This is a genomic window from Streptosporangium sp. NBC_01639 (assembly GCF_045209755.1).
Lineage (GTDB): Bacteria > Actinomycetota > Actinomycetes > Streptosporangiales > Streptosporangiaceae > Streptosporangium.
This window is the reverse complement of the sequence record NZ_CP109272.1, coordinates 1,085,048-1,198,436: the sequence shown is the minus strand read 5'-3', so window position 1 is coordinate 1,198,436 and position 113,389 is coordinate 1,085,048. Positions and strand designations below refer to the sequence as shown.

The 113,389-nt window shown below is 68.7% G+C and carries 105 protein-coding genes and 1 pseudogene (2 of these 106 cut by a window edge); 56 read left to right on the top strand and 50 right to left on the bottom strand.

From position 1 onward, the window contains the following. Window positions 1-5,131, bottom strand: partial view of an SDR family NAD(P)-dependent oxidoreductase gene (locus tag OHA77_RS05360; RefSeq protein ID WP_406316548.1) — the 5' portion only. Its footprint begins 725 nt before the window's first position; the window shows 5,131 of its 5,856 coding nt (coding positions 1-5,131); its start codon is at window positions 5,129-5,131; the stop codon falls past the left edge of the window. Window positions 5,132-5,434: 303 nt separating this feature from the next. Between OHA77_RS05360 and OHA77_RS05355 the strand changes: the two genes are divergently transcribed. The 6 genes from OHA77_RS05355 (at window position 5,435) to OHA77_RS05330 (ending at window position 13,159) form a co-directional block, all read left to right on the top strand. Beyond that, window positions 5,435-6,475, top strand: coding sequence for a DUF1702 family protein (locus tag OHA77_RS05355; RefSeq protein WP_406316546.1), 1,041 nt, complete (start codon window positions 5,435-5,437; stop codon window positions 6,473-6,475). Between the two features lie 11 nt (window positions 6,476-6,486). Then, window positions 6,487-7,470 (top strand): DUF1702 family protein, encoded by a 984-nt coding sequence (locus OHA77_RS05350; RefSeq protein WP_406316545.1) that lies wholly within the window; start codon window positions 6,487-6,489, stop codon window positions 7,468-7,470. Then, entirely contained in the window at window positions 7,467-9,437 is a 1,971-nt protein-coding gene (locus tag OHA77_RS05345) for a CRTAC1 family protein (RefSeq protein WP_406316544.1), read from the top strand. Before OHA77_RS05350 ends, OHA77_RS05345 begins: the two co-directional genes overlap by 4 nt. Window positions 9,438-9,445: 8 nt before the next feature. Further along, a complete protein-coding gene (locus tag OHA77_RS05340; protein WP_406316543.1) occupies window positions 9,446-10,501 on the top strand; it encodes a cell envelope integrity protein TolA in 1,056 nt (351 codons plus the stop codon). After that, window positions 10,498-11,880, top strand: a complete 1,383-nt coding sequence (locus tag OHA77_RS05335; RefSeq protein ID WP_406316541.1) for a cytochrome P450 — start codon at window positions 10,498-10,500, stop codon at window positions 11,878-11,880. The genes OHA77_RS05340 and OHA77_RS05335 overlap by 4 nt, the downstream gene beginning before the upstream one ends. A gap of 76 nt (window positions 11,881-11,956) precedes the next feature. Continuing rightward, window positions 11,957-13,159, top strand: coding sequence for a methyltransferase (locus OHA77_RS05330; protein ID WP_406316540.1), 1,203 nt, complete (start codon window positions 11,957-11,959; stop codon window positions 13,157-13,159). Between the two features lie 484 nt (window positions 13,160-13,643). Here the strand turns inward: OHA77_RS05330 and OHA77_RS05325 are convergent, their stop codons facing one another. Beyond that, complete coding sequence (locus OHA77_RS05325) at window positions 13,644-15,986, bottom strand: ATP-binding protein (protein ID WP_406316538.1); 2,343 nt, start codon at window positions 15,984-15,986, stop codon at window positions 13,644-13,646. 362 nt (window positions 15,987-16,348) lie between these two features. Here OHA77_RS05325 and OHA77_RS05320 point away from each other — a divergent pair, with 362 nt between their 5' ends. Continuing rightward, a complete protein-coding gene (locus tag OHA77_RS05320; protein WP_406316537.1) occupies window positions 16,349-16,651 on the top strand; it encodes a hypothetical protein in 303 nt (100 codons plus the stop codon). 40 nt (window positions 16,652-16,691) lie between these two features. Further along, entirely contained in the window at window positions 16,692-17,885 is a 1,194-nt protein-coding gene (locus OHA77_RS05315) for an IS701 family transposase (RefSeq protein WP_406316536.1), read from the top strand. 316 nt (window positions 17,886-18,201) lie between these two features. On the opposite strand, the gene OHA77_RS05310 is transcribed toward OHA77_RS05315, so the two are convergent. Then, entirely contained in the window at window positions 18,202-19,152 is a 951-nt protein-coding gene (locus OHA77_RS05310; RefSeq protein ID WP_406316534.1) for an AraC family transcriptional regulator, read from the bottom strand. A gap of 121 nt (window positions 19,153-19,273) precedes the next feature. Between OHA77_RS05310 and OHA77_RS05305 the strand changes: the two genes are divergently transcribed. The 5 genes from OHA77_RS05305 to OHA77_RS05285 all read left to right on the top strand — a co-directional run bounded on the left by OHA77_RS05305 (window position 19,274) and on the right by OHA77_RS05285 (window position 22,725). Next, complete coding sequence (locus OHA77_RS05305) at window positions 19,274-19,507, top strand: hypothetical protein (protein ID WP_406316533.1); 234 nt, start codon at window positions 19,274-19,276, stop codon at window positions 19,505-19,507. 277 nt (window positions 19,508-19,784) lie between these two features. Beyond that, the gene (locus tag OHA77_RS05300) at window positions 19,785-20,639 is read left to right on the top strand and encodes an NAD(P)H-binding protein (RefSeq protein ID WP_406316531.1); all 855 of its coding nucleotides are present in this window, start codon (window positions 19,785-19,787) and stop codon (window positions 20,637-20,639) included. Between the two features lie 99 nt (window positions 20,640-20,738). Then, the gene (locus OHA77_RS05295; protein WP_406316529.1) at window positions 20,739-21,299 is read left to right on the top strand and encodes an anthrone oxygenase family protein; all 561 of its coding nucleotides are present in this window, start codon (window positions 20,739-20,741) and stop codon (window positions 21,297-21,299) included. Then, window positions 21,296-22,141: an alpha/beta fold hydrolase gene (locus OHA77_RS05290; RefSeq protein WP_406312922.1), complete on the top strand. Its 846-nt coding sequence runs from the start codon at window positions 21,296-21,298 to the stop codon at window positions 22,139-22,141. The genes OHA77_RS05295 and OHA77_RS05290 overlap by 4 nt, the downstream gene beginning before the upstream one ends. 86 nt (window positions 22,142-22,227) lie before the next feature. Continuing rightward, complete coding sequence (locus tag OHA77_RS05285) at window positions 22,228-22,725, top strand: MarR family transcriptional regulator (protein ID WP_406312923.1); 498 nt, start codon at window positions 22,228-22,230, stop codon at window positions 22,723-22,725. 150 nt (window positions 22,726-22,875) lie between these two features. Here OHA77_RS05285 and OHA77_RS05280 read toward each other — a convergent pair whose 3' ends face one another. After that, complete coding sequence (locus OHA77_RS05280) at window positions 22,876-25,164, bottom strand: exo-alpha-sialidase (protein ID WP_406312934.1); 2,289 nt, start codon at window positions 25,162-25,164, stop codon at window positions 22,876-22,878. Between the two features lie 496 nt (window positions 25,165-25,660). Next, window positions 25,661-26,089: a peptidase inhibitor family I36 protein gene (locus OHA77_RS05275; RefSeq protein ID WP_406312935.1), complete on the bottom strand. Its 429-nt coding sequence runs from the start codon at window positions 26,087-26,089 to the stop codon at window positions 25,661-25,663. A gap of 868 nt (window positions 26,090-26,957) precedes the next feature. Between OHA77_RS05275 and OHA77_RS05270 the strand changes: the two genes are divergently transcribed. Then, window positions 26,958-27,551 (top strand): hypothetical protein, encoded by a 594-nt coding sequence (locus OHA77_RS05270; RefSeq protein ID WP_406316527.1) that lies wholly within the window; start codon window positions 26,958-26,960, stop codon window positions 27,549-27,551. Between the two features lie 102 nt (window positions 27,552-27,653). Here the strand turns inward: OHA77_RS05270 and OHA77_RS05265 are convergent, their stop codons facing one another. Beyond that, the gene (locus OHA77_RS05265; protein ID WP_406316526.1) at window positions 27,654-28,340 is read right to left on the bottom strand and encodes a hypothetical protein; all 687 of its coding nucleotides are present in this window, start codon (window positions 28,338-28,340) and stop codon (window positions 27,654-27,656) included. A 305-nt stretch (window positions 28,341-28,645) separates the two neighbouring features. On the opposite strand from OHA77_RS05265, the gene OHA77_RS05260 reads away from it, so the two are divergent. Then, window positions 28,646-28,981, top strand: coding sequence for a hypothetical protein (locus OHA77_RS05260; RefSeq protein ID WP_406316525.1), 336 nt, complete (start codon window positions 28,646-28,648; stop codon window positions 28,979-28,981). 612 nt (window positions 28,982-29,593) lie between these two features. Continuing rightward, window positions 29,594-29,926, top strand: a complete 333-nt coding sequence (locus OHA77_RS05255) for an integrase core domain-containing protein (RefSeq protein WP_406316523.1) — start codon at window positions 29,594-29,596, stop codon at window positions 29,924-29,926. Between the two features lie 337 nt (window positions 29,927-30,263). Here OHA77_RS05255 and OHA77_RS05250 read toward each other — a convergent pair whose 3' ends face one another. Next, window positions 30,264-31,247 carry a GlxA family transcriptional regulator gene (locus tag OHA77_RS05250; RefSeq protein ID WP_406316521.1) on the bottom strand — a complete coding sequence of 328 codons (984 nt, stop codon included), beginning with the start codon at window positions 31,245-31,247 and terminating at the stop codon, window positions 30,264-30,266. Between the two features lie 104 nt (window positions 31,248-31,351). Between OHA77_RS05250 and OHA77_RS05245 the strand changes: the two genes are divergently transcribed. From OHA77_RS05245 to OHA77_RS05230, 4 genes are all read left to right on the top strand, one after another. After that, window positions 31,352-32,521, top strand: a complete 1,170-nt coding sequence (locus OHA77_RS05245; protein WP_406316520.1) for an MFS transporter — start codon at window positions 31,352-31,354, stop codon at window positions 32,519-32,521. Continuing rightward, on the top strand, window positions 32,518-33,270 hold the full coding sequence (locus OHA77_RS05240) for a methyltransferase domain-containing protein (RefSeq protein ID WP_406316518.1): 753 nt from the start codon (window positions 32,518-32,520) through the stop codon (window positions 33,268-33,270). The genes OHA77_RS05245 and OHA77_RS05240 overlap by 4 nt, the downstream gene beginning before the upstream one ends. A 152-nt stretch (window positions 33,271-33,422) precedes the next feature. Further along, a complete protein-coding gene (locus OHA77_RS05235; protein WP_406316516.1) occupies window positions 33,423-33,761 on the top strand; it encodes a tyrosine-type recombinase/integrase in 339 nt (112 codons plus the stop codon). A 409-nt stretch (window positions 33,762-34,170) separates the two neighbouring features. Next, window positions 34,171-34,662, top strand: coding sequence for a hypothetical protein (locus OHA77_RS05230; RefSeq protein WP_406316515.1), 492 nt, complete (start codon window positions 34,171-34,173; stop codon window positions 34,660-34,662). 42 nt (window positions 34,663-34,704) lie between these two features. Here OHA77_RS05230 and OHA77_RS05225 read toward each other — a convergent pair whose 3' ends face one another. Continuing rightward, window positions 34,705-35,577, bottom strand: a complete 873-nt coding sequence (locus OHA77_RS05225; protein WP_406319767.1) for an aldo/keto reductase family oxidoreductase — start codon at window positions 35,575-35,577, stop codon at window positions 34,705-34,707. Window positions 35,578-35,682: 105 nt separating this feature from the next. Here OHA77_RS05225 and OHA77_RS05220 point away from each other — a divergent pair, with 105 nt between their 5' ends. Both OHA77_RS05220 and OHA77_RS05215 read left to right on the top strand, forming a co-directional pair. Continuing rightward, window positions 35,683-36,546, top strand: a complete 864-nt coding sequence (locus tag OHA77_RS05220; RefSeq protein WP_406316513.1) for a LysR family transcriptional regulator — start codon at window positions 35,683-35,685, stop codon at window positions 36,544-36,546. 344 nt (window positions 36,547-36,890) lie between these two features. Continuing rightward, a complete protein-coding gene (locus tag OHA77_RS05215; RefSeq protein WP_406316511.1) occupies window positions 36,891-37,457 on the top strand; it encodes a DUF1062 domain-containing protein in 567 nt (188 codons plus the stop codon). A 17-nt stretch (window positions 37,458-37,474) separates the two neighbouring features. On the opposite strand, the gene OHA77_RS05210 is transcribed toward OHA77_RS05215, so the two are convergent. The 7 genes from OHA77_RS05210 to OHA77_RS05180 all read right to left on the bottom strand — a co-directional run bounded on the left by OHA77_RS05210 (window position 37,475) and on the right by OHA77_RS05180 (window position 42,777). Next, window positions 37,475-38,257 carry an ABC transporter ATP-binding protein gene (locus OHA77_RS05210; RefSeq protein WP_406319766.1) on the bottom strand — a complete coding sequence of 261 codons (783 nt, stop codon included), beginning with the start codon at window positions 38,255-38,257 and terminating at the stop codon, window positions 37,475-37,477. A 49-nt stretch (window positions 38,258-38,306) separates the two neighbouring features. Next, a complete protein-coding gene (locus OHA77_RS05205) occupies window positions 38,307-39,092 on the bottom strand; it encodes an ABC transporter permease (protein WP_406316509.1) in 786 nt (261 codons plus the stop codon). After that, on the bottom strand, window positions 39,086-39,916 hold the full coding sequence (locus tag OHA77_RS05200) for an ABC transporter permease (protein ID WP_406316508.1): 831 nt from the start codon (window positions 39,914-39,916) through the stop codon (window positions 39,086-39,088). Before OHA77_RS05200 ends, OHA77_RS05205 begins: the two co-directional genes overlap by 7 nt. Further along, window positions 39,913-40,890, bottom strand: a complete 978-nt coding sequence (locus OHA77_RS05195; RefSeq protein WP_406316507.1) for an ABC transporter substrate-binding protein — start codon at window positions 40,888-40,890, stop codon at window positions 39,913-39,915. The genes OHA77_RS05200 and OHA77_RS05195 overlap by 4 nt, the downstream gene beginning before the upstream one ends. 416 nt (window positions 40,891-41,306) lie before the next feature. After that, window positions 41,307-41,780: a GntR family transcriptional regulator gene (locus OHA77_RS05190; RefSeq protein WP_406316505.1), complete on the bottom strand. Its 474-nt coding sequence runs from the start codon at window positions 41,778-41,780 to the stop codon at window positions 41,307-41,309. Beyond that, window positions 41,777-41,983, bottom strand: coding sequence for a winged helix-turn-helix domain-containing protein (locus tag OHA77_RS05185; RefSeq protein ID WP_406316504.1), 207 nt, complete (start codon window positions 41,981-41,983; stop codon window positions 41,777-41,779). The genes OHA77_RS05190 and OHA77_RS05185 overlap by 4 nt, the downstream gene beginning before the upstream one ends. Window positions 41,984-42,162: 179 nt before the next feature. After that, window positions 42,163-42,777, bottom strand: coding sequence for a hypothetical protein (locus tag OHA77_RS05180; protein ID WP_406316502.1), 615 nt, complete (start codon window positions 42,775-42,777; stop codon window positions 42,163-42,165). Between the two features lie 452 nt (window positions 42,778-43,229). Between OHA77_RS05180 and OHA77_RS05175 the strand changes: the two genes are divergently transcribed. Beyond that, the gene (locus OHA77_RS05175) at window positions 43,230-46,862 is read left to right on the top strand and encodes a CARDB domain-containing protein (protein ID WP_406316500.1); all 3,633 of its coding nucleotides are present in this window, start codon (window positions 43,230-43,232) and stop codon (window positions 46,860-46,862) included. 152 nt (window positions 46,863-47,014) lie between these two features. Here OHA77_RS05175 and OHA77_RS05170 read toward each other — a convergent pair whose 3' ends face one another. Beyond that, the gene (locus OHA77_RS05170; protein WP_406316498.1) at window positions 47,015-47,749 is read right to left on the bottom strand and encodes an IclR family transcriptional regulator; all 735 of its coding nucleotides are present in this window, start codon (window positions 47,747-47,749) and stop codon (window positions 47,015-47,017) included. A gap of 103 nt (window positions 47,750-47,852) precedes the next feature. Between OHA77_RS05170 and OHA77_RS05165 the strand changes: the two genes are divergently transcribed. From OHA77_RS05165 to pcaC, 8 genes are all read left to right on the top strand, one after another. Then, window positions 47,853-49,007, top strand: a complete 1,155-nt coding sequence (locus OHA77_RS05165) for a 4-hydroxybenzoate 3-monooxygenase (protein WP_406316496.1) — start codon at window positions 47,853-47,855, stop codon at window positions 49,005-49,007. Continuing rightward, entirely contained in the window at window positions 49,007-49,771 is a 765-nt protein-coding gene (locus OHA77_RS05160) for a CoA transferase subunit A (protein WP_326821796.1), read from the top strand. The genes OHA77_RS05165 and OHA77_RS05160 overlap by 1 nt, the downstream gene beginning before the upstream one ends. Then, a complete protein-coding gene (locus tag OHA77_RS05155) occupies window positions 49,771-50,397 on the top strand; it encodes a 3-oxoacid CoA-transferase subunit B (protein ID WP_406316494.1) in 627 nt (208 codons plus the stop codon). Before OHA77_RS05160 ends, OHA77_RS05155 begins: the two co-directional genes overlap by 1 nt. Beyond that, window positions 50,394-51,578, top strand: coding sequence for a thiolase family protein (locus OHA77_RS05150; protein WP_406316492.1), 1,185 nt, complete (start codon window positions 50,394-50,396; stop codon window positions 51,576-51,578). The genes OHA77_RS05155 and OHA77_RS05150 overlap by 4 nt, the downstream gene beginning before the upstream one ends. Further along, window positions 51,575-52,243 carry a protocatechuate 3,4-dioxygenase subunit beta gene (pcaH, locus tag OHA77_RS05145; RefSeq protein WP_406316491.1) on the top strand — a complete coding sequence of 223 codons (669 nt, stop codon included), beginning with the start codon at window positions 51,575-51,577 and terminating at the stop codon, window positions 52,241-52,243. Before OHA77_RS05150 ends, pcaH begins: the two co-directional genes overlap by 4 nt. After that, a complete protein-coding gene (locus OHA77_RS05140; RefSeq protein ID WP_406316489.1) occupies window positions 52,240-52,725 on the top strand; it encodes a protocatechuate 3,4-dioxygenase subunit alpha in 486 nt (161 codons plus the stop codon). Before pcaH ends, OHA77_RS05140 begins: the two co-directional genes overlap by 4 nt. Beyond that, window positions 52,715-53,854, top strand: a complete 1,140-nt coding sequence (locus OHA77_RS05135; protein WP_406316487.1) for a lyase family protein — start codon at window positions 52,715-52,717, stop codon at window positions 53,852-53,854. Before OHA77_RS05140 ends, OHA77_RS05135 begins: the two co-directional genes overlap by 11 nt. A 61-nt stretch (window positions 53,855-53,915) precedes the next feature. Continuing rightward, window positions 53,916-55,007, top strand: coding sequence for a 4-carboxymuconolactone decarboxylase (gene pcaC / locus OHA77_RS05130; protein ID WP_406316486.1), 1,092 nt, complete (start codon window positions 53,916-53,918; stop codon window positions 55,005-55,007). 126 nt (window positions 55,008-55,133) lie between these two features. Here the strand turns inward: pcaC and OHA77_RS05125 are convergent, their stop codons facing one another. Continuing rightward, a complete protein-coding gene (locus OHA77_RS05125; protein WP_406316485.1) occupies window positions 55,134-56,810 on the bottom strand; it encodes an MFS transporter in 1,677 nt (558 codons plus the stop codon). Between the two features lie 102 nt (window positions 56,811-56,912). Beyond that, on the bottom strand, window positions 56,913-58,061 hold the full coding sequence (locus OHA77_RS05120) for a polysaccharide pyruvyl transferase family protein (protein WP_326821804.1): 1,149 nt from the start codon (window positions 58,059-58,061) through the stop codon (window positions 56,913-56,915). A gap of 233 nt (window positions 58,062-58,294) precedes the next feature. Between OHA77_RS05120 and OHA77_RS05115 the strand changes: the two genes are divergently transcribed. From OHA77_RS05115 to OHA77_RS05105, 3 genes are all read left to right on the top strand, one after another. Next, window positions 58,295-59,176 (top strand): Ppx/GppA family phosphatase, encoded by an 882-nt coding sequence (locus OHA77_RS05115; protein ID WP_406316483.1) that lies wholly within the window; start codon window positions 58,295-58,297, stop codon window positions 59,174-59,176. Window positions 59,177-59,213: 37 nt separating this feature from the next. Next, window positions 59,214-60,026 carry a DUF1206 domain-containing protein gene (locus tag OHA77_RS05110; RefSeq protein ID WP_406316481.1) on the top strand — a complete coding sequence of 271 codons (813 nt, stop codon included), beginning with the start codon at window positions 59,214-59,216 and terminating at the stop codon, window positions 60,024-60,026. Window positions 60,027-60,191: 165 nt separating this feature from the next. Continuing rightward, window positions 60,192-60,632, top strand: a complete 441-nt coding sequence (locus tag OHA77_RS05105) for an ATP-binding protein (RefSeq protein ID WP_326821807.1) — start codon at window positions 60,192-60,194, stop codon at window positions 60,630-60,632. A 44-nt stretch (window positions 60,633-60,676) separates the two neighbouring features. Here the strand turns inward: OHA77_RS05105 and OHA77_RS05100 are convergent, their stop codons facing one another. Then, the gene (locus tag OHA77_RS05100) at window positions 60,677-61,654 is read right to left on the bottom strand and encodes a LuxR C-terminal-related transcriptional regulator (protein WP_406316479.1); all 978 of its coding nucleotides are present in this window, start codon (window positions 61,652-61,654) and stop codon (window positions 60,677-60,679) included. A 127-nt stretch (window positions 61,655-61,781) separates the two neighbouring features. Here OHA77_RS05100 and OHA77_RS05095 point away from each other — a divergent pair, with 127 nt between their 5' ends. From OHA77_RS05095 to OHA77_RS05075, 5 genes are all read left to right on the top strand, one after another. Then, the gene (locus OHA77_RS05095; protein WP_406316478.1) at window positions 61,782-63,386 is read left to right on the top strand and encodes an ABC transporter substrate-binding protein; all 1,605 of its coding nucleotides are present in this window, start codon (window positions 61,782-61,784) and stop codon (window positions 63,384-63,386) included. A 65-nt stretch (window positions 63,387-63,451) separates the two neighbouring features. Then, entirely contained in the window at window positions 63,452-64,375 is a 924-nt protein-coding gene (locus OHA77_RS05090; RefSeq protein WP_326821810.1) for an ABC transporter permease, read from the top strand. Beyond that, the gene (locus OHA77_RS05085; RefSeq protein WP_406316476.1) at window positions 64,368-65,267 is read left to right on the top strand and encodes an ABC transporter permease; all 900 of its coding nucleotides are present in this window, start codon (window positions 64,368-64,370) and stop codon (window positions 65,265-65,267) included. Before OHA77_RS05090 ends, OHA77_RS05085 begins: the two co-directional genes overlap by 8 nt. Before the next feature lie 300 nt (window positions 65,268-65,567). Beyond that, a complete protein-coding gene (locus tag OHA77_RS05080) occupies window positions 65,568-66,554 on the top strand; it encodes a tyrosine-type recombinase/integrase (RefSeq protein ID WP_406316475.1) in 987 nt (328 codons plus the stop codon). 68 nt (window positions 66,555-66,622) lie between these two features. Then, window positions 66,623-67,177 carry a DinB family protein gene (locus tag OHA77_RS05075; protein WP_366329339.1) on the top strand — a complete coding sequence of 185 codons (555 nt, stop codon included), beginning with the start codon at window positions 66,623-66,625 and terminating at the stop codon, window positions 67,175-67,177. A gap of 63 nt (window positions 67,178-67,240) precedes the next feature. On the opposite strand, the gene OHA77_RS05070 is transcribed toward OHA77_RS05075, so the two are convergent. After that, complete coding sequence (locus OHA77_RS05070) at window positions 67,241-67,387, bottom strand: hypothetical protein (protein WP_406316472.1); 147 nt, start codon at window positions 67,385-67,387, stop codon at window positions 67,241-67,243. A gap of 525 nt (window positions 67,388-67,912) precedes the next feature. On the opposite strand from OHA77_RS05070, the gene OHA77_RS05065 reads away from it, so the two are divergent. Continuing rightward, on the top strand, window positions 67,913-68,716 hold the full coding sequence (locus OHA77_RS05065; RefSeq protein WP_406316470.1) for a phosphotransferase family protein: 804 nt from the start codon (window positions 67,913-67,915) through the stop codon (window positions 68,714-68,716). Window positions 68,717-68,752: 36 nt separating this feature from the next. On the opposite strand, the gene OHA77_RS05060 is transcribed toward OHA77_RS05065, so the two are convergent. Both OHA77_RS05060 and OHA77_RS05055 read right to left on the bottom strand, forming a co-directional pair. Further along, window positions 68,753-69,577 (bottom strand): IS3 family transposase, encoded by an 825-nt coding sequence (locus OHA77_RS05060; protein ID WP_406316468.1) that lies wholly within the window; start codon window positions 69,575-69,577, stop codon window positions 68,753-68,755. 47 nt (window positions 69,578-69,624) lie between these two features. Further along, window positions 69,625-69,912 (bottom strand): transposase, encoded by a 288-nt coding sequence (locus OHA77_RS05055; protein ID WP_326819676.1) that lies wholly within the window; start codon window positions 69,910-69,912, stop codon window positions 69,625-69,627. 642 nt (window positions 69,913-70,554) lie between these two features. On the opposite strand from OHA77_RS05055, the gene OHA77_RS05050 reads away from it, so the two are divergent. From OHA77_RS05050 to OHA77_RS05035, 4 genes are all read left to right on the top strand, one after another. Continuing rightward, on the top strand, window positions 70,555-70,707 hold the full coding sequence (locus tag OHA77_RS05050) for a hypothetical protein (protein WP_406316466.1): 153 nt from the start codon (window positions 70,555-70,557) through the stop codon (window positions 70,705-70,707). A gap of 1,367 nt (window positions 70,708-72,074) precedes the next feature. Continuing rightward, window positions 72,075-72,464: a hypothetical protein gene (locus OHA77_RS05045; protein ID WP_406316464.1), complete on the top strand. Its 390-nt coding sequence runs from the start codon at window positions 72,075-72,077 to the stop codon at window positions 72,462-72,464. Between the two features lie 118 nt (window positions 72,465-72,582). After that, window positions 72,583-73,506, top strand: a complete 924-nt coding sequence (locus tag OHA77_RS05040; RefSeq protein WP_406316462.1) for a pentapeptide repeat-containing protein — start codon at window positions 72,583-72,585, stop codon at window positions 73,504-73,506. Window positions 73,507-73,900: 394 nt separating this feature from the next. Further along, window positions 73,901-74,557, top strand: a complete 657-nt coding sequence (locus tag OHA77_RS05035; protein WP_406316461.1) for an HAD family hydrolase — start codon at window positions 73,901-73,903, stop codon at window positions 74,555-74,557. A gap of 390 nt (window positions 74,558-74,947) precedes the next feature. On the opposite strand, the gene OHA77_RS05030 is transcribed toward OHA77_RS05035, so the two are convergent. From OHA77_RS05030 to OHA77_RS05005, 6 genes are all read right to left on the bottom strand, one after another. Then, window positions 74,948-75,436 carry a hypothetical protein gene (locus OHA77_RS05030; RefSeq protein ID WP_406316459.1) on the bottom strand — a complete coding sequence of 163 codons (489 nt, stop codon included), beginning with the start codon at window positions 75,434-75,436 and terminating at the stop codon, window positions 74,948-74,950. 274 nt (window positions 75,437-75,710) lie between these two features. After that, window positions 75,711-77,522: a DUF2264 domain-containing protein gene (locus tag OHA77_RS05025; protein ID WP_406316458.1), complete on the bottom strand. Its 1,812-nt coding sequence runs from the start codon at window positions 77,520-77,522 to the stop codon at window positions 75,711-75,713. 40 nt (window positions 77,523-77,562) lie between these two features. Next, complete coding sequence (locus OHA77_RS05020) at window positions 77,563-79,713, bottom strand: beta-galactosidase (protein ID WP_406316457.1); 2,151 nt, start codon at window positions 79,711-79,713, stop codon at window positions 77,563-77,565. A 38-nt stretch (window positions 79,714-79,751) separates the two neighbouring features. Further along, the gene (locus tag OHA77_RS05015; protein ID WP_326821814.1) at window positions 79,752-80,600 is read right to left on the bottom strand and encodes a carbohydrate ABC transporter permease; all 849 of its coding nucleotides are present in this window, start codon (window positions 80,598-80,600) and stop codon (window positions 79,752-79,754) included. Then, window positions 80,597-81,445, bottom strand: a complete 849-nt coding sequence (locus OHA77_RS05010) for a sugar ABC transporter permease (RefSeq protein WP_326821815.1) — start codon at window positions 81,443-81,445, stop codon at window positions 80,597-80,599. Before OHA77_RS05010 ends, OHA77_RS05015 begins: the two co-directional genes overlap by 4 nt. Window positions 81,446-81,583: 138 nt before the next feature. Beyond that, the gene (locus tag OHA77_RS05005) at window positions 81,584-82,801 is read right to left on the bottom strand and encodes an ABC transporter substrate-binding protein (RefSeq protein ID WP_326821816.1); all 1,218 of its coding nucleotides are present in this window, start codon (window positions 82,799-82,801) and stop codon (window positions 81,584-81,586) included. A 199-nt stretch (window positions 82,802-83,000) separates the two neighbouring features. Here OHA77_RS05005 and OHA77_RS05000 point away from each other — a divergent pair, with 199 nt between their 5' ends. Then, window positions 83,001-84,188 carry an ROK family protein gene (locus OHA77_RS05000; protein WP_406316455.1) on the top strand — a complete coding sequence of 396 codons (1,188 nt, stop codon included), beginning with the start codon at window positions 83,001-83,003 and terminating at the stop codon, window positions 84,186-84,188. A 78-nt stretch (window positions 84,189-84,266) separates the two neighbouring features. Here the strand turns inward: OHA77_RS05000 and OHA77_RS04995 are convergent, their stop codons facing one another. Beyond that, window positions 84,267-85,487, bottom strand: coding sequence for an MFS transporter (locus OHA77_RS04995; protein ID WP_406316454.1), 1,221 nt, complete (start codon window positions 85,485-85,487; stop codon window positions 84,267-84,269). Window positions 85,488-85,552: 65 nt separating this feature from the next. Between OHA77_RS04995 and OHA77_RS04990 the strand changes: the two genes are divergently transcribed. Next, window positions 85,553-86,599 carry a DUF5937 family protein gene (locus OHA77_RS04990; RefSeq protein ID WP_406316452.1) on the top strand — a complete coding sequence of 349 codons (1,047 nt, stop codon included), beginning with the start codon at window positions 85,553-85,555 and terminating at the stop codon, window positions 86,597-86,599. A gap of 308 nt (window positions 86,600-86,907) precedes the next feature. Here OHA77_RS04990 and OHA77_RS04985 read toward each other — a convergent pair whose 3' ends face one another. Further along, window positions 86,908-87,486, bottom strand: coding sequence for a TetR/AcrR family transcriptional regulator (locus tag OHA77_RS04985; RefSeq protein ID WP_406316451.1), 579 nt, complete (start codon window positions 87,484-87,486; stop codon window positions 86,908-86,910). Window positions 87,487-87,556: 70 nt separating this feature from the next. Here OHA77_RS04985 and OHA77_RS04980 point away from each other — a divergent pair, with 70 nt between their 5' ends. After that, entirely contained in the window at window positions 87,557-88,477 is a 921-nt protein-coding gene (locus tag OHA77_RS04980) for a zinc-binding dehydrogenase (RefSeq protein WP_406316450.1), read from the top strand. Window positions 88,478-88,531: 54 nt separating this feature from the next. After that, window positions 88,532-89,620, top strand: a complete 1,089-nt coding sequence (locus OHA77_RS04975; RefSeq protein WP_406316448.1) for an FAD-dependent monooxygenase — start codon at window positions 88,532-88,534, stop codon at window positions 89,618-89,620. A 131-nt stretch (window positions 89,621-89,751) separates the two neighbouring features. Here OHA77_RS04975 and OHA77_RS04970 read toward each other — a convergent pair whose 3' ends face one another. The 3 genes from OHA77_RS04970 to OHA77_RS04960 form a co-directional block, all read right to left on the bottom strand. After that, a complete protein-coding gene (locus OHA77_RS04970) occupies window positions 89,752-90,861 on the bottom strand; it encodes a serine hydrolase domain-containing protein (protein WP_406316446.1) in 1,110 nt (369 codons plus the stop codon). A 358-nt stretch (window positions 90,862-91,219) separates the two neighbouring features. Then, window positions 91,220-91,705 (bottom strand): Clp protease N-terminal domain-containing protein, encoded by a 486-nt coding sequence (locus OHA77_RS04965; protein WP_406316444.1) that lies wholly within the window; start codon window positions 91,703-91,705, stop codon window positions 91,220-91,222. Further along, the gene (locus OHA77_RS04960) at window positions 91,702-91,938 is read right to left on the bottom strand and encodes a hypothetical protein (protein WP_326821829.1); all 237 of its coding nucleotides are present in this window, start codon (window positions 91,936-91,938) and stop codon (window positions 91,702-91,704) included. The genes OHA77_RS04965 and OHA77_RS04960 overlap by 4 nt, the downstream gene beginning before the upstream one ends. Before the next feature lie 43 nt (window positions 91,939-91,981). On the opposite strand from OHA77_RS04960, the gene OHA77_RS04955 reads away from it, so the two are divergent. After that, complete coding sequence (locus OHA77_RS04955; RefSeq protein WP_406316442.1) at window positions 91,982-92,353, top strand: DUF998 domain-containing protein; 372 nt, start codon at window positions 91,982-91,984, stop codon at window positions 92,351-92,353. Between the two features lie 259 nt (window positions 92,354-92,612). Here the strand turns inward: OHA77_RS04955 and OHA77_RS04950 are convergent, their stop codons facing one another. The 4 genes and pseudogenes from OHA77_RS04950 to OHA77_RS04935 all read right to left on the bottom strand — a co-directional run. Further along, window positions 92,613-93,173, bottom strand: coding sequence for a hypothetical protein (locus OHA77_RS04950; protein WP_406316440.1), 561 nt, complete (start codon window positions 93,171-93,173; stop codon window positions 92,613-92,615). Between the two features lie 2 nt (window positions 93,174-93,175). Then, entirely contained in the window at window positions 93,176-94,975 is a 1,800-nt protein-coding gene (locus tag OHA77_RS04945) for a DEAD/DEAH box helicase (RefSeq protein ID WP_406316438.1), read from the bottom strand. Between the two features lie 4 nt (window positions 94,976-94,979). Further along, a complete protein-coding gene (locus OHA77_RS04940; protein WP_406316436.1) occupies window positions 94,980-95,237 on the bottom strand; it encodes an MFS transporter in 258 nt (85 codons plus the stop codon). 969 nt (window positions 95,238-96,206) lie between these two features. Beyond that, window positions 96,207-96,395: pseudogene (locus OHA77_RS04935) on the bottom strand (hypothetical protein); the annotation flags it as partial. Window positions 96,396-96,957: 562 nt separating this feature from the next. On the opposite strand from OHA77_RS04935, the gene OHA77_RS04930 reads away from it, so the two are divergent. Then, complete coding sequence (locus tag OHA77_RS04930; protein WP_406316435.1) at window positions 96,958-97,764, top strand: tryptophan synthase subunit alpha; 807 nt, start codon at window positions 96,958-96,960, stop codon at window positions 97,762-97,764. A gap of 201 nt (window positions 97,765-97,965) precedes the next feature. Here OHA77_RS04930 and OHA77_RS04925 read toward each other — a convergent pair whose 3' ends face one another. The 3 genes from OHA77_RS04925 to OHA77_RS04915 are packed head-to-tail and all read right to left on the bottom strand — an operon-like array spanning window position 97,966 to window position 102,280. Further along, complete coding sequence (locus OHA77_RS04925; protein ID WP_406316433.1) at window positions 97,966-99,231, bottom strand: M20/M25/M40 family metallo-hydrolase; 1,266 nt, start codon at window positions 99,229-99,231, stop codon at window positions 97,966-97,968. 25 nt (window positions 99,232-99,256) lie between these two features. Next, window positions 99,257-101,158, bottom strand: coding sequence for a prolyl oligopeptidase family serine peptidase (locus tag OHA77_RS04920; RefSeq protein ID WP_406316432.1), 1,902 nt, complete (start codon window positions 101,156-101,158; stop codon window positions 99,257-99,259). Between the two features lie 3 nt (window positions 101,159-101,161). Beyond that, the gene (locus OHA77_RS04915) at window positions 101,162-102,280 is read right to left on the bottom strand and encodes a C39 family peptidase (RefSeq protein WP_406316430.1); all 1,119 of its coding nucleotides are present in this window, start codon (window positions 102,278-102,280) and stop codon (window positions 101,162-101,164) included. Between the two features lie 243 nt (window positions 102,281-102,523). On the opposite strand from OHA77_RS04915, the gene OHA77_RS04910 reads away from it, so the two are divergent. Then, a complete protein-coding gene (locus OHA77_RS04910; RefSeq protein ID WP_406316428.1) occupies window positions 102,524-103,177 on the top strand; it encodes a TetR/AcrR family transcriptional regulator in 654 nt (217 codons plus the stop codon). Continuing rightward, entirely contained in the window at window positions 103,165-103,461 is a 297-nt protein-coding gene (locus tag OHA77_RS04905; RefSeq protein WP_406316426.1) for a DUF6204 family protein, read from the top strand. Before OHA77_RS04910 ends, OHA77_RS04905 begins: the two co-directional genes overlap by 13 nt. 227 nt (window positions 103,462-103,688) lie before the next feature. Here the strand turns inward: OHA77_RS04905 and OHA77_RS04900 are convergent, their stop codons facing one another. Further along, complete coding sequence (locus tag OHA77_RS04900; RefSeq protein ID WP_406316424.1) at window positions 103,689-104,705, bottom strand: GlxA family transcriptional regulator; 1,017 nt, start codon at window positions 104,703-104,705, stop codon at window positions 103,689-103,691. A 122-nt stretch (window positions 104,706-104,827) separates the two neighbouring features. Here OHA77_RS04900 and OHA77_RS04895 point away from each other — a divergent pair, with 122 nt between their 5' ends. Further along, window positions 104,828-105,793: an NADP-dependent oxidoreductase gene (locus OHA77_RS04895; RefSeq protein ID WP_406319765.1), complete on the top strand. Its 966-nt coding sequence runs from the start codon at window positions 104,828-104,830 to the stop codon at window positions 105,791-105,793. Window positions 105,794-105,998: 205 nt separating this feature from the next. Here OHA77_RS04895 and OHA77_RS04890 read toward each other — a convergent pair whose 3' ends face one another. The 4 genes from OHA77_RS04890 to OHA77_RS04875 form a co-directional block, all read right to left on the bottom strand. Then, entirely contained in the window at window positions 105,999-106,427 is a 429-nt protein-coding gene (locus tag OHA77_RS04890; RefSeq protein ID WP_406316422.1) for a type II toxin-antitoxin system VapC family toxin, read from the bottom strand. Beyond that, the gene (locus OHA77_RS04885; RefSeq protein ID WP_406316421.1) at window positions 106,424-106,660 is read right to left on the bottom strand and encodes a hypothetical protein; all 237 of its coding nucleotides are present in this window, start codon (window positions 106,658-106,660) and stop codon (window positions 106,424-106,426) included. Before OHA77_RS04885 ends, OHA77_RS04890 begins: the two co-directional genes overlap by 4 nt. A 133-nt stretch (window positions 106,661-106,793) precedes the next feature. Continuing rightward, window positions 106,794-107,027, bottom strand: a complete 234-nt coding sequence (locus tag OHA77_RS04880) for a DUF397 domain-containing protein (RefSeq protein ID WP_406316419.1) — start codon at window positions 107,025-107,027, stop codon at window positions 106,794-106,796. Continuing rightward, window positions 107,018-107,800 carry a Scr1 family TA system antitoxin-like transcriptional regulator gene (locus OHA77_RS04875; protein ID WP_406316417.1) on the bottom strand — a complete coding sequence of 261 codons (783 nt, stop codon included), beginning with the start codon at window positions 107,798-107,800 and terminating at the stop codon, window positions 107,018-107,020. Before OHA77_RS04875 ends, OHA77_RS04880 begins: the two co-directional genes overlap by 10 nt. Window positions 107,801-107,934: 134 nt before the next feature. Here OHA77_RS04875 and OHA77_RS04870 point away from each other — a divergent pair, with 134 nt between their 5' ends. Next, on the top strand, window positions 107,935-108,396 hold the full coding sequence (locus OHA77_RS04870; protein WP_406316416.1) for an ATP-binding protein: 462 nt from the start codon (window positions 107,935-107,937) through the stop codon (window positions 108,394-108,396). A 24-nt stretch (window positions 108,397-108,420) separates the two neighbouring features. On the opposite strand, the gene OHA77_RS04865 is transcribed toward OHA77_RS04870, so the two are convergent. Beyond that, on the bottom strand, window positions 108,421-108,852 hold the full coding sequence (locus tag OHA77_RS04865) for an ester cyclase (protein WP_406316414.1): 432 nt from the start codon (window positions 108,850-108,852) through the stop codon (window positions 108,421-108,423). Between the two features lie 327 nt (window positions 108,853-109,179). On the opposite strand from OHA77_RS04865, the gene OHA77_RS04860 reads away from it, so the two are divergent. Beyond that, window positions 109,180-109,785 carry a class I SAM-dependent methyltransferase gene (locus OHA77_RS04860; protein WP_406316412.1) on the top strand — a complete coding sequence of 202 codons (606 nt, stop codon included), beginning with the start codon at window positions 109,180-109,182 and terminating at the stop codon, window positions 109,783-109,785. A 59-nt stretch (window positions 109,786-109,844) separates the two neighbouring features. On the opposite strand, the gene OHA77_RS04855 is transcribed toward OHA77_RS04860, so the two are convergent. Next, entirely contained in the window at window positions 109,845-110,459 is a 615-nt protein-coding gene (locus tag OHA77_RS04855; protein ID WP_406316410.1) for a TetR/AcrR family transcriptional regulator, read from the bottom strand. 119 nt (window positions 110,460-110,578) lie between these two features. Here OHA77_RS04855 and OHA77_RS04850 point away from each other — a divergent pair, with 119 nt between their 5' ends. Beyond that, window positions 110,579-111,040: a nuclear transport factor 2 family protein gene (locus OHA77_RS04850; protein WP_406316408.1), complete on the top strand. Its 462-nt coding sequence runs from the start codon at window positions 110,579-110,581 to the stop codon at window positions 111,038-111,040. Between the two features lie 99 nt (window positions 111,041-111,139). On the opposite strand, the gene OHA77_RS04845 is transcribed toward OHA77_RS04850, so the two are convergent. The 3 genes from OHA77_RS04845 to OHA77_RS04835 form a co-directional block, all read right to left on the bottom strand. After that, entirely contained in the window at window positions 111,140-112,192 is a 1,053-nt protein-coding gene (locus OHA77_RS04845; protein ID WP_406316407.1) for a CU044_5270 family protein, read from the bottom strand. Further along, entirely contained in the window at window positions 112,189-112,701 is a 513-nt protein-coding gene (locus OHA77_RS04840) for an RNA polymerase sigma factor (protein WP_406316406.1), read from the bottom strand. The genes OHA77_RS04845 and OHA77_RS04840 overlap by 4 nt, the downstream gene beginning before the upstream one ends. Window positions 112,702-112,807: 106 nt before the next feature. Continuing rightward, window positions 112,808-113,389, bottom strand: the final stretch of a protein-coding gene (locus OHA77_RS04835) for a WD40 repeat domain-containing protein (RefSeq protein ID WP_406316405.1). Its footprint extends 1,059 nt past the window's final position; only the last 582 of its 1,641 coding nucleotides appear in the window; the start codon falls outside the window, past its right edge; the stop codon is at window positions 112,808-112,810.

The following is a 113,389-nucleotide window of genomic DNA, read 5'->3' as shown; positions in this document are numbered from 1 at the left end:
ACCGCTCCCGAGCGTCCAGGATCACGAACTCGGCGTGCTGGTCGGCGGGGGTCGCCAGGTACAGCTTCTCCACACCCTGCGGCAGCAGGGTCGCGTGCGGAACGCAGCACTGGATGGCGTGCATCACCGCGTCCCGCGTGCCCGGGTCGGCCAGCACCTGGTCCTGCGGCAGGTAGGCGGCGAACCACGGCGCCGGTGCGGCCGTGGACAGTTCGGCCACCGCGTGCCGGGCGCTCGCCCTCCGGTAGCCGAGCAGGCGCTGGAACCGCTTGCCCTGGAACAGCACCCCGCCGTAGAGCTCGGTGATCGGGTCGCCCGGCACGATCGGCAGCCGGGTGGCCTCCCGCGAGGGGCCCTCGTCGGGCAGGGACGGCTGCGGCAGCCGTAGCGTGGCCCGGAAGTGGTCGGCGCTGAACCCGGTGTCCTCGGCGCGAATGGCCACCGCCACCGTCTCGGCGTCGCGGACCAGTGCCGCCAGCCGGATCGTCGTCGGGCTGCCGGGACGGACCACGATCGGCCGCAGGAACTCGACGTCCTGCAGGAGCGGGGAGCCGGTCCGGCCGAGTACGGCCGTCGCGACCTGAGCCATCGCCTCCATGCCGACCACCGCGGGGAACAGCAGGTCGCCGTCCAGCAGGTGGTCGGACAGGTAGGGGTCGCTGCCGGCGGACAGCTCCACCTCGGTGATCAGCTCGACGTCCGGGTAGTGCACCACCACCCGGTCGACGAACCGGGTCAGCGGCAGCTCCTGGCTCGTGTTCAGGGGCAGCGTCGGCAGGCCGCCCATCCGGCCGCTGACCACCAGCACCGGCCCGGCCGACGGGTCGGCGAGCACCTGGCGCAGCACGCTCAGCCCGTTCTCCACGGAGATCGGGGTGATGCCGGCGCGTACCAGCGACTCGACTACGCCCAGCCGGTCGCCCATCCCGGCGCCCGACCAGACGGACCACTCCAATGCCAGCGCCCGCGCCCGCGGGTGCGCGCGCTGGAAGTCGACGGTCAGCTCGGTCATCCAGTCGTTGGCGGTCGAGTAGTGTGCCTCGCCACGCAACCCCGCCCGGCCGATGACGCTGCCGAACGTCACCAGCAGCTTGATCTTGTCCTGGTCGACCGCGTCGAGAACCGTACGCAGGCCGGTGATCTTGGGAGCCGCCGTCTGGGCGAACACCTCCTCGGTCAGGTTGGTGAGCGCGGCCGGCTCGTTGCGGCCGGCCCCGTGCAGCACCGCGGTGATCGGGCCGAGGGTGGCCTCGAACCGCGCCACGGCCGCGGCGACCTGCTCGGCGTCGGTGACGTCGGCGCACTCGTACCGGTAGACCACACCGGCCGCGTCCATCCTGGCCAGGTTGGCCGACAGTTCCTCGTCCTGCGCCGGGTCGGCCCGGCTGATCAGCGCGAGCTTGGCCGTCGAGTCCTTGGCCATGGCCAGCGCGCACTCGGCGGTGATGCCCTTGCCGCCGCCGGTGACCAGCAGCACGTCCGAGCCGTCCAGCGGGGTGCCGGTCCGCGGCTCGGCGGGCGGTTGCAGCACGCGCATCACCGGCACCGTCCGCTGCCCGCCGGCGTCGTAGCGGACCTCGCTGAACGCCGTGGTGGCGGCGGCCTCGGTGATCACCCGCCGTACCGCCTCGTCCACCGCGGCCGCGGACGACGGGGCGAGGTCCGGCAGGGTGACGATCGTGGTCGGCACGCCCGACGCCTCCAGGAACACGGTCCTGGCCAGGCCGGACGCCCCGAGCCGGTGTTGCACCACGACGAACCGGGTGCCGGCGGGCGCGACGACGGCCGTCTTGCCCGCCTTCAGGAACAGCTCGACGTGCTCCTCGCCGTCGTCCGGCAGGCACAGCAGCACGCCGTCGCCGATGCCGGCCTCGGCCAGCGCGACCTGCAGCCGATCGGCGAGCGGGTGGCCGGCCGGTGCGAACACCTGCCAGTGGCCGACCGGGCCGGTGCCGACGTCCACTCTCGGCGCGCCGGCCGGCACGTAGTCGACGGAGAAAGGCCGCACCCACTGCGCCACACCGGCCACTTCGACGGTGCCGCCGCTGTTGTTGCCGCCGTCCCTCGCGGTATCGGCCAACTCGTCGATCACCTGGGCGAGCTCGCCGAGCGTCACGGTGGCGAAGTTGGTCGTCGCCTCCAACGTGGGCAGGCCGAACTGACGGGTGACGTCGTTGACGATCTGGCCGACGGTGATCGAACTCAGGTGCAGGTCGTCGAGCGGGTGGGTGCTCGCGGTCACGGTCTCCAGCGGCAGCTCCACGCGGTCGGCAGCGAGCTTGCGCAGCAGGTCGAGCGTGGACGGGCCGTCGTCGGCGGAGGCACCGGCCTCGGCCGGCTCGGCGGAGGTGCCGGACGCGTCGGCGGCCGTGTCCTCGCCGGGTTCGGTCAACCCGACGGCGAGGTCAGGAGCGGCCTCGCACGGGCTGGACAGGAAGCTGAATCCGCCGTCCAGCGGCAGCGGACGCAGCACCCGGTCGGCGAACAGCGCCTCGGTGTCCAGTGCGGCCCCCAGCGCGTACGCGGCGCCGAGGAGGGACAGCAAGGGGCTCAGCGACTGGCTGTCGGTGTCGAGGGACAGCACCGGCGTGTCCGGCGCGATTTCGTGCAGCAGGCCCGCGAGCACCCGGCCGGGCCCCACCTCGACGGCGAGGTCGGCGCCGGCGGCCGCCCTGGCGGCCGCCTCGTGGAAGCGGACCGGGAACAGCACCTGGTCGCGCAGCAGTACCCGCAGGTCGGTGGTCGGGTCGAGCACGTCACCGGTCACCGTGGACACCATCGAGCGGGTAGGCCGGGCGAAGGTGAACGCGGCCAGCCGCGCGGTCAGCGCCTCGGCCGCGGGCTTGACCAGCGGCGAGTGGAAGGCGTGCGAGACGTTGATCCTGGTCGCGGTCACACCGACGGCTCTGGCCCGCTCGCACACGCGGTCCACGGCGCCGGCGTCGCCGGAGATGACCGTCTGCTGCGGTCCGTTGTACCCGGCGATCACCACCGGGTCGTCCTCGAACAGCTGCTCGGCCCGATCCGGTGTGGTGGCGAGGCCGGCCATCGCGCCGCCGCCCTGGCTGGCGTTCGCCATGACCTGGCCGCGCGCCTTGGCCAGCCGCAGCGCATCCTTGCCGTCCATGGCACCGGCCCAGGCCAGCGCGGTCAGCTCGCCGAGGCTGTGTCCGACCGCGACGTCAGCGTCGATGCCCAGCGTGTTCAGCACGCGCAGGGCCGCGACGGAACCGGCGACGATGCGCGGCTGGGCCACCTCGGTGGCCACCTGGTCGCCACCGGTGGACACCCCGGCCTCTTCGAACACGGCCTCCGCCGCGGCGAACCGGCGGCGGATCGCGCCGACGGCGCCACGCCCGGAACCCTGGCCGGGGAACAGGTAGGCGATCTTCGGGGCGGTCAGCCGATGGTCGAGGAACACCCCGTCCGCGGTGAACAGGCTCTGCTCTCCCGCATCGAGCGCCGCGAGCAGTCGGTCGAGCTTGCGGGCGGCGTCTTCGGGGCTGGTGGCCACGACCGCGGCCCGCACCCGCCCGCCGGACTGCTGCCCGGCCAGCGCACCGGCCAGGTCGGCGAGTTCGGCGAACGACAGCGCCGGCACCAGCGTGACCAGTCCGGTGACCCGCTCGCGCAGTGCGGTGGCGTCGGCGGCGTCCAGCAGCAGCAACTCGGCGTCCTGCCGGCTGCCGACCAGTGCCGCCGCCTTCCCGGGCAGCTCGGTGCGGCGGGCGGTCCCCGGCGCCTGCTCAAGCGCGATATGCGTGTTGATGCCGCCGAAGCCCATCGCCGACACGCCGGCCCTGATCGGCTGGTCCGCCGGCCAGAGCTCGGCCTTCCGCGGCACGTACAGGGCAGGGGACTCGCCGGTGAGCTTCGGGTGCGGCTCGTAGTGACCGGTGGCCGGCGGGATGACCTGGTGGTAGACCGACAGCGCCGCCTTGATCACCCCACCGACGCCCGCGGCCGCCTTGGTGTGGCCGAAGTTGCCCTTGACCGAGCTGACCGAGGCCGGGCGGGCGTCCGGATCGGCGTCGCGCCGGGCCGAACCGAGCGCCTCAAGCTCGGTGGCGTCGCCGAGCGCGGTTCCGGTGCCGTGACCCTCGAAGTAACCGACGGTCTCCACACCGTACCCGGCCCGGGTGTAGGCGCGGCTGATGGCCAGCCGGTGGCCGGAGGCCTCCGGGCGGGTGATGCCGCCCTTGCCGTCGGAGGAGATGCCCCAGCCGGTGATCGACGCATAGATCCGCAGGTCGCGGGCGACGGCGTCCTCCTCGCGCATCAGCACGAGGACGCCGGCGCCCTCACCCGGCCAGAAGCCGTTGGAGTCCTTGTCGTAGATCTTCATCTCGCCGGTGGCCAGCGCCCCGGTCTTGGCGAAGCCGATCACCTCGAACGGGTCGATGGACAGGTCGACGCCGCCGGCGAGGCAGACGTCCAGATCCCCGTCAGCCAGCGCCTTGGCCGCGGTGGCGATCGAGAGCAGGGAGGAGGAGCAGGCGCCGTCGACGGTGTAGCCGCCGCCGCCGAAGTCGAAGTAGTTGCAGAGGCGGCCGGCGATGGTGTTGGCGAGGCCGCCGGCGAGCGTGTCCTCGTCGATGGGCGGGAACGGCGCCTTGTACACCGGTTCGAGGTCGCGGAGGAAGGCACTGGTTTCGTCGTCGTCCCAGCCCTTGGCGGCCAGTGCGGCGGCGAGGGTGCGCCGGACGTAGGGCCAGCGCAGCCGCATCAGGTTGGCGCGGGAGAACTCACCGGTCAGGCTGTTGCCGATGACCACACCGGTGGCCTGGCGGGGCAGGCCGGCCCCGTCCGGGAAGCCGGCGTCGGCCAGCGCCGCCGCGGCGACGTCCAGCGCCAGCCAGTGCGTGAGATCGGTTGACCGGTAGGTGCTGCCAGCGATCTTGTACTTGAGCCGGTCGAACTCGAAGTCGCGCAGCACGGCCGCCTTGTTGGCATAGAAGCGGTCCGGTGCGTTCGGGTCTGGGGAGTAGTAGTCCGCCTGGTTCATCCGCTGGTCGGGAAGTCTGCGGAACGCGCGGCGCCCAGCGAGGATGTTCTCCCAGAGATCGTCGGTGCCGGCGGCGTCGGGGTAACGAAGTCCGATGCCGACGATCGCTATCTGAACGGTGCTCAAGCCTGTACCGCCTTTTCTCGATGACCACCCGACCCGAATCGGTGCGCCTATTACACCGGGCACATGCAGTGGCGAATCAGCCGAGTTCGGCGATAGTCCTTTACACGCTTTAGATTGCCCACGTAAAGAGTGCACCACCGTTGCTGTTGATTTCTTCTCCCTAGATGCTGTTCACTCGCTTCTCCGATATTGCCTCATGTCCACAAATAATCATCAACCGGCGGCGCGACACCGCAGTAGCGAAGATGCGCCGAGTCGATTACCAGGCCGACTCTGGCAATGCCCCCACCACTGGAGGAGTCGATGCCATCATTTCTCGGTTCGTTACGCCAGTTCATGCTGGCGCCGAATCTGCACTCCGTCACATTCGCCGAACGCGGTTTTCCCGGAGCCGGATCGCCCGCAACCGAGCAGTTGGAGGCCATCCCGCAGACCGTGGTGTGCGGGTTTGAATGGGGCATCGCCGCGCGCGACCTCTGGGATGTGCGGCGGCGGCTGGAGCTGGTCGAGCCGGAGCAGCGCGGGTTCGCCTACGAGGGCGCGGCGATGGCGTTCGCCGTCCGCGACGCGATGGCGGGCGGCAGCGGCCGGCGTACCCGCGAGTTGCTGCTCGGGCCGGGCGCGCCGCATGTGTTCCTCACCTACATCGGCATCGGGTTCGCCATGGCGCGACTGCCGAGGCGGCTCTGGCGCACCATCGTCCCCGACCTGACCGGCTCGCCCTACTACCCCACCATGACCTGGCTCGCCGTGGACGGTTACGGCTTCGACCTCGCCTATTTCCACACCCGCCGTTACGTCGACGAACAACGGGTGCCGGTGCCCTACCCGTGGGAGGGGTCGCCCGACTACTTCCCGCGCGCCGTGGACCAGGGCATCGGGCGAGCGCTGTGGTTCATCAACGGCGCCGCCCCGGCGGCCGTGGCCGCCGCCGTCGACCGGTTCGCCGAAGATCGCCGGCCGGACCTGTGGAGCGGCGTGGGGCTGGCCGCGACGTTCGCCGGCGGCTGCTCGGCCGAGGACCTGGCCGTGCTGCGCAAGGCGGCCGGCGGCCACTGGCCGCAGCTCGGGCTCGGCGTGGTATTCGCGATCAAAGCGCGGACATTCGCCGGCCATGTGCCGGAACATTCGATACTGGCCGCCAAAGCACTGGCCGACCTGTCCGTGGCGGACGCCGTAAAGATCGCGGACCGCACCGAGGCCGCCTCGAATGGCCGTGACCCGGCGCGGGACACCGTGCCACTGTATGAGCAGTGGCGCAGCAGAATTCGTGCACATTTCACCGACACCACATCGTTGCCAGTCGACCGGCGGAAAAAATCACGCCATTTGAACAACGGTTAGGGAGGGCTGACTTGGCCAGTTCATGGCGAGCGCTTCGACGTCGCATTCTGACACCAGACGTCGCCGATACGAGTCTCGAAAAGCGCGGCTTCCACAAGAAATCCCCTGCGGCCAAAGAAAGACTTGAGACCGTTGGGAAGACGTTTATCAACGGTTACGCCTACGCGGTGGAGGCCCGTACCCCCGCCGACGCCGAGGGCCCGCTCGAGCAGCTGCCCGACTGGCTTCGCGGTTTCGCCTACGAGGGCGCCGGCATGGGCCTGGCCGTGCTCGACGGCCTGCCGTTCGGCCGTTCGGACAACGTCCGCCGGTTCCTGCACCGCCCGCTCGGCGACGGACACCGCTACCTGGTCTATGTCGGGATCGGCTGGGCGATGGCCAGGCTGCCCCGGTTCCGGTGGCCCAAGCCGCAGACCCTGGATCCGGTGCTGGTGCCGCTGGTGCTCGACGGCTACGGCTTCCACCAGGCCTACTTCCACACCGCCCGCTACGTCGCCGGCCAGTACCGGGAACCGAACTTCCCGTGGCCGGGCGGCCCGCACGGGTCCTACGCCGACAACGCCATCGACCAGGGCATCGGCCGCGCGATGTGGTTCGTCGGCGGCACCGATCCGGAGCGGGTGGCCAACCTGATCGACATGTTCCCGGCATCTCGTCGCGGCGACCTCTACGGCGGCACCGGACTCGCGGCGACGTACGCGGGCGGCGTCGACGAGCAGGAACTGAAGACGTTGTGGCGCCGCGCCGGCGACTACCGGGGCAACGTGGCGCAGGGATGCGCGTTCGCCGCGAATGCGCGGGTCCGCACGGGCATCGTGCCCCCGCACACGGCGCTGGCCACCCAGCTGTTCTGTGGCACGACGCCGGAGGAGGCGGCCCGGATCGCGAGCGATCTGCGGCCGAACCACCCGGTCGAGGGCGACCTGCCGGCGTATGAGGTGTGGCGACAGCGCCTCGCCAACGAATTCGTTTCCATCGGAGGTGTCAACAGATGAACGCGGCACTGGGCATGCTGCGCAGACAGTTGACGGGTGTCATCGCGCTCGTGGTCGTCATCGGCTTCTTTTTCGCGGTCACCCTGCCGGAGAGCTCGGCCGAAGACCGGAACCACCTGGCGGGCAGGTACGCGTTCGCCGGCCAGAGCGTGGCGCTGCCGGTGTCGGACAAGCAGCAGACGATCAGGAAGGTCAACCAGGCCTACAAGCACTTCGACGCGTGGATATCCTCGGTCGGCGCGGCGGTCGCGATGAACGACCTGGACGGCGACAAGCTGCCCAACGACCTGTGCCTCGTCGACTCGCGCACCGACCAGGTGATCGTCACGCCGACGCCGGGCAAGGGCGGGAACCGCTACGCGCCGTTCGCGCTGAATCCCGCGCCGCTGCCGGTCAACGACGTGATGGCGCCGATGGGCTGCGTACCGGCCGACCTCAACGAGGACGGCCGGCTGGACCTGCTGGTCTACATGTGGGCGCGTACCCCGATCCTCTACCTCAGCCGCGCCGGCCACGGCACCCTCTCACCCCAGGCGTACGAGCCCGTCGAGGTGCTGTCCGGCAACAACGCCGACGCGGCCGGCAAGTACACCGGTCCGCAGTGGAACACCAACGCGGCGACCGTCGGCGACTTCGACGGTGACGGCCACGACGACATCTTCATCGGCAACTACTTCCCCGACAGCCCGCTGCTCGACTCGTCGGTCGACGGCGGCGTGACGATGAACCACTCCATGTCGCACGCCCAGAACGGCGGCGAGAAGATCATCCTGCTGTGCGCGGGCGCCACGGCGGGCGACCGCCCGACCGCCTCCTTCAAGCGCGTCCCCGACGACGCGCTCCCCGAGGAGGCCCGGAACGGCTGGTCGCTGGGGGTCAGCGCCACCGACCTGGACGGGGACCTGCTGCCCGAGCTCTACATCGCCAACGACTTCGGCCCCGATCGGTTGCTGTACAACCGGTCCACGCCGGGCCAGGTGAAGTTCGCCAACGTCACCACCGCGCGCACCCCGGGTACGCCGAAGTCCAAGCGGATCGGCGCCGACTCGTTCAAGGGCATGGGCGTCGACTTCGGTGACTTCGACCACGACGGCCTCTACGACGCGTTCGTCTCCAACCTCACCGTCCCGTGGGGCATCGTGGAGAGCAACTTCCACTTCATGAACACCGCCAAGGACCAGGCCGACCTGCGCACCCGGCTGCGCAACGGCGAGGCGCCGTTCCGCGACATCAGCGGCGAGAACGGCACCGCCTGGTCGGGCTGGAGCTGGGACGTCAAGATCGCCGACTTCGCCAACTCCGGCGAGCTGGACATCACCCAGGCCACCGGATTCATCAGGGGCTACACCAACCGCTGGCCGCAGCTGCAGGAACTGGCGATGGCCAACGACTCCCTGGTGCCCAGCACGGTCGCCTGGCCCAACGCCAACTCCGGCGACGACCTCGCCGGCAACGAGACACTGCGCTTCTTCGTCAAGGACGAGGACGGCCGCTACACCGACCTGGCCCCCGAACTGGGCCTGGCCGTGCCGATCCCGACCCGCGGCATCGCCACCGGCGACGCCGACGGCGACGGCCTGCTCGACTTCGCGGTGGCCCGGCAGTTCGGCGAACCGATCTTCTACCACAACCAGGCGCCCACGCCGGGCGGCCACCTCAACCTGCTGCTGACCCATGAGCAGGCGACGACGGTGGGCACCGCGCCCGCGCCGGGCTCGCCGGTCACCGGCGCCGAGGTCACGGTGACCACGGCGGACGGCAAGAAGTACGTCCAGCGCGTCGACGGCGGCAGCGGTCACTCCGGCCGGCGCAGCAGCGAGGTGCACATCGGCCTCGGCACCGCCCAGGGCCCCGTCCAGGTGCACCTGAAGTGGCGGGACCGCAAGGGCGTGGTGCACCAGCAGGATCTCAAGCTCAGCCAGGGCCGGCATTCGCTCGTGCTTGGCGACCAGGCCAGGGAGAGGTGAGAACGGAAATGGTTGTCCAGGAAGTGAAGTCCGGCGGGAAGCCCCCCGCCGACGGTCCCCCGAAGCGGCATGATCCGAAGATCATCAAGGCGCTGCGCAGGTTCGCCATCTCGATCACGATCTTCAACATCCTCGGCTACACCGTGCTCGGCTTCGAGCAGCCGTGGACCTGGCCGCTCGTGGCCCTGGCCACCGGCTACACCACCGAACTGGTGCTGGAGGCGATCGGTGCCCGGGTGGAGGGCCGGGCGCCCCGCTTCCTCGGCGGAGGCATGAAGGGCCTGATCGAGTTCCTGTTCCCGGCGCACATCACCAGCCTCGCGCTGAACATGCTGATCTACGTCAACGACCGGATCTGGGTGATGATGTTCGCGGTCACCCTCGCGGTGGCCACCAAGTGGATCCTGCGTGCCCCGGTGCGCGGCAACCTGCGGCACTACATGAACCCGTCCAACTTCGGGATCCTGATGGTGCTCGTGCTGTTCCCGTGGGGCAGCATCGCACCGCCGTACCACTTCACCGAGCACGTCAACGACGCGATCAGCTGGATCATCGTGGCGGTGATCCTCGTGTCCGGCACGATACTCAACGCCAAGCTGACCAACCGGATGTGGCTGATCTTCGGCTGGCTGGGCGGCTTCGCGCTCCAGGCCGTAGTCCGCGGGCTGCTGTTCGACACGTCGATCCCCGCCGCGCTGGCCGTCATGACCGGCGTCGCGTTCGTGCTGTACAGCAACTACATGGTGACCGACCCGGGCACCACCCCGTCCAAACCGGCTCCGCAGATGGCGTTCGGCGCGGGCGTGGCGGTGGTCTACGGGCTCTTCATGGTCGCGCACATCGCCTACGGCCTGTTCTTCGCCACCGCCATCGTGTGCCTGATCCGCGGGATGTTCCTGTGGGGCCTGCACTTCGTCAACAAGGCGCGTGTGCAGTTCGAAGCCGAACAGCTCGCCAAGGCGGAGGCGGAGAAGCAGGCGGAGAAGCAGGCGGAGGTGGAGGCGGCCGCCTCGCCGGTCACGGTGTTCACCGACGACGAGCCGATGGCTCGCCCGGCCGCATGAGCGCCTCCAGCGGTCGAGTGCCCCCGGGGCCGCCCCGCCGGGCGACCCTCGGGCTGCTGCGCAAGCTGCGCGCGGACCGGCTCGGCCTGATGAGCGGGGCGGTCAGCGAGTACGGCGACGCGGTCCGGGTGGCGATCGGCCCGAAGAAGCTCTACATCTTCAACCACCCCGACCACGCCAAGCACGTGCTCGCGGACAACGCCGCCAACTACCACAAGGGCATCGGCTACACCGAGGCCAAGCGGGCATTGGGCGACGGGCTGCTGACCAGCGAGGGCGCGCTGTGGGAGGAGCAGCGGCGCACCATCCAGCCGGTGTTCCAGCACAAGCGGATCGCCGCGCAGGCCGACGTGATCGTCGACGAGGCGCTCGGCCTGGTCGAGCGGCTGCGTGCCCACCAGGGCGCCGGCTGGCCGGTGGACGTGCTGTCGGAGATCACGTCGCTCACTCTGGGCGTGCTCGGCCGCATCCTGCTCGCCGCCGACCTGGGCGCGTTCGAGTCGGTCGGGCACTCCTTCGAGGCCGTGCAGGACCAGGCCATGTTCGAGATGGAGACCCTGGGCCTGGTGCCGCGGTGGTTGCCGCTGAAGAGGCAGCGGGCGTTCCGCAAGGCCCGCGCCGACCTGGAGCGGATCGTGGAAATCCTGGTGGCGCAACGGAAAGCCAATCCGTCCGAGTCCGGTGACGACGTGCTGACCCGGCTCATCTCCTCCACCGCCAAGGAGACCGACAAGGCGGTCGCCGACCGTCGCATGCGCGACGAACTGGTGACCCTGCTGCTGGCCGGGCACGAGACGACGGCCAGCACCGTCGGCTGGACGCTGAACCTGGTGAGCCAGCACCCGCAGGTTCAGGACCGGCTGCACGAGGAGGCGGTGGCCGTGTACGGCGACCGCCGCCCGGCCTACGAGGATCTGCCCCGGCTGCGCTACACGAACATGGTGCTGCAGGAGACCATGCGCCTGCGCCCGCCGGTGTGGATCCTCACCCGCCGGGCGGTCGGCGACGACGTGGTCGGCGGCTACCACGTCCCCGCCGGCGCGGAGGTCCTGATCTGCCCGTACACCCTGCACCGGCACCCGAAGTACTGGGACGACCCGGAGCGGTTCGACCCGGAGCGGTTCGACCCGGACGTGCCGTCGACCCGGCCCCGCTACGCGTACACCCCGTTCGGCGCCGGCCCCCGGTTCTGCGTCGGCAACCACCTGGGGATGATGGAGTCCACCTTCATCGTCTCCACGCTGATGCGCGACCTGCGGCTGGAGAAGGTGCCCGGTTTCCGGGTCAAGCCGGAGCCGATGCTTTCGCTGCGCCTCGGCGGCGGCCTCCTCGCGACCATCCACCCCTGGCCGTCAGCCGACCGCCGCTCTGCGGCATGACCCGCCCGTGGTGACCCGTGGCCGCTCTCCGGACGGCACGGGTCACCACGGCCTCCCGGAAAGGCGGTAGTGCACCATGAACAACCTCGCGGACATTCAGCATGATCGACCTGCGCGGCGCAGAAACACGGCGGATTTCTCGGATCTCCAGGCGGCCATCGCCGATGAGCGCGTCCGCGATCTCTTCACGTTCCGGTTCCTGGCGGCGACCGAGACGTTCGACCGCCTCGTCGACGCGGCCGCTCACCGCATTCTCTCGTCGATCGGCGCGCTCCCCACCGCGGCGGGGGTGACGATCCAGGACACCAAGAAGGCGCTCTCGATTTCCTGGCGCCGCACGATCCCGCTGAAGTTCCTCTACGAGAAGCTCTCGGACACCGGGGTGCTGGACCGGCGTGACGGCCGCTATTTTCCCGGGACGCTCCCGGCGGAGGAGTTCGAGACCGTCGCGGCCGAGCTCGCCCGGCTGGAGCCGGGCGCCGCCGTGGCCGCCGAGCTCGTGCAGACGCTGGTCGACGAGGCGCCGCGCTTCTTCCGCAACGAGGCGACGGGCGACGAGATCCTTTTCTCTCCCCAGAAGCTTCCGCTCTGGCTCCGGTACTTCTCCAACGCCAACCTCCTCTACGCCATCAACAACACCCTCGGCGCTGAGGCTCTTTCCCGCCTCGTCCCCGCGGACGGCAGCGCGTTCGAGATCCTCGAGATCGGCGGCGGCTGCGGCAGCGCGGCCGAGGAGGCGCTCAGGAAGCTCGGCCCCGGTATCTCGCGCTACCGGTTCACCGAGGTCGCCGAGACTTTCGCGCGGCATGGCGAGCGGGCGGCGCGGGCCGCGGCCTCGTCGTCGACGCTCGTCGAGTCGGCGCGCCTCGACATGACGGTCCCCTGGGCAGGGCAGGGGATCGAGCCCGGCACGTTCGACGTCGTCTACTCCGTCAACTGCTTCCACGTGGCGCCGGACCTCGACTTCGTCGTCGCCGAAGCGGCGAAGGCGCTCAAGCCGGGGGGGACGGTCGTCGTCTCCGAGTGCGTCCGCCCCACCAAGCTCGCGCGGCCCATCTATGTCGAGTTCATCTTCGACTTCCTGGACAGCTTCACCGACGTCGCCACCGATCCGGTGAAACGGCCGACGCACGGCTTCCTGACGCCCGCGGCATGGCGCGCCACGTTCGAGGCCGCAGGCCTCGGCGACGTGAAGATCCTCCCCGACGTCGACTCCGTCGCCGAGAAATACCCGGACTTCGTGGTGGGGGCCGTGATGGCACGCGCGAAAACCGGTTGATCGCAGCTCGCCGCACCCGGCGTGCGATCGCAGCGGCGGCGTGTCTCACGGCAGGCACCCGCATATGGCGAAATAAGTACCACGTGAGTATTTGTCCCGTTTTCGGGTCAGGGTGGTGCGGCGAGGCTGGAGGCAGATGTTCGTCACCGACCGCCGAGAGGATGAGGCGCCGTGTACAGCGATGTGACTTCCGTCTGGCAGCTCCTCGCCATGATCTGGCCCGTTGAGCTTGCATTGCTGATCTTCATTGCCGGCCTTAGCTGGCTGGCCGAGCGGCTCATATGTCCGACTTTCTCCAGTACGTTCGACAGGAGGTCGTCCCGGAGCTCGTAGAACGTGAAGTGGCGGTTCCCGTCTCGGGGCCTGCCTGGTGGTAGGCCCCGAGCAATCGCCGAATCGCTGCGAGCGATCCAGCGGAGGGCCCGGCCTCAGCGACCAAGTCCTTTGTCAGCAGGCTCTCAACGGCCTGCCCGCCGGCTTGCTGTCATGGAGGGGGAGGGCCGGCGCCCTGCGCTCTGGAAACCCAGACGGCGATCTGGGCGCGGCTGGTGAAGCCGAGCTTGGCCAGGACGTGCTCGACGTGGTTTTCGGCCGTGCGCTGAGCGATCACCAGCGTTGCGGCTATCTTCTTGTTGCTCATGCCCGCCGCGACCAGGTCGGCGACCTCCCGTTCCCGCCGGGTCAACGAGATACCCTGGTGCTCGTCGATCCCGGTGGAAGGCTCGGCGGGTGGTTGTCCCTCCTCAAGTACGCAGGCAAGGGCCTCGTCAAAGGTGAGCTTCGCACCGCGGCGGATCGCCTGGTCGAACGCCTTCGTCCCCAGCGCCGCGCGTACCTCCTCCTCGCATCGCCGGTGCGGCTCGAGCATGAAGGGGGCGACTGACAGCGCACCTCCGATCGTCTCCCAGAGGGATCGCAGGATGCCCAGCAGATGGGCGGCGCGCCGGGTTTCGCCGTCGGCCGCCGCGCTCCACGCCGCCAGTTCGACGCACATGGCGATGCCCCATCGGTCGTTGAAGGGGCGCATAAGCCGGATTGCTTGCCGCGCCAGCGCATCGGCCGCGAAGCGATCACCGCCCTGCCATCGGACGAAGCCCTCGACGAACAGGGTGTCGGATCTGACCCACGATTCTTCGTGCACCGCGCTGATCGCCTCGCACTCCTGACACAGCGCGAGGGCACGGTCGAGATCCCCCAGGAGACAGACCACGACCGCCAGCTTGTACATGCATTCCGCGACAGCCCCCTGGTCTCCCAGGTCGCGGTGGAGGACGACGGCCTCCTCAAACAGTGCAGCGGCGCGCGGCAGTTCCCCCTGGAACAGGGCGGCCAAAGCCAGGTGATGCTCCGCCCAGGCCAGGGCGGGGGCGTCGTGAAGTCGCTGGGCCGCGTCATGGTATTCGGCCAGTACAGGCAACGCCTCTTCGAGGGCACCATGCATGATGCCGAGGAAGGCGTAGGTGCCCAGCGCCCCGGTCCGTACGGTGCTCTCCTCGCTGTCGGCCGCCAACAGGCGGGCGAGCCAGTGACGACCCTCACTCAGAGAACCCACAGTGATCCAATAGTCGCGTGGCCTCACCGCCAGGGTCATTCCCGCCTTGACCTCGCCGAGCTCGGTAAGACAGAAGTCCAGGCCGGCACGCAGGTTCATGTGATCGAGGTGCAACCGAATGAACCATTCCACCTGCTCGGGACCGAACCACTGCGCCTGCGCCCGAGCGGTCAGGTCGAGATAGTAATCGCGGTGGCGGCGACGCATCGTCAGCAGCTCGCCGGATTCGACCAGTCGATTCTGCCCGTACTCGCGGACCGTCTCCAGTAGCTGGTATCGGACGTGGTCGCCGTGCTGCTGCCGGATCAGGATCGACTTCTCGACCAGGCCATGCACGAGATTGACCACCGCTTGCTCCGGAAGACTTGCGCCTGAGCAGACCGCCTCGGCGGCTTGAAGATCGAAGCCGCCCCAGAAGACGGACCCCCGGGCCCACAGGGTGCGTTCCTGCTCTGAGCAGAGTCCGTAACTCCAGTCCATCAGCGTCTGCAGCGTCTGCTGCCGGGGTAGGGCCGCACTGTTGCCGGCGGTCAACAGTGCGAAGCGATCCTCCAGCCGGTTCAGGATTTGCGACAGGGTAAGGGTTCGGAGCCAGGCCGCAGTGAGCTCGACCCCCAGGGGGAGTCCGTCCAGCCGGTGTACCAGTCGCCCGACCGTCTGGGCGTTGTCCTCTGTAACCGTGAATCCGGGCAGTACAGCGGCGGCACGCTGTTCGAACAAGACCACGGCCTGGTATTGAAGCAACTCCCGGAGGGGGAGCGGCCGATCCGTGGGCGGGACCTCCAGGGGCGGCACCACGAACACGTGCTCTCCGAGCACACCCAGCACGTGACGGCTGGTGGCCAGGATTTGAAAATCGGGAGCTGCTCGCAGGACGTCGACCATCTGGGCGCAGGCGTCCACAAGATGCTCGCAGTTGTCCAACACCAGCAGCAGGCACCTGTGCTGCACGTGGTCGATGACCGCCTCGATCGGGTCACGGCCGGACTGGTCGTGGAGTCCCAGGGCATCCGCCACACTCTGGGCCAGCAGTCCCGGATCTTGCAGGCTGGCCAGCTCCGCGACCCAGACTCCGTCGGGGAATGCTCTGACGACTTTGGAGGCCACACACATCGCTAGGCGTGTCTTGCCGACGCCGCCGATCCCTGTCAGGGTCACCAACCGTGATACGGACAGTAATCGCCTGATTTCCGCAACTTCGTCTCGCCGACCGACGAAGCCAGTGAGGTCGGCGGGGATGCCGTTCACCTTGCTGGCCGACGCCCGTGCGCCCATGGCCCCAAATATACAACTTTCGACCATCTACGCCGGATATGCGCCTTTTTGCGGCAACAGCCACTGGTGGTCCTCACTCGCGCCCTCACCGGGTGGGAGTGAGCATCGGTTGTGACGCGATGAGGCGAGCTCACGAGGACCTGATCGCTTTGGCTGCCTTCCCTGCTCCGCGCTACCGGAGGACCTCGCCTCCTGCCGCTGCGACTGCCTCATCGCGGGACTTCGCCCGGACCACGAAGGGATCGGCCCGGCGCGGGAAAGCCGCCGGGCCGGCTGGAATCCCCGGCTTCAACCCCGGGGAGCGCTTCACGTTCGCCTGGTACGGTGCGTCCGGGTGCCGTACGGCTGGGAGGCCTTGGGCGATGGACGACAAGCCGCAGTCGATCTGGGCGTTCGTGGGCGAGGGCGGACGTTGGCCTTCTGCGATCTTCAGTTCCCAGGACCGGGCGGAGGAGTGGATCAGCGCCCGCGGACTGACAGGGATGCTCACCGAGTATCCACTCGATGTTCCGGTCTACGAGTGGGCTGTTGACAGCGGATACTTCCGACCGGGCAAACCGGAACACTCAACCGTCGACTTCATCGGCTGGTTCACCACCGCACACCAGTACTACATCGGTAGATCTTTAAGCTGTTCGGCAGCGGGACTGCGGATGTATCGGTGATGGTCTGCGAGTGACCTTGTGCCTCACCTACGATCTCGCCGTGTCCTGGGATGCCGAACTCACGGCGTTGACCTCGCGGATCGCTGATCGACTGTTCAAACGGCCGGAGCCGGAGGCGACCTTCGGCGACCTGGTGCGCGGGCTGCTGGCCGATGTGCCGCGCAAGAACTCCTGGCAGCTGGCCGATCACCTCGGGCATCCGAGCGCCAACCCGATCGAGTGGCTACTGTCGCGGGCGCCGTGGGACGCCGAGGTGTTGCGTGATGAGGTGCGCGCGTACGTGGTCAAACACCTGGGCGGCCCGGACGGGGTGCTGATCGCCGATGACACGCAAGCGATCAAGAAAGGTGACAGATCGGTCGGGGTGGCCCGCCAGTACTGCGGGCTGACCGGCCAGGTCGAGAACTGCCAGGTGATGCCGATGTTCACCTATGCCTCCGCGGCCGGGAACGCCTTCATCAACCGGCGGCTCTACCTGCCCGAAGGCTGGGCCGGCGACGCGGAACGGCGCAGGGTGGCGGGTGTGCCGGAGCGGGTGACGTTCGCGACCAAGCCCCAGCAGGTGATCGACATGCTCGCCGAAGAGCAGCGGGCGGGCACGCCGTTTCGCTACCTGGCCGCAGGCTCCGGCTACGGCCGCGATCCGGGCCTGCGCGCCTTTTGCCACATCAATGAGATCGCCTATGTGATGGCCGTCCCGGTCGATCTGCCGCTGCTGGACGTGCGGGGTGGGAGCGAGCCGGCCGGTCATGTGCTGGACCGGCTGCTGGCCCAGGCCGGCCCGGGTCTGTGGGAGCGCCGCTCGTGCGGGGAGGGCACCAAGGGCAGCCGCGCCTACGACTGGGCGGTGGTCGCGGCGAGGCCGGCAGGGCAACTCCCCGCTGACGGTCACACGCACACCCTGCTGATCCGCCGCAGCGTCAGCGATCCTGGCGACGTTGAGTTCTTCTTGGCCCATGCCCCGACCGGCACGCCCATCACCGAGCTCATCGCTGTCGCCGGGCCGCGCTGGAAGATCGAGGAGAACAACGAGACCGGCAAGGACCTGCTCGGCCTGACCGAGTACCAGGTCCGCAAGTGGGATGGCTGGCACCGTCATGTCAGCACGGTCATGCTCGCCCTGGCCTTTCTCGCCGTCAGCCGCGCCCAATTGGCTGACCAGATTACTCCCGAGCCGGTCCTGCCCGCCGCTGATCAGGGAAAAGACCCGCAACACCAGGAGAGTCTCAGCTGAGGCCAGGCTGGCTGATCCGGCCATCCTTGGCGGAGATCCGCCGCGTCTTCGCCCGACTCATCGTGCCCGCCACCAGCCTCATCGAGCACGTTCTGGCCTGGTCCAGATTCCGGCAGGCACACCAAACCCGCGCTCTGATCAGTCACTACCGCCGACGAGGAGACCCGATCCCACACGATCTACAGATGTAGTACCGGCAAGAAGCGACGTTGTACGACAACACCTTCCAGCCGTACGGCCAGATTTTCATCATGAACGCGGACGGCTCCGACTCGGATCCGACCTGCCTCCGGCGGGACCCGTCATGGTGCGCTGATCAGGCAGGGAACCGGCTCACCTCACCCGCCGGCACGCCGGGGCGACGCCGGTGACGCCCCGGGGTGAGGCCGTACTGCCGTTTGAACGCGGCGGCGAAGGCGATCTCCGAGGAGTATCCGGCCTGCGCGGCGATGATCCGCAGCGGTGCGTCGGACTCGCGTAGCAGCCGGGCGGCGGTGGTCATCCGCCACCATGTCAGGTATGTCAGCGGCGGCTGCCCGATCAGCGCGGTGAACCGCCGGGCGAACGCCGCCCGGGACAGTCCGGCCCGGGTGCCGAGTTCCTCGACCGTCCACGGGTGAGCGGGATCTTGGTGGATCGCGGTCAGTGCGGCCGCGATCGAAGAGTCGTTCAGCGCCGTGATCCACCCGGTCGTCCTGCCGTGCCGGGACTCTCGCTCCATCCAGGCCCGCAGGATGTAGAGCAGCAACGTGTCGAGCAGCGCGGGGATGACGGCGCCGGCCCCGGGCTGTGGCCGCGCGAGTTCGCTGCCCAGTAGTTCGACGGCGGTGCGCAGGGAGGGGTGGCGCCCGACCTGCGCCGGCAGGTGGACGATCTGCGGGACGTGCGACATCAGCGGATGCGCTCTGCTCTGGTCGAGCATGTACGCGCCGCACAGCAGGGTGGCGGCCGCGCCAGACCCCTCGCCCCGCACCCGCCCGAGGGGCGTCTCGCCGGTGAGGGACTCGAGCGCGGTGAGTGGGGTGGACGGGCTGTCGGCCAGGCCGTGGGAGTGCCGCCCGCGGATGAACACCACATCACCCGCACTCAGTGCGAGTGGCGGGTCCGGCCGCGGCGGGATGAGCCAGCACGATCCCTGCAGGACGATGTGGAAGCCGCCACCCTCGATCGGGGGGAAGCCCATGCCCCAGGGCGCGTAGAGCCGGTGGCGGATCGAGTGCGGCGTGCCGGCGCGCATGGCGGTGACCGCGTCGCTGAGCACGTCCATAGCCGGAGTGTACATATCCCTACTCAGCGAGACGATTGCTTGCATATGTAAGACGATTGCTCATTAGTCATCTCAGTTGCTCGCCATACGGTTGCTTGGACCGCGAGAAAAGGCATCTCTCATGACGAAGAAAGTGGTCTTCGACGAACTCGGCGGACCAGAGGTGCTCAAGGCCGAAGACGTGGCGGTCGGCGAGGCGGGGGAGGGCGAGCTGCGCATCCGGGTGGACGTGATCGGCCTGAACCGCGCGGAGGCCCTGTTTCGGGCGGGCTGCTACCTCTACCAGCCGTCCTTCCCCTCCGCCGGGCTCGGGTACGAGGCGGCCGGCAAGGTCGTCCTCACCGTCCGGCACTGAACCACCGCTCATCGCCGCCCAGAGAGCCAGGTCGGTCTCGGGGCGGCCGGGTAGCGCCTTGGTCTGCGTGGCGTCCAGCAGGTCGCAGGCGAATCCTTCGGCCTCCAACCGGAGAGGGGCGCCTTCCGGTAATCGCCGGTGCCATCCATCGCCACCGGGTTCACGCCTCGGCAGCCCACCCGGTCCGCCGACACGACGAGCCGATCCTCGCCGCGCACTCTGTATCTGATTCATATAATATGAATCTCATAGAAAGTCCGATCGAGGAAGGCCTGTCATGATCCTGGTAACCGGTGCCACCGGCACCGTCGGACGCCCCCTGGTCGGCGTGCTCGCCGGCGAAGGCGTCAAAGTGCGTGCCGTCACCCGCGACCCGCAGGCGGCCGGCCTGCCCACCGGCGTCGAGGTCGTCGTGGGCGACCCGTCGCGGCCGGACACCATGAGCGCGGTCCTGGAGGGCGTCACTTCCGTCTTCCTCCACCCGCGCGCCGTGGGAGAAGCGGCCGCCGACCTGCTGGCGCTCGCCAAGGAGCGCGGCGTCGGGAGAGTGGTGGCGCTCTCGGCCGTCAACGTCGACGACGACCTGGCCGACCAGCCGTCCCGCTTCCAGGGGGATAGGAACAAGGAGGCCGAGGACGCCGCCGTCGCGAGCGGCCTGGACTGGGTCAGCCTGCGGTCCGCCTCCTTCGCCGTCAACACCCTCCGCACGTGGGCCCCTCAGGTCCGTGCCGGTGACGTCGTCCGCGGCCCGTACGCCGCGTTCGCCGAGCCCTTGATCCACGAAGGGGATCTGGCGGAGGTCGCCGCTCGCGCGCTGCTCAGCACCGAGTTGACCTTCCAGAAGGTACGGCTCACCGGTCCGCGGTCCCTGTCCCACGAAGAGGTGGCGGCGGCCATCGGCGAGGTGATCGGCCGGCCGCTGCGCTATCAGGAGATCCCACCGGAGGCATTCGAGCAGAGCATGATCCAGCGCGGCCTCCCGAAGCCGTTCGTCGAGGCCCTCATGGCCAGGTACGCCCGGGGCGCCGGGCCCGCCGAGGGCGTCACCGGCGAGGTGGAGAAGATCCTCGGCCGCCCGGCGCGCACCTTCAGCGAGTGGGTCGCCGACCACGCTGCCGCCTTCCAGAACTGACACCGTCCAGAGACCGAGGGGAAGGCCATGGTTGAGGCAGAGCACGGTTCACAGCAGGGCATCCAGGTGTTACGCACACGCGCAGAAGGAAAACCGATCATGAGGATGGATTCGCTCACCGGATACATACGCTTCCTGAGCCTGACCTTCGCCGGGCTGTTCGCCGGATTCGTCAACGGGGTTCTCGTCTTCGAGCTGTCCCTGCGCAACCACGGCGGATCCGTGTACACCCAGGTCCGGCAGATCGAACTCGACCGTCTGGACATCCTCGCCTCCGTCACCCTGATTCCGGCGCTGGTCACCACCGCGATCCTGGTCGCCCTCGCGGTCAGGGGGAGAGGCCGTGCCTTCTGGCTGACGGCGGCGGCGCTCGTCCTGCTGGTGGCCGTTTTCGTCACGACGCTCATCGTCAACCTCCCCATCAACGGCGTTCAGGTCGGCTGGAGCGTCACGGCGCCTCCTGTCGATTGGGCCGACATCCGTGATCGCTGGCAGATCGCCCACGCGGTGCGCACGGTCGCGGCCGTACTCGCCTTCGTCCTGCTGGTCGCGGCCACCGTCGTCAATGCCAAGCAGTCCTTCCTGCACCGGCACCTGCTCGACGGGTCGCAGGCGGACCACTCCGCCCCCGCCCGCGCGTACGAGGGCGGACGCAGGTGAAGGAGATCGAGCTGTCCGCCGGGACGATCGCATACGAGGACACCGGCGAGGGGCCCACGCTCGTGCTGTTGCACGGGCTGATGATGGACGCCTCGCTGTGGGAGAACGTGATCGCCGACCTGTCCGCCGACCACCGATGCGTGGCACCGACGCTGCCCCTGGGGGCCCACCGTCACGCCGTGCACGCCGACGCCGACCTGTCGCTTGCCGGGGTCTCGCGGCTGGTCGCGGAGTTCCTTGAGCGCCTCGATCTGCATGACGTCACCCTCGTCGGCAACGACACCGGCGGAGCACTCGTCCAACTGCTCATGGGTGACGGCGCCGCACGCGTGGAGCGGGTCGTGCTCGCCTCATGCGATGCGTTCGACAACTTCCCGCCAGGGCTGACAGGCAGGACGCTCGTGCTGGCCGGCAAGCTCCCGCCCCAGATGTTCGGGCTGTTCATGCAGCAGATGCGGATCCGGATGCTCCGGCGGCTCCCGCTCGCGTTCGGGTGGCTGACGCTGCGCGGAGACGCCGCCACCGCCCGCTGGCTGAAGCCGGTCCTGACGCAGCCGGAGATCCGCCGCGACGCCGTACGCGCACTCCGCGCGGCGGTGAACGGCGCCGGCTCCTTGCTCGCCGCGGCCGAACGACTGCCGGGCTTCGACCGTCGCGCCCTCGTGGTCTGGGCGAAGGGAGACCGGGTGATGCCGCCCGAACACGGCCGGCGCCTCGCCGAACTCCTCCCACGAGGACAACTGGTCGAGGTGGACGACAGTTGCACGCTGATCCCTCTGGACCAGCCGACCAGGCTCGCTCAGATCATCCGAGAGTTCATCCACCCGTGCGACGTGTCCTAGCGATCACGTTGGCTCTCTTCACCGCCCCCGTCATTTGAACTGCGTATAATACGATGGCCATACCTGATCTCGGGAAGGCCTATCGCATGACGTCCTCCGCCCTCGAAGAGGCCGAGTCGGCACGGCGTCGGCGCCGGGCGACGAACGCGATAAAGGAGTCGCTGCGCGAACTGAGCATCCAGTTGTCCTTGCTCAACCGTCAGGTCAGCGCGCACGTCGACCTCAAGGACGTCGATCTGTCCTGCCTGGACATCATCAACCGGTACGGCCCGCTCAGCCCCACCGCGCTGGCACGCCGCGCCGGCCTGCACCCCGCCACCATCACCGGCATTCTGGATCGACTCCAGCGCGACGGCTGGGTCACCCGCGACCGCGACCCGCAGGCGTCCGACCGCCGCGCCGTCGAGGTCCGCGCCCTCCGCGATCGCAACGCGGAACTGTTCGCGCTCTATACCGGCATGAACTCGGTCATGGACCAGATCTGTGACCGGTACACCGACCCCGAACTCGACCTGTTCGTCGACTTTCTCCGCCGCACCACCACCGCCGGCCAGGACGCCACCAGCGAACTGGCCCGCGAGTAACAGCGGCAGCACTGACCTGCTCGCCCCCTGGACCGGCCCGTGGCTTCCGGCCGGTGACGATCGCCGGTCGGATGGAGGCGGACCTGTACACCTCCGTCCGACCCGGCGACTATCGCTCTCCTGAGGCCACGGCGGAGCCGTGGTGTCAGGTCACCAGCGCGGAGTGGAGGCGATCTGACCGCCCCAGTTCTCCTGCTGGACGCCACCGATACGGTCCCACCACCAGTGGGTGACCCCTCCGTCGGCGGCGGACGCCCCATAGACGTGCTGAGCTTCACCGGCCATGTTCGTCACCGGATCGGAGTGCAGCGCCCCAGGCCACACAGCGTAACGGGGCTCGTCGTAGGCGGGATCCCACCACCAGTGCGCCAAGGTGTCGTCGCTCGTGCGGGCGAAGACGTGCTGCTGGGCGCCGTACACGAACGCGGAGGGGCGTCCGCCTAGCGGGACCGGACCGGCCCACGTCTGCCGCTCGACCATCTGGGTGCCGGAGTCCCACCACCAGTGCGACAGCCGGCGCTGCGCGTCGGCCGCGAAAACGTGGAGCTGACCACGGTGCACGAACGCCGCCGGGGTGCCGTGCGCGGTCCCCGCCCAGGTCTCGTGCCGCACGCCAGGCCCCTTGGTCCACCACCAGTGGTGCAGTTGGCCATCGGTTCCCGTGGCCCAGACATGCTGCTGGTCGCCGAAGACCACCGCGACCGGATCACCGGCCACGGTGCCCGCCGCCGTCCAGGTCTGCTCCCGGCGGGACTCGGCACCGGAGTCCCACCAGGTATGCAGCAACCGGCCGTCCGGCGTACGGACGAAGGCGTGCTGCTGACCCGGCGTCGTGACGGCCGCGGGCGCTCCTGACACGGTGCCGGCGGGGAGCCAGGTTTCCTGAACCAACCCGCCGCGGCCCGTGTCCCAGAAGCGGTGCCGCAGGCTCCCATCCGTGCCGCGCACCAGAACGTGCTGCTGGGCACCGGCAAGGTAGGCGACCGTTTCACCGGCGACGGCCGTACCCCAGGTCCCGCGCTTGACCGTGCCGTCGGGCTCCTCGAACCAGTGGCCGAGGGCGCCACCGGGTGCGGGGGCGAAGAGGTGTAGCTGATTCGGGGTTGTGGTGGCCAGCGCGCCGGTGTACTGAGCGGCCGTCAGGCTGGTCGGGTTGTCCGGCATGTCGAGGTCGGCCTCGGTGAAGGTGGCGAAGTTGACGAATTCGTGTTGATCGGTGATTCCGCCCTCGTAGATGACGCCGTACCTTCCGCCACCTAAGTCCATCATGTCGGAGTACGCAGAGATGTCGTCGTACACCAGGAATCCGTCCTGGGGCGCCTGCCAGGTGTGGCCTCCGTCGAAGGAGGAACGAATGGTGAGGTGCGCCCGGGTCGAGCCGGCCGGAGCGGCCAGCAGCGCCCGGTCGTAGCCGTCGTGGTCCTTGGCCCTGATGGCCAGGGTGGATGCCTGGGTGCCGATGTCGGGCAGCCCCAGCGGCGGAAGCAACGCGAAGTCGGCCTCGAACGTCTTGCCCTGGTCACGAGAGATCGCGTATGCGGCCCTGTTCACTGTCGCCGCGGTGCCCTCCTCGTTACGCGCCGTCACGAACACGCTGCCGTCACCCCGCTCGAAAAGGCTGAGCTCCTGCGCTCCGATCGCGGGCTCGGCGCCGTGCGAGGACGCACCGGCGCGCCATGTGGCGCCGTTGTCGTCGCTGTAGATCAGTGCTCCGCCGAGTGCGGACTGCTTGTAGATTCCCGGGGCGACGCGAACCGTAACGCCCACCACCAGGCGGCCGGCGTCGGCGCCCCTGGTGAGCTGGATGCCATGCGCGGGGCCCGTGCCGATCTGTCCCGGAGTATCCTCCGACCCTTCCTGCCAGGTTCCCCAAGCGGGCTTCCAGATCTCCTTCGTGATCGCCTTCCGGGTTTCCCACGTGGCGCCATGGTCATCGCTGGTACGGACATAAACCCGGTCATGGTTCTCGGTGTACAGCAGCACGATCCGATGCGGGTCTGTTGTGGTGTCCACGATCGGCACGGGGTTGTGCGCGAACACCCGCGGCGTCGCGCTGTGTCTGGCGAGCACTCGCAATGGGCCCCAGCTCCTGCCCCCGTCAAGAGACCGCTTCAGCACGATGTCGCCCGGGCTGGAGTCGCCGCAATCATCGAGGTGCGCTCCGGCGAAGGCCAGCAGGCCTCCATCGCCGGCCTTCACCACGGCGGGGGCCCGGAAGCAGACGTACGCGGCCGCGGCGCCATCCTCCCGTTCCCCGTTGGTGAACACCGCGTGTCCATCGGGGATGGTGGCGGCTGCCGCGATGAACGGTGGTGCCACCATCGATGATGCCGCGACCATCAGCACGGTGACCATTTTCCAGAAGGCGGCTTTCCAGAAGGCGGCTTTCCAGAAGGCGGCGCGATATGACCGGCTGCTCCACTGGATTGTGCTTTTCATCAGTTCGTTCTCCATTCACCCGGGAGGGCCGGGATTTCATCCTGCTGGCTTTCTCTCCGAAGAGCCGCGGCCGCACTGATCCGTGGTCGCCCGGCCAGTCGCCCGACCCGTTGGAGAACACGCTGACCGGACGCGTATCGACCACTACCTCGCCGGGGGACGAACGTTTGCGACAACTTCGTAGAAGCCCTCGGTGAAGACCGATGGGCCCCGCGACGGCATATGGAAAAGGAACTCCTGGACGTGCCGTCCGTACACGCCGCTACCGCAGAGGGCTGAAGATTCCAGCGTCCGGGGCAGCGGCATGTACGGCGACCGGCTACGGCAGGGCTCAGGACCGGTGCCCTGCCGTAGCCGAACACCGTGCCGGCATCCCACGCGCTGTCCGCGGCAGGAAACACGTCACTTTCGTGAAGCGGCCAGAATTCAATGCTCGGTTGCTTCGGTATCCGCTATGGATGGTTCGGCATCCACCCTCGACCGACGATCGGTACGATCAGCCAAGCTCGATCTTGTCGACCTTGTTGTTCCAGGTCCCGCCCCCAGGGTAGGAGACGTTCCCGAGGTCCGGAATGAGCGATCCCGCATGGACGGCGAGTGTTTTGTCCGACTCCAAGAAGGAGCGGCTGTCGACCAGCGTCACCGTTGCGTCCGTACGGTTGTAGACACTGCTCACGCGGTCCCGCCAATCGTAATCGCCCAGATTCCTCGTTCCCGCTCCGATGTACCTGGTTCCGGCACCCGAGTACTGCGGCCATTCCCAGATGCAGACCCAGTGGACAGGGCAGTCGCTCAGGTCACGTACCCGCATGATGGCCGTCGACGTCTCGGCCTGAGCCGTACTGGCGGAAGCCGACATCGTCCCTGCCATGGTGAGTGCGGCGGCCACGGCAAACGTTGCCGTCCAGCGATTCTTCAAGCGCATTTTGCAGACCTTCCGGTTGATGTCTTGTTGACCTGCACACTGAGAGATAAGCCAAATGACGCAAGTTCTGCCGACCCGGGGAATATGACTCGACATCACCACCGGTGAGGCATCGCGGCCAATGACCTCTCACAGTCAAGGCAAACGCTATGGGGAGCGGAAGAGACAGCCAATAAGTGATCGTCTTGAATGCACAAGTGATCGTCTCGACGAGATGGTTGCTCGTACACAGAATCCTTTGCGTGCGCCCTGTACCGCTCGAATATTGAGTTACGCGACCTGAGCTGCGGTTAACCTCGATCTTTAATGATCTTCGTGTGGTTGGCTGAGTGATTCGGCTGAGGGTTGTTTTCGCTTCTGGATCGAGTGGCACACCTCGCCTTCTGATCCGTAGGTCCCCAAACGATGTCCAGGACCGTCAGACCAGTTCGCCGCGTAGGTCGCGACCGAGTCGCCTGTTCAGATCAGTCCGACTCGGTCCGGAGCCGTACGGGCCGTCGGCTCCCAAGACGGCTCCCGGGAACGGGCTTGCCGGCGCCCGTGTGAGCTGTCCACACTCCTCGTGGTGATCCGTTCGGGAAGCCCGCCCCCGCGCCTGCTTGGTGAGCTGTACGGCAACGCGTCAGGGCGCTGGCGCGGCGACGGTGTCTTGGAACTCGGCGGATCACCCAACCTGCGGATTAAAAGAAGTCAGTTCGATCGGTGCTTGAGGCTCTGGCCTGCGGGCGCGGTGTCCGTGGACGTTCGCCGAGTTCCGTTCAATCTGGTACGCATCTGGCACGGACGGCTCCGCGAATGATCCCTTAGGGTCGCAGGCCCGTCCTTGATACTGGGAGCCTCCGGCCTGCCCAGAAAGGTTGATCGGCCCGTGTTCGATGAGATCGTCGCCCGTTACGACGAGATGCTGGAACGCCTCTGTCTCGATACCTTCGCGTACACAGTGACGATCCCCGACTCCGGCGTCCTCACGATCGAGGATGCCATGCGTCGTCTCGGAGCCGCCCCCGCCGCGGTTCGAGGCCTCGGGGAACCGCACGACAGTGACCGCCTTTCCCTCTGCCAGGCCGGCAGCGGCGTCGTCACCCTGGACTGGTACCCGGTCGAACGCCAGGAGATTACCGATCGGCTCGCCGGCGACGGATTTCGGCACTGGTATCTGTGCTCCGACATCGAAGGCAACACCATCATGTACGCCCGCTATGGAGAGGCTGAGGGGTACCTCGAACATCCCGAGCCGGGATACATACCCTTCACTCCCTGGACAGATCGTTTCGGTCCCCTGAGCCCCTACACCGAGCTCCTCGTAAGCGGCTACGACAGCGAGGAAGCGGAGGCGCAGGTGGACATCATCGCGGCGTGTTTGACCGTGATCGAGATGGAAAGCGGCGTGTGTCTGGGCGAGGATCTGATGGACGGGCCTCATTCAGTAGTGTCGATCTCCGTGTGGAAACGTCCGGCCTGATGCTCCGGCGGCACGAGGGATCAGCGCGCCGTCTCGGCCTGGACCTTCACCACGACCACCAGGGAGCCATCGGAATGGACCACGGTGACCTCAGCCGCGCGGTCAAGGCCTGTAGACGTTCGACAGCGGCAGATAGGAGCTGAAGTGGTCGACCACGATGTCTGCCACGGCCTCCGCATCATCGAGCCCATCAACCTCAAGGACCCGTATGCCCAGGCGACGAGCGGAGCGGGCGGCCTCGTCGGCGACGAGGCGGTCTCGGGCGAGTCGGTTGCGCTGTGCTCGATCAGGGTCGCTGACCGTGTGATCGACGGCGGCGGCACGGGGCAGTTCGCGGAACTGACGCTCACGGAATTCCTCGCTCGGCACCATCACGATCATTCGACGGGGTGAGTCGATGATGGGGGCGACCAGTTCGGGACGCAGTCCCCAACCTTCGGCGATGATGGGTCGCCCCGATACCAAGCCGCGCAGGTCGTCCAAAGCCCACTCGAACCGCGTGGGGAAGCCGGCCAGAGTCTCGTCGGCCATCTCTTGAGGGCTGGTGTTCACCCAGACGCTGTCCGGGTCGGGGTCTGCGGTGGGCTCGCCGAGTCGCGCTCGGCGTGCGATCCGACGGTCATTGTGTGCACGCGCGTCGTGATAGTCGTAGTGGTACGCGGTCAGCCCGTACCGGGTGGCCAGCAGCCTGGCGACGGTGGATTTGCCGGCCCATTGGCCACCTCCGATCCCTAGGGCGCTATGCAAAGTACCGAAGGGATCCCAGACCTCACTATCTGTAGCGTTCACCGTTACATTCTGACAGCGTACAGACCAAAGAAGCAGTCTTGTTCTGCCTGCCCGGCCGGGAGATGATCGTAGAGAGGGGGAAGCGGCACACTCTCCGCTCGCAACGCGTCGAACGCCTTTGGCGCCGTAGCGCCTCCTGCCCTTGAGCGTCCACCTGAAATCCGCCGGTTCAGGGGTCCAGATCGGAGATCAGCCACGTCGCTCGGTGATCCAGGGTGAGGAACGAACCCTGCATCGTCGATCGCCCGCACGTACGGTGACCGGCCATACCTCGGCGATCGTAAAAGCCGTATCTGGGCGGCGGCGTGGCAACCCCGTCGGAGCGTTCGATCAGTGTGGCGCGGCATGCGTACGGCGGCCGGCCCGTAGTCCCGTGCCGTCCGGGACCGGCCCCCAGACCACACGCCCGGACGCCGGGCGGGTGGGGTCTGCTCGCCCTGGAGAAGACCAAGCCGCAGAGCAACAAGCGGTTCACCGACTCGGGGGAGACCCATGACGATCGTGGCCTCAAGCACCGGTACACGAAGGAGACCCGAGAGGTCCCGGTCCCGCCGGAGCCGGTGGCCATCCTCCGGGAGCACATCGACAAGCACGGGTCGGCGAGGACGGCCGGCTGTTCCGGACCCGCACGGGTGGCCTGATCTCCGGATCGGCGTACGCCAAGGTCTGGAAGGAGGCCCGAACTTACGCCTTCACACCTGACCAGGTTGTCCTGCACCGGGTTTGATGGAGACATCGAACCCGGTGCAAGACATCGCCCGCCACCTCGGCGATGTCACCTTGAGCACGATGTATCGGCAACTATCGCGCTGGGCCGCCGGTCAACTCATCCGAAAGATCAGACCAGGCGTCTACACCGCCGAGCCGATCTCCACAGCGCTCTTGCCACCAGCTCAGAAACCTTAACTACCTGGCCTTGGGCGAACCCCCCAACTCTCCACAGCGTGCCCTTGGTTGGCACTTGTGGGCCGCCGGTCCTCCCGTTTACGGTCAGGCGCCACCGCCAGCCTGCAGTGTCGCCGTCATAGAGTCGGTGGCGGCACCGGCAGGAATGAGGGTGATGGTTGTAGACGCCCGCGGCCGGTAGAGCCATCGAGGAGCTTGAGCAGACGCATCCGCGTGCTCGGCACCACCGCACATCCGAGCGCGAGCTGGGTCATCCAAGCGATCAGGAACCTGGTGATGGACCTGGCGATGTGGGATGCCGGGCGCGCTTTCTGATCAGAGACAGGGATGGGAAGTTCCCGGCGCTCATGGACGAGGTCCTCGTCGAGGCCGGTATCAACACGGTGCTCACCGGCATTCGGATGCCGCGAATGAACTCCATCATGGAGCGATGGGTGCAGTCCTGCCGTCACGAACTGCTCGACCGCTGCCTCGTCTGGAACGAACGCCACCTACGGCACGCCCTGCGCGAGTACGAACACTTCTACAGCCACCACCGAGCCCACCAAGCCTTGAACCAAGCCGCCCCGCTGCGTACCATCCCGGACCCGATCACAGACCTCGGACGAATCATCAACCTGAACATACGCCGACGAGACCGGCTCGGCGGTGTCCTCCACGAATACTCACATGCCGCTTGACCAGCATGGATGTAATTTTCGACAGGCGCAACATTCAACGGCGGCGCCCGCCTCCAGTTCATCGACCCGAAGACCGGCAAACTCACCCAACAGGGCACCGTCGGGGATCTCAACCTCATGAGCAGCCTCTACCTCGCCTTGTTCCCGGAGAACGTGCCGCAAATGCTGCGCTCCCACAACAAGGTCCTGGCCTACGACCTCAAGACCGGCAAACAACTGGGGGAATCGTCCGGAACCCAACGACACGATCTTCACGTACGTCCACGCCGACGATCAAGGCCTGCTGGCCCTGAAACCGGCGGCCGCCGCGACCCCCCGCTGACCGCGGCCGTCCCGGCTACTCCGCCGTTCCGTCCCGTTGAGTCGGCGGCGGCTTGCCGAAGGCCAGACGGTAGTCGCGGGGTGGCAGGCCGACATGACGGGTGAAGTGGTGACGCATGGTGAGAGGAGTGCTGAAACCGCAGCGGCGGGCGATGACGGCGATGGGCAGGTCGCTGACTTCGAGCAGGTGCTGCGCGGCCAGGACGCGCTGGGTCAGCAGCCATTGCAAGGGTGTGTCGCCGGTGGTCTGGACGAAGCGACGGGCGAAGCTGCGTTCGGACATACGAGCCAGGTTCGCCAGCTCCGGGACGGTCCATGGGCGGCCCAGGTCTTTGAGGACGCGTTCACGCAGTTCCGTCAGACTGTCGGACGGCCCCGGCCCGGCGGGGACGGGCCGGGTGATGAACTGCGCCTGACCGCCCGGCCGGAACGGCGCGGTGACCATGGTACGGGCGATCTCGGCCGCGGCGGCGGCGCCGTGGTCGCGGCGGACCAGATGCAGGCACAGGTCGATGCCCGCGGCCACGCCCGCGGAGGTCCACACGGTACCGTCTCCGACGAACAGGACATTGGGATCGACAGTCACCTCAGGATGGCGGCGGGCGAGATGCTCGACGTCGAGCCAGTGAGCAGTGGCCTTCCGGCCGTCCAGCAGGCCTGCGGCAGCCAGCAGGAACGCGCCTGAGCACAGGGAGGCGACGGTCGTGCCACGATCGTGCGCGGCGCGGAGCGCACTCACCACGTCCGGGCGGACGGGCCCGGCCGGGTCCTGGACGCCGGGAACGACGACCAGATCGCACTCGTCCAGGCCGTCCAGGTCATGATCGGGAACGCAGGTCACGCCCGGACTCATGGACAGCGCAGGGCCGCGCGGCCCGCATGTGCGCAGGTCGAACGCCGGGACGCCGCGATCGGTCCGATCCAGACCCCAGACCTCCGTGGCCACGGCGTAGTCGAAGACGCGGACGTGCTCAGTGACCAGGATCCCGACAGAGCGCATGGCGGAAAACTATCTCACATTTGCGTTTCTGCCACTCACGACCCGACACACCCGGCGACCAATCTCGTAGGGGATTGTCCCCGTGAAGTAAGGAGCGCAATGTCATGCCGCTGGCTCTGCTGGCCTTGGCCGTCACAGGTTTCGGCGTCGGAACCTCCGAGTTCGCCATCATGGGCCTGCTTCCGCAGGTCGCCGCGGGAGTCGGCGTGTCTATGCCGGCCGCCGGCGCGCTGATCAGCGGATACGCCGTCGGCGTGATCGTGGGGGCGCCGTTGCTGACCGCGATCTCGGCACGCCTGTCGCGCCGTACGACTCTGCTGATCGTGGCGGCGCTGCTGATGGGAGGCAGCATCCTGTCGGCGATCGCGTCCGGCTACGTCATGCTCATGCTGGCCAGGGTGGTGGCGGGCATCCCACAGGGCGCGCTGTTCGGCGTCGGGTCGGTGGTGGCAGCCGAGCTCGTTCCGCCGGAACGACGCGGATGGGCGATGTCGATCATGTTCGGCGGGTTCACCCTCGCCAACGTGGCCGGGGTACCGCTGGTGACCTGGCTGGGGCAGGCTGTCGGCTGGCGGGCCACATTCTGGGCCGTCGCCGGGCTCGGCGCGCTGTCCCTCGCGGGCATCGCGGCGCTGGTGCCCCGCCGGCTACGTCCCGAGGGCGAGGCCGGGCTGCGCCCGGAACTGTCGACCCTGCGCCGGCCGCAGGTCTGGCTCGCGATGGCCGTGACGACGGCCGGCTTCGGCGGCGTCTTCGCCTCCTTCACCTACGTCGCCCCGATGATGACCCAGGTCGCCGGTTTCAGCAGCTCCAGTATGACGGCGCTGCTGGTGGTCTTCGGGCTGGGCATGGCCGTGGGCAACCTGCTGTCAGGCCACTTCGCCGGACGACGGCTCATGCCCAGCCTGTACGTCTTCCTCGCGGGACTCACCGTCGTGCTGAGCCTGTTCGTGGTGACGGCGCACAACCGGATTCTCGCCGTCTGCACTTTGTTCCTGCTGGGACTGTTCGGTTTCGCGACCGTCCCCGCTCTGCAGATGCGCATCCTGGACAAGGCCATCGGCGCGCCCATCCTCGCCTCCGCGCTGAACCTGTCGGCGTTCAACGTCGCCAACGCACTCGGCGCCTTCCTCGGCGGGTTGGTGATCAGTGCCGGGTACGGCTACACCAGCCCCAATGTCGTCGGCGCCGTACTGGCCGCCGCCGGGCTCGCCCTCGCCGTCTGTTCGGGTGCGATCGACGCCCGCGCCAAGAAAGAGGCGGTCATCCGATGACTCCCGACGTCGAACGCTACACACCCGGCCATAACACCAACGCCGTCGACTTCATGGCCGCCAGGAGCGCCGCGACGCACGCCGGCTTCTTCCTGCCCCATCTCGCACCGGGGCTGTCGCTGCTGGACCTGGGGTGCGGGCCAGGCACCATCACCACCGACCTCGCCGCCGCCGTGGCGCCAGGGCGCGTGCTGGGTCTCGACCGACAGGCGGCCCAGCTCACGGGCGCACGTACGCTGGCCGCCCGGCGAGGCCTCACCAACGTCGAGTTCCAGGAAGGTTCCTGCTACGACATCCCGCTGGACGACCAATCGGTGGACCGCGTCTTCTCGCACGCCCTGCTGGAACACCTGGCCCACCCGGTCCGCGCACTGGCCGAGATCCACAGGGTCCTGCGGCCTGGCGGAACGGTCGGCCTCCGCAGCCCCGACTGGGGCGGCTTCCTCCTGAACCCTCCCCTGGACGATGTCATCGACGCCTACACCCGCCTGCAACAGGCCAACGGCGGTGACCCTTACGTCGGTCGCAAACTCGGCCGGTTCCTTCGCGAGGCAGAATTCATCGACATCTCCCTGGACGTCCACTATGAGCGCTACGCCGACCCGTCCCGCATCGCCGGTTACCTCGCGATCCAACTCGACCTGGCAGAACAGCCCGTCCACGCCGACCGGCTCCGCACCTGGGCCACCGACCCGGACGCGCTGTTCGCCCAAACATGGGTCAGCGCCACCGCCACCCGACCCCACTGACGCCAACGGCGTTCCACACCCAGCAGTCATACACCAGGACCGCAGGACACCGACGCCTTGGTCCGCACCATCGCCCTGGACACCGATACGTGCCAAGTGCTGCGCGCCCACCGGCAGCAGCAACAGAGGGAACGGCTAGCCATGGCCGAGGCGTGGATCGACACCGGGTTCGTGTTCACCCAGCCCGACGGCAACCGCCTGCACTCCAGCACGTCTCCGACCAGTTCCTGTGGCTGGCCTACCTGGCCGGCCTGTCACCCATCCGGCTCCACGACCTGCGCCATGGCGCCGCCTCGCTGATGCTGGCGGCCGGGGTGGAGATGAAGGTGGTGCAGGAAACGCTGGGACACACCTCCAGCGCGTTCACCGCCGACACCTACACCTCCGTCTACCCGCAGGTGGCCACCGCAGCGGCCGAGAAGACCGCCGCCCTGCTGTTCGGCAAGGAAGACCAAGCCGAAACTGGAAAGCTCATCTCGTTGAGGAGTTGACAGTCGGATTAAGCGTCCGGCTCCGCGTTCGCCGCCTGCTCGCGGCGAGGCGGGGCCGCTGCTCTTGCCGTGCAGGCTAGGAATGACGGATGATCATGATGTGTGCAGGGTTGGTGAAACCGAGCACGTACGGAGCACGCAAACGCTAGACGAAAATTCTAGAACGCATCCGATCCCGCATAGCCGCAGGTCATGCCATGATCAAAGCGCGCCCTGCAGGATTCGAACCTGCGACCGTCGGATTAGAAGATCGACCTGGCATCGTTCCGGACGGTTCAATGCAGGTCGGCGGGTGTGAGTGGTCCGTCCTGGTACTACATCAGTAGATCTTTAAGCTGTTCGGCAGCGGGACTGCGGATGTATCGGTGATGGTCTGCGAGTGACCTTGTGCCTCACCTACGATCTCGCCGTGTCCTGGGATGCCGAACTCACGGCGTTGACCTCGCGGATCGCTGATCGACTGTTCAAACGGCCGGAGCCGGAGGCGACCTTCGGCGACCTGGTGCGCGGGCTGCTGGCCGATGTGCCGCGCAAGAACTCCTGGCAGCTGGCCGACCACCTCCTGCTGACCGAGCTGGCCCACCTCGACCTGGCCTACGTCCATCTCGAGGCCACCGCCGACGAAGACGTGCTGATCGGGCTGCGCCGCGTGTGGCCGGGCACCCTCATCATGAACCCGGTGCTGCCGATGGGCCCGAAGCAGACCGGACGGGCGGAGGCCGACCGATGGCTCGGGCTGGGCGCCGACCTCATCAGCTTCGGCCGCGGGTTCCTCGCCAACCCCGACCTGGTCGAGCGGCTGCGTACCGGCCTCCCGATCGCTCCCGTCGACGAGGCGACGTACTACCAGGGCGGTGACGCGGGCTACCTGACCTACTCGACGTACCAGTACACCGCCTGACGCCGACGGGCGTCGGTGCTGTCGCGGCCGGGCTGCGTCCTGCTAATGGCCGATCTTGTCCAACTCGGCGAGTTCCTCATCGGAGAGCGAGAGTCCCGCGCCGGCGACGTTCTCGCGCAGGTGCGCCACCGACGAGGTGCCGGGAATGAGCAGGATGTTCGGCGACCGCCGCAGCAGCCAGGCCAGGGCGACCGACGTCGGCGTCGCATCCAGCCGGGTGGCCACGGCAGAAAGCGCCGTGGACTGCAGCGGGGTGAAACCGCCGAGCGGGAAGAAAGGCACGTAGGCGATGCCCTTGTCGGCGAGTTCGTCGATCAGCTCGTCGTCCTGACGGTAGGCGAGGTTGTACATGTTCTGCACGCACACGATCGGCGCGATCGCCTGCGCCTCGGCGACCTGCTCCGCCGTCGCGTTACTCACCCCGAGGTGCCGGATCAGGCCCTGCCGCTGGAGTTCGACGAGGGTCTCGAAGGGCTCGGCGAGCGAGCCGGGCTGGGGCCCCTGAGCGTCGCCGATCCGGAGATCGACCACGTCGAGCGAATCGAGGCCGAGGTCCTCAAGGTTCTCGTGGACGGCGCGGCGCAGGTCCTCGGGCTGCCGGGCAGTGGGCCAGCCGCCCTGCTGATCGCGGACCGCGCCGACCTTGGTCACGATGTGCAGCGATTCGGAGTAGGGGTGCAGCGCTTCACGGATCAGCTGATTGGTGACACGTGGTCCGTATGCACCGGCGGTGTCGATATGGCTGATCCCGAGGCCGGCGGCCTCGCGCAGGACGGCGAGCGCGCCGTCGCGGTCGGCAGGCGGGCCCATGACCCCGGGGCCGGCGAGCTGCATGGCGCCGTAGCCGAAGCGGGTGACGGTCAGATCGCCCAGGGTCCAGGTGCCGCCGGGCAGTGACGCGGAGGGTGTGTTCATGGTTTCGCTCATGCCGTCGATGTTCGCTTGCGGACATGCGGCGCATCCAACACCGATACAGTGCCCTGTCATACTCGGTAGGTATCACCGAAGTACGCTGTGGCCATGGACACCTTGGAGACCCGCGAGCTGAGGTACTTCGTGGCCGTCGCAGAGGAACTGCACTTCGGTCGCGCCGCCGAGCGCCTCGGCATGGCCCAGCCACCGCTGTCCCGGGCGATCCAGCAGCTCGAGCGGCGCCTCGGCGTCTCCCTGCTGAAACGCAACCGCCGCGGCGTTTCCCTGACCGGCGCCGGAGAGATGCTGCTGCACGAGGGCCGCGCAGCCCTCGACGCGACCACCGCTGCCGCTCGCCGCACCCGTCGCGCCGGTGGCGCCGACAGTCCGGGCGGCCCCCGCAACCGCCTGGTGCTGGCGGTGAAGGCCGGCGCGTCTCACGAGCTGCTGCACAAGCTCCTCGACGCCTACGCGGCCGAGCCCGATGCCGCCGAGGTCGAGGTGCTGCCGAGCGGCACGTGTGAGCAGGAAGAGATGCTGCGCGACGGCCGCGCTGACGTGGCGCTCATGCACGCGCCGTTCAACTCCCTCGCCGGGTTCGACAGCGAGGAACTGATGACCGAGGGGCAGGTCGCCATCCTGCCCGCTGTGCACCCCCTCGCCGCGCAGCGGACTTTGTCCCTGGCGGACGTCAGCGACATCCCCGATCTTCCGCTCGCCCGCTGGTCCCGCCACGGCGTTTACCCACCCGGCCCGGGCCCCGAGATCCACGACCAGACGCAGCTGGCCCAGCTGATCGCCCTCGGACGCACCGTGGCGGTCTTCCCCGACTCGGCCCGCGCCTGGCTATGGGCCGAGCACACTGCCGTCCCCCTGACCGACGCACCCCCCGTCGTCACCCACATCGCCTGGCCCGCGCACAGCCGCTCCCTCGCCCTCGCCGGTCTGATCCGCACGGCCACACGGCTATGAGCACCTCGACCGCCCGGCAGGGAAGGTCAGCATGCCGATCGCCGGCCTGCCAGCGGGTGAATTAATCGGTTGCGGCTCGGCAAGTGATCGCATAGCTTGCGATCGGCATCGTCGAATCCGTCGTGAGGACACCCGCGTGACCCCGCCTGCTCTCTCCGCCTGACACCTTTCCACAGCGCTTCGTCACCGACTCCGTCGGTACTACCGGGCTGTCCCGTTCCTGCGCGCCGCAACTGACGGCTCTGCCGGGACACCCCGGCTCTTCAGCGTTTCAGGCCGTGTGACCACGGCCTTCGTCAGGTCCGAGAGAGATCATGTCTTCACAACCTCATAGAGATCATTCCGTGCTGTCCTGGACCGTACGGCGGACTCGCCTGCCCCTGCTGCACTTCCACTGCCTGGAGTGCCGCTCGGCGGTGGCCACCGCCGAGCCGGGCAGGTTCCGGGTGAACGCCAACGGCAAGCTTCTCGACGTGTGGCTTCTCGTCCGCTGCGTGTCCTGCGACCAGACCTCGAAGATCACCGTACGTGAGCGAGTCCCGGTTCGCTCCATTGATCCCGTCCAGCTCCACGCGTTCGAAACCAACGATCCGGCGCTCGTCGTCCAGACGCTCCTGGACCCGTTGATCGCCCGGCGCAACCGGTTCGGCCTCGACTGGAAGGACGCATGGCGTCTGCATACGTCACCACCGCATCCGCCGGCGGATGCGAACTGGCCGATCCGGGTGGAGGTCGAGTTCCGTGACCCCGTGCCCATCCGCCCGGAGCGGCTGATCGCGCACGGTCTCGGCATCAGCCGGAGCGAGACCGAACGCCGGATCAAGTCCGATGTCCGCCTCAACCGCACCACGACCACGGACTTCGCTTTTGTCGTCCTTCCCGCCGCTCAGGGCGGGAGCAGGACGGGGTAGCCGCCCGGAGCCGACGGTCAGGAGGCTGGGCGGTGGCCGCTCTTGGCCTGCTGGACGAGCCCGTAGACATGGGCCCGGAGCTCGGCGAAGCGGGGCAGGGAGCGGGTGGTGAGCTGGTCACGCTCGTCCGGCAGGTCGATGGTGACCTCTTCGAGCACGACCGTCGGCGAGTTGGACAGGACGATGACGCGCCGGCCGAGGTAGACGGACTCGTCGATGTCGTGGGTGACGAACAGCACGGTGACCCCGAGGCGGTTCCAGAGGGAGCGGACGAGGTCTTCCAGATCGGCGCGGGTCTGGGCGTCGACGGCGGCGAAGGGTTCGTCCATGAGCAGGAGATGCGGTTCGTAGGCGACCGCGCGGGCGATGGCCACGCGCTGCTGCATGCCTCCTGACAGCTGCCAGGGGTGAGCGGCATGGGCGTCGGCCAGGCCGACGGCCTCCAGCGCCTCCTGGACGAGCCGCCGCCGTTCCGCCTTGGGGACCTTCTTCTCCTTCAGCGGGAGCTCGACGTTCTGCCGTACGGTCATCCAGGGGAACAGGCTGCGGCCGTACTCCTGGAAGACCACGGCCATGCCGGGCGGCGGGCCGGTGACCCTCTCGCCTTCGAGCACCACCTCGCCGGCGGTGCTGTCCAGCAGTCCGGCGACGCATCTCAGCAGGGTGGTCTTGCCCGCGCCGGAGGGCCCGACGATGCAGACGAGCTCGCCGAATCCGACGGTGAAGGTCAGGTCGCGGATCGCCTCGACAGTGCGGCCCCTGCCCTCGTAGACCTTCTTCAGGCCGCGGACGTCCAGCATCGTGGCGGAGGTCTCCGGGCGCGCGGCGCCGATGGGTGTGGTGGTCAACTCAACCCTCTCGCTGTGACGTACGCAGGCCGGTGTACCAGCTCAGCAGCCGGGCCTCTATCACCCGGAAGATCATCGACAGGACGATGCCGATCAGCCCGAGCATGATGATCCCGGTCCACATCTGCGGGATCGCGAAGCCGCGCTGGAACTGGATGATGGTGAAGCCGACGCCGTTGCTCGCGGCGAACATCTCGCTGATCACCATCAGGATGATCCCGATGGACAGCCCCTGCCGCGCGCCGGCGGCGATCTGCGGGCTCGCTCCCCGCAGCACCAGATGGACCAGGCGCGAGTGGCGGCGCATCCGGTAGCAGGAGGCGGTGTCGCGCAGCACCTCGTCCAGGGCGCGCACACCTTCAACCGTGTTCAGCAGCACCGGCCAGACGCATCCTGAGACGATCACCAGCACCTTCATCTCGTTCCCGATGCCGGCGAACAGCATCAGGATCGGCACCAGCACCGGCGACGGGATGGCCCGGAAGAACTCCAGCACCGGCTCCAGCAGTCCCCGGAGCGTACGCGACGAACCGATCGTGGTGCCCAGGCCCACTCCCAGCGCGACGGCCACCAGGTAGCCCACCAGCAGCCGGGCCAGGCTGGGTAGCACGTCGGCGGTGAACCGGCCGGTGAACCAGGTCTCGCCGAAGGTGCCGGCGATCTGGCTCAGCGGCGGCCAGAAGAAGTTCGTGCTGCCCGCCGTCGCCGTCCACCACACCGCGACGAGCAGCACCGGTACGGCCAGCAGGAGCAGGATCTTCCGGCCCGCGTTCGGCATCCTCACCATGACACTTCCCTGCGGATCGAAGGGTGCCAGCGCAGCACCCGGCGCTCGGTGGAGCGCGCGAGCACGTTGACGACCACACCTATCAGGCCGACCACGATGACCAGGGCGTACATCGACGCCACCGCGCCGGAACCCTGTGCCACCGCGATCTGCCTGCCGAGCCCGGGCGATCCGATGATCAGCTCGCCGGTGATCTCCAGGATCAGCGCCACCGCCGCGCCCAGCCGGAACCCGGTCACCACGTACGGCAGCGCTGTCGGCCAGATCACCGTGCGCACCTGGGTCAGCGCGCGGAACCGGTACGAGCGCGCGGTCTCCCGGGCGACCGGGTCCACGTCCTGCACGCCGTACAGAACCTGCACCAGCACCTGCCAGAAGGCGGCGTACACCACCAGCAGAAGCGTCGACCGCATGTCCGTGCCGAACAGCAGCACGGCCAGCGGGATCAGCGCCACCGACGGGATCGGGCGCAGGAACTCGATCGTCGAGTTCAGCGCCGCCCGCGCCGGCGGAATGCCGCCGATCAGGATTCCCAGCACCACACCCGCGATCATCGCGATCGCCAGGCCGATCGCCCAGCCGCGCAGCGTCTCCAGCAGGGCCTGCCAGAACTCCGCCGTCGTGGCCTGCTCTCCCAGCGCCGCGACCATGTCGCTGAACGGCGGCAGGTACCGCTCGTCCACCAGTCCGGCCCTGGGCGCCAGTTCCACCGTCGTCACCAGTCCGGCCAGGCCGATCAGGCCCAGCAGCCAGGTGGGCGGCGGGCGGTGACGGCGTCCGTCCTGGCCCCGTCCCGGCGTGCCCGCCGTCACCACCGCTGTCACGGAAGGAGCCCGCTGAGATCAGGAGCGGTCTGGATCAAGCCGTCCTGCAGGGCGAGCTTCGACAGGGTGTCGAGCGACTGGCTGTTGATCTCCGCGGGATAGGTCGGGAGCGTGAGCGAGTCGGTCAGAGCCGGGTCGATCTTCGTGTAGGTGAGCAGGGCCTTGCGTACCGCCTCCGGGTTGTCGGTGGCGTACTTCAGGGACTTCTGCATCGCGGCGGCGAAGCGCTTCACCAGGTCAGGCTTGGAGGTGGCGGTCTGCTGGGAGGTGAAGTAGCCGGCGATGGCCAGGTTCGGAGCGGTGTCCACGTAGTTCGACGCGATCACGCGGTCGCCGTTCTTCACGGCGGTCGCGAGGAAGGGCTCGACGACCTGGACCGCGTCGACGTTTCCCTTGTCCAGAGCGGCGAGCATGTCCGGGAAGGGCAGTTCGGTGAAGCTGACGCTCTTCGGGTCTCCGCCGGCGGCCAGGATCGAGGCCCGTACCGTGGTGTCGTTGATGTTGTTCAGGGTGTTGACCGCGACGTGCTTGCCGGCGAGGTCCGCGGCGGACTTCAGCGGGCTGTCCGCTCTGACGACCACTCCTCCGAAGTCCTTGCCCTGGACTCCCGTCGAAGCGGCGCCGGGCGCCACGACCTTGAGGGGAAGATTCTTGGACCGGGCGATGATCAGCGACGTGAAGTTGCTGAACCCGAAGTCCACCTGACCGCTGACGACGGCGGGGACGATGGCGGCACCGCCCTGGGCTGACACCAACTCCAGCTTCAGTCCTTCCGCGGCGAAGAATCCCTGCTGGTCACCGAGGTAGATCGGCGCCACGTCGATGATGGGGATGACGCTGACCTTCACCGGGGTGGGGCCGGACGAAGCCGGCTTGCCGCCGTCGGATGCGTCCGAGGAAGACGGCTGCCCGCCGCCGCATGCGGTGAGGAGGAGTACGGAGGCAGCGGCCAGAGCCGCGCGAATTCTGATCACGGTGCTTCTCCAGGGCGTCGGACAAGGGGGGCTGGAATCGACATCGGCACTCGTCACGGCCGGACGAGCCCCGTGGGACGGGCACGTCGGCGCGTTGTCCTCCGCCGTTCCACCGGCGCAGGTCGCGCTGCCGGTCCTCAGAGGAGAGCGGGCCGAACGTTCGGGTGCGTACAGCGATGCCCACTCGGTTGAGCAGCGGCGAGACGGCAGCCGGCCGATGGCTGTCCTCCCCGATGACACCGCTCGTTTGTGAAAGCGATGCTATGAATCATGTACGAGATTGTCAACGATTTGTTCACCAAGATCTACACCAAAGATGTCGGCACCTTGGTGTATCGTGGCATGACGAAAAGGCCACGGCGTGGAAAGCCGTGGCCTGCCGGTGGAGAGAGCCCGCTCCGGGATCGGCGGGAGGTTCAGGATCCGGCCGGTGCCGCTACCTCGGCCTGGGGCGTCGTGGCCTGGGAGATCCGGGTGATCTGGGTGATCACGTCGCGCAGGTGCTCGCGCATCGCGGCCTCCGCGCCGGCCGGATCCCGGGCGACGACGGCATCGACGATCCTCTCGTGCTGACCGAGGGAGACGGCGGAGCGCCCCGGCTGCAGCGACAGCCGAAACTGGTGGCGGACGAGCTGACCCTGCAACCGGACCAGGATGGTACGGGCGGTCACCTGCCCCGCGATCTCCTGGACCAGACCGTGCAGCGCCGCGTTCAGCTCGGAGTAGGCCAGCGGGTCGTGAGCCGCGACCCGCTCCCGCATCGCCTCCTTGATTTTGAGCAGCCTTCCGGCCTGCTCGGGCGTCACCCGCTCGGCCGCCTTCGCCGCCAGCAGGCCCTCCAGCACCATCCGCACCTCGGTGATCTCCACCGCCTCGGCGGTGGAGATCACCCGGACCCGCGCCCCTTGTTGCGCTGCACCTCGACGAGACCGTCCGCGACGAGCTCTCGCAACGCCTGCCGCACGGTGGACCGGCTGACCTGATAGAGATCGCACAGCTCGGCTTCGACCAGACGCTGCCCGGCGGCGAAGTGACCGTCCAGCACCGAGCGGCGGATCTTCACCACCAGATCTTGGGGATCGCCCGCTCCCATGCCCTTCCTCCCGTATCGGTCACCACACCGTGGCGACAGAGGGTGCCAACCCTACCGGCGCCGAACCCGGCACCACGATCCCCGACACCCCCCGGCGTTCCCGGCCCGGGTCCGCCGCGTCGGCCATGGATGATTCATCCCGGCGAACCATCGAAATCCACGGGTACGCGCTCAGCGGCTCAGCGCCGCGCCACGCCGATCCGGTCAAAGGCCCCCAGGGCTGACGCGGCGACCTTTCGGAGGAACTCGTCCGGGTCGTTGCGTGCCGCCCGGTTCAGTGGTCGACGAAACACCGGCCACTCGGCATAAGCCATCCCCCACAGGGCCCCTTCACGGATCGCCGCTTCATCTGCGAAGGCCCCGGCTTCAAGTCGTTCAACGAATCGCTCGTCCGCTTCGATCGGGGCTCCGAGCCCGCTGCGCGCGAGTGCCGCGCCCTTGCTGTCCGGAGCGGCTGCGGCATCGCACCCACCGATCAGCTCGTCGAACGTCGTCACCTGCGGGTGTGCGGCGAAGACGGCGACACAGCCCGCTACCTCCGCTGCGCCGAGCGAGCTCGCGGCCATGGCGAACGATGTGTTGATCGCGTCTTTCTCGGTGTACAACACGGTCAGCCCGGAAAACACCTCCCACTTCATCAGCAGCGGGCGACCCTTACTCGGAGCAGCCGGCTGATTCAGGGTCGTCTTCCATCCTGCGGCGGCTGCGATGGCCTGCACCTCGTCCGTCATGTGGAGGCTCTGGAATACGAAGCGACGGGACCGGAAACCGCCCGATCGCTCGATGACATTCATGTCTGCTCGGATCCTTGGAGGCATGATCAGTATGGGGAGATTAGCAGGGAGCAGGCTGCCTGATGTCAACGGCGGCTGCAGCTTGACCTCTGGCGTCGCGCGGATGATCTGCGCCGATGACCAGCAAGATCTGCAGGACCCTCCCTATGGCCGGCATTCACCGCCGTCCTGACCTCGTGTCATGTCCGACGTCGGGCCAGTTCGGAAAGCTGTTTCCCAACCGTTGACGCGCCCGTAGCACATATGTAACATTTGGCCAACGCTACGCAAGAATATTGCAACTAGCGTTAATTTTCTCGCTGTTCGTCGCAACTCTTCAGGGATGCACTGCATCCGTGCACCTGCCCCCCATCCGTGTGCGGTGAAGGCGCATGCCTTCACGCCCGATCCTGTCGTGCCTGACGAGAGACAGAAGAACGCGAATGAGAAAACCGCATCGACCGTTACGGCTGGTGGCGACCATTGTCGCCGCCGGCCTGCTCGTCGTGGGGTCGGTCGTCCCGGCCTCCGCCGCGGGCGGACCCAACCTGTCGCCGGGGAAGGCGGCTCAAGCCAGCAGTTCCACGGCCGGACAGGCGGTGTCGGCCGTCAACGACGGCGACCAGGCCACCTACTGGGAAAGTGCCAACAACAGCTTCCCGCAGTGGGCGCGGATCGACCTCGGCACCGCCACGAGCGTCGACCAGATCGTCCTGAAAGTGCCCGCGCCGACCGTCTGGCAGACCCGCACCCAGACGCTTTCGATCCAGGGCGGCGCCGACGGCTCCAGTTACAGCACCGTCGTGGCCTCGGCGAACTACACGTTCAACCCGGCGACCGGCAACACGGTCACGATCAACTTCGGCGCCGCGACCCACCGGTACTGGCGTGTCAACATCACCGCCAACACCGGCTGGCCCGCCGCGCAGATCTCCGAGTTCGAGATCTACGCCGCCGCCGGCGGCGGCGACACCGTGAAGCCGTCGGCCCCCGGCAACCTGGCCTTCACCCAGCCGGCCACCGGCCAGATCAAACTGGCCTGGACCGCCTCGACGGACAACGTGGGCGTCACCGGGTACGACGTCTACGCCGACAACCAGCTGCGGGCCAGCGTCGGCAACGTGCTGACCTACACCGACAACCAGCCGGCGTCGGCGACCGTGACGTACGTCGTGCGGGCCAAGGACGCGGCGGGCAACCAGTCGGCCGACAGCAATTCCGTGACCCGCACCGGCACCGGCAACCCCGGTTCGAACCTGGCGATCGGCAAGGAGATGGTCGAATCCGGCCACGTGCACACGTTCGTCGCCGCCAACGCGAACGACAACAACCTGGCCACCTACTGGGAGGCCGATTCCGGCGCGTTCCCGAACACGCTGACCGTCAAGCTCGGCGCCAACGCCGCTGTCAGCTCGGTCGTGGTGAAACTCAACCCCGACTCCTCGTGGGGCACCCGTACGCAGAACATCCAGGTCCTGGGCCGTGAGCAGAACGCCACGGGCTACACCAACCTGGTGGCGGCGCAGAACTACACGTTCAACCCGGCCTCCGGCGGCAACACGGCAACGATCAACTTCAACGCCACCGTCGCCGACGTCCAGCTGAAGTTCGCCGGCAACAGCGGCGCGCCCGGCGGGCAGGCCGCGGAGTTCCAGGTCATCGGCGTCCCGGCGCCGAACCCCGACCTCACGGTCACGAACCTCTCGTGGACCCCGGCCTCTCCCAGTGAGGCCAACGCGATCACCCTGTCGGCCACGGTCAGGAACGCGGGCACCGCGGCCTCTCCCGCGGACAGCGTCAACCTCAACCTCGGCGGCACGCTGGTCGGCACCGTCGCCATCCCCGCCCTGCCCGTCAACGGCACCGCCACGGTGACCCACAACATCGGCACTCGCGGCGAGGGCAGCTACCCGGTCAGCGCCAAGGTGGACGCGGACAACACGGTCTTCGAGCAGAACGAGGGCAACAACACCCTCACCGCGACGTCGCCGCTGGTGGTCACGCAGGCTCCCGGCCCCGACCTGCAGGTCCTCGGCATCACCGCCAACCCGCCGAACCCGGCCGTCGGGGCGCCGGTCACGTTCACCGTGGCGGTGAAGAACCGGGGGACCGCCGCGACGGGCGCGACCACGGTCACCCGTCTGGCGGTGGGCGGCACCACGCTCAACACCAGCACCGCGTCGATCGCCGCGGGCGCGACGGCTAACGTGGCCGTCAGCGGAAACTGGACCGCCACCAGCGGCGGCGCCACCATCACCGCGACCGCCGACGCGACCAACGTCGTCACCGAGACCAACGAGACCAACAACACGTTCTCCCAGGCGATCGTGGTCGGGCGCGGGGCGGCGGTGCCGTGGGTCGAGTACGAGGCCGAATCCGCCAGCTACCAGGGAACCCTGCTGCAGGCCGATCCGCTGCGCACCTTCGGGCACACCAACTTCGCCACCGAGTCCTCCGGCCGGAAGTCGGTGCGGCTGAACAGCACGGGGCAGTTCGTCGAGTTCACCTCGACCAACCCCGCCAACTCGATCGTGGTGCGCAACTCCATCCCCGACGCGCCGAACGGCGGCGGCATCGACGCCAGCATCAGCCTTTACATCAACGGCACCTTCTCCCGGAAGCTGACCCTCTCATCGCGCCACAGCTGGCTGTACGGGAACACCGACGGCCCCGAAGCGCTGACGAACACCCCCCAGGCCGACGCCCGGCGGTTGTTCGACGAGTCGCACGCGCTGCTCACGCAGAGCTACCCCGCGGGTACAAAGTTCCGGTTGCAGCGTGATGCGACTGACACCGCCTCGTTCTACATCATCGACCTGATCGACCTGGAGCAGGTGGCGGCACCGGCGAGTCAGCCGGCCGGCTGCACCTCGATCACGGCCTACGGTGCGGTGCCCAACGACGGGAACGACGACACGGCCGCCATCCAGCGGGCGGTGACGGACGACCAGAACGGTGTCATCGGCTGCGTGTGGATCCCAGCGGGGCAGTGGCGCCAGGAGCAGAAGATCCTCACCGACGACCCGCTGAACCGGGGTCAGTGGAACCAGGTGGGCATCAGCAACGTCACGATCCGCGGTGCGGGCATGTGGCACTCCCAGCTGTACACCCTGACCGAGCCGCAGGACGTGGTGGGCGGCATCAACCACCCGCACGAGGGAAACTTCGGCTTCGACATCGACGGCAACACCCAGATCTCCGACATCGCCATCTTCGGCTCGGGCCGCATCCGCGGCGGAGACGGCAACGACGAGGGGGGAGTGGGGCTGAACGGCCGGTTCGGCCCGAACACCAAGATCTCCAACGTGTGGATCGAGCACGCCAACGTGGGTGTCTGGGTCGGCCGTGACTACGACAACATCCCCGCCCTGTGGGGCCCCGGCGACGGGCTCGAGTTCAGCGGCATGCGGATCCGCAACACCTACGCCGACGGCATCAACTTCACCAACGGCACGCGCAACTCGAAGGTGTTCAACTCGTCGTTCCGCACCACCGGTGACGACGCCCTGGCGGTCTGGGCCAACCAGGCGGTGAAGGACCAGGTCGTCGACAACACGCACGACAACCACTTCGTCAACAACACCATCCAGCTGCCCTGGCGGGCGAACGGCATCGCGATCTACGGCGGCTACGACAACTCGATCGAGAACAACCTGATCTACGACACCATGAACTACCCGGCCATCATGCTGGCGACCGACCACAGTCCCCTGCCCTTCTCGGGGACCACGTTGATCGCCAACAACGGGATCCACCGCAGCGGCGGCGTCTTCTGGAACGAGGATCAGGAGTTCGGCGCCATCACGCTGTTCCCGTCGAGCAGGGACATCACCGGGGTCACCATCCGGGACACCGACATCTACGACTCGACCTACGACGGCATCCAGTTCAAGACGGGCGGCGGCAACATGCCGAATGTCGTGATCACCAATGTGAAGATCGACAAGTCCAACAACGGTGCCGGCATCCTGGCCATGGCCGGCGCTCGGGGCAACGCGACGCTGACGAACGTGACCATAACCAACTCGGCCACCGGCGACATCGTGAAAGAACCGGGTTCGAGCTTCGTGATCACAGGCGGTCAGCCCTTCCGGCAACCGCTCTGATACGAACGCAGGTGAAGTCCGGCACCTGAAGACCAGCCAGGTGGCGTGCTCCCCGGCGGAACGCCAGCAGGGGAGCACGCTCATGGCTGGTCACGCCGATCCGGCGGATCGCGGCGGCGGCGGCGAGCGCTGCGGTCAGGGCGGGGAGCAGGTCAACGGCGGTCGGCGTGGGACCGGGCGTAAGAGCGGGTGATCTGCCCGGCGACCGCGCGCACCGGATCGATCAGACGCTGCAGGTCCCGGGCCCGCCGCGAGGAGACCACGATGCCGACGGCGGCGACCGCCCTGCCCTCCAGGAGGATCGGCGCCGCCACCGAGCAGGAGCCGAGCGTCATCTCCTCGGACGTGAGGGCGTAGCCCTGCGCGCGGACGGCCGCGAGTTCGCGCGACAGCCGTCCCGGCTCGGTGATCGTGTGCGGGGTGGGCCGCTCCAGGCTCCGTGCCAGGTAGGCGTTGACGAACCACTCCTGCTCGTGGGCCAGGAGCACCTTGCCCACCCCGGTCGGGTGCATGGGCAGGCGTCCGCCGGCCCGGGAGACGATCGGCACGGCGTGCCGGCCGTACACCTTGTCCACGTAGAGGACCTCCAGGCCGTCGCGGACGGCCAGGTGCACGTTCTCGCCCGTGCTGCCGAACAGCTCCTGCAGCCAGGGGTGCGCCACGTCCTGGAGCAGGCTGGGGGCAAGCTGGCCGAGCTCCCACAGCCGCAGGCCGATGCGGAAGCGGCCGTCGGCGGCGCGGCTGAGCGCCTGCCCGGACTCCAGTTCGCCGACGAGCCGGTGGACGGTGCTCAGGGGCAGGCCGCTGCGGCGGGCGATGTCGCTCAGGCTGAGCCGGGGGTGGTCGGCGTCGAAGGCGCCGAGGACGGCCAGTACGCGGGAGGTCACCGACCGTCCCCGTTCGCGTGCGCCGCCGGACATCTCAGACTCTCTTCCACTGGGTGGAAGCAAAGGCTATCGGTGGCGGGTCCGGGCGCAGCATCCTCGGCGTATGCGAACTCAGGTCGGGATCATCGGGGCCGGACCCGCGGGCCTGCTGCTCTCCCATCTGCTCCGGCTGCGCGGCATCGAGTCGGTGGTGCTGGAGCGCCGCAGTCGCGCGTACGTGGAGCAGCGGGTGCGGGCGGGCGTCCTGGAACAGGCCACGGTCGACACCCTCGTCGACGCGGGCGTGGGCGAACGGCTGCTGCGCGAGGGGCTGCCGCACGGGGGGATCGAGCTGCGGTACGGCGGGGCGGGCCACCGGATCGACTTCGAAGAGCTCGTCCCCGGCCGTTCCATCACGGTCTACGGCCAGCAGGAGGTGGTCAAGGATCTGATCGCGGCCAGGCTCGCGGACGGCGGTGACATCCGCTTCGAGGTGGACGACGTGGCCGTGCACTCCCTGTCGGCCGAGCCGTACGTCACCTTCGGCGGCGAGCGGCTCGACTGCGACGTGATCGCCGGGTGCGACGGCTTCCACGGCGTCTGCCGGCCGTCGATCCCCGCCGGGGTGCTGACCGAGTTCGAGCGCGACTACCCCTTCGCGTGGCTGGGCGTGCTGGCCCGGGTGAAACCCTCGGCCGAGGAGCTGGTCTACGCCAGGAGCGAGCGGGGCTTCGCGCTGCACAGCATGCGCTCGCCCGAGGTCAGCCGCTTCTACCTGCAAGTGGCCGCCGGCGAGGACCTCGACGCATGGCCGGACGAGCGGATCTGGGCCGAGCTGAGGGCCCGGCTGGAGACCGTGCCCGACTTCACCCTCGCCACGGGGCAGATCATCGAGAAGGGAGTGACGTCCATGCGTTCCTACGTCGCCGAACCCATGCAGTACGGCAGGCTCTACCTGGCCGGGGACGCCGCGCACATCGTGCCGCCCACCGGCGCCAAGGGGCTCAACCTCGCCGTCGCTGACGTGCGGGTGCTGACCGAGGCGCTGGCCGGCTTCTACGCCGACGGATCGACCGAACTGCTCGACGGCTACTCGCGGGACTGCCTGAAACGGGTGTGGCGGGCTCAGCACTTCTCCTGGTGGATGACGACGCTGCTGCACACCTTCGACTCCGATGACGCCTACGGGCGACGGCTGCAGACCTCCTACCTCGACTACGTCACCTCCTCCGCCGCCGCGGCGACGACGCTGGCGGAGAACTACGTGGGGATGGCGTGATGGACAAGAGAGTGGGGAGCGCGGCCGAGGCCGTGGCCGGGATCGGTGACGGGGCCTCGCTGGCCGTGGGCGGGTTCGGGCTGTCCGGGGTGCCGGCCGTCCTCGTCAGGGCGCTTCTGGAGCAGGGCACGGCCGGGCTGCGGGTGGTCTCCAACAACTGCGGGCTGGACGGGCACGGGCTCGGCGAGCTGCTCGCGGCGGGGCGGATCGCCCGGGTGACCGGTTCGTATGTGGGAGGGAACAGGGAGTTCGCCCGGCAGTACCTGGCGGGGGAACTGGAGGTGGAGCTGACCCCGCAGGGAACGCTCGCGGAGCGGTTGCGGGCGGGCGGTTGCGGGATCCCGGCCTTCTACACGCGGGCCGGCGTCGGCACGCCGGTGGCCGAGGGCGGCCTGCCGTGGCGCTATCACCCGGACGGGAGCGTGGCGCTGGCCTCGCCGCCGAAGGAGGTGCGCTCCTTCGGCGGGGTGCCGCATGTGCTGGAGGAGGCGATCGTGACCGACTTCGCAGTGGTCCGGGCACTTAAAGGCGATATTTACGGAAATCTCGTCTTCTCTAAGTCGGCAAGAAATTTCAACCCCCTTGCCGCGATGGCTGGAAAGGTGACGATCGCCGAGGTCGAGGAGTTGTGCGAGCTGGATCCGGAGGAGGTGCACCTGCCGGGCGTGTTCGTTCAGCGGGTGCTCGCGCTCACCCCGGAACAGGCCGCCGACAAACCCATCGAGAAGCGGACGACCTCCACGCCGGGAACGGAGCGCGGCTGATGGCCTGGACCAGGGAGCAGATGGCGGCCAGGGCGGCGGCGGAGTTCGCCGACGGCGACTACGTCAACCTCGGCATCGGCCTGCCCACCCTCATCCCGGGCCACCTGCCCGACGGCGTCCACGTAGTGATCCACTCGGAGAACGGCGTCCTGGGCGTCGGCCCCTATCCGGAGGAGAGCGGGGTCGACCCGGATCTGATCAACGCGGGCAAGGAGACGGTCACCGTGCTCGCCGGGGCCTCCTATTTCGACTCCGCACTGTCGTTCGGCATGATCCGCGGCGGCCACATCGACGTCGCCGTGCTCGGCGCCATGCAGGTCTCCGCGACCGGCGACCTCGCCAACTGGGCGATCCCCGGTAAGATGATCAAGGGCATGGGCGGCGCGATGGACCTCGTGCACGGCGCCGGGCGAGTGATCGTCCTCATGGAGCACACCGCCAGGGACGGCTCCGCGAAGATCGTCACGGAGTGCACGCTGCCGCTGACCGGACAGGCGTGCGTCAACCGGATCGTCACGGACCTCGCCGTCGTCGACGTCGTCCCCGGGGGCCTGCGCCTGGTGGAGACCGCGCCGGGCGTGACCCCCGCCGAGGTCCGCGAGAAGACAGGAGCCGAGCTGTGGTGAGAGACGTCTACATCGCGGACGCGGTCCGCACCCCCATCGGAAGGTACGGCGGGGCGCTCGCGGGTGTCCGGCCGGACGACCTGGCCGCCGCCGCCATCGGCGCGCTGCTGGAGCGCGCCCCCGGTCTCGACCGCGAACGGATCGACGACGTGGTGCTCGGCGCGGCCAACGGCGCGGGCGAGGACAACCGGAACGTGGGCCGGATGGCCGCCCTGCTGGCCGGGCTCCCGGTCTCGGTGCCGGGCGCGACGGTCAACCGGCTGTGCGCCTCCGGCCTGGAGGCGGTGATCCAGGCCGCCCGCGCGGTCGCGGTGGGCGACGCCTCGGTGGTGGTCGCGGGCGGGGTCGAGTCGATGAGCCGGGCCCCGTGGGTGCTGCCCAAGCCCGAGAGCGGCTTCCCCCGCGGGCACGAGCAGCTCTACTCCACCACCCTCGGCTGGCGCATGGTCAACCCGCGCATGCCGCAGGAGTGGACGGTCTCCCTCGGCGCGGCGACCGAGATGCTCGCCGCACGGTACGGGATAGACCGTGCGGCCCAGGACGCCTTCGCCGCCCGCAGCCACCGGCGTGCCGCGGCGGCCTGGGAGGAGGGCCTCTTCGCGGCCGAGGTGACATCCGTCTCCGGCGCCGGCCCGCTGAGCAGGGACGAGTCCGTCAGGGACGACACCTCGCCGGAGAAACTGGCCGGGCTCAAGCCCGCCTTCGCCGCCGACGGCACCATCACCGCCGGCAACTCCTCCCCACTCAACGACGGCGCCGCCGCCCTCCTGATCACCGACGCCGACGGCCTCGCCGAGCACGGCCTGCGCCCGCTGGCCCGCGTCGTGTCCACCGGCGCGGCGGGCGTCGGCCCGGCCGACTTCGGCATCGGCCCGGTCCCCGCCGTGGCCAAGGCCCTGGCCCGCGCCGGGATGGGCGTGGCCGACCTCGAGGTGATGGAGCTGAACGAGGCCTTCGCCGCGCAGGTGCTCTCCTGCCTGTCGGCCTGGCCCGACCTCGACCCCGACCGGGTCAACCCGCAGGGCGGCGCCATCGCGCTCGGCCATCCCCTCGGTTGCTCCGGCGCCCGGCTGGCGGGGACGCTCGCTCACCAGCTCTCCCGCCGGGGCGGTTTCGGGGCGGCCGCCCTCTGCATCGGCGTCGGACAGGGACTCGCCCTCGTCCTGGAAGGAAACGCATGAGCCATCCCCCCTATCTGAGCCCCGGCTACCGCAGCACGGTCCTGCGGGCGCCCTCGCAGCCGCCGGTCCGGATGAAGACCGACCCGGACGCGATCGAGCTGACCAGCCCGGTCTTCGGCCATGAGGAGGTCGGCCTGGTCGACACCGATCTCACCCGCCAGCACCGGGGCGAGCCGCTCGGTGAACGGATCATCGTCACCGGCCGCGTCCTCGACCGCACCGGCCGGCCGGTCCGCGGCACGTTGCTGGAGCTCTGGCAGGCCAACGCCGCCGGGCGCTACGCGCACGACCTCGACCAGCACCCCGCGCCGCTCGACCCGAACTTCACCGGCGCCGGGCGCTGCCTGACCGACGACGAGGGCGGCTACCGGTTCGTGACGATCAAGCCGGGCGCCTACCCGTGGCGCAACCACCACAACGCCTGGCGGCCCGCCCATCTGCACTTCTCGGTGTTCGGCAGCGCGTTCACCCAGCGGCTGGTCACCCAGATGTACTTCCCCGGCGATCCGCTCTTCCCCTTCGACCCGATCCTTCAGTCGATCACCGCCCCGGAGGACCGGGACCTGCTGGTGGCCCGGTTCGACCTCGACGTCACCGAGCCCGAATGGGCGCTGGGCTACCGGTTCGACATCGTGCTCGGCAGCACCCCGATGGAGGACTCATGACACCGTCACAGACCGTGGGACCGTTCTTCAGCCACGCTCTGCCGTACGCGAAGGACTGGGAGATGGCGCCCGAGGGGCACCCCGGCGCGGTCACCGTCATCGGCCGGGTGCTGGACGGCGCGGGCGAGCCGGTGCCGGACGCGGTGCTGGAGCTGTGGCTCGGCGAGAGCGGATCGCGCGGGGCGTTCGACCGCAGAGGGCCGGGCGCGTCGGGGTTCGGCCGCTGCGCGACCGCACCCGACGGCTCCTTCCTCTTCCGTACGGCCAGGCCCGCAGGCCCCTACCTCGCGGTGCAGGTCTTCGCCCGGGGGCTGCTGCGGTCGGTGGCGACGCGGATCTACCTGGAGGACGTGCCCGACCCGCTGCTCGACAGCCTGGAGCCCGCGCGCCGCGCGACGCTGGTCGCCCGGCGCGGGGAGGATGGTTACCTGTTCGACGTGCGGCTCCAGGGAGAAGGGGAGACGGTTTTCCTTGAGTTCTGACACCGGACTGCTCGCGCCGGTCTGGGCGGGCACCCGGGCGGCGGCGGCCACCTGCGACGAGTCGTGGCTGCACGCGATGCTGGCGGCGGAGATCGCCCTGGCCGCGGCGCAGGAGAGACTCGGCACCGTCCCCGACGGCACGGTCGCGCTGATCGCCGCCGCCCGGCCTGACGTCGCCGACCTCGCCCGCCGGGCCAGGCAGGCGGCCAACCCGGTCGTGCCGCTGGTCGAGGACCTGCGGCGGGTCACCGAGCACGCCCACCACGGGGCCACCAGCCAGGACATCCTCGACAGCGCCGCCATGCTGGTGGCGCGGCGCGTGGTCGACCTGGTCCTGGCCGACCTGGACGCGGTGACGGGACTGCTGGCGGACCTGGCCCGCACGCACCGGGACACCTTGATGGCCGCCCGGACGCTGGGTCAGCAGGCCGTGGCGACCACCTTCGGGCTGAAGGCGGCGGGCTGGCTGGCCGGGGTGCTGCACGCGCGTGACCGGCTCCGCGCCCTCGACCTGCCCGCCCAGCTGGGCGGCGCGGTGGGCACGCTGGCCGCTCTCGGCGGCACCGCGGCGATCACGGGTTCCGCGCCCGGCGGGGCCGGCCACGGTTCGCTGGTCGAGCTCTACGCGGCGGAGCTGGGACTGGCCGCGCCATCGGTGCCGTGGCACGCGGACCGCTCCGTCGTCACCGAGCTGGCAGCCGCGCTGGCCGGTACGGCGGGCGCCCTCGGGAAGATCGCCACCGATGTGATCCTGCTGGCCCAGACCGAGGTCGGCGAGGTCGCCGAGTCGTCGGGCGGCCGGTCGTCGGCGATGCCGCACAAGCGCAACCCGGCCCTGTCCATCCTCATCCGCTCGGCCGCCCTCCAGGTCCCGGCGTTCGCGCAGGTGCCGGCCATGGCCCAGCTCGGCGAGCACGAGCGGGCGGCGGGCGCGTGGCAGGCCGAGTGGCAGCCGCTCCGCGAGTGCCTGCGGCTGACCGGCGGCGCCGCCGAGACCGCGGTCGAACTCCTCTCCGGGCTGCGGATCGTCCCCGACCGGATGAGGGCGAACGCCGAGCTCGGCCTGCCCCGGCCCATCGACGTGGGAGCCGCCTCGGCCCTCATCGACCGGGTCCTGGAGCGCCGGTGAGGCCCGTGCCACCACGTCCCCGGCCGCCCGCGCGCGGTCCCCACCGCATCCTGGAGCGACAGTGCAGCTGAGTCACCGCCTCGACGGGCCCGCAGGGGCGCCGTTGCTGGTCCTCGGGCCCTCGTTGGGCACCTCCCTGGGGGTGTGGGATCCGCAGCTGGAGGCGCTGACCGCCGCCTGGCGGGTGCTCCGCTACGACCTGCCCGGCCACGGCGGGTCCGCCCCGGCGTCGGAGGTCACCGTCGAGGGACTGGCGCGGGCCGTACTGGACCTGGTGGACGAGCCGCGGTTCGCGGTCGGCGGGATCTCGCTGGGCGGCGCGGTCGCGGCCACGATCGCCGCGGGCTCACCGGAGCGGATCACCCACCTGGTGCTGTGCTGCTCCTCGGCCAGGTTCGGCGACCCGGGCCCGTGGCTGGAGCGGGCCGCCGCGGTCCGGGAAGGAGGGCTGGAGCCGCTGGTGGACACCCTGGTCGGCCGCTGGTTCACGCCGGGGTTCGACGCCGCCCCGATCGCCGCGATGGTGCGCGGGACGGATCCCGGATCCTACGCCGCCTGCTGTGAGGCCCTCGCCGCCTACGACCTGACGGAGCGGCTGGCCGGGATCACCGCGCCCACCCTCGTGGTGGCGGGGGCCGACGACCCGGCCACCCCCGTCGAACACGCCCTCACCCTGGCGCGGGGCATCACGGGCGCACTGCTGTCGATCGTCCCGGAGGCCGCCCATCTGGCCAACGTGCAGAGGCCCTCGACGGTGAGCGCCGCCCTGGTCGGGCATCTGGGCGGCGATCGGGCGGCGGGCATGCGGACCCGGCGCGAGGTGCTCGGAGACGGCCACGTCGACCGGGCGACGGCCGGGACCACCGACCTCACCCGCGACTTCCAGGACCTGATCACCCGCTACGCCTGGCACGAGATCTGGAACCGGCCCGGTCTGGACCGGCGCACGCGCAGCTGCGTCACGTTGACGGCCCTGGTGGCGCAGGGGCATCTGGACGAGCTGGCGATGCACGTGCGCGCCGCCCTGCGTAACGGGCTCACCCCGGAGGAGATCCAGGAGGTGCTGCTGCAATGCGCGATCTACTGCGGGGTGCCCGCCGCCAACGCCGCCTTCGCCGTGGCCCAGCGGGTGCTCGCCGAGCCGGTGTCCTGAGGATCTCCCCAGGTCGCGCCCGCCGAACGTGCCGTGCCGTGCCGTGCCGAGGCCCGGCCCGGCCCGGCCCGGCCCGGATCGGAGGATGCCGACCACCGGCCGCCGGGCTCTGTCCCGCGCCCGGTGTCAGCGGGGGCGTAGCAGCGACACGAACGTCTTGAACTTCGGATCCTTCCCCTCGGCGTCGGGGTCGGCCGCGTATGCCCAGAGCAGATGGCGCACATAGGGGAAGGTGCCTTCCATCACGAGGCGTAGCGCCTGCAGGTCGAACTCCTGCTCCATGGCCGTGCCCCGCTCGACGTGCTGGCGTAGATGCTCGTGCGCCGTCTGGACGGTGAACGTCTCAAGGTAGAGGGTGGGCTCCTCCATGTCCTGGAAGATGCCCCACATCGTCGCTCCGGTGCGCCGCCGGGCCCGGCCGATCTTCCGCATCACCTCCAGGAACTCCTCGGCGTTCTCCGGGACGACACGCCACTCGACCACGACCAGCACCGGCCCCCTGCCGTGCTTCAGGTCCTCGGGCGGCTCGGGATAGTGGCGCACCGAACGCATGTCGAGGGGGGCGTCCGGCAGCGGCACGCGGAGCACGCCGATCGGCGTGCTCAGGATGAGCACGGCGGCCGGGATCAGGAAGGCCGCCCGCAGGGCGAGTCCGTCCGCGACCAGTCCCCACGCCAGCGCTCCCACCGCCTGGCCGCCCATGAACACCAGCTGGTAGTAGGCCAGCGACCGCGCGCGCGTCCATGCCGGCAGCAGCAGCTGGGCCGAGGCGCCCAGCGTCGACAGGACCGCGATCCAGGCCATGCCCGCGACCACCAGGGCGGCGAGGATGGCGGGCAGGGACCCCACGGTGCCGATGATGATCATGGTTAGCGCGTAGCCGATCGTCGAGACGGCGACGATCGCGTTCGGTCCCCAGCGCGCGCGGATCACCGGGAGCACGAACGTGCCCATGACGGCGCCGGAGCCCACGGCCGTCAGCAGCAGACCGTACCCGCCCGCGCTGAGACCGAGGGGGCCGCGGGCGAGGGCGGGCAGGAGAGCCCAGGTCGCGCTGGCGGAGAAGGCGAACACCATCGAGCACAGCAGGACCGTGGCGAACTCCGGGGCGCTGCGGACGTAGCGCGCACCCGCGCGGATCGCGTCGACGATGTGCTCCGCGCCCAGGGGGCGGTGGTCGGGGGGCCGTTTCCAGATGAAAAGCACCACTATGACGCCGAAGAAGGACAGCGCGTTGAAGGCGAATGTCGCCTCCGGTCCCACGGCGGCGATGAGCACACCCCCGAGTGCGGGGCCGACGGCCCGTGCCACGTTGCCGTTGGCTCCGTTGAGCAGCGCGGCCTGCGGGATCTCGTCCCGGCTGACGAGCTCCGGCTGGATGGCCTGGAAGGTGGGTATGGCGAGAGCCTGCCCGACGGCCATCAGGCCGATCAGCATGAGCAGGAGCGCCGGTGTCGTGGCGTTGGCGGCGGTCAGCGCGGCGAGACCGGCCGCGCCGACGAATGTGATCGCCTGACTGGTCAGCAGCAGGCGGCGCCGGTCGAGGATGTCACCGAGAGCCCCGGCGGGGATGACGAGCAGGAAGACCGGCAGCGTGGTGGCGGTCTGCACGAGGGCGATGGCCAGCGTGCCACCACCCAGGTCGCCCATGAGCCACTGCGCGCCGACGGTCTGCATCCAGGTGCCCGTGTTGGCCACGAGCTGTGCGATCCACAGCGCGCGGAACAGGGGGCGGCGCAGGGGAGCCCACGCCGTCTTCGACGGCGGCGCGCTTTCCGACTGCCCTGGTGACGGCTGGCTCATCGCTGATCCCGGTTTTCTCGGTCAAAGAGCGGGCGGGTGTTCTGCTCCCGACTCCTCCCATGGTCCGTCCGGTACGGTCCGGCCGCGGCGGATGGGCGCCGCCTACCCGACCTGGTCCCAGGCGGGTGCGCGCGGTGAGATGAGGTCGAGCTGTGACAGGAGGTGTTCCGCCGTGACGGCGGCGCGGGCGCGCAGGGGCGGGGTGCGGGCGTTGATCCGCTCGGTGTGCGCGGGCCGTTCGTCCCAGACCCGGTCGACCTCCGCCAGCAGCGGGCCGGCGGCCTCCCTGACCACCCCGCGCAGGGCCGGTGCCCCCAGTTGCTGGGCGAGGTCGAAGACCTTCCCGGCGTAGGGCAGCGGCAGCAGTGGCACGCCCTGCAGCGCGGCGAAGATCAGGAAGTGCAGCCGCATGCCGACCACCATGTCCAGATGCCGTACCAGGCCGAGGATCTGGCGGGGCCCGTAGGTGCCGTGCAGCACCCGGCAACGGTCGGCGGCGTTCATGTGGGACAGCACCGCGTGCGAGTGCCGGATGTCGTCGCGCTCCATCGGGACGAAGACGACGTAGGCGTCGAGCCGGTGCACGAGGAAGTCCCCGACGTGGGCCAGCAGCTCGTGGTAGCCCTGGACGTCCAGGTGCTCGGCGGCACGCCCGGGTTCGCGCACACTCATGCCGACCAGCCGCACGCCCGCCGGCACGCCTTCGGCGCGCAACAGCTCCGGGCCGAACTCCTCGGGGTCGAGCAGGAACGCCGGATCGGCGGTGACGATGATCGGGCTGCGCACCCCCGCCTCCTCCAGCACCAGCCGGGACTCCTCGTCGCGTACGGTGACCGTGGTGGAGGGGGTGAGCGTCTCCCGTGCCAGCATGCAGTCCATGCGGTCGGTGAGCGGCCCGACGCCCAGCGCGTAGGTGAAGACCGGCACGTTCTGCTCCTGCGCGATCCGGGCCAGCCGCAGGTATCTGCGGGCCTCGGTGTCGTAGAGGATGCCGCCTCCGCCGAGGACCAGCATGTCCAGACGGCCCACGATCTGCGAGACCGGCTCACGGCTGACCGCCTCCCAGCCGACCGCCTCGACGCCCTCGTAGTGGGTGCGGGTGTGCTCCGGCGCACGGGAGAACACCACGGTCGAGACATCCGGGCGTCCCTGCCGGATACTGGTCAGGATGCTGGTGAGAATGGCCTCGTCTCCCACGTTGCGGCCGCCGTACGAGCCGAGAAGTCCGATGGTCGGTCCATGGTGTCGCACCGTCTCCACCTCCTTTCTTTTTGTCGCCTTTTCACCTCTTTGTCGTTTTTGTGGTTTTTGTACCCATAAGGGAGATGGCCTACGCCCGCCGGCCCGGCCACGCCGTCGGCGTCCATCCCCAAGCCCGTAGGCATAGGGCGGACGGTGACCGATGAGTCAAGGAACAGTAGTAACTTCGACCCATGCGACTGGGCGTTCTTGACATTGGTTCCAATACGGTGCACCTCCTGGTGATGGACGCTCACAGAGGAGCCCGGCCCCTGCCCGCGTACTCCCACAAGGAGGAGCTGAGGCTCTCCGAGCACATGGAGGAGGGCAACCGGCTCTCCGAGCGGGGGGCCACCCGGTTGCGGGAGTTCGTCGAGGAGGCCCAGCGGCTCGCCGAGGACAAGGGCGTCGAGGATTTGATGGCCTTCGCCACCTCGGCCGTCAGGGAGGCCGTCAACGGTGTGGAGGTGCTCGGCCGGATCAGGGCCGGGACCGGGGTGAACATCGAGGTGCTGTCCGGCCAGGACGAGGCGAGACTGACCTTCCTGGCCGTGCGGCGGTGGTTCGGATGGTCGTCGGGACGGCTGCTGGTGCTCGACATCGGCGGGGGATCGCTGGAGATCGCGTCGGGAATCGACGAGCAGCCGGACGTGGCGGTGTCGCTGCCGCTGGGGGCCGGGCGGCTCACCCGCAACTGGTTCACCGCCGACCCGCCCACGGCCGACCAGGCGCGGGCCCTGCGCAAGCACGTACGGGCGGAGATCGCTCGCACGGTGGGCGAGGTGACCCGGTACGGCCGGGCCACCCACGCGGTGGCGACGTCCAAGACCTTCCGGCAGCTCGCGAGGATCGCCGGGGCGGCGCCCTCGCACGAGGGGCCCGAGGTCCGCCGGGTGCTCCGGCACGCCGATCTGGTCGAATGGACGGACCGGCTGGTCAAAATGGGTGCGCGAGAGCGTGCCGGACTGCCCGGGGTGTCGGACGGGCGGGCGCCGCAGTTGCCGGCCGGAGCCATCGTCGCGGACGCCACGATGGACCTGTTCGGCGTGGGGGAGCTGGAGGTGTGCCCGTGGGCGCTGCGTGAGGGCGTCATCCTGCGCCGGCTGGACGCGATGCCGGAGAGCTGAGGTTTGCCGGGCCTTTACCCGGTAAGAGCGCAACAGTATGAACAGCGCTCAGGTGGAAGGCGCCGCACACAGAGCGGCGAACAGTCAGACGTTGGACAGGCTGGCCCGGCTCGGTCTGGCCTGTCGTGGCGTCCTCTACGGGCTGATCGGTTTCCTGGCCCTGCAGATCGCCTTCGGCGGCGGGAGCGGAGGCAAGGAGGCCGACAAGACCGGCGCGGTCGAGATGGTGGCCGAGCAGCCGTTCGGCACGGTGCTGCTCTGGCTGATGGTCGTCGGTTTCGTCGCGCTGACCCTCTGGCAGATCTCCGAGGCGATCATCGGCCGCGGGCAGACCAAGAAGCGGATCGAGGCGGCGGCGCACGCGGTCGTCTACGGGCTGATCGTGGCGACGCTGCTCAGCCTGCTGCTGAGGGGCGACGCGGGAAGCTCGACCGACAAGAGCTCCAAGGACCTCACCGCGATGGTGATGGACCTGCCCGGCGGGCAGATCATCGTGGGCCTGATCGGGCTCGGCGTGATCGCCCTGGGGGCCTACTGGATCCACAAGGGCTGGAAGAAGAAGTTCCTGGAAGACCTGCGCACCGGGGAGATGTCGCCGCAGGCCCGCCGGCTCGCCGAGAAGCTCGGCATGGCGGGGTACCTCGCCCGCGGTGTGATCGCCGCCGTCGCCGGGGTCTTCGTCATCCAGGCGGCCCTCACCTACGACCCCGACAAGGCCAAGGGCATCGACTCGACGCTGCGCGCGCTGGCCGACACCCCGGCCGGGCCGTGGCTCCTCGGGATCGTCGCCATCGGCCTGCTGCTGTTCGCGGGCTACTGTTTCTTCCAGGCGCGCTGGCACCGGCTGTGACAGATCGCAGCGCGCGGGACGGAAGGGGCGGACACGCAGGTGGCCGCCCCTTCGGCAAGCCTCTCCTGACTATCCGGTAAGTGATCCCATTAGCACTTTTCCGAGACATCTACCTTCTTGAGCCCCGCGTCCTTCCAAGGGCGCGGACAGCATCGGAGGGGCCAGATGGACTCAACGGAGTACGACGGCAGCGAATGGGTTCTCCGCCTGGCGGGCTCTCCCGACCAGGTGGCCCGGGCCCGCAGGCTGGTCACGATGACGCTGGGCCGTGACCATCCCCTCCACGACGACTGCGTGCTGCTGACCAGCGAGATCGCCACGAACGCGGTGCTCCACTCCCGGTCGGGGGACGGCGGGCTGTTCACCGTCACGGTGACCTGCTCGGCGGAGGCCGTCCGGGTCTGCGTTCAGGACGAGGGCTCGTCGAGCGCCCCCTGCGTCTGCCGCGCCTCGGCGGACGCCACCGGGGGCCGGGGACTTCCCCTGCTGGAGGCGCTGGCGCACCGCTGGGGCCTGGTCCGGCAGGCGGGGGCCAACCGGGTCTGGTTCGAGCTCGTGCTGACCCCGGCCACGGTGCCGATGAGCCGGCTGGCCGGTGCCAGATGAGGCCGGGCGCCGCCGGAGAGCGGGGCGCCGACGGCTCAGCGGGCTCAGAGGGGCAGCCGGCACAGGCCTTCGGCGAGGGCTCTGGTGGTGAGCCGGGTCCTGCTCTCGCAGCCGAGCTTGGCGAAGATGTGCTCAAGGTGGGTGGTGACCGTGCGGACGCTCAGCACCAGGGCGGCCGCGATCTGCGGATTGGAGTCGCCGAGCGCGACCCGGGTGATCACCTCGACTTCCCGGCCGGTCAGATCGTACGGCGGGGCGCACGGACGCTCGGCGATCACCGCGCCCTGGATGGCGCCGTGCGGCCCGACTCCGGCGCGTAGCAGCCGCACCTCCCGCCACTGCCCGGTCCCGTCGAGCCAGAGGCCGCGCCGGTTCAACTCGCGGGAGTCGATGAACTCCCTGGCCAGTTCGGCCATGCGCGGTTCGGCGGCGACGGCGGCGGAGGCCGGGGTGCCGGTGACGTCCCGGCGGGTGCCGGACCGGTCGAAGGCCGCCGCGTGGAAACCCGGCGGGGTGCCCACGGAGTCGACCACGCAGCGGCTCAGGTCGGTGACATAAGCCAGGGTGGGGGAGACGGCGCTGATCATCGTGCTGGACTCGGCGGAGAAGGCGCCGGGATCGCGGGAGTTCAGGTGGAGCAGGCCGGTGTAGCGGCCCTCGGTGAGGAAGAGGGGGGTGGTCAGCCCGGCCCGCCAGCCGTACGGCTCCAGATGGCGCCGGAAGTAGCGTTCGGTTCCCGGGACGCCCATGGTCAGCGGCACACGGGAGTCCATCGCCCGGCGGTAGGGGTCGAGCCGGACATACTCCTCGGCGGCGTCGCCGTCCACCCGGGTGTAGCCGTCGGAGACCAGGCTGCGGTGCCGCCCCGTCACCGGGTCGTAGGCGACGAACTCGTAGGCCTCCAGTGCGATGACCTCGCGCAGGGCGCGCATCGCGCCGGGTATGCCGCTACGTCCGGCAACCTGGAACCCCACCTCGGCGAAAGCATGGAGGTGGCGCGGGCTCAGGGTGATCTGGTCCATGGTCTCCTCCGTGCACAGCGTGTCCCAAGGTACCAAAGATAGGGAATACGTAAATTATCCGATGCACCCGGCCTATAACCGTCTTTACCCTCTCCCGCAATACCCCCTGGGAGGAACAGTGACGGTCTTGACGAGGACACGAGGCTCTGCCGTCCTCCTGGCGACGATGCTCGCCGTGAGTGCGTGCGGCGGATCGCCGGCACCGGACACCGGAGGTCAGCAGAGTGCGAAGGAGTTCTCCGTCGCGCTGACGGAGCCGGACCACCTGACCCCCGGCAACACCTCCAGCAACTACTCGATCACCGTGCTGCAGGCGCTGTTCGACACCCTGGTCGTCATCGACCCGAAGGGGCAGCCGCAGATGCGTGCCGCCGAGTCGGTGACCAGCGATGACCAGAAGGTCTGGACGATCAAGATCAAGCCGGGGCAGAAGTTCCACAACGGCGAGCCGGTGACCGCCGGGAGCTTCGCCGACGCGTGGAACGCCGCGGCCTACGGTCCCAACGCGTGGACCAACAACTACTACTTCGAGAACGTCGAGGGTTTCGACGAGCTGAACCCCGAGGCCCCCGAGGGCTCGGACACCGCGCCCAAGCCCAAGACGGACAAGCTGAGCGGGTTGAAGGTCGTCGACGACACCACCCTTCAGGTGACCCTGAGCGCGCCGTTCAGCCAGTTCCCGATCACGCTGGCCTACACCGGCTTCGCCCCCATGCCGAAGGCGGCCTTCACCGACCTGGCGGCCTACGACGTCAAGCCGATCGGCAACGGCCCCTTCGCCCTGGACGGCGAGTGGGTGCGCAACCGGCAGATCAAGCTGAAGAAGTTCGACGGCTACGCCGGGCCCCGCCCCGCCAAGTCCGCCGCGGTCAACTTCAAGATCTACGAGAGCCGGGACACCGCCTACGTGGACCTGCGGGCCAGCAAGGTGGACCTGATCCAGGCGATCCCGCCGGCGAGCGCCGGAGAGGCGAAGCGACTGCTCGGCGACCGGTTCGTGGCCACCCCGAGCGGGACCATGGACTACCTGGGCTTCCCGAACTTCGACAAGCGCTTCCAGAATGCCGACCTGCGCAAGGCCGTCTCGATGGCCATCGACCGGCAGGCGATCGTGGACGCGGTCTTCAACGGCACCTTCAAGCCGATGAGCTCGCTGGTCGCGCCGCTCGTGCCGGGCTACCGGGAGAACGCCTGCGGCGAGACGTGCGTCTTCGACAAGGCGAAGGCCAAGGCGCTGTTCGACAAGGCCGGCGGCTTCAGCGGCACGATGAACCTCTACTTCTCCAACGCCGACCCCAGCTACGAGCAGTGGATGACCGCGGTGGCCAACCAGCTCAAGGACAACCTCGGGATCACCGACATCCAGTTCCGCAAGATCCCGGCGGCCGACTACCTGTCCACGCTGCGCGAGCACAAGCAGGACGGGCCGTACCGCAACAACTGGGTGATGGACTACCCGAGCCCGCAGAACTACCTGGAGACGATGTGGGGCGAGGGTAACCGGATGGGCTGGAAGAACAAGGAGTTCAACGACCTGATCGACCAGGCCAACTCGGCCGCCACCATGGAGGCCAGCATCCCGCTCTACCAGAAGGCCGAGGACATCGCGCTCAGCGAGATGCCGATGATCCCGCTGTGGAACTGGCAGGACCAGGGGGGCTACTCCGACAAGATCAGCGGTGTCCAGATCGACGCCTACAGCCCGAACCTCGACACGATCACGGTGAAGTAGTTGATCCACGAGGCGCACGTGACCCCGGAGCGCGCCGCTCCGGGGTCTCCCCGTGAGGCGGGGACGTGAGATACGCGCTCCACCGGCTGCTCCAGGCCGTCCCGGTCTTCTTCGTCACCACGTTCCTGATCTACGCGATGGTCTTCGCCCTGCCCGGTGACCCGATCCTGGCCCTGGCCGGGGACAAGCCCCTGCCCGACGAGGTCCTGTACACGCTCCGGGAGCGCTACAACCTCAACGATCCCCTGCTCGTCCAGTACGGCCTCTACATGCTGCACGCCGTCCAGGGGGACCTGGGGCAGACCTTCACCGGACAGCCGGTCAGCGAGCTGCTCCAGGGGCGCTGGGGCGTCACCGCCCAGCTCGCCGTCACCGCCTGGATCTTCGAGCTCGTGGTGGGCATCGGCCTCGGCGTGATCGCGGGACTGCGCCGGGGCGGGATCACCGACACGGCGGTGCTGGCCGGGACCACCTTCGTCATCGCGGTCCCGGTCTTCGTCATCGGCTACACCGCGCAGATCATGCTCGGCCTGAACCTCTCGCTGTTCCCGACCGCGGGCGTGGACGAGGGGTGGCCGGTCAGCTATCTGCTGCCCGGCATGGTGCTCGGCTCGTTCGGCCTGGCGTACGTGGCCCGGCTGACCCGCACCAGTCTCATCGAGAACATGCGGGCCGACTACGTCCGTACGGCACGCGCCAAGGGACTGCGCCGAAGACGGGTGATCGGCCGGCACGCGCTGCGCAACTCGCTGATCCCGGTGGTCACCTTCCTCGGCGTGGACTTCGGCAACCTCATGGCCGGCGCGGTCGTCACCGAGGGCATCTTCAACCTGCCGGGCATCGGCCAGCAGGTCTTCCAGTCCATCCAGCTTCAGGAAGGGCCCGTCGTCGTGGGCATCGTCACCGTGCTCGTGATGATCTTCATCCTGGTCAACCTGCTCGTCGACCTCCTGTACGGCGTGCTCGACCCGAGGATCCGCCGTGGTTGAGACGCAGGCCATAGAGGTCGGGCAGGCCGAGGCGGTCCGGACCCGACCCGGGTCGCTGTGGTACGACGCCTGGCTGGAGCTCCGCCACCGGGTGATCTTCTGGGTCTCGATGGTCATCCTCGTGGTCGCCGTCGCGATGGCCCTGCTGCCCGACCTGTTCACCCGCTTCGGCCCCAACGAGGGCTGCAACCTGCGGATGTCGAAGAAGGGGCCGGGCGGCGGCGCGGTGTTCGGCTACGACCTGCAGGGCTGCGAGTACTGGTCGCAGATCGTGCACGGCACCCGGGCCTCCGTCATGATCGGCATCGCGGTGACGGTCTTCGCCCTGCTCATCTCGATCGTGCTCGGCCTGCTCGCCGGCTACTACGGCGGCTGGCTGGACGTGGTCATCTCCCGCCTCACGGACGTGTTCTTCGGCATCCCGTTCGTCCTGGGCGCGACCGTGATCCTGGTCGCCTTCCCCGACCACGGCGTCTGGGCGATGACCCTGGTGCTGGTCGTGCTGGGCTGGACCACGATGACCCGCCTCATGCGCGCCCAGGTGATCGCGGTCCGCGACATGGACTTCGTGGCCGCCGCCCGGATGCTCGGGGCGAACGACCGGCGGATCATGTTCAAGCACATCCTGCCCAACTCGATCGCCCCGGTCTTCGTGGTGGCCATGCTCAACGTGGGCAACGTCATCGCGGGCGAGGCCACCCTCGACTACCTGGGGGTCGGCCTGCAGTATCCGGAGGTCTCCTGGGGGTTGCAGCTCAACATCGCCCAGACGTTCTTCTCCGAGTATCCCCACCTGCTGCTCTTCCCGTCGTTGTTCCTCACCGCGACGGTGCTCAGCTTCCTGCTCCTGGGCGACGTCGTCCGCGACGCCCTGGACCCCAAACTGCGCTGAGCCGGTCCCGGTTCCCGCAGGCCGGGATCCGGCCGTCCCCGTCCTCGCAGGCCGGGAGCGGGGACAGCCGGATCCCGCCCCGGTGCCGGCCGGAGCCCCGCTAGGGGGTCAGCCCACATAAGCCCAAAACCCATATTGGGATGATCTTGAAGGGTTGAGCGGTAGGCCTTCTTACTGGTTGAGGTCGGGTGCTGGCACAGATAATGCCCTATTATCTGGGGCATCGTTGATCGCGACCTGCGGCGACGGTTCCGGGCCGCGACGCGAAGCGGCCCTGTTATCTGTGGCAAGAGGGAAGCGGTGGCCACCGTCGCGCAGCTGCCCGCCGGGAAGGCGCTCACCGTCCGCGGCGCCGCGGACGCCTTCCTCGACGCGCTCGGCAACCCGAACACGGTGCGGAACTACGCGATCGGGGTCGGCAAGACCGCCGAACGGGTCGGCGAGGGCCGACCGCTCGGGCAGGTCGCGGACGACGAGATCGGCGAGGCCCTCGAAGCGCTGTGGGGCTCGACGGCGGTGAACACCTGGAACGCCCGCCGGGCGGCGGTGCTGTCCTGGCTCGCCTGGTGTGCCGAGCGTGGATTCGACGGCCCGGAGGTGCCGGCCTGGGCCAAGCGCTTGACCCCGCCGGACTCCGAGACGCCGGCGCGCTCGAAGATGGCGATCGACCGACTGATCGCCCGCCGCGAGGTGCACCTGCGGGAGAAGTGCTTCTACCGGATGCTGTACGAGACCGTGGCGCGGGCGGAGGAGATCCTGCCGCTGAATATCGAGGACCTGGACTTCGCTGGCCGCCGCGCGCTGGTGAAGGCCAAAGGCGCGCGGTCCAAGGCCCGCCGCCGCGGCCAGGCCCGCGAGGATTTCGTGCTGGAGCCGGTGTACTGGGACGCCGGCACCGCCCGGCTGCTGCCGCGGCTGCTGAAGAACCGCACCCGCGGCCCGGTGTTCGTCACTCACCGCCGCCCTGGGCCGGGCAAGGTGGTCTCGTCGCGGGACGTGTGCCCGGATTCCGGGCTGGCCCGGCTGTCGTACGGCCAGGCCCGCGCCCTGCTGGACGAGCACACCGCGCTGCACGGGGCGGGCACAGGCTGGGATCTGCACGAGTTCCGGCACTCCGGTCTGACCCACCTCGGGGAGCAGGGGGCGAGCCTGCTGATGTTGATGGCCAAGTCGCGGCACAAGAAGGCAGAGAACGTCCGCCGCTACTTCAAGCCGTCGCCGGACGCCATCGCCGAACTCACCAGCCTGCTCGCACCCGGCGACACACGCCGAGGCGGCGGCACGTGACCGAGTCGGCCAACCCGTCGACCCTGATCATCCCGACCGACCCGAAACCACCGAGCCCTGGAGTTGACATGGCTGACATGATCGTGCCCGACCCCGTCACACGGGACATTCTCGCGACCTTCGAAAACGTGCGCTACCAGCTGTTCGGGCGCCTGGAGGGCCTGACCGACGCCGAGTACCACTGGGAGCCGGTCGGCGACTGCATCGGCATCCGCCCCGGCGACGACGGCCTCTTCCGCGTCGCCACGCTCTTTCCGGAATCGAGTCCGGACGCGCCGGACCCCGTCACGACGATCGCCTGGCGCATCTGGCACATCGGCAACCTCTGCCTGCGAGGCTACGTGATCTACCTCTTCGACGACGTTCCCGACTACGGCGACCGCGATGTGTGGCCGGGCACCGCCAAAGAGGGCATCCAGGCGCTCGCCGAGGACTGGGAGCACTTCATCTCCCGTATCGCAGCCCTCGGCGACAAGCGCCTGTTGGCGCCGATAGGCATGGGCCCCGGCGGTTGGGCCGATGAGACCTATCTGAAGCTCGCGCTGCACGCTTTGAAAGAGGTCACACATCACGGCGGCGAGATCGGCCTGCTGCGCGACCTGTACCTGCGCGAAGGCGTCTGATTTCGGCGGTGGGCGACCTTGTCCGGCGGCCGTGTGCCGCCAGACAACGGCCGGGGTCGGCGGCTATCTCCCTGTGACCTTCTTCTGGCCCATCCGCTCCGGCAGCGCCTTGAGGGCCTTCAGCACCGGTGCCCCTTTCGGGCTCGCGCCCAAGTCGACGACCTGGGTCAGCAGCGACAGGAACGGCCGCACCGTGGAAAAGCGGCCCACCAGCCGGCACCAAGATCGGCGAGAGCGCCGTGCCTATGTTCAGCCTTGCCCCTGCCGCCCGAAACGCCTCACCACGATCCCCAGCGCTTGCCTCTGGCCTGCTTGCCGTCTAGGCCCTCCGCTCGGGTCGACGTCACCAGGGGAAAGTAGCTGTGAGTGACCAGATCCCATCATCTGATAGAGATCCCAGACCACATCGTGGCTGTTCATCGGCCTCGCGAGAAGACCAGCATCCCCGACGACTGCGGAGCGCCATGGCTTCGCACCCTGCTCAACGAGCCTGCCAGGAGGCTTTGACCTGGTCTTTCTCGCTACTTTTCCCCGGGTGACGCCGACCCGAGTAGAGGGCCGATCGGGCGGCCGGCGCCACCTGGGACGAGATCGGCGCAGTTCTGGATGTCAGCCCTGACACCGCCGCCCGCCGCTACCGCACCTGACGGCGAGCTGGCACCTCATCGAGCGGCGCTCACGCACTGATCGAGAAAGCCTTGGCGCGTGCAGCCGTCGGGATGGTGAGATGGCACGGTGATCAACCACGACGAGGCGGCAATCCGACCGTTGACACTGGCCTGGGTGAGCCGGCACCTGGAGGTCGGCGAACGGATAGTCAAAACCGAGGTGCTGCACGGCGGCATCACTGCTGACATGCGGAGGCTGACCATCGGCACGCAGGACGGAAGCACGCGTGACCTGGTGCTGCGGAGTTTCGTCGACCCGTTCTACGTGAGGGGCGCTGAGGGCGGACTGAACGGGGAGGCCGGAGCTCTGACCCTGTTGGCGGGAACCGGCGTGCCGGCTCCTGAGCTGGTCGCGGTTGATCCGACCGCCGCGCATTGCGAGTATCCATCGCTCCTGATGACACATCTGGCAGGCCGGACGGTCCTCGACGATGAAGGATTGGAAACGCGCGTTCCACTGCTGGCTCGTCAACTCGTGGCCATCCATGCGCTGAGGCCCGCCGAGCGGCCCCGGAAGTATGTGACGCTGACGACCGCCGACACCGTCGTGACTCCGAAGGGCGCCGACGCGGCGGCATGGGCCGCGGCGATCGACGTGATCCGCAAGCCCGCGCCGCCCTATGAAGGGCGATTCTTGCACCGAGACTTCCAGCCCGGCAACGTGTTGTTCGACGTGCCGCCCTCAACGCCGGCGGGAGCCCGGATCACCGGCGTCGTCGACTGGGCAGGGGCCTGTTGGGGTCCGGCGGATCTCGATGTGGCGCACTGCTCCACCAACCTCGCGCTGCTGCACGGACCGGCGTGGGGTCTACGGTTCGCTGAGGCGTACGAGGAGGCTGGCGGGGTGCTGGCCGCGGCCGCGTGCGAGTGAGGTTCCCCCCGTACTACAGCCACCGATGGTGTGGGATCACGAGGTTGCGTCTGAGGGCTTGTAGAGCTCCTCGAACGCGATTGGGCTGTTCATGCCGATGCTGGAATGACGCCTATACGGGTTATACCAGCACTCGATCCATTCAAACATCGCGCTGGCCAACTCGGCTCTTGTTGACCATTTGTTAACGTCGAGCAGTTCGAGCTGCATCGTTCCCCAGAACGATTCCATCATGGCATTGTCGTAGCAATCGCCGACGGTTCCCATCGAGCCGAGGAGTTCAGCATCACGGAGCCGTTTCCCGTACGAGAACGATGTGTACTGTGTTCCGTGGTCAGAATGCAGGATCGTCTTCCTGCTGGGCGGGTTACGGCAGGCGACGGCCATGACCATCGCGTCGACGACCAGAGCGCTGGTCTGGCGTATGTCGATAGAATGGCCGATGATGCGACGAGAATAGGCGTCCATGACAGCGGCGCAATACAGTTTCCCTTCGTCGGTGGGGTGCTCGGTGATGTCGCTGACCCACAGCCGGTCCGGCGCTTGCACCGTGAAGGCCCGGCGGACCAGATCCTCCTCGGTGGCGGCGTTGACGAGGTTGCGGCGGCCCTTGCGCCGGTAGATGCCCTGGATGCCGGCCTCACGCATGAGCCGTTCGACGCGCTTGCGGTTGACCTCCAGGTCCAGGCCGAGCGTCAGCTCCGCGTGGATCCGCGGCGAGCCGTAGCTGTAACGTGACGTCTCATGGATGTCACGGATCAGCTTCAGTAGTTCGGTGTTTCTTTGGTCGCGTGGTGACTGCGGCCGGCCAACCCAGTCTTTGTAGCCCGATCTGGAAATGTTCAACACCCGGCAGGCCACCGCGACAGGAAAGTCGTCATCGGCGAGTTCACGGACCAGCGCGTACCCTATTTTGGGAGCACGTTCTCCCGGGCGAAATACGCAGCCGCCCGCTTGAGGATCTCATTTTCCAGCTCAAGCTGCCGGGTTCGGCGCCGTAGATCGGAGAGTTCCTTCTTCTCCGCGCTGGTCAGCTTCGCACCGCCGTTGTCATCGGTGTCGGCCTGGCGCATCCAACTCCGCAGACAGGAATCGCTGATACCCAGGTTTTCAGCAAGGACAGAGACCGGTTTATCACCCTTACGGGCAAGTTCGACGGCACGCTGACGGAACTCGATCGGGTGAGGTGCAGGCACGAAGCACTTCCTTCCCAGCCGACACAGGGTCAACTCAGGTGAGGTGGCCGTGCTACGGGGGGAAGCTCACAGCACAGCTGAACTTAACTGGATCAGACTGCGGCGGCTTGAGCACCGGGATCGATCACGCACTGTAGTAGTGGCTTGGCCCATGAGAGAGCTCTGGGCAGGTTAGCCGACAGATCCAAGCGTGCTCTAGGCCGGAGTGGTATCAAGATCCATTGCCGTCCCCTGACGTTCGGGCACCCCCATCCAACTGACCGGTCATGCATGCCGACCGCATCCCTCGTCCGGTAGGGAAGTCTGCTTCCGCATGGCGGCAGACTTCCCGGCAGCAGGGGTGGCAGCGGAACACTTCGGTGGAACACCGCGGAACACTTCGGTGGAACACCGCGGAACACTTCGGTGGAACACCGCGGAACACTTCGGTGGAACACCGCGGAACACTTCGGCGGCGGCAGCAGGCCCGGCAGCGGATTTCGGAACGCGGAACCTTCCAGGAACGAATTTCGGAACGGTATCCGGTACTGCCGCCTGGTCTGTGTCGGCCGGATCACCCGTACGGGCCGATCCGGAGACCGGCACGCGTCCGTACAGAAGGCCGTACAGGAGTGGGTTGCGACCGCGGACATGGAGGCGGACATGGAGGCGGACATGGAGGCGGACATGGAGGCGGACATGGAGGCGGACATGGAGGCGGACATGGAGGCGGACATGGAGGCGGACATGGAGGCGGACATGGAGGCGGACATGGAGGCGGACATGGAGGCGGACACAGTACCGACTGACCGCTGACGAGACCTTCTCAGCGGTACCGACTGACCGCTGACGAGACCTTCTCAGCGGTACCGACTGACCGCTGACGAGACCTTCTCAGCGGTACCGACTGACCGTTGACGAGACCTCCGTGTCCGCCTCCATGTCCGCAGTCGCAACCCACTCCTGTACGGCCTTCTGTACGGACGCGTGCCGGTCTCCGGATCGGCCCGTACGGGTGATCCGGCCGACACAGACCAGGCGGCAGTACCGGATACCGTTCCGAAATTCGTTCCTGGAAGGTTCCGCGTTCCGAAATCCGCTGCCGGGCCTGCTGCCGCCGCCGAAGTGTTCCGCGGTGTTCCACCGAAGTGTTCCGCGGTGTTCCACCGAAGTGTTCCGCGGTGTTCCACCGAAGTGTTCCGCTGCCACCCCTGCTGCCGGGAAGTCTGCCGCCATGCGGAAGCAGACTTCCCTACCGGACGAGGGATGCGGTCGGCATGCATGACCGGTCAGTTGGATGGGGGTGCCCGAACGTCAGGGGACGGCAATGGATCTTGATACCACTCCGGCCTAGAGCACGCTGATTCCGTGATGCCTTCGACTTCTAGGCGCTCGCCGTCACGTTCAGTTATAACGCCCAAATTGCAAGACTTGCGCGAAAAACACCCACAAGGAAAGTCGGCATTTTTTCGATCTTGCTTAGTTTAGCTACGTCCCTTAATTTTCGGGACACTTTATTTCCGCCAAATCGATTCGGCTTTAATTTTTCACTAACACTAGAGCCGCAAGCAAACAATGGAAAAATCATCTACCCCAAACATGCGAAAATCCAGGAATTTTAATTAACACATCTTTGCGTGCAACAAAAAGATACGAACATCGAAAAAATAAAAGGATTCTCGCTTCGCTTCTCGATGGAACCATCAAGCCCTACTGAGGCAGTCGCCCCTAGGTTTCTCATCGGTCGCGGCATTTTATAAAAATCGATAAGGCAATCATATTGCTACCGTTTTTCGGAATTTTCACGCTTCCAACAAGAGGGGGAACCGCGGTGCCCGGCGTGCGGCAGCATGCAAGCTGACCTGCAACGCAACGGGTCAAGCCGCGCTACATTAATTCCATCGGTGCCCGGCAGATCGGTACCGGATGACGGCGAGTGGCTAACGCCATAAGTGGCGACAGTCCCCTTCGCAACGGGAGGCCGTCGTTTCACGGATAATCACACCCCCTAGGAGGTCGCACTTGTGCGACAGCATATGTGCCGTGCGAGAGATCGGTGGAGTTGCACCCCCTGTGGTCGACCTGCCCGCGCCAGAAATCCAGAAGGTCGCAGCCATTTCACAGGGCGGCTTTCCTGACTCAGGCTTAGTTATTTCCATGACCGGTGTGGCGCTTCCGGCCGTATGGATGTCGTCTCGACGGAGCTCTTTGCAGGATCGGGCGGTGAAGCGATGAAGGCAGTTCTGGCCGCCCTTGGCGGCACCGGGACACTCGCCGCGGCACTTTTCATGCCGACGGTAGTGCTGACACTGACACTGGCAGTGGTAGGAGTCCTGGGAATCGTGGCCGGGGTGGTCTTCCACTCCTCAGACGAGCCGGCCGGGCGGATGGAGCGACTGATCAACGCGGTGCGTCGGACAGAACCCAAGCCCGTCGACCAGCTCCCCGCCGATCCGAAGGAGTCGGTGCAGCAGGCCAGTCCGGCAATCATGATCGAGGCGGGCGGCGACGATACGAGTGGTATGCGAAAGCGCGCGGCGAAAAAATCGGCGGCACCCCATCAGCCTGGCTGATCACGATTGGCCATCACAGATGGCCATCACGCCGTGTACGCCGGGTGGAGTGGCCAGCCTGGGGGATATGAGATTTTGGCGAGGATCCCCCAGGCTCGCTCTCGCTGCAGTGCTGGGCATGGTCTTGGTCGCGGGCCTGGGGTGGGTGCTGGGTCCGGGTGCGGCATGGGTACTGGCGCACTTCGACGGGGTGCGCGGGCTGGCCGGCAAGGATCTGGCGGCGGCGCTGGACGCGGTGCGCGGGCGGGCACTGGCGATTGCCACCGGATTGATCGCGCTGGTGGCGGTGTACTACACCGCGCGCAATGCCGCCACAGCCCGCCGTACCTTCGAGCTGAGCGCACAAGGCCACCGTCTGAGCGAACAGGGTCACGTCACCGACCGCTACACCAAGGCCATCGAGCAGTTGGGCTCCGACAAGCTCGACATCCGCCTGGGCGGCATCTACGCCCTGGAGCGCATCGCCCGGGACTCGGCTTGCGATCACCCCATGGTCATGGAGGTCTTGGCGGCCTACATCCGTGAACATTCCCGAGATGACGACACCGATCAGACCGAGAACGACAAGACAGTTTGGCCGGACAAAAGATTGCGCACGGACCTTCAGGCCGTTATCACCGTGATCGGCCGGCGTACCGTCGCCTATGGCCTGGAGGGTGCGCGATTCGAACTCGCCTACGCGAATCTCGCTCGTGTGCACCTCATCAACGCGAACCTCGCTGACGCGTTCCTCAGCTGCGTGAACCTTACGGGCGCGTACCTCGCCAGGGTGAACTTCACCGGCGCGTACTTCGGTGGCGCGAACCTCACCAACGTGCTTTTCTCCCGCTCGGACCTCACTGACGCGAACCTCACCGGCTCGGACCTCACCGGCGCGAACCTTGAAGGCGCACGCTTCGACGGCGCAGACCTCAACGGCGTGATTGGCTTGCCGGCGCCTCAGCGGCCGATACCAACAAGCCTGGGGCTCCCTTCAATCTCCGATATGGTCCCGCCGGTGAAGGGGGAGACTGCAGCGGCCGAAGGGTCTGCGACAGAGTGAAATGTCCCTTTCGCAAGGACACGATCCAACTAATGGGAATGGGTATTCCCGCAAGTTACTAACCGGTAGAGCGGCGCTCACGCCAGGGTGGGCGCCGCGGAACCGTCTGCTCTCGGGCATCAGCCGCCGGGCGCCCCGTTCGCCGTGATCGATATCTGGGCTCAGGTCACCCGCTTGGCTCCGCCGTCGCGCCGTCGTGCCCCTCCTCGGCTGCCGGCTCCGAGGCTTGGCGCAGGGTCCGCCACCCGTCCGGGCCCGGCTCCTCCCGCCAGCCCGGGGGCCACCTCCGCTCCATCTCCGCAGCCGCCGCCACTCGCACACCGCGCAAATCCACGAACTCCAGCCCCGTCGTCCCGCCGCACCAGGCGTCCCTAGACGTGATCTACTGCCGGGCATGCCTCTGCTGATGCTTGACCTCGACAACACCTTGGTCGACCGCGATGCCGCCTTCCGGGACGCGACGGCTGAGTTCCTGACCGAGCACGCACTGCCTGAATCCGACATCGAATGGCTGATGTCCATCGACGCCAGTGGATACACCCCCAGGCAGGCTGTCGCCCAGGCCATGACTGACCGCTACGGAGCGTCCCTGCCCGAGAGCGCCATCCGCATCCTTCTCGATCATGGCGCCGCCGATCGCATTGTCCTGCCCGAGCCCACCCGCGACGCGCTCGCCGACGCCATCGCCGACGGCTGGTCCTGCACAATCGTCACCAACGGCCGAACCGTGCAGCAGGAAGCGAAGATCCGGAACACAGGACTCGACAAGTTCGTCCACGGCTGGGCAATCTCCGAGGAAGTCGGCCACAAAAAGCCCGGGCCGGAGATCTTCAAGGCGGCGGCGTCAGCCGTCGGAGCCTCCCTCCAAGGGGCCTGGGTCATCGGCGACTCGCCGCAGGCCGACATCGCTGGCGCGAACGGCCTCGATGTCAGAAGCGTCTGGGTGTCAGGCGGCCGACCATGGACTGAGGTGGCCTACCGGCCCACCCATGTCGCTAACGACGCCGCATCCGCGATCCGCTACGTCATCGGCATTCCGACCCGCGGTTGATGGACGAATCGGCGAACAGCCACACCCGGCGAGCCCATGCTTCGGTCAGCCGTCCATGACCCTCCGCTCGGGTCGCCGCCACCAGGGGCAAAGTAACTCTGCATGATCGCTTGTCAGTGTCGACATACCTTCGTCTGTCGACACTCCGCCGGGAAACCGCGAGATCGCAGGTGGTCAGTGTCGAGAACTCGCGCCGAGAATCTACGTCGGTGAACGGTTCGGTGAGTGGATTCCGACAGGCACAGGTGCGATGCCCCTGACCTCGGGATACACCCCTACTTTGCGTGCTATGGCACGGACCCGAGCGGAGGCCTACAGCGCTGACCTGCTCTGAGAGGGCTTAGCGCACGATCCGGTTCCGATGTTCCTCCGACCCCAGGTCAAGGGGCGTCAGCGCCCGTACAGGGAGATGACGGTCTGGCCGAAGGCGCCGAGGGGAACGCCGACGCTTTCGACGTCCCACCGGACACGCGCGTATTGCGGCAGCACCAGCGGCAAGGTGGGACGAGTCGGCGCGAGGATACTACTCGATTCGCTCGATTGGGGCAGGAACAGCCCGACGGACGTGTAGTCGTGGGGTTGGTCGGCGTAGAAGGGCATAGGGCTCTCACCAGCGAAGTTGACCCTGCGGGGTTTGAGGACCGCAACCGGGAGCCAGGTGCCGCCGGCGTCCTGTACCTGGAGGCTCACCCTGAGCCGGCTGCCCAGGCCGAGACCGTCACGCTGCATGTCGTCCGGCGGGCTGCCGACGACGACCGAGAAGAAGACGGCCTCCACCTGTGCCAGATCGATGACGTCCGAGTGGCCGGTCCCGGTGAGCGTGACGCCGGCCTGGTTGTCCCGGTTGTTGGCCCAGATCAGTCTCGCGGGCTGGGGCACAGACTCTCCAAGAGGTAGTCGAGAAGGCACTGGGCGCGTCGCGTCCCGGGACACCCATCCTCACGCGACACCACCCGCGCAGGGAACCCCCGTTGTGCCACCCGTGACGGGGTCGAGCCCAGGTAAGCCGATACGGATGGCCTTGGCGCCGGATGATCAGCCCAGAGCAGTAACAAGCACGCAGGAAGCTACTGACGGGTTACTTGTCGGTTGGGGGTTGGCCCACACCAAGATCGCGAATGTGGGTTCTGGGCGTATGTGGGCCGACCCCCCGCTACCCGCGGAGCCCGGTGGCGGGGTCGCCGGGCAGCAGGCCCGAGACGGTCTCCCAGCCGGGCGGCTCGGGCCACTCCGCGTCCGGCCGGCTCTCCGCCAGGCCCAGCACCGCGCAGACCAGCCAGTGCTCACCCGGTCCGTGCTCGCCGGCCAGCGTGGGGATCACCGTGCGCGGGGCGAGCACGTTGGTGCCGGGCAGGGCCTGCACCAGCCGTCCGGCCCGCGTCCCACGGAGGTCCTCGATCACGCACAACCCCGAGGGAGAGTCGAAGCGGGCGTGGCCCGGCCCCTCGGCGGAGCGGTGCGCGGGCGCGTCGCGGTTCACCGCGAAGGCGCCCTCGGCGGAGTGGAGCCCGCGTTCCGACCGGATGCGGTGCACCCGGACGTGCCACGGAGGCCGGGCGATCAGCCAGGTCTCGATCTCCACGTCCGGCCACGGCGTCCAGCGGCTGTGCAGCAGGCCGTCGTGTGCCGTGGAGTCCCGCGGTACCTCACAGGGCCGCCAGTGCGTCCCGTCGTCGCTCACCGCGAGAGTGCTGTCGAACGCGCCCTGCTCAAGGCCCTGGGAGCCACTCGGCACGCTGAACCCGAAGCAGGTCGAATAGGCGAACTTGGCGTACTTCGCCGCGCCGTGGCGTGCCCAGGTGTTGTGCTGCCGCGCGCTCAACATGACCACCTGCCGGCCCCCCTCGCACCGCATCAGCGCGACGCCCGCCTCCGGCTGGGTGCTGACCGGCGGGAGTTCCGGCATGGCCCGCTCCGGCTCCGCCCAGAACGGGTGTCCGGCGGGCACCGCCAGCGGCAGGAACGCCTTCATCGCCCAGTAGGGGGAGCCGGGGGCGTTGTACTGCTCGGTGAGCATGGGCTGGGCGTAGCCGTAGCCCAGGGTGAGCAGGCCCGCGGAGTCGCGGATCGGCCGCGCCAGCCACCAGCGCAGGTGCCGCGTCAGATGGCCCCGCACCGTCCCCCACGGCAGGGCCTCGACGTCGGCGAAGGCGAGCGCGCCCCAGAACGCCCCCTGCGCGAAGCGGTACGTCAGGCTCCGGCCGAAGGGGACGGCGGCCCCGTCCGAGGCGAACCAGTGCTGGAAGTCGAGGGCGAAGGCCGCCGCCCGCTCGCGGAGACGTTCGGCGCGGCCGGGGTCCCGGCCTCCGGCCAGGGCGGCATAGATCAGGCCGTAGTAGTGCATCGCGAACGGGACGTAGTAGTCCCGCTGGGCGGTGGGACCGTCGCTGTACCAGCCCCCGCCGAGCGCGAAGGACTCCAGGCGCTCCAGCCGGGCGGCGTTGGGCGCGGGGTCGAAGCCGACGCCGACACGGTCCAGGCCGAGCCCCACCAGGACGGGGAAGAAGTGCCAGTTGTTGTCGGCGGGCTCGACGGTGAGCGCGTGCCGCAGCCAGGCCGCCAGGTTGTCCCGTTCCCGCCCGCTCAACGGGTCCCACACGGCCTCGGGCGCGACGGCGAGCGCCAGGCCGATCGCGGCGGTCTCCACCAGTCGCTGGTCGACGTCGCGCACCGACCCCCAGAACTCCTCGTGCCGGGGGTCGGTGCCGGACGCCAGCCCCCGGCGCCACAGCTCCCAGTGCTCGAACGTCCCCCCGCCCGCGGCCAGCGGTGCCAGCCCCCACAGCGGCCGGGCGAACGCCTCAAGCTCGGCGGCCTCGTCGGGGTAGAGGGCGGCGTTGGTCCCGAGCCGCAGACGCGCGCGGCCGGGACTGAAGCGGGGTATCAGCGGATCGGTCAGCTCGCGTACGAGCCGGCTCATGTCCTCGCGGTCGTACGGCACGGCCGGCGTCCCCTTCTTGCGCATGCTTAGTCTTATCTCCGAAAAAACATCGGGTGTCCCGGTCTCATCCGATCCGCCGGACCTTCCCTCCGACGCGGGCCAGGTCGGCGGGGAGGTCGGCGCGTACCTCCCGGTCGCCGACGGCGATCCACGCCGGTACGGCCGAGTCGAGGAAGCCGTTGAGCCCCTTGACGACGAAGTCGTCCAGCTCGCCCCCGGCCAGCCGTACCACGGCCGCCCCGCCCCGCGCGCCCGCCGTCTCGACGACGCCGTACGGGGTCTCCACCCTGACGGGTCCGTCGTTCCCGCTCTGCACGAGGATGGTCAGATACTGGACGTCGCGTCCGGGATGAACTCGTAGAAACGCGTCCGCCTCGCCGCGCGTCACCCGGACCGCGCCGGCGTCCGAGCCGGTGTCGGTGTCGGTGTCGATGTCAATGTCGGCGTCCAAGGCGGTGGGCGAAGCGGTGTCCGAGGCGGTGCCTGAGGCGGTGCCTGAGGCGGTCGGCGAGGCGGCGGGCGACGGCACGGTGCGGCCGAGCGCACGGGCGAGAATGTCGCACGGGCGCAGGTCCTCGTCGAGGCCGGGTTCGGGGCCGTCCAGCACGATCCGCCCGCCGCCCGCGAGATAGCCGGCCAGCAGCTCCTGGACGCGGCGGTGCATGAACGGCCCGCCGGGAACGGTCAGCGTCCCGTGGGCGGCCAGCCGGTCGGGCGTGGCGCTCTCCAGCTCGACGACGGCGTAGTCACGCCCTGCCCGCCGCATCCGGTCGTGGAAGGCGCGCAGGGCGGCGCCGCACCGGGGCGCCCCGGCCTGCTCCGGACCGGACCAGGCGGCGATCCCGGCATAGGGCAGATACAGCCCGAAGGCCTCTCCTGCGACGGGCGCGCACTCCAGGAACTCCACGCCGTGCAGGGCGAAGAAGTCCGCCAGCACCCGGACGACGGGGGCCTTCACCCCGGCGGAGCCGTCGGCGGCGATGGGCGCGCTGTCCGGGTAGGGCATGGTGTGCGCCGCGTCCAGGTCCGGTGACCAGCCGGAGGTGGCGGCCCCGGTGTAGACGTTGAACCCGGTGGCGCCGGCGGCGAGGGCGAGCAGGGTCTGGTGGTAACTGGTGGTCGCGTCGGCGTAGGCGCGGTCGTAGAGCTCCGAGAAGCCCCAGTTCTCCTCCAGGTTGGGGCCGGGGGCCCGCTTGGCGGCGATCACGTAGCGGGCCTGGGCGTCGGGGTCCGCCGAGACCACGCCCATCCAGTTGGTGAAACCGTAGGCGACATCCCCCCACGACTCGGGGCGCACCCGGGCCAGCCAGTCGTCCAGTTCCTCGACCGTCGGCGGGTTCAGGTTGACCACCACGGGGACCCGGCAGTCCACCGCCGCGCTCCAGCGGAGGTAGACCTCGGCGAGGTAGTCGGCGTGGAAGCGGCCCCAGTCGGCGTAACCCTGCAGCTCCTCCGGCCGCGCGGCCCCCGTCCAGGCGCGGGGCGGCTCGACCTCGTCCCATCGCCGGTGGTCCGTCGCGTGGGTGCGGTTGTACTCCTCGACCGAGCCGTACCAGGCCAGGAGGCGCTCGCGGAAGAACGCCAGCCCCGAGGGGCTGTAGTCGTAGGCCGACAGCGACCGCGCGCCGTTGGTGTAGAGGCCCTCGTTGGCGATCTGCATCATGATCACCGGGCCGTCCGGGTGGGTCGCGGCGTCCAGCACCTCCTTGCCGACCGCGGACAGCCACCGGGTGACCTTGGCCAGGAACGCCGCGCCCAGCGGGGTGGGCAGCGGTCTGCCCGGCAGGTGCGTGGCCGAGTCCGCCCAGTACGAAGGGGAGCCCGCCGCGTCGAGCAGCGGCTCGATCGCCCCGTCCGCGGAGGGGCAGACCCAGTCGGGCAGGCCGCCGTAGGTCGTCTCGGCGTGGATGAACGGGCCGGGCTTGGCGATGACCTTCAGCCCGAGCCCGTGACACAGGTCGAGGAAGCCGACGACGTTCCTGCCGGGGTGGCTGTCGCCGGTGAAGTCCGGCGCCGTCACGGCGTCGGGCTGGTGGTGCCGCCACGGGATGTAGCTGCTGATCACCTCGACGCCCAGCTCGTCGCGTATGGCGCGGAGCCGGTCGGCCCAGACCCCCGGGTCGTCACGGTAGTAGGGGTAGTCGGCGCTGACGAGCGCCCGGGGCTCACCGTCGACGACGGTGACTCCGTTGCGGACCTCGATGGTCACGCTCACACTCCCGTTCCTTCGGTACGGCTCACGCCGTAAGGGGATCAGCTCTTGAGACCGGTGAAGGCGATGCCCTGCATGATGCGCCGCTGGAAGATCAGCAGGACCACGATCACCGGCACGACCGCCAGGGCGGCGCCCGCCATGATGTAGTAGGCGCGGCCGGACTCGCTGCTGGCCAGCTGCTGCAGGGCGAGGGGCAGCGTGTAGAGCTCGGGGTCGTTCAGGACCACCAGCGGCCAGACCAGGTCGTTCCAGTGGAAGATGAAGCTGGTGATGGTGACGACCGCGAGCACCGGTTTGGACAGCGGCAGGATGATCCGCCAGAAGATCTGCATCCGGCCGGCGCCGTCGATCCGCGCCGCCTCCTCCAGCTCGCCCGGCAGCGAGAGGAAGAACTGCCGGAGCAGGAAGATGTCCAGGACCGAGGCCACGTTGGGGATGATCAGACCCCATCCGGAGTCGAACATGCCGAGCTGCTGGGTGACGTGGATGCGGGGCACCAGCAGGGTGATGGTCGGCACCATCATGCCGGCGAGCATCAGGACGAACAGCTTGTCCCGCCCGGGGAAGGGGATGCGGGCGAAGGAGTAGGCGGCCAGCGCGTCGATCAGGAGCTTGGCCGGCACCAGGACCAGGCAGACCCAGACGCTGTTGAGGAACGCCTGGCCGAGCCCGCCGACCTGCAGGACGTGCTCGTAGTTCTCCAGGGTCGGCGACCAGTCGCCGGTCTTGCGGTCCAGCGGCAGCAGGCTGGGCACCTTGGTGTAGACGTCGGAGCCATGCTTGAACGAGGTGGCCAGCATCCAGACGAACGGGACCACCGAGACCGCCACCAGCAGCACCAGGGCGATGTAGATGGGCGCGAGCCGTACCTTCTTCGATGTCGTCACGAGGCCTCCTGCTTGACGAACCTGAACTGGAGGGCAGTGATGATCATGATGAAGACGAACAGGATGAACGACATCGCGCAGGCGGCGCCCATCGCGTCGTAGCGGAAGGCGAACAGGTAGAGATGCAGGACGTAGGTCAGGCCTGACTGCTCCGGTCCGCCGGTGACGCTCCTGCCGCCGCCGCCGGAGAAGATCACGTAGACCAGGCCGAACACCTGCAGCGCCGCGATCACACCGGTGACCAGCAGGTAGAAGGTGGTGGGCCGCAGCATCGGGAAGACGACCCGCCAGAACCGCTGGATCGGGGTGGCGCCGTCGATGACCGCCGCCTCGCGGATCGAGTCGGGGATGCCCTTCAGCCCCGCCAGATAGATGATCATGGAGATGCCGCACTGCCAGGCGGCGATGAACGCCAGTGCCGGGATGACCAGCTCGGGAGTGTTGAGCCAGTTCTGCCCGGGGATTCCGAACAGCCCCAGGAAGCTGTTGACCAGCCCGTACTGCGGGTCGTAGAGCCAGCGCCAGATGGCGCCGACGGCCGCCTCGGCGGTGACCACAGGCAGGAACAGCAGCAGCCGGAACACGTTGGAACCCCGGCGGATCGCGTTGAGCAGCAGCGCCTGGGCCAGCGCGGTCCCCAGCGTCAGCGGCACCGCGATCAGGGTGTACTGGAGGGTGACCTGCACCGACTTCCAGAAATGCGGGTATTTGACGTCGTCGGAGAGCAGATCGACGTAGTTGGCCAGCCCCACCCATGCGGCGTCGGTGCGCAGGTCCCAGTCGGTGAAGCTGTAGTAGAGCGCCGACAGCGCCGGATAGAGCAGGAAGACGATGAAGTACGCCATCGCGGGAGCGATCAGAAGCCACCCGATGACGTGGTCGCGCCCCCCGAGGCCCGGGAGACGGCGTCGCCTCCCGGGCTCGGGTGCCGCGGTGGGCCTTTCGGCCTGCACCGGAGATGCCACGTCTGTCTCGCCTCCGTGTCAGCCGGTCCAGCCGAGCAGGGCGCGGGTCTTGGCGGCCGCGTCGCTCAGGGCCTGCTGGGAGGTGGCCTTGCCGCTCAGCGCCGTCTCGATGGCGGGGGCGATGATCTCGTCGTTGATCTGGATCCACTGCGGCAGGGACGGGCGGGCCTGGGCGACCTTGAGCTGCTCCAGGAAGGCCGCCTGGTCGGGTCCGAAGGTCGCGGCGTCCCGCTCGGCCGCCGCGATGTTGGTCGGGAAGCCGCCGAGAGCCTGGGCCAGCTGGGTGTTGTTCGTGGCGTCGGTCAGGTAGGCGAGCCACTTCCAGGCCAGGTCGGCGTTCTTCCCCTTGCTGAAGACCACCCCGTTCTCACCGCCGATGTTGCCGGCCGGCTGGGTCTTGTACGGCAGGGGCGCGGTGCTGAACTGCAGGTCGGGGAACTGGTCCTTGATGTTGGCGACGTCCCACGGGCCGGAGATCATCATGCCGGCCAGTCCGTTCTCGAACGCCTTGTCCGAGTCGGTGATCTTCCTGGGTGAGGAGGGGAGCAGGTCGACCCAGAGCTGCAGCGCGTCGACGCCGGGCTGCTGGTCGAAGAGGATCTTCTTGCTCTTCTCGTCCACCAGGGAGCCGCCGGCGCCCGCGACGATGCCCGGCCACATCCAGGCGCCGTAGCCGTCGCCCTTGGGCACCACCATGCCGGCGGTCTTCGGATCGTCCTGGTGGATCTTCGTGGCGATCTGCTTGAGCTCGTCCCAGGTCTTGGGCGGCGTCGGGACGAACTTCTTGTTGTAGAAGAGAGCGACAGCGGTGTGGTCCACGGGCAGGCCGTAGAGCTTGTCGTTCACCCGGTTGGTGTTGAGCGCCCCCTCGTAGTAGGCCTTCTCGTCGACGGTGCCCGCGGGCAACTCCTTGATCGTGCCGTCGAGCGCGTATCGGGCCACGAGTGGCTGGTCGAGGATGCCGGCGTCCGGGACGCTCCCGCTGGCGATGGCGCTGCCGAGCTTGGTGTTGTAGTCGTCCTTGGGAATTTTGACGATCTTCACCGTGACTCCGTTGGCCTTCTCGAAGTCGGTGCGGAGCTTCTCCACGACCTCTCCGGCCTGCGGTGTGCGGTCCTGGAACATCCAGTAGGTCAGTGTCTTGGCCTCTGCGGCCTTATCGGAGCCGCTGCCGCACGCGGTAAGTCCGATGAGCAGCGCCACACCGGCAGCCGTCCCTGTGACTCTCCTGATCATTTCCTGACTCCTCATAGGGGGTTGAACGGACGATAATGTAAGCCGCGAAAAAAGTTCAGCCCTCTGAGGAAACGCTTTGGTAACGCGGCTGTGATGACAGCATGCTCATCGGCCCGATGGCCGGTCACCCGAAGTCGGTCGGCGGACAATTGAATTCAAGCTTTGAACTAACATTGTCGCGAAAGTAAGGAGGCTGACCATGGCGAGGCCTGAGCGCAGGACGGTCCGGGATGTCCGCAAGGGCAACCAGTCCATGCTGCTACGCACGCTGTACTTCAACGGGCCCGCCAGCCGGAACGAGCTCACCCGGCTCACCGGACTGAGCGCCGCGACGGTCAGCAGCATGACCGGCGACCTGCTCGCCGACAACGTCGTCGTCGAGGCCGGCCACGTCGAGTCCGACGGCGGGCGTCCCCGCGTGATCCTCCGCGTCAACCCCCGCTACGGCTACGCGATCGGCGTCGACGTGGCCGACACGCACGTGCGCGTCGAGCTTTTCGACCTGGCGATGAACGAGAAGGCCAAGGTCGAGTACGCTCTGCGCCCGGCCAGGCATGACATCGAGCTGGTGGTGCGGCACATCCTCGCGGGCATCGACGTCGTGCTCGCCGACGGCGGGGTGACCGCCGCACAGGTGCTCGGGGTGGGAGTCGGCGTCCCCGGCATCGTGGAGCACGGCGGCGACGTGCTCGTCCACGCCAAGACCTTCGGCTGGGACGGTGTCCCCCTCGGCGCCCTGATGCGCGCCGGCACGGCGTTCCCGGTGTTCGTCGACAACGGCGCCAAGACGATGGGCCAGGCCGAGCTCTGGTTCGGCGCGGGGCGCGGGGCCGGTGACGCGGTGATCGTGCTCATCGGCTCAGGGGTCGGAGCCACCGTCGTCACCGACGGGACGACCTTCCGGGGTGTGAGCAGCAGCGCCGGCGAGTGGGGCCACACCAAGATCGTTGTGAACGGCCGGGCCTGCCGGTGCGGCGGACGCGGCTGCCTGGAGGCCTACGTCGGCGCCGAGGCCATCCTCGACCGTGCCGGAATCGCCACGCAGACGGCCGACTGGCAGGCCGAGCTGGCCCGGCTGCTCGAATCCGGGTCACCGGTCCTTGAGGAGACCGCCACCTACCTGGGCGTCGGCCTGTCCAATCTGATCAACCTGATCAACCCAGAACGGATCGTCATCGGCGGCTGGGCCGGTCTCCTCCTCGGCCGGCACCTGCTCGCCGACATCCGCGCCGCCTCGGCGGACAACTCCCTGGCCCAGCCGTACGCCGCCACCTCCATCGTGCTGGGCCACCTCGGTCCCGACGCCGTCGCGCTGGGGGCCGCCACCCTTGTCCTGGAGAGGTTTCTGAACTCCCGTCCCACCGCGCAGATCCCCGCCACCGGCTGAACCCCACGGACGGGCCGCGTCGTCGAGCCGCCCGGCTTTTCCCCGGGGGAGAAGCCCGGAAGCCGCTCGACCCCGCGATCATCGGTCACGCATGGCACGGATCAGTACGGGCATCGCGACCAGCAAGGCGATTCCTCGCAGCACACCCGCGACAGGGTACGGCGCACGCAACCCGAACGCGTGCGCCACCAGTCCGCCGGCCAGCGCTCCGAGCGGGATCAGTCCCCAGCCGAGCATCTTGTAGACGCTGTTCACCCGGCCGAGCATCTCGGACGGCACGATCTGCTGCCGGAGGCTGACGGTCACGATGTTCCAGAGCGTTATGACGAAGCCGTTGACGGCCAGCAGAGCGCCGAGCACGATCGCGTTCGGGCTCAGCCCGATCCCGACGAAGACGACGACGTTCGTGGCGAGCGCGGTGAGGAGAGCGGGAAGTGCGCCGACTCTGTTGACGACGCGCGCACTGACCAGGCCGCCGAGCAGGCTGCCGATCGCGGCGCCGGCGAGCAGCAGGCCGTAACCGCGCGCGTCGAGGTGCAGCGTCCGGGTCGCCAGCAGGACGAGTGTGACGTTACCGAGTTGGCCGCAGAAGGTGTTGACACCGAGCAGGACCGCGAGGGTGCGCAGCAGCCGGTGACGGGCCAGCCGGCGCAGGCCGTCCGCGATCGCCGTCCGCATCGGCGGGTGCTCGATCTGCCGGTGCCTCCGCCTGGGCAGTGTCGCCAGCAGCGCGGCGGACAGGGCGAAGGAGCCGGCGTCCATCCCGAACGGCAGCGCCACGACGACCGCGAAGAGCAGGCTGCCGATCGGTGGTCCCAGGAACTGGCAGCCGATCGCTGTGATCGTCTGCTGGTGGCCGTTCGCCCTGTGCAGCAGGGGCTTGGCGACGATATCCGGCAAGATCGCCTGCGCTGCGTTGGCGAAAACGGTCTCGCACGCCCCCAGTCCGAAGGCCATGATCGCGAGCGCCGGGATGCCGATGTGGCCGAACGCGGCAAGGACCGCGACGACGCTGACGATCACTGCCTGGATCGCCTGCGAGCGCCACATGAGGCCGACGCGGTCGTACCGGTCGACGAGCGCACCGGCGGGGAGCGACAGCAGCAACCACGGCAGGTACGTCGCTGCGGAGACGACCGACACGAGCCGTGGGTCGCACGTGATCGTGACGGCCAGCAGTGGAACGGCCGCGGCGAACGCCCCGTCACCGACGGCGTTGATACCCGTCGCCCACCACAACCGCCAGTAGGCCGGAGACAAGCGTGGCTCGGCGTCGGTCTGCGTCATGTCCTGCCTCATGCCGGGATCTTCGGGCGCCGGGCGCTGACACGACATCATTTAGGCCATTGCTCCATAGTGAATCCATGGCCTTGACGATCGATCTCGGCGTGGCCGAGCTGGCGGCGACGCGATTCGCGATCTCACCACTGTCTGAGACGGTGGCCGGCCTGCAGCAGCTGGGTGATATCGATCGGCACCCGCTCAACCTGCGGTGGCTGCGGTGGGCGGCGGACGAACTCGCCAGGCAGCCACTCGACCTCGCGCATACCTTGCCGCTGCTCATGAGCGACCGACCGAGCTGGCCGGAGTTCCTCGTACCCGCTCCTCTCGGCGCAGGGGCATCCATCGAGGACGACCTGGCGGCCTTGCAAAGGACGACTGCTTCTCAGGTGCGGGCCAGCCTCCGGCGCGTGTTCGGCGAAGACCCCCCTGACGCAGTCGCCGCGATTGCCGCGCAGCCGGCCACAGGCCTGCGGGCGATCGCCGCAGAACTGCGTGCGGCGCACGACCGGCTCATCGCGCCGCACTGGTCACGGATCCGGGCCGTACTCGATGCGGACGTCATCTATCGCGCCAAGCAGTTGGCCACGGGCGGTGCGATGAGGTTGTTCACCGATCTGCACCCGGATCTGCGCTGGTGCGATGGCCGGCTGATGCTGGGGGGAGCGCGCTGGCAAGCCGAGCGCGTCGTTAACCGGGGTCCGGGTGGACTGGTCCTCATCCCCGTCGTTCTCGGCTCGCCCTACGTGCTGATCAAGCAGAGCACCTCCACGCAGACCACGGTGCGATATCCGGCACGGGGCGTCGGGGCGTTGTGGACCGCGGGGACACAGGCGCCCGCGGGTAGCACGGTCCGGTTGCTCGGTCGGGCGCGGGCCGAACTGCTGGAGGCACTGCGGTCACCGGCGACGACGACGGACCTGGCTCGTGCGTTCGGTGTCACACCCAGCGCGGTGTCGCAGCATCTTGGCGTGCTGCGTGAGAGTGGGCTGGTCGCGCGTGAGCGATCCGGGCGTAATGTCCTGTATATGATGACCGCTCTCGGGGCGTCCCTGAGCGGGACAAAGGGCATGACGAGCATCGAAATGAGAAGTCCCGTCAGCGGAGCCGAGTTCAGCCTCCTACCGTGACTTTCTGTTCGGATGCGCTTCGCAGGAACATTTCCGCAGGTCAAAGTGGAACGCCTCGGCGATCGTTATCGCGCCGGACCTATCCCGCCATGTTCGAGCGGTGACCCTCCAGGGCCGGTCGGGGGGCCGGGGTACCGCCTGACCACGCCACGTGATCGACGGGCGCAGGCTTCTGAGCGCCGACACCGGGGGCGTCGTCCGCGAGTGGAACCTTGACCCCGCTCAGGCCGTGTCCGACCTGTGCTCTGTCCTCGGACCGTCTACCTGGAACGACTACGCGCTGGCCCGCGCGGAGGGCTGGCCTGACTTCACCGCCCGCTTCTCCCTCGCGGGCGCAGGCCGTCCATCATGACTGTGACAAAGCCGCCGGCGAGGTCCGGGGATGCGTCGCTGGAACGTGCGATCGCATAGGTCACCTCGCCCAGCATCACCGTGGCGACGTCCGGGTCGATGTCGGTCCTGATCCCTCCTGCCTCGCGCGCCCGGTGGATCATGTCGGCGAACGCCTTGCGGAGCTCGGCGCGACACGCACTTGTCAGGGGCACCTGCAGCCGGGTGAACTGCTCGCTCACGATCCAGTGGGCGGCTTGGAAGTCGATCAGGTCCAGCAGGAACCGGCGCAGGGCGGCGACGGGGGCGGGTTCGGCCACCGCCTGATGGGCCCGCTGGATGAGCGGTTCGAGCAGGTCGGCCACCGCTGCGTCGATGAGCGCGTCCTTGGTGCCGAATGCTCGCACGATCGTGGCCGCTCCCAGCCCCGCCTGGCGGGCGATGGCCTCCACGGTGACGGTGGTCCCGGGCTGGGCGAGCAGCGTCTTGGCGGCCTCCAGGGCGAGGCTGCGGTTGCGGACGGCATCGGCCCGGCGCGGGTGTTCGGCGGTTGACATCTGAAATGGCCGTTCCATATCGTTAAGTGGAATGTTCGTTTCAGATAGCTTACGAGCCTGGAGAGGGCCTATGCAAGCACTGATCAGCGACCCGGACACCCCTGCTGGTGTGCGGCTCGGCCAAGTCCCCCAGCCGGTGCCGCAGGCCGCCGAGGCCGTGATCGAGGTGGAGTGGTTCACCCTGCTCGCCCGCAATCTCGATCACGCGGCCACGCTGCCACCGGGAAGCATCCCGGGATTCGACGCGGTGGGCACGGTACGGCGGGCGGCCGAGGACGGCACCGGTCCCGCGCCGGGCACCCGAGTGGCCACGCTGATGACCGGAAACGCCTGGGCGCAGCTGCGTGCCGTTTCCACGAGCGAGCTGGCGATCGTGCCGGAGCAGGTCGACTCCGGCCAGGCCACGACCTTGCTGGTGCCCGGGGTGAGCGCGCTGCGAGCCGTCCGGCGGCTGGGCGCGTTGGCCGGCCGCCGCCTGCTGGTCACCGGGGCCGCAGGCGCGGTCGGACACTTCGCCGTCCAGCTGGGCCGGCTCGCCGGCGCGTACGTGATCGCCGCAGTACGCGACCCCGGCAGCCGCGACCGGCTGGTGGGACTGGGAGCCGATGAGGTGGTCACCGAGCTCGGCCAGGTGTCCGCTCCGGTGCACGGCGTGATCGAATCAGTCGGCGGGCCGCTCCTTGCTCAGGCCTTCGACCTGCTGGCCGAGGATGGTCTCATCCAGCAGGTGGGGGCGAGCTCGGGACAACCGACCACGTTCGCCCCTTACCAGATGGTCGGACGGCGGCGCGCCATCGAGGGCTTCTGGGCGGGCGACCGGTTCGGACCCGACCTGTCGTATCTGCTGGACCTGCTCGCGGAGGGCAAGCTCGTCCCGTTGAACGACGAGCGCGCCACGTGGGACGACATCGACGCACTCTCCCAACGGCTGCGAGCGGCCGACGCCCCCCGCAGGCTCGTGGTTGCGGCCTGGCGAACCCTCGCGTCCTGATCCCGGCGCGGTCGCGGATCGCGACTGCGAACGACAACACCCTTTGGAGTGGCGATGAGCAAGAAAGTGCTGATCTCGGGAGCGAGTATCGCCGGGCAGACTTTGGCCTACTGGCTGACCAAGCACGGTTTCCAGACCACGGTGGTCGAGCGGACGCCCGAACTGCGGACCGGCGGCCAGGGCGTGGACGTACGCGACCAGGCACTGGACGTGGTCGAGCGCATGGGCGCCCTGCCGCGGATCCGGGCGGCGGTGGCCGACGTGCGCGAGATGCGGTTCGTGGACGCCGCGGGGCAGCGGGTGGCCTCCGTGGAGCTGGCGAACGACATCGAGATCATGCGCGGCGACCTGGTGAAGATCCTGTACGACGTGACCAAGGACGACGTCGACTACATTTTCGGCGACTCGATCAAGAGCCTGGCGCAGGACTCCGAGGGCGTGACCGTCGCCTTCCGCAGCGGCGGAGCCGGCCGGTTCGACCTGGTCATCGGCGCGGACGGGCTGCATTCCAACGTGCGGCGCCTGGCCTTCGGGCCGGAGTCGGAATTCCTCGACTACCGGGGCTACTACTTCGCCTTCGGCAACGCCGACGCGGCACTGGGCGCGGACCGTACGATCACGATGTTCAACACGCCCGGCAAGATGGTGGGAATCTACCGCTCAGGCAACCACGCCCAGGCCAAGGCGTACTTCATGTTCCGGCGTCCCGAGGCGATGGACTACGACCACCACGACCTGGACGAGCAGCGCCGACTGCTGAAGGAGAACTTCGCCGGCGAGACATCGTGGCGGGCGCCGGAGCTCCTGGACGGCGCGCTGGCCGACGCCGACCTCTACTTCGACGCCCTGAGCCAGGTACGCATGCCATCATGGTCCACCGGCCGGGTGGCCCTCGTGGGCGACGCCGCCTACTGCGCATCCCCCGCCTCGGGGGCCGGGGCGGAGCTGGCCCTGACCGGTGCCTACCTGCTTGCCACGGAGCTGGCGCACGCGGACCACCGCGAAGCCTTCCGCCGCTACGAGGACCGGCAGCGCAAGCTGGTCGATGTCAAGATGCAGATCAGCGACAACCTGGGCCTGATGGTGCCCGAGACTCAGGACGACATCCAGGCCAGGAACGTCGCGCTCACAGCACATCAGTGAGCGCCCCAGCGCCTGGGCCGCCGCCGTCGACCGTACGGCTTCTCCCCGGGGAAACGCGCCGACGGCGGCGGTGAGGGCCGCCGATCGACCGGGACTACGTGGTGGGGGCAGACCTCCTACGGAGGAGGAGGTCAAGAGGCCGGGTGCCGGGAGGCCGCCGAGCAGAAGCACGCCTCGAAGAGCCTGGTGAAGGTCTCCACGTAGTCGTTCCAGTCGCCGTTCATGTTGCTCACCAGCGTGTGGGCGCCCTGCCGGTCGCCCATCGCGTAGGTCACCGAGCCTTGGATGTATCCGCCGCCGCCCCAGAGCGTGACCCCGCACGAGAGCGTCTGCGAGTAGACGCCGAGGCCGTACCTGGTGTTCGGGACCCAGTCCGCGCCCTCCGTCGAGACGGTGGTGAACATCTCCTTCTGCAGGGCGGGCGGGAGGAGGCGGCCGCGCAGCAGGGCCCGCAGGAACCGATGCAGGTCCGAGGTCGTCGACACCATGCCCCCGGCCGCGCCCGCCCAGCTGAGGTCCGCGTCGGTCACGTCATGGATCTCCGTGGGACGGCCGGCCTGGTCGGACTTCGAGTAGTGGCGGGCGTGCGGGGCGCGCATCGTGTTGTCGGTGCCCGGTAGATACGTGCCCGTCAGGTGCAGAGGGCGGGCGATGCGACTGTCGATCTCCTCGGCGAGGGCCGAGCCGGTCGCGCGCTCGACGATCATTCCCGCGAGGGTGTAGTTGACCTTGGAGTAGATGAAGCGCCTGCCGGGCTCTTCCGGGTGCGGCGTCGCCTGGCCGGGGACGGCGTCGGGGAGCCCGCCGGTGTGGTTGAGCAGCTGCCTGATAGTGATCTTGGTGCCGTCCGCGCCGAGATACTCCTCCACCACGCCGGGCAGCCACTTCGCCACCGTGTCGTCCAGGGTCAGCTCGCCTGCGGCCGCCAGTTGCAGGACCACCGTCGCGGTGAACGCCTTGGTGAAACTGCCGATGCGGAAGTGTTCACCCGGCTGGCGCTGGTGGCCGGTCTGCAGGTCGGCCACCCCCGCCGTGCCGAACCACGGCTTCGCGTGACCGTCCCTGAGCTCGGCGAGGACGCCGGGGACGCCGCCGTCGGCCACGACCTGGCCGAGCACGCGCTGGAGTTCGGTGTGGCCCCGGTCGCGCCCGGCCGCGGAGGCGGCGGGAGCCATCATGGCGCTCCCCGCCACGGTGAGGGCGGTGACAAGCAGACCGGTATGGGCGCGGAACATGAACATTTATGCCTCCTTGGGCATGGCAGAAAGACCGGAGGTCGGCGGAACGGGTTCAGGCATGGCTGTGCCTGAGCAGGGTCGGGTCAATGAGCACGCGAAGGCCGGTGAAGGCCACGGAGGGTGCCGTCGATCGATCGCTTCGGATCGTCCCGCCGTTCAGCGGGCGTGCCCGGTACGAGCGGGGGCGCAGCCGAGGAAGCGCAACCGTCTCACCGGCGGTGTCCCCTGCCGGATACGCAGAGGAGGCCCATGGGGGACGTGCTCAGGGGCTCATGCGCCGATCGGCGACGCGCGAACGGCGCTTCGGACCAGGGAAGGGGTTAGGGAAGGGAGGTGAAAGCGCGGAGCCGGGGTGTACTCGTCACTCGATGCCGTCGTTCGCGATGACGCTCTCAAGGCGGGTCAGCAGCTCGGCGCGGTCGACGCCGGCCAGGGCCAGGGCACGTGGCACTGTGCCGACCTCGGCCTGCAGGATTCCGAGCAGTACGGACGCCGGACGCAGGTCCTTCTTACGGGAGACCGAGGCGAAGCCCCGCTCAATGGCGAGCCTGCACGTCTCGCCCATCTTGGATGAACGCTTCAACCTGGTGCTCGGCCGGGGGAGGTCGAACGAGGAACGGGACACCCCGACCGCGTTCAGACTGTGGTCGAGCTCCCGGTCGAGGGCAGCGCGGATCGCCTGGTGATCGAGGCCGACGGAGGCCAGGATGCGCTGCGGGGCGGTGCCCTCCTGGGCCGCGACGGCCAGCAGGAGGTGCTGCGCCTCGACCGTGGGCGATCCGCGTCTCTGCGCTTCGACACCTCCCTCGGTGAGGATCGTGTGGAGGTATGCGTCGAACGCGTTCATGGCGAACGTCTCCTTAGCTTGACGCCGGCGACGATGAGCCGCTTGGCGTGCTTCCTGTGGACCGCTTGACGGGTCACGCCGAGCGCCTCGGCGACCTGCGGCCAACTCCAGCCCGCGCGCATCGCCTGCTCAACGGCGGCGTCCTCCAACTGGTCGGCCCACCGCCGCATCGCCACCACGGCCGCCAGAGCGTCGGCGGGATCCTGCGGGACGGGGATGTCGCTGTCGGGCATGTAAGCAACATTAATTGACTAACTCGGCTCTAGTCAATGCAAGTTGCTTAAGTCTGTCGAGCCCTTCGCCTCCGCCGTGATCCCCACCAACCCGGCGGGCATGGACCTGACCACGACCGGCTACGTTCATCGCTACATCTCCTTTGCGGCCTTCGCCGTCCTTCCCGTGGCCGGCCTCATCCTGGCCCGTCATCTGTCGCGGCAGCCGAGCTGGCGCGTGGTGGCCGCCCCGGTGCGGGTGCTGGCGATCGTCGTCCTGGCGGGCGGTGCGGCCATGGTGTTCGCCGCGTTCCCAGGACACCGCGTCCTGATCGGGCTCGCCGAGCGGCTGCTGGTCATCGCCGCCATCGGCATGCTGGGCGTACTCAATTACCGGGCGCACCGGCTGGCGCTCGTCCCCTCACCCGTACGGTGACGCAGAGGTAACGCCCACCCCCGCCCTCGTCATCCGGAATGGGTGTGGCTCGTTCTCGGGACCTTTTGAGTTGGGCGGTTGGGCTTTGGGGGTGCGGGTCCCGGGGGCGCGGCACGCTGCCGGAACTCGATCGGATGCGGAGCGGGCGAGCGGGGCCGTCACGGCCGGAGGATGCGGGGGCATCCGCGGGCTCAGCGGGCGGTGTGAGGGTTCGTGCCCTCCGGGTGGGTACGCACCGCTCCTTCTCAGGTCGGCCGGGTCACTCGGCCACCGTGAAGTAGACGGCCGGATCAAGGGAGTTGAGTGCGATCCAGTGCTGCGCCGTCGCTTCGGCGGGCGCTTGGCCGCCGCCCGCCGAAGCGAGGAAGAAGCCCTGCACGTCGAGAGCGATGCGGGGATCGTCGTCGATGCGCCGCGCCATGTCGTAGTAGACGGCCAGCTCATGGACGCACCGCGGGGTGGCGGCCGGGCAGGAGCAGTCGATGCTGTCGAGGACCGGGACGGGCGGATGGCCCGCGCCGGCGATCGCGCCGTACAGATCGTCGGTGAGCAGGGGCTGGATGCCGCTCAGCTGTCGGGAGATCTCGGCCGTCGCCCCGGCGGACATCGGCGCGACCTCGATCGTGACCACCGAGGTGCCGCGACCTCGGTGCACGACGGCGCGCACGGTCCGGCCGTCGAACGTGATCTCCACCTTCCCGTCGCGTGCCATGCGCCGCGCGCTCGGCAACTGGGGATCGGGACGGGTCTGGCGCAACGACTCGGCGAACCGGACCCAGTCCTTGCCCCACTTCGTGTAACCGTAGTCGTGGTCGGCCATCGTCAGTTGACTCGCTTCCGGCGCAGGACCTCGACGAGACGGTCGTCGTCCAGGCGGGCCAGTTCGGCGACACTGGATATGTCGGCGATGTTCGACAGTGCGGACTTGTGGTGGTGCATGGCCGCGATGTGCTCCTCGACGGTGGTCCCGGTGGTCAGGGTGGTGACGGTGACCGTGCGGGTCTGACCGATCCGGTGGACCCGGTCGGACGCCTGGGCCTCCACGGCCGGGTTCCACCACCGGTCGAAGTGGATGACGTCGGCCGCGCGTGTGAGCGTGAGCCCGGTGCCCCCGGCCTTCAGGCTGAGGACGAGCACCTTCGGACCGTCGTCGGACTGGAACCGGTGGACGATGTCGGCCCGTTGCTCCTGGTTCAGGCCGCCGTGGAAGAACGGCGTACTCACCCCGAACTGTTCGGCGAAGTGCCGGACCAGCAGCTCACCGGTCTTCCGGTACTGGGTGAAGACGAGGGTCGGAGAGTCGTTCTCCAGGTTGTTGGCCACGATGTCGGTGCACAGATCGAGCTTGCCCGACCTGCCCGACAGCTCCCCGAGGTCGTCCGTGATCAGGCCCGGATGGTTGCAGACCTGTTTGAGCGAGGTCAGGACCGCGAGCACCTTGGTCTGCCGCTGGGCGCCACTGCCGAAGCCGTCGTCGATGACCTGTTCCAGCAGCCGGTCGTACAGCCGCTCCTGCTCCTCGGTGAGGTCGCAGATGAGATCGGCGTGGATCTTGGGCGGGAGCGACCTCGCGACCTGGGACTTCTTCCGCATCAGCACGACCGGCTCGATGGCCCCGCGCAGCCGGGCGGAAGCGGCCGGGGAGCCGTCCGAGATCGGCCGCACGAAGCGACGGCGGAACTGCGTCCGGTTCCCGAACAGGTGCGGTGCGACCAGATTGAGCAGGGCCCACAGCTCGTCGAGGTGATTCTCGACGGGCGTCCCGGTCAGGGCGATCCGCGCGTCGGCCGCGATGGTGCGCGCGGCCTTCGACACCTGTGTACGGGGGTTCTTCAGGCTCTGCGCCTCGTCGAAGACCGCAGTGCTCCACTGGATCCCCGCCAGGGCCGGGCTGTGCGTGCGCAGCGTGGGGTAGCCGGTGAGCACCACCGTGCCGCTGTCCACCGCGGGCAGCGGCCCGCCGCGCCAGATCGTGGTCCGCAGGTCGGGTGCGAACCGCGCGATCTCGTGCGCCCAGTTCCCCACCAACGACGTGGGACAGACCACCAGTTGCGGCCCCTTCTCGGCCCGTCCGGCGACACAGCCGACGGTCTGCAGGGTCTTGCCGAGTCCCATCTCGTCGGCCAGCACCGCGCCGCCGTGCGTCTCGATGGTCTCGCGCAGCCAGCTCACCCCGCGCACCTGATACGGGCGCAGCTCGGCGGTGAGCGCCGTGCGCATCTCGGCCCCCATCGCGGTGGTGCGGCGGAAGACGCCGCTCGCGTGTTCCGCCGTCGTGACGGCGACACCTGTGGCGTCGGGGACCGCGTGCGCGGCGATCGGCAGAGCCGACTCGCCGCCCGCGATCCACGACCGCCAGACGTCCACCGACCGGCCGGGCGAGTCGAGGGGCACGGCCACGAGCCGGTCCGGCTCGATCAGCACGCAGTCGACGTCGGACACCTTGAGCCTGCCGAGGTCCGGCGTCGGGACGGCCAGGGGGACGGTTTCGACGTCACCGACCGGCGGGGCCGCCCCCACGGCACCATCGGCCCAGGTCCACAGGGCGAACATGTGCCGGTCGGGCAGGTACGTGGCCTGACTGTCCGACCGCGTCTCGGGGAGTTTCTGCCTGGTTCCCATGGCGTCAGCGGATGCCCACGTAGTCGCCTGCGCGGGCGGTGGCGAAGACCACCAGGCCCGTCGCGAGCACGGCCCGGTGGCCGAAGCGGTCGCCCAGCGCACCCGCGGTGAACATCAAGGTGGCGAAGGCCAGCGTGTACGAGCCGGTGGCCCACTGCAGCTCGGCCGGACTGGCGTTCAGCCCACGGACCGGGTCCGCGAGGGTCTCCAGGGTGATACTCAGGACGGTGTTGTCCAGCCAGATCAGCAGTGAACACACCATGAGAACGGCAAGAATCAACTGCTGCCTGGATTTCGGCAACGTGGATGCAGTCATGAATACCTTCGGACGCGGTCTGAAAAGCTGACGAGCGGACCGTAGACAATCATCGCGCGTATGTCAATTCCCGGGCGGCCGGTAATGGTCGGCGATTTTCCGACGCCCCGAGGGCATACCGCCAACTGTTCTGTCAATTCTTGAAGATGGGAGCGGGCTGGCGGTTCAGTGCGCTCCCGGGGGCATACCGCCAAGCGCTCTGTCAATTTCTGATCCTGTTGTTTGACTTCACGTGAATTCCGTGCCCCACTCCGCGTTCTGCCTCTGCTCCGCGCCCTGCCCCGTGTACCGCGTCGTGCGCTGCGCCGGAAGCAGGAAGGGGTGGGCGCCGGCACCGGTGCGGCCGCTCCCGGGGCCCGTCCTGGGGTCGCCGGGAGCAGCCGAGTACCCAGACGGCGCCCCGTGCGGGCGGTCCTTTCGGCCTGCCGGTTCAGCAGGACGAACGTTCTTCCCCGCGCATTTTTTGAATAAGAAGACTGGAATTCACCCGGGTCGGTGGAACGGAATTCTCCGGGGTATTAATGGAAAGGAAGAGGACAGATACGACCGCATTCTCGCTAGGGTGTTGCCCGTCCGCAGGGAGAGGAGAGGCGCGCCCTGGATCAGGTTTGCTCCGGCGGTTCTCCTATTCACGTCCACCAATTGATGTTCTGACCGGTGGTCCCGAAGACTTCGTTCAGTCGATTGCTGAGATCGCGAAAGGCGCCGCGCTCGGGTTGCTGTTCAGGCGTCCAGGTGGCGTCGCATTCCTCGCAGAGGAGGAAGCTGATCTCGCCGCCCCGTACTCGGTACGAGCCACCAGTCGCCGCAGTTTCCCCCGCAGCCCCTCCATCTTCGCGGCACTGTCCCCGAGTCCCAACGCCAGCGCGATCTGCTTGGCCCGCACCCCATGGCCCGCGTCCGTGATCACCTCCATCACGTGACGCGGACGCCGAACTCCAGGCTGTCGACGGGGACGCGCTCGTCCGCGCCGTGGAACATGCCGTAGTAGTCCAGGTCCGGGCTGAGCGTCAGGGGCGCGAAGCCGTAGCCCTTGGTGCCGAGTTCGTCGAAGGCCTTGGCGTCGGTGCCGCCGGACATCACGTACGGCACCGGCCGCGCTCCTGCCGCGCGTTCGCGGCATCGAGCAGTTCGAGAACGTGCGGCAGTGGAGTGAGCAGGGCATTTGTCCACTGGGTGACGTGCTGGGCATAAGACCAGTGGGTCTCGAATGTTCTGCATGAATGCCGCGTCGAACGGGCGACCCCCGTGAGCGAGGGGACTGGTCTAGTAGCTCGCGGCCCATTTGATGGCTTTGTTGGCCTTCTGTCACGTTATAGGGTCATTGACCCATTGCGTTCCCGCAGTCCTCTGTGCCAAGCTCAAGTCCGACACTCGGGACGAAAAACCCAGACTGGTTGGATGCTCACAATCCCCACTACTGGGCAAGGGCGATAAAGGGGTAATGGGTCTGTTTCTGCACTGGACCGTCCGCGCACCGAGCCGTCGGTAGACGCCCTGCGAGTCATCGGCAGACGCCCTGCTTGAGATTGCGAGCCGAGCAGCACGCTTTGCGGATGCTATCCGCGCGAATCGGTTAGTTACCCAATGGGCGCTTTGTCTGTTTTGCTATCAATTCTTTGAGCGCCGGCCCCTGCCGGAGTTCTACATGTTTAGAGGAGTCACGGTGAACCGGCTGACCCAGAGCCTGCAACAATGCCGGGAACAGCGGCGTCTGTTGCTTGTCGGTTTCCTTCCCGCCGGCTGGCCGGAACGGGCCCAGCATGAAAGCAGCGTCGCTGCCGCCTTCGACGCCGGTATCGACGCGTTGGAGATCGCCGTCCCCAATCCGCCCCTCCTGATGGACGGGCCCCTACTGCGGCGTGCGGCTGCGGTCACCTCCAGAGAAGTCACCGACGCCGCCGACGCGCTCACTCTCGCCGCCCGCGGACGAGCAGACCGCAGATGCCCGTTGATCGCCCTTTTCTACCGGCATGCGGCTGAGGAACTAGGCCTGTCACAGTTGCTCGACGTATGTGTCGAGGCCGGCGCGGACGCCGTCCTGATGCCGGAGCACCCATTTGCCGAGCAACTGCAGATCGCTGAGAAAGCCCGCGCACGCGGCTTGGAGCAGGTGCTTTTCCTTCACCTGGAGGATGATCTCCCGCTGCTGACCGCCACCGGTCTGGACCGTCCTGTCATCTATATGCAGTCGGCCGACCTCCAGACCGGCGGACCGTTCGACGCGGACAAGGCCCGCGAACGGCTGGGAGAGCTTCGTGAGGCGCTCGGTGGCCGTGATGCCTTCGTCCTGGTCGGTTTCGGGGTGCACGGTGCGGAGGAGGTCGGGGAGCTTGCCGATTCGTCGGCGGACGGTGTCATCGTCGGCACTGCGCTGACCCGTGCCGCCGAGGGCGGTACCGCTCCCCTCGTCGATCTGGTGACCACCATGCTCCCTGCGCTGGCCAGGCCCTGCGCGTCGTCGGGTGTGTGACGTGCCGGGCCTCTTCTCCGGCCCGTCGCCGTGACCTCCTCGACCACGATGACGCCTGCGCCGTCCACGCCATCTGATCAATCCGATGAACAGGACATGGCGAATCAACGCCGGGGCTCTGGGGGAGTCCCGGCCTGCTGATGTGCCTCATCCGGCCGGAGGTCCTGTCGGGGCTTCCGGCCGGGGGGCGGGGTGGGCGGGTCAGGCGGCCAGCAGGCGGTCCAGGACGCGGACGCCGAACTCCAGGCCTTCGACGGGGACGCGCTCGTCCACGCCGTGGAACATGCCGTAGTAGTCCAGGTCCGGGCTGAGCATCAGGGGCGCGAAGCCGTAGCCCTTGATGCCGAGTTCGTCGAAGGCCTTGGCGTCGGTGCCGCCGGACATCACGAACGGCACCGGCCGCGCGGCCGGGTCCTCGGCGATGAGCGCGTCGCAGAGCTGGCCGAAGAACGGCGAGTCCAGCGGCGCGGAGGGGGCGTCTCCGTGGCCGACGAACTCACGGGTGACCTTCGGGCCGAGCAGGCGGTCGATGGTCTCCAGGAACTCCTCCCGGTAGCCCGGCAGGAAGCGGCCGTCCACATGGGCGGTGGCGGTGCCGGGGACCACGTTGACCTTGTAGCCGGCCTCCAGCATGGTCGGGTTCGCCGAGTTGCGGATCTGCGCCTTGAACAGCGCGCCCACCGAACCCAGCCGGTCGGCCTCCTCTTCCAGACGGTCGAGGTCGATCGGCTCGCCGAGGATGTCACCGAGGCTGGTGATCAGTGCCGCCACTCCGGGCGTCAGCCGTACCGGCCACTGGTAGGAGGCGATCCTGGACAGGGCGTGGCACAGCTCGGCCACGGCGTTGTCCTTCGGCGGACGGGAGCCGTGACCCGCGACACCGGTCGCGGTGAGCTTCATCCAGGCGGTGCCCCGCTCACCCACCGCGACCGGGTAGATCCGCGCGTCCGAGGTCTGGACGCTGTAGCCGCCGGACTCGCTGATCGCCTCGGTGCAGCCGTCGAACAGGTCCCGGTGCTGCCGCGCCGCGTACCGCGCGCCGTAATCGCCGTTCGCCTCCTCGTCGGCGAGGAAGGCCAGCACGATGTCCCGCTTCGGGCGCACGCCGCGCCGGGCCCAGTCGCGGACCAGGGCGAGCGTCATCGACACGGTGCCCTTCATGTCCACGGCGCCCCGGCCCCAGACGCAGCCGTCGGCGATCTCTCCGGAGAACGGGTGGATCCGCCAGTCGGAGGGCTCGGCGGGCACCACGTCCAGATGGCCGTGGATCAGCAGGGCCTCGGGCGAGTCGCCCGGGATCCTGGCGACCACGCTGGTGCGGTGCGCGGCCGACTCGAAGACCACCGGCTCGATCCCGGCGTCGGTGAGCAGTTCGGCGACATGCTCGGCGGCCGGGCGCTCGCCCGAACCGGGGTTGGTGGTGTCGAACCGGATCAGGTCCGAGCAGATCTGAGCGACCTCATTCATGGATTATGACTCCCCGAAATATCTATTAACGGTGCATACCCCGTAGGGGCAATGGCGGCACTTCAGGTGTCGCGAACCCGAAGATCAGCCCGTAGAAGGCGAGCTCGGCCTCAAGCGCGGCCACGATGGTCTCCTCGCGGCGCCAGCCGTGCTGCTCGCCGGGGAAGGTCAGGTAGGCCCACGGCGTGCCTTCGGCCTCCAGCGCGTTGACGAACCGCTCCGCCTGGACCGGGTCGACGATCGCGTCCTCCAGACCGTGCATGAGCAGGGCCGGACCGGACGCGTTCGCCGCGTGCAGGGTGGGCGAACGGTCCAGGTAACGCTGCCGGGTCTCCGGGAGCGGGCCGATCAGGCCGTCCAGGTAGCGCGACTCGAAGTCGTGCGTCTCGGCGGCCCAGCCCTCCGGGTCGGTGATCGCGTAGTGGGCCACCGCGCCGCGGAACACCGTGCTGTGCACCAGCGCGGCCACCGACGTCCAGCCGCCCGCGCTGCCGCCGCGGATCGCGATCTTCGAGGCGTCCGCCTTCCCCGCGGCGATCAGGCCGCGCGCCACGGTCTCGGAGTCGCGCACGTCGACCACGCCCCACTGGTGGCGCAGCCGCTCACGGTAGGCGCGGCCGTACCCGGTGGAACCGCCGTAGTTCACGTCGGCCACGCCGATGCCGCGGCTGGTGAAGTAGGCGATCTCCACGTCGAGGACCATCGTGCTGGCGCTGGTCGGCCCGCCGTGGACGAAGATCAGGTAAGGGGCGGGACCGGTGACGCCGCGCGGCGGGTAGAGATGCGCGTGCACGCCGTCGAAGGTCACCGCCTCCGGGTCGGGCAGCGCGTCGCGGTCGGGCAGCTCCTTCTCCGGCGACAGCACGGCGTGCCCGCCGGTGCGCAGGTCCACCATGACGACCTCGAACGGCGTGTACGGCGAGGCGCCCACGCCCGCCACCAGGTCCCCGCCGACCGAGACCGTGGGGTTCCAGTAGGTGGGCGGGGCGTCGAGGTCGGTGATCTTTCCGGTGTCCGGGTCCAGCACACCGAGGCGGCGCCGGTCCGGGGTGCCGTGCATCATGACGATCAGGTCGCCGGCGAGCGCGAACCAGGTGTTGCCGAGCCGCCAGACCGCGTCGCCGCACTCCTCGGTGAGCGGGGCCAGGTTACGGGCGGGCGAGCCGTCGAGGGAGACCAGGTGCAGGTTCCACCAGCCGTCCGGGTCGGTGAGCGCGTAGAGCGCGCCGTCGTCGCGCCACTCGGCCTGGATCACCGACTCCTCGGGGCCGCCGGCGACGACCCGGTGGGACCCGGCCGACCCGGTCGCGTCCAGCGGGGCCACGCACAGCTCGGTGCCGTCCCACGGCATGGCGGGGTGGTTCCAGCCGATCCAGGCGACATGCGTCCCGTCGGGGGAGAGCCGGGGGTTGGTCAGGAAGTGCTGGGCCGTGGCGACGACCCGCACCGGTCCGCCGTCCAACGGGACCGCCACCAGGTCCCGGCGGGGATCGACCCGCGGGCCGGCCGAGCCGGGCCGCGGCTCCGCGAGGTGGATCTCGCGGACGGCCCAGACCTCGTCACGCCCCGGCGGCAGGTACAGGTCGCCGTAGCGGGCGCCGTCGCCGGGGGTGAGGGGTACCGGCTCCGCGTGCCCGCCGTACCGGTAGATCCGCTGGTCGGCCCAGTTGGTGAACACGACTCCGCCGCCGGGCAGCGGCCGCCAGGAGCGCCCGCCGTACTCGATGAGGCGGTTGCGGGAGTTCCAGCCCGGGGGGAGCGCGTCCCGGGCCACGCCGTCCGGCCCGCGCCGGACCACGCATCTGCGTCCGCCCTCATGCGGACGAGGCTCGTCCCACCACACCTCCTCCCCGCAGATCTCCACCCAGAGCGGACGGTCGTCCACCCTGGCAACGTCGACGGGACGGATGGGAGAGTCGTTCAGCATGGATCACCAGTTGCCGTCGGAAGGGGGCAGGACAGTGCCGGGCGGGTGGACGATGTGCACGATCCCCCCGCTGCCGGACTTTCGGAGCCAGACGTTCTCGAACGCGGCCCGAGGATAGACCCGCCGCACCGTGGCGTCGTCCGGCGCAGCGGGGTCGTTGGCGATGACGTCACCATCCGCGGTGAAGCCGATGACGACCATGATGTGGCCGCCGGTGGAGTATCCCGAGCCGGGGAGTTCGTGGTCCCGGAACGACTGCGAGGTGACCACCGGGATTCCGGCGCGGACCAGGCGCTCCAGTTCGGTGAGCGAGCGCAGCCGGGTGACGAATCCCTCCAGGCCGTACCGGCCGGCATAGGCCACGCCGAACGGCCAGTTCCCGGTGCCCTGGTAGCTGTGGTCGTACATGTCCCGGGCGGCGTGGTCCACGGCCGGGCACGGGTCACCCGGTGAGACCCAGGACAGGGCGTCCGCGTCGGGCCCGCGCTTCCAGTAGGCGAGCACCATGCTCATCGAGGCCGGGGCGCACCAGTTCTCCCCACCGTCGTCCCACTCGGGGAAGTGTCCCGCGTGGACCTTCTGCGAGTGGCGGGGCACGTCCAGTTCGACAGCACGGGCCTCTCCGGGCGGGCTCACCGGTACGGCCGGCAGCGAGGGCAGCGCCGAGGCCATCACCCCGGCGCGGTGGACCCGTGCGCCCACGCCGTACAGCGTGCACCTGAGCCGGTAGGCGACGACCGGCCGGGTGGCCACGAAGGTGTCCACCGCGACGTCGCCGTCCTCGTCGCCCTGGCCGGGCAGTGAGGTCCGGTGGATGTCGCGGTCGCTCTCCGCCCAGTGGCCCATCACGTACCACTTGGTGAGGTCACCGGAGACGGTGCGGGCCTGCAGCGCGATCTCCAGCCAGGTCCCCGGCGGGGTGCTCGCCGTCCACGATGGCACCAACTCGGTCGCGGGGAACCCGATGTCCCGCTCCTCGCCGGTCCAGCGGGCGTACTCCCAGGTCCTGGCGGCGCCGCCGAACGGATCGTGGTAGTCGGCCAGGCCGTTCTCGTTCGGGTTCACATCCGTCCACCGGTGGAGGACGACGAGGCTCGGATCGGCAGGCGGGGGGGTGACCACCCATTGATTGTTATTTCACGCTAGAAGCGGCACATCGGACGGTTTACGTATCCGAAATATGGAAGCGCGTACGTCGTGCTGGACGGCGTCATCGGCCACCACGGCAGCGCCCGCCTCGGCCATGGTTCGGCACGGTAATCCACCTGGATCACGGAACGCACCTCGGGCCGAGGCGCGATGGTGGTGCCGCTCATGAAAAATTGCAATCGACTTGAATTTTGGAGTGTGCTTGAATTTCTTCCCATGGCTGAGGGGCTACGGGAACGCAAGAAGCGGCAGACACGGCAGCGCATCTCCGACGTGGCCATCGGCCTGTTCGTGCGGCGGGGCTTCGAGCACGTGACGATCGCCGAGGTCGCCGCCGCGGCGGAGGTGTCGGTGAACACCGTCTACAACTACTTCCAGGCCAAGGAGGACCTCGTCCTGCCGCCGGACGAGGCGTCCCCGCAGCGGCTCGCCGACATCGTGCGGCACCGTCCGGTCGGTGACTCCGCCGCACGGGCGGTGCTGACCCGGCTTCGCGAGGAAGTGGGCCACCGCGACCGCAAGCTGGGGCTGACCGAGGGGTTCGGCCGCGTCTTCGAGATGATGCGGGCCGCTCCCACCCTCACCGCCCGTCTGGAAGACCTCGGCAGCCAGATGACCGAGGCGCTCGCCGTCGTGCTCGCCGAGGAGACCGGAGCCGCGCCCGACGACCTGCTGCCCGGGGTGGTGGCCTACCAGCTCGGCTGCTTCCACTCGCTGGTCTTCGCCGAGATCGGCAGGCGCACCGCGGCGGGGGAGAGCCCCGACGCCATCGCCACGGCCGTGCTGGAGCTGCTGGACGTCATCGAAGACCTGCTCGGCGAACGCATTCTCAGCTACGCAGTACGGAAGGACCGACCGTGTTCAGAGTGATCATCTCCGGTGTGTTCGACGGGCTGAGCGGCGCCGGCGGCGCCGCCGTCCTGGCGGCGGGCGGCGCCGCCTTCACCGAGGCGGGAACCTTCACCCACGACGGGAGTCTTTCGGCGTTCACCTTCCGCTGCCAGGTGCCTGCGGGCCCGGACGACGGTGAGCACGAGGCCACCCGGGGGGCGATCGCGGCGCTGGACGCGCACGGCCACCCGTACCGGATTCTCCGCGTCGCGGTGACCGACATGCGCCACATCAAGATCCGCCGGAAGGGCCGGCCGGGGTGAACCACCGGACCGGACGGCTCGGCAGCCCGGAACCCGCCCCCGCCGTAGGCGGATATCCTCGGCGGGTCCTCGCTCCCGTGGGGTGAGGGCCCGCTGCCCGGACAGGTTGTCTCTGGTCGAATTCGGAGGCTTTGACGCCGTTGACGAAGGCGGTCCACTCGCTGCTCGACGGTGGCCGGCAGTCGCTGCGCCCGACCTGGTCAACGCGTCCGGCGCCACCTTCCCCCTCACCCTGAAGCGTGCGACAACGGAACGGCCGATGGCGGCAAGACGGCTGGGGGAGTGGTGGCGGGGCGGAAGGTGCGGCGGTATGCCTGGGGGCTGACGCCGATGACGGCGCGGAGATGCTGGCGCAGGGAGACGCCGGTGCCGAAGCCGGAGCGGTGGGCGACGAGGTCGACCGGCCAGTCGGTTGTCTCCAGGTAGTGGCGTGCCAGGTCGACGCGCTGGCGGATGAGCCACTGGCCGGGGGTGGTGCCGGTCTCCTCGCGGAAGCGGCGGGTGAAGGTGCGCACGCTCATGTGGGCGTGTACGGCCAGGTCGGCGAGGGTGAGGGGCGCCGCGAGGCGTTCCAGGGCCCATGCCTGGGTGGGAGCGGTACCGGAGGCTGTTCCGTCGGGGACGGGGCGCTGGATGTACTGGGCCTGGCCGCCGTCGCGCCAGGGCGGTACGACGCAGGAGCGGGCGACGTCGTTGGCGACCTGACTGCCGTGGTCGCGGCGGACGATGTGCAGGCACACGTCGATGCCCGCGGCCACCCCGGCCGAGGTGAGGATGTCGCCGTCGTCGACGAACAGGACATCGGGGTCGATGCGGGCGGTGGTGAACATGCGCTGCAGCCGGTCGGCCTCCCGCCAGTGCGTGGTGGCAGGGCGGTGGTCGAGGAGGCCGGCTGCAGCCAGCACATAGGTGGCGGTGCAGATGCCGACGATGCGGGTGCCGGTGCGGATGGCGGCCAGAGCCTCCCGCAGAGCGTCGGGCAGGCGGCCCTCCTCACGGATGGCGCCGAGGGCATTGGAGGGCGGGATGACGACGGTGTCGACGTCGGCGAGCAGAGAGGCGTCGTGGGTGACGGTGAGGGCGTAGTCCGCCTCGGTGCGTACCGGGCGGCCGTCCAGGCTGCAGGTGGTCACGGTGTAGAGCCGGTTGCCCGCCCTGTCACGGGCGGCGCCGAAGATGCGGGCGGGGATGCCGAGCTCGAAGGGAAGGACACCGTCCAGGGCCAGAACGCCTACGTGGTGCATGGCCAGATCCTTTCAGGCCATGGCCATCAGGCCGCTACCGGGGCTCTCGTGGCTCCGGCAGCCTGAGGACGTGCCAGGGAAACCGGCACAACAGAAGAGGCCACCGGAAAGGCAACATGACCATGTCCCAGCCCACCCCCACGACCATGCGGGCCGTCTCTCAGGACACCGCAGGAGGCCCCGACGTCCTCAAAGTCATCGAGACGGCTCGCCCGCAGCCGGACCGGGGCGAGATCCTGGTCCGCGTGCACGCGGCCGGAGTGAACCCGGCCGACTGGAAGACCCGCTCGCGCGGTGAGTTCTCAGTGGGGACGAAGCCCCCGTTCACCCTGGGGTTCGACGTTTCCGGGGTGGTCGAGGCGGTTGGCGATGGTGTGACCGTCTTCCAGTCGGGTGATGAGGTGTTCGGGATGCCGCGCTTCCCCCACCCGGCCGGCGCCTACGCCGAGTACGCTGCCGCGCCTGCCCGTCATTTCGCCCCCCGCCCCACAAGCCTCACCCACATCGAGTCCGGCGCTTTGCCGCTCGCCTCGCTCACCGCCTGGCAGGCCCTGGTCGACACCGCAGACGTCCGGCCCGGCCAGCGTGTGCTGATCCATGCCGCCGCCGGTGGGGTCGGTCACCTGGCCGTCCAGATCGCGAAGGCCCGCGGCGCCCACGTCATCGGCACCGCCAGCGCCGCCAAGCACGACCTGCTGAGGTCGCTCGGCGCGGATGAACTCATCGACTACCGCACCCAGGACTTCGCCGAGACCGTCCGCGACGTCGACGTCGTCCTGGACGCTCTCGGCGGCGACAACTGGGCCCGCTCCCTGCGCACCCTGCGTCCGGGCGGCACGCTGGTCTCGATCCTGCCGCTGGACGACACCTTCCCCTGCGAGGAGGCCGAAGCAGCCGGGGTGCGCGCAGTGTTCATGCTTGTCGAGCCCGACCAGTACGGCCTGCGCGAGATCACCAAGTTGGTCGAGGACGGCCGCCTGAGGGTGATCGCCGAAGCCGTCTTCCCTCTGGAGGACGCCGCCGGTGCTCACCGGCTGGGCGAGACCGGCCGTACCACCGGAAAGATCGTCCTGTCCGTCGCCTCCTGACCCGCCCCCATTCCACCCGCGGATGTCATGGTCGGGTCACCCGTTCCGCACACGAAAGCCCACACCCATTACGGAGGGAGCGAACGGCTCTTCCATCCGCTTTCCTTTTGCCGTTCTGTCAAATGACGTGCCGTGCCGTACCGCGACAGGCGAGCAACCACAGGACCCTTGACCCGTTCGACTGCTCGTCTCTCCAGGAACCACTTCAGGCGACGATCACCTGGATCTGGGACTCCAGCCCGGCGAAGTCATCGGGGTTCCGGGTCACCAAGGGGAGGCTGTTGGCTGCGGCGACCGACGCAATCAGTAGATCGGCAAGACGCTTACGGGGCTGGCGGCCGAGGTCCAGGACGAGCGCGTAGATGATCCCGTAGGAGCGGGCGGCGTCGGTGTCGAAGGGGATCGGGGCAAAGGCGGATTCCGCCCACTGTAGTACCGCCTGTCGTACGGCCCGAGCGTCGGCGGTCTTGGCCGCGTGAGGACCGGCCGCCAGTTCGGCCATCGAGATGGAGCTGATCGCCGGACGAAGGTCGCCCGGCTGGCAGCCGAGGCTGTCGGCGATGCGCTGCTCATCGAGCCTTTCGAGATCGATGATGGCGGAAGTGTCCAGCAGGACATTGTGCGGGTTGCTCACCGAGTGTCACCGAGCAGGGTGTCTTGGTCGATCGCGGCGTCGACATCACTGCGGAACTCGGCGTAGTCGATGCGTGGCAAATGGGTGGCCGCGCGCTTGAGTTCGCTCCACGGTATGAAGGTCCGGCGGCCGGTGACCAGCCGGAGCGCGTGGGCGCGGACCTCGACCAACTGGTCGGGGGTCAGCTGTTCGACGAGGTGGTGCATGTCGTCGTAGTCATGGGCGGCGGTCATGCCTTCGAGTGTACGCGTGGCCTTTCCTCGGTGGCTGGAAATAGCTGCGGGCGCCGGCGCTCGTGCGCGATGACTGGGCGGCGGGGCCTCGGGTCCTCGCTCCCGTGGGGCGAGGACCCGGCGCCCGGACGGGTTATCTCTGGTCGAATTCGGAGGCTTTGACGCCGTTGAGGAAGGCGGTCCACTCGCTGTCGTTGAAGAAGAGGACGGGGCCGGAGGGGTCTTTGCTGTCACGCAGGGCGAGGGTGGCGTCCTGTTTGTGGTTGGGGCGTTGGGAGAGGTTGTCGAGCGCGGCGACCTCGACGCAGTCGCCGCCGTTGTTTCCGCTGAGGCTCGACTTCCGCCATTTGAGTGCGCTCAGGTCCATCGCTCTTCCGCCGTCCTTCTGATGAGGTCCATCGACATGCTCTGCGGCAGCGCCTCGGTGCGGATGGCCTCGAACAGGAACACGGCATCCGTCACCTCCGACCGGTCGCCGCTCGTCAGGCCGCGAATCGCTGTTTCGAAATATGCCACGTCCGTGCCGCCCTCCGAAGTGGCGATGGCGAATCCCGCCAGCAGCCCGAATCGGACGACGGACATCGGCACCACCTGGATGCTAATTGTGGAATCGGCCAGGGACACTAGCTTTTCCAGCTGGGCATGCATGGCCTTTCTTCCGCCGACCGGCCGATGCAGGACCGCCTCGTCGATCAGGCAGCGCAGGGTCGGGGGCGGCGGGTCCTCGCGGGTGAGGACGGCCTGCCGTTCCATCCGCGCGGCCACGGCCTGCTCGTCGTCGCCCAGCAGGGCGCGGGCGTAGTCCTCGGTCTGGAGCAGACCAGGGATGACCAGCGGTTGGTAGGTGCGCAAGGCCACGGCGGCCTGCTCCTTCTCGTGCCAGGTGCCGAACCACTCGGGGAACACCTGGCCCTTGCGCCAGTCGAGCAGCCGCAGCAGCAGGCCGCCGGTGCCGAGGGCGGTGTCGACGGCGCGGGCGAAGTCGGGGCTCGCGGGCAGCTGACCCGTCTCCACCCCGCTCACCAGGCCCTCGCTGAAATGGATCCGCCCGGCGAGCTGAGCCTGGGTGAGCCCGGCCTCCTGCCGCTGCTGGCGCAATTCCCTGCCCCATATTGCTTGGGGCGCATGGGGATCTCCCATCTTGTCCTCTCCTGCCGGAATTCAATTCGAGGGGAAGCCCTTCAGAATTCCTCTTGGTAATGATTCGCCTACTGAGCGTAGCGATTCATTGGCACGCTGGACAGCGACAGCGCGAAAACAAGCGGGAGTGGCCCATGCTCATCGACATGGATGTGAAGACGGCACTCATCATGCGGCAACTGCTCGCCACGCAGAGCCCCCTGGTGATGCTCGGGGAGAAAGTGATTCCCTGCCGGCCGGAATGCGTCGCGACCGCTCGGGGATTCGTGCGGGACATCGCCCGGGACTGGGCGGCGTCCGAGGAGATCTGCGAGGTGGTGGAATTGCTCACCTCGGAAACGGTGACGAACGCGCTCGTCCACGGGCGCGGTTACCGCGACGAGCTCACCGTGCACATCGTGGTGCACCGCGAAGACCGGCTCATGGTCGTCGAGGTCTACGACAACAACAGGGACGTCCCGGTCGTGCTGGCCTCGGACGACGGCGAGGAGTCCGGGCGCGGGATGGCCCTGGTCGACAGGCTGGCCAGAAGCTGGGGCTACCGCGACACCCGTCTTGGCAAGGCCGTCTTCTTCGAAGTGCTCGCCTGGCCGTAGGACTCCTTCAGCCCCCTCCGGGTTTCAGCCCTCTTCGAAGGAGAGTGCGGCGCCGAGCTGGACGAACAGTTCCAGCTGGTCGAAGTAGTAGCGATGGCTGAGGGTGAGACCGTTCTCCACCGTGCGGACGCTGCAGACGCGGATGTTCACCTTCCGGCCGGTCGGCTCCAGGGCGCCACCGCCGGGCACCAGGAAGGGCCCCATGTGGGTGGCGGAGAGACACCATTCGTGGACCCGGCCGTCACCGCGTTCGATCACGGACCAGGGCGTCACGCGCAGGTCCGGAAGCGCCTCGAAGAAATACCCGTAGAACGAAGAGATCTGATCATGACCCTCCGCCATGCCCGACGGAGAGACCAGGACGGCCTGCGGACTGTAGCACCGCAGCAACGCCTCCAGGTCGTGGTCGTTGATCGCGTCTATCAGCGCATCCTTGATCTCCTCAGGCTCTGACATCCCGCCCTCCTCCCTCCGCATGGGTGGGCCGACGCCGTCGACACCTCGTTCGCATGCCCTGGTTCACCCATACCCCGGCGGGTCCGCCGCATGTCAGGTCAGCGCGGACCCGCCCTCACCTGGGCCGGAACCGTCCGCCGCCTTCACGCTTCCGCCGCCGCCGCGCTTCCGACACCCGTGGGCCCGTCGGCGACGAGCGGCTCCGGCCCCGTCTCGCCGCGTATTCCGAGCACGCCCGTCCCGGGCGGGACCCCGGCGCTGACAGCGCGAGCGCCCACCGGACATCGACGCGTCCAGGCTCCTGGACCCGTGCGAGGATCAGGTGCCATGACGGCGGAGAACGAGCGGTGGAACCACAACATCCACTACCACCCGGTGATCATGCGGGCCGTGCCGGACGGATGCGGACGGGCGCTCGACGTCGGCTGTGGTGAGGGAATCCTCTCCCGCGAGCTGCGCCGGGTCGCCGGGCACGTCTCCGCCATCGACCTCGACGGGCCGAGCATCGACCTCGCCCGCCGGCACGCCGACGCCTCCGGCATCGACTACCTCCTCGGTGACTTCCTCACCCACCCGTTCGAGCCCGCCTCGTTCGACGCCGTCGTCTCGGTCGCGACGCTCCACCACATGGACGCGGCCACGGCGCTCGGCCGGATGCGTGAGCTTCTCCGGCCCGGCGGGACGCTCGTCGTCGTCGGGCTCGCCCGCAGCCGGATCCCCGCCGATCTCCCCTGGGAGCTCGCCGCGGCCGTCGGCACCCGGCTGCACAAGCTGAAGCGGACCTACTGGGAGCACTCGGCCCCGATGGTCTGGCCGCCGCCGGAGACCTACGCCGGGATGCGCCGCATCGCCGAGGAGACGCTTCCCGGGGTGCGCTACCGTCGTCACCTGCTCTGGCGCTACTCCCTCGCCTGGACGAAACCCGCATCCTGAACGGCGCCCGCCCCCAAGGCGCGGAGGGCTCGCCCGGATCGCGCGGGCACTGTCGCGGGTCAGGAAGGCCGGCGCGCGCCGGGCGGGCGGAGGCCGTCGAAGACGACGGCGAGGGTGCGGCGCTGGAGGTCGCGATCCCATCCGGCGTGCAGCGCGCCCTGGCAGACACCGGTAAGCAGCGCGACCACCTCGTCGACGCCGACGTCCTCGCGTACGGCGCCGGCTTGCTGGGATCGGGCGAGGAGTTCGGCGATCCCATCGCGCAGAGGGTGCAGCGAGTCGGCGACCTGAAGGTCGATGCCCGCCTCGGCCAGTAGGCCGACGACGGTCTTCTTCTCCGCTGCCTGCTCCACCATGCGGGTCATGAAGCCGAAGGTCGACGTGGCGGGGTCGCCGTCGGCGGCGAGCGCCTCCACCTCCCGGGTGAGATCGGCCAGAAGGTCTTTCATGATGGCCTGCAGCAGGGCCTGTTTGGTCGGGAAGTGCTTGAAGACCGTGCCGATCGCCAATCCCGCCCTGACCGCGACCTCGTCGGTCGACGCCGACGGCCCCTTCTCGGCGAAGACCGCTGCGGCCGCGGCGAGGATGCGTGCTCGGTTGCGCCGGGCGTCGGCGCGCAATCCCTTGGCGCCGGGGACGTCCGGCTCGCCGAGGGAGGGCTTCGGGGAGGTCATCCGGCTGGTTCTCCTTCGGGCGTTGACAAATTCGGGCGTTGACAAAGTGAGTCCGTACTCATCATATTCAAAGTGAGTGCTAGCTCATCTTATCTGCCTGTCAGGGAAGGATGTTCATCATGGTCGAATCCGCTGACGGTCCCGGACCCCGTGAGGTCTTCGAGCTCATGGGGCGGCACTGGCTGGAAGGCGCCGCGGGCTTCCCCGGCGACCTGGTCGCCGAGGACGTCGTCGTCGAAATGCCCTTCGCCGCGCCAGGCGGTCCCCGGAGGATCGAGGGGCGTGAGAAGTTCCGCGCCTTCGCCGAGGCGGGCCGGGCCGCCCTGCCGGTGCGGTTCGAGGAGATCCGCGACGTCGCCGTCCACCAGACCACCGACCCGGAGACGATCGTCGTGGAGTACGAGCTGGCCGGCACGGTGACCACCACCGGCCACCGCGCCGACGCCTCCTTCATCGGGGTGCTCACCGTACGAGACGGGAAGATCGTGCGCTGGCGCGAGTATCAGAACGTGCCGGCCATCGCCGCGGCCCTCGGGCAACTGCCCGCCCTGGCGGCACACCACGCCGATCAGGCGGGGTAGGCCGGGTCTCTTCGATCATGAGCAGAGAGACATGGCGGCGGCTGCGAAGGCCACGGTTCCCAGGAACACGTGCCCGCGCCCCGGCCGGCCTGGTGGGCTTCAGTCGGCCGAGAGCGGGAATGGCTTGGTGTCGGTCCAGCCGGACTCCAGCACCACATTGATCCTGTCGTTCGCATCCGGCAGGTCGAGGTTGTCAACCTCAACGGCCAGCACCTTGGAGGTCTCGAGGTCGATGATCAGTCTGGTCCGGGGGGTTCGGTCTCCCTGGAGCAGGAAGGTCACGGCGATGCCCGGCCGCCCCCGCGGGTCGGTGGTCGGGCCTTCGACCTGCACCGCGGGCAGCGTCGCCAGCGCCCGGTAGGCGGCGCTGCGCACCTGTGGGGAGGCGGGCAGCTCGTACAGGAGCGAGGCCAGGGTGCGCGGCAGACTCTCCTCTGCCGGATCGACGCCGTTGTCTCTGCGGATCGCCTCAAGGGCCCGCTTCTTCAGCGCTTCAGGGTCGGCGGGCAGCGCCTCGATCTCCTTCAAGGTCATGGGCATCGCACTCCAATAGAGTTTCTTCTTTCCCTTGTTCTGGAAGAAGAAGCCCTTGTCGGGCGAGGTGGAGAACGGGGGGCCGGGGTCCTTCCCGGCCGCCCATTCGGTCGGCGAGCCGTCCCGGCGCCATGCCTCCAGGTCCAGGGGGCGCGCGGCCAGCTGCCTGAAGCCGAGCCAGGTCCGACCGTCCTTGGCCACCCACCTCTCCGAGAGGCTGGAGGTTTCCAGACGGTAGGTGATGTTGTTCTCGCTGAACGGCCAGAGCAACTGCCATGTGTACAGCTCCTTGATGTGCCAGTAAGCCCCTTCGGGGGCGGTTTCGGCCTTGGTGGCGGCGGCCAGCAGGATCGAGGCGCCCGACAGGGAGGTGACGCCGGGGGTGGCCGTGGGAGAGGGCGCCGCAGTCGGGGCCACCTGGCCGAGGAAGACCGCCGCCCCGGCCGCGGCCGCTGCGAGCCCGATGGCACCGGCCCGCCACGGCAGACGCCGGGCCGTCCGGGGCGGGCGCGCTTGGGTTGCCATGATCGCCTCACGCAGTTCGCGCGCGCCGGGCCCCTGCTCCGGCGCGTGCGGTGCGAGGTCGATGGCCTTCACCAGGTTGTCGATGTCACTCATGCTTCCCCCATCGCGATCGTCAAGGACGCCTGCCGCTCCAGCGCCGACGCCAGCCGCTTGCGCGCCCGGTGCAGCCGGGTCCGGGCGGCGATAGCCGTACATCCCACAACTTTGGCGATCCGCTCGCTGGTCAGGCCCTCCCAGCAGGCCAGCGCCAACACCTCGCGGTCCCGCTCGGGCAACTGGTCGAAAGCGGCGCGTACATGCTCCAGATCGACCGGTCTGAGCGGCCGGTCGGTGGCCAGTTCCGCGCGCAGCCGTTCGGCGAGCACAGCTCTGCGGGAAGCGCCGCGCTGCTGGTTGGCCAGCACGCGGCGGGCCACCCCGTACAGCCACAGCAACGCCTCCTCGCCCTCGGGCACATCGCCGATGCGCCGCCAGGCGGTGAGGAACGTCTCGGAGATGACGTCGGCGGTGTCGTCGGGGGAGCCGGTACGGCGGGCGGCGTACTGATGTATCGCCGGGTAGTACGCGTCATAGACCGCCTCGAAGCGATCTCGGTGTGTCACAGAATCTCCTTGCCGCAGGTGCCGGACACCTGGTTAATGTCCGGCACCTTGCGGAATGTGGCAGCCCGCCGTCGACTGCTTCGCCGCGATCGCCTGCGTCGCCGGGCTACGCGAACTCGGCGGCCGCCGCCTCGGTGTCCTCGACCAGGTTCAGGTCGCCCCAGCGAACGGGCCAGGCGAAACGACGGTCCACGACCCACGCGAGCAGGCCGTCGAGGTCGGCTCGGCGCTCCGCAGGGGCGATCACCAGGTTCGCGCCCAGTCCCTCGGGCGGGCTCGCCAGGGCGCACCAGGTGGTGTCGTCGAGCGGAAAGACGTCGGCGGTGTAGATACCGTGGAGCCCATCCCCATCCTCGACCGGCGCCAGTCCCTCCTCGTCCTCCCTGCCGTTCGCGAAGTCACCCAGGACGTCGCCGGTCAGCGCACGGACGAACCGCAGGGTGAAGCCACCGATCGCGGCCAGTACGCCGTCGGCTCCCCACAGCACCGCCGCCGTTTCCTCCGGAACCTCGATCGACCGCACGCACGCCGGGTCGTCCCCGAGAGACCACACCTCGATCTGGTCGTCGGACGTCAGGCAGGCTCCGTGCTCACCCGATGGCGACCACGCCCAGGGTCGTTCCCCGCCGCCCCAGTAGGAGACACCGATCTGTTCGGTGGTGTCGATGTCCAGGTGAGACTCATGACG

What these genes read in the sequence shown, in the direction of transcription:
- OHA77_RS05355 (WP_406316546.1), top strand. Translation starts at nt 5,435, where the DNA reads ATGCCATCATTTCTCGGTTCGTTACGCCAGTTCATGCTGGCGCCGAAT.
- OHA77_RS05345 (WP_406316544.1), top strand. Translation starts at nt 7,467, where the DNA reads ATGAACGCGGCACTGGGCATGCTGCGCAGACAGTTGACGGGTGTCATC.
- OHA77_RS05340 (WP_406316543.1), top strand. Translation starts at nt 9,446, where the DNA reads ATGGTTGTCCAGGAAGTGAAGTCCGGCGGGAAGCCCCCCGCCGACGGT.
- OHA77_RS05335 (WP_406316541.1), top strand. Translation starts at nt 10,498, where the DNA reads ATGAGCGCCTCCAGCGGTCGAGTGCCCCCGGGGCCGCCCCGCCGGGCG.
- OHA77_RS05330 (WP_406316540.1), top strand. Translation starts at nt 11,957, where the DNA reads ATGAACAACCTCGCGGACATTCAGCATGATCGACCTGCGCGGCGCAGA.
- OHA77_RS05325 (WP_406316538.1), bottom strand. Translation starts at nt 15,986, where the DNA reads ATGGGCGCACGGGCGTCGGCCAGCAAGGTGAACGGCATCCCCGCCGAC.
- OHA77_RS05320 (WP_406316537.1), top strand. Translation starts at nt 16,349, where the DNA reads ATGGACGACAAGCCGCAGTCGATCTGGGCGTTCGTGGGCGAGGGCGGA.
- OHA77_RS05310 (WP_406316534.1), bottom strand. Translation starts at nt 19,152, where the DNA reads ATGGACGTGCTCAGCGACGCGGTCACCGCCATGCGCGCCGGCACGCCG.
- OHA77_RS05305 (WP_406316533.1), top strand. Translation starts at nt 19,274, where the DNA reads ATGACGAAGAAAGTGGTCTTCGACGAACTCGGCGGACCAGAGGTGCTC.
- OHA77_RS05300 (WP_406316531.1), top strand. Translation starts at nt 19,785, where the DNA reads ATGATCCTGGTAACCGGTGCCACCGGCACCGTCGGACGCCCCCTGGTC.
- OHA77_RS05295 (WP_406316529.1), top strand. Translation starts at nt 20,739, where the DNA reads ATGAGGATGGATTCGCTCACCGGATACATACGCTTCCTGAGCCTGACC.
- OHA77_RS05285 (WP_406312923.1), top strand. Translation starts at nt 22,228, where the DNA reads ATGACGTCCTCCGCCCTCGAAGAGGCCGAGTCGGCACGGCGTCGGCGC.
- OHA77_RS05280 (WP_406312934.1), bottom strand. Translation starts at nt 25,164, where the DNA reads ATGAAAAGCACAATCCAGTGGAGCAGCCGGTCATATCGCGCCGCCTTC.
- OHA77_RS05275 (WP_406312935.1), bottom strand. Translation starts at nt 26,089, where the DNA reads ATGCGCTTGAAGAATCGCTGGACGGCAACGTTTGCCGTGGCCGCCGCA.
- OHA77_RS05255 (WP_406316523.1), top strand. Translation starts at nt 29,594, where the DNA reads ATGGACGAGGTCCTCGTCGAGGCCGGTATCAACACGGTGCTCACCGGC.
- OHA77_RS05250 (WP_406316521.1), bottom strand. Translation starts at nt 31,247, where the DNA reads ATGCGCTCTGTCGGGATCCTGGTCACTGAGCACGTCCGCGTCTTCGAC.
- OHA77_RS05245 (WP_406316520.1), top strand. Translation starts at nt 31,352, where the DNA reads ATGCCGCTGGCTCTGCTGGCCTTGGCCGTCACAGGTTTCGGCGTCGGA.
- OHA77_RS05240 (WP_406316518.1), top strand. Translation starts at nt 32,518, where the DNA reads ATGACTCCCGACGTCGAACGCTACACACCCGGCCATAACACCAACGCC.
- OHA77_RS05225 (WP_406319767.1), bottom strand. Translation starts at nt 35,577, where the DNA reads ATGAACACACCCTCCGCGTCACTGCCCGGCGGCACCTGGACCCTGGGC.
- OHA77_RS05220 (WP_406316513.1), top strand. Translation starts at nt 35,683, where the DNA reads ATGGACACCTTGGAGACCCGCGAGCTGAGGTACTTCGTGGCCGTCGCA.
- OHA77_RS05210 (WP_406319766.1), bottom strand. Translation starts at nt 38,257, where the DNA reads ATGCTGGACGTCCGCGGCCTGAAGAAGGTCTACGAGGGCAGGGGCCGC.
- OHA77_RS05205 (WP_406316509.1), bottom strand. Translation starts at nt 39,092, where the DNA reads ATGGTGAGGATGCCGAACGCGGGCCGGAAGATCCTGCTCCTGCTGGCC.
- OHA77_RS05185 (WP_406316504.1), bottom strand. Translation starts at nt 41,983, where the DNA reads ATGGGAGCGGGCGATCCCCAAGATCTGGTGGTGAAGATCCGCCGCTCG.
- OHA77_RS05180 (WP_406316502.1), bottom strand. Translation starts at nt 42,777, where the DNA reads ATGAATGTCATCGAGCGATCGGGCGGTTTCCGGTCCCGTCGCTTCGTA.
- OHA77_RS05165 (WP_406316496.1), top strand. Translation starts at nt 47,853, where the DNA reads ATGCGAACTCAGGTCGGGATCATCGGGGCCGGACCCGCGGGCCTGCTG.
- OHA77_RS05160 (WP_326821796.1), top strand. Translation starts at nt 49,007, where the DNA reads ATGGACAAGAGAGTGGGGAGCGCGGCCGAGGCCGTGGCCGGGATCGGT.
- OHA77_RS05155 (WP_406316494.1), top strand. Translation starts at nt 49,771, where the DNA reads ATGGCCTGGACCAGGGAGCAGATGGCGGCCAGGGCGGCGGCGGAGTTC.
- pcaH (WP_406316491.1), top strand. Translation starts at nt 51,575, where the DNA reads ATGAGCCATCCCCCCTATCTGAGCCCCGGCTACCGCAGCACGGTCCTG.
- OHA77_RS05140 (WP_406316489.1), top strand. Translation starts at nt 52,240, where the DNA reads ATGACACCGTCACAGACCGTGGGACCGTTCTTCAGCCACGCTCTGCCG.
- OHA77_RS05125 (WP_406316485.1), bottom strand. Translation starts at nt 56,810, where the DNA reads ATGAGCCAGCCGTCACCAGGGCAGTCGGAAAGCGCGCCGCCGTCGAAG.
- OHA77_RS05115 (WP_406316483.1), top strand. Translation starts at nt 58,295, where the DNA reads ATGGACGCTCACAGAGGAGCCCGGCCCCTGCCCGCGTACTCCCACAAG.
- OHA77_RS05110 (WP_406316481.1), top strand. Translation starts at nt 59,214, where the DNA reads ATGAACAGCGCTCAGGTGGAAGGCGCCGCACACAGAGCGGCGAACAGT.
- OHA77_RS05105 (WP_326821807.1), top strand. Translation starts at nt 60,192, where the DNA reads ATGGACTCAACGGAGTACGACGGCAGCGAATGGGTTCTCCGCCTGGCG.
- OHA77_RS05100 (WP_406316479.1), bottom strand. Translation starts at nt 61,654, where the DNA reads ATGGACCAGATCACCCTGAGCCCGCGCCACCTCCATGCTTTCGCCGAG.
- OHA77_RS05075 (WP_366329339.1), top strand. Translation starts at nt 66,623, where the DNA reads ATGGCTGACATGATCGTGCCCGACCCCGTCACACGGGACATTCTCGCG.
- OHA77_RS05050 (WP_406316466.1), top strand. Translation starts at nt 70,555, where the DNA reads ATGGAGGCGGACATGGAGGCGGACATGGAGGCGGACATGGAGGCGGAC.
- OHA77_RS05045 (WP_406316464.1), top strand. Translation starts at nt 72,075, where the DNA reads ATGGATGTCGTCTCGACGGAGCTCTTTGCAGGATCGGGCGGTGAAGCG.
- OHA77_RS05040 (WP_406316462.1), top strand. Translation starts at nt 72,583, where the DNA reads ATGGTCTTGGTCGCGGGCCTGGGGTGGGTGCTGGGTCCGGGTGCGGCA.
- OHA77_RS05035 (WP_406316461.1), top strand. Translation starts at nt 73,901, where the DNA reads ATGCCTCTGCTGATGCTTGACCTCGACAACACCTTGGTCGACCGCGAT.
- OHA77_RS05025 (WP_406316458.1), bottom strand. Translation starts at nt 77,522, where the DNA reads ATGCGCAAGAAGGGGACGCCGGCCGTGCCGTACGACCGCGAGGACATG.
- OHA77_RS05010 (WP_326821815.1), bottom strand. Translation starts at nt 81,445, where the DNA reads ATGGCGTACTTCATCGTCTTCCTGCTCTATCCGGCGCTGTCGGCGCTC.
- OHA77_RS05005 (WP_326821816.1), bottom strand. Translation starts at nt 82,801, where the DNA reads ATGATCAGGAGAGTCACAGGGACGGCTGCCGGTGTGGCGCTGCTCATC.
- OHA77_RS05000 (WP_406316455.1), top strand. Translation starts at nt 83,001, where the DNA reads ATGGCGAGGCCTGAGCGCAGGACGGTCCGGGATGTCCGCAAGGGCAAC.
- OHA77_RS04995 (WP_406316454.1), bottom strand. Translation starts at nt 85,487, where the DNA reads ATGAGGCAGGACATGACGCAGACCGACGCCGAGCCACGCTTGTCTCCG.
- OHA77_RS04990 (WP_406316452.1), top strand. Translation starts at nt 85,553, where the DNA reads ATGGCCTTGACGATCGATCTCGGCGTGGCCGAGCTGGCGGCGACGCGA.
- OHA77_RS04985 (WP_406316451.1), bottom strand. Translation starts at nt 87,486, where the DNA reads ATGTCAACCGCCGAACACCCGCGCCGGGCCGATGCCGTCCGCAACCGC.
- OHA77_RS04980 (WP_406316450.1), top strand. Translation starts at nt 87,557, where the DNA reads ATGCAAGCACTGATCAGCGACCCGGACACCCCTGCTGGTGTGCGGCTC.
- OHA77_RS04975 (WP_406316448.1), top strand. Translation starts at nt 88,532, where the DNA reads ATGAGCAAGAAAGTGCTGATCTCGGGAGCGAGTATCGCCGGGCAGACT.
- OHA77_RS04970 (WP_406316446.1), bottom strand. Translation starts at nt 90,861, where the DNA reads ATGTTCATGTTCCGCGCCCATACCGGTCTGCTTGTCACCGCCCTCACC.
- OHA77_RS04965 (WP_406316444.1), bottom strand. Translation starts at nt 91,705, where the DNA reads ATGAACGCGTTCGACGCATACCTCCACACGATCCTCACCGAGGGAGGT.
- OHA77_RS04960 (WP_326821829.1), bottom strand. Translation starts at nt 91,938, where the DNA reads ATGCCCGACAGCGACATCCCCGTCCCGCAGGATCCCGCCGACGCTCTG.
- OHA77_RS04950 (WP_406316440.1), bottom strand. Translation starts at nt 93,173, where the DNA reads ATGGCCGACCACGACTACGGTTACACGAAGTGGGGCAAGGACTGGGTC.
- OHA77_RS04945 (WP_406316438.1), bottom strand. Translation starts at nt 94,975, where the DNA reads ATGGGAACCAGGCAGAAACTCCCCGAGACGCGGTCGGACAGTCAGGCC.
- OHA77_RS04940 (WP_406316436.1), bottom strand. Translation starts at nt 95,237, where the DNA reads ATGGTGTGTTCACTGCTGATCTGGCTGGACAACACCGTCCTGAGTATC.
- OHA77_RS04925 (WP_406316433.1), bottom strand. Translation starts at nt 99,231, where the DNA reads ATGAATGAGGTCGCTCAGATCTGCTCGGACCTGATCCGGTTCGACACC.
- OHA77_RS04920 (WP_406316432.1), bottom strand. Translation starts at nt 101,158, where the DNA reads ATGCTGAACGACTCTCCCATCCGTCCCGTCGACGTTGCCAGGGTGGAC.
- OHA77_RS04910 (WP_406316428.1), top strand. Translation starts at nt 102,524, where the DNA reads ATGGCTGAGGGGCTACGGGAACGCAAGAAGCGGCAGACACGGCAGCGC.
- OHA77_RS04900 (WP_406316424.1), bottom strand. Translation starts at nt 104,705, where the DNA reads ATGCACCACGTAGGCGTTCTGGCCCTGGACGGTGTCCTTCCCTTCGAG.
- OHA77_RS04895 (WP_406319765.1), top strand. Translation starts at nt 104,828, where the DNA reads ATGTCCCAGCCCACCCCCACGACCATGCGGGCCGTCTCTCAGGACACC.
- OHA77_RS04885 (WP_406316421.1), bottom strand. Translation starts at nt 106,660, where the DNA reads ATGACCGCCGCCCATGACTACGACGACATGCACCACCTCGTCGAACAG.
- OHA77_RS04880 (WP_406316419.1), bottom strand. Translation starts at nt 107,027, where the DNA reads ATGGACCTGAGCGCACTCAAATGGCGGAAGTCGAGCCTCAGCGGAAAC.
- OHA77_RS04875 (WP_406316417.1), bottom strand. Translation starts at nt 107,800, where the DNA reads ATGGGAGATCCCCATGCGCCCCAAGCAATATGGGGCAGGGAATTGCGC.
- OHA77_RS04870 (WP_406316416.1), top strand. Translation starts at nt 107,935, where the DNA reads ATGCTCATCGACATGGATGTGAAGACGGCACTCATCATGCGGCAACTG.
- OHA77_RS04865 (WP_406316414.1), bottom strand. Translation starts at nt 108,852, where the DNA reads ATGTCAGAGCCTGAGGAGATCAAGGATGCGCTGATAGACGCGATCAAC.
- OHA77_RS04860 (WP_406316412.1), top strand. Translation starts at nt 109,180, where the DNA reads ATGACGGCGGAGAACGAGCGGTGGAACCACAACATCCACTACCACCCG.
- OHA77_RS04855 (WP_406316410.1), bottom strand. Translation starts at nt 110,459, where the DNA reads ATGACCTCCCCGAAGCCCTCCCTCGGCGAGCCGGACGTCCCCGGCGCC.
- OHA77_RS04850 (WP_406316408.1), top strand. Translation starts at nt 110,579, where the DNA reads ATGGTCGAATCCGCTGACGGTCCCGGACCCCGTGAGGTCTTCGAGCTC.
- OHA77_RS04845 (WP_406316407.1), bottom strand. Translation starts at nt 112,192, where the DNA reads ATGAGTGACATCGACAACCTGGTGAAGGCCATCGACCTCGCACCGCAC.